Genomic DNA, 90,441 nt, shown 5'->3' with positions numbered 1-90,441 from the left:
ACCCCAACCCGTACCCGAACCCTGTTCCTTCCCGGCTTGCCCCCGCAGCGCTGCGGCTCGCCGTGTCGCAGGCCGCGGTCTGCACCGTACTGCCCCCTGACCGAGTGCCGGCCACCACGCCCCCGGCGGCCACCGCGACCGCTGTGAAGCCGGCGGCAAGGCCGACGAACAGCGCGCGGTCGCGCCGCCGCTGCGCCCGCACCAGGACACGCTCGAATCCATACAGCGGCGCGTGCAGCGGGATGATCGGGCCGATGAGCGAGCGCAGCCGCCGGTCGACCGCGGCGTCGGTGGGATCCCAGCTGTGCGCGAGGCTGTCCTCGAAGCGGTCCTCGCGGGAGAGACGCTCGGCGCGTTCGGCCTCTTCGCGCGGGTCGCCGGCGCCGCGCGAGCCCCGATCGGATGCGTCGTTGTTCATCGGGCGCCATCCAGCGCTTGGCGCAGTTGCGCGCGGGCCTGGAACAGGTCGCTCTTGACCGTGCCCGCCGGCCGGTTGGTCAGCCGGGCGACGTCCGCGAGCGGGAATCCGGCGTAGTAGTACAGCAGTACCGTGACGCGCAGCCGGTCGGGCAGCTTCTCGACAAGCGAGCGCAGGTCCCGTTCGCGGAATTCGGCTTCGCCCACGGCGGCCGTGTAGGTGTGCTTGGAATGCCGCAGTATCTCGCGTTCCCGGCGGGTCTTGCGCCAGTGGTCACGCACCAGGTTGGCGGCTATGACGTACAAGTAGCCGACCGGGTCCTCGACTTTGCGCAGTCGCACGATCAGCCGCGTGAACGCCTCCATGGCTATCTCGTGCGAGGTGTCGTCGTCGTCCAGCAGTCTGCGGCACCAGCCGGCCAGCCTCCCGTAGTGCGCCGCGAACAGTTCGGCGGCCACCGCGTCGGAATCGAGCTTGCGGCGGCCCGTGGGCGGCCCGGCAAGCTCCGGCTCGGCCAGGATCGGCCAGTTGTCGGCGGTGTCGCTCATTCCTGCCCCGACTGAGGTGACGGTCATCGGCCGTCACCCGCGTTCCGGGGTGATCCCGATTCGACCATGACCGACCGTCCAGAAAGAGTACTGGTTCCACACAGGTTGCTGTCATACGAGTTGACGACAGCACGGCGGCACGGTTGTCACGGTTTCGCTACGACTCGTCCCGAAGGGCGGTCAGCGGGCCAGGGCACGGCGCAGGAAGTCGATCTGAAGCAGCATCAGGTTCTCGGTGACCACTTCCGCCGGCGTCATGTGGGTCACCCCGGACAGGGGCAGCACCTCGTGCGGGCGGCCGGCGGCCAGCAGCGCCGAGGAGAGCCGAAGCGTGTGCGCGGCGACCACGTTGTCGTCGGCCAGCCCGTGGATGATCATCATCGGGCGGTGCGGTTCGGCCCACTGCCATGCGCCCGGGCCGGCGTCGGGGAAGAGGGAGTTGGCGTTGTAGATTTCAGGCGCCTGATCCGGATGGCCGAGGTACCGCTCGGTGTATCCGGTGTCGTACATCCGCCAGTCGGTCACGGGCGCGCCGACGACGGCCGCGTGGAACACGTCCGGGCGCTTGAGCACCGCGAGGGCCGAGAGGTAGCCGCCGTAGGACCACCCGCGGATGGCGACGCGGTCGCGATCGAGGTCGGGGAACTGCGCCAGAAGCGAGTGCAGCGCGTCGACCTGGTCGTCCAGGGTCGCGCCGGCGAAGTCGTCACGCACCGAGCGGTCCCAGGCCGGTCCGCGGCCGGGCGTGCCGCGCCCGTCCGCGACCAGCACCGCGAAGCCCTGTTCGGCGAACCACTGCGCAGACAGATACGCATTGTGTGATGCCACCGCGAGCTGGCCGTGCGGTCCGCCGTACGGATCGAGCAGAACCGGCAGCTTGGTGCCCGGGACGTGGTTCGAAGGCAGCATCAGGGCGCCGCGCAGCGCCCGCTCGCCGAGCACGAGCTCACGCGGCCGCGCCGTGATGCTCGGCCGCGCGGTGACCGACCGCAACTCGCTCAGTTGCTTCGGCGCGCCGCCGTCCGGGCCCTCGATCCGCAGCACCGCGACGCGCCGGTTCGGCTCGTCGAGCGTCGCGGACGTGAGGACGGCGAGCGAGCCGCCGATCACCGCCGTGTTCACCCCGTCGGCCGAACCGAGGTGTGTCAGCGTGCCGTCCGCGAGGCGGACGCGGACGACGTGGATCCGCGTCGGATCCTCGAAGGAGACCGACAGGAACGCGTATTGCGCGTTCAGGCCGAGCAAGGCGCGCACCTGCACCTCGTCCGCGGTGAGGACGCGGTCGCCGAGCAGCAGTCGGTATGCGTCGCCGCGCGGTGCGATCCAGGCAGGTTCGCCGCTCGGCGACCAGCAGGGCGAGCCGGGGAAGGACTCGATCCAGGCCGGGTCGCGCTCCTCCACCAGCACCTTCGTCGAGCCGTCCGGCGCGAGCGCGAGGATCCGGGCCGTGCGCTGATCCCGGGAGAGCACGACCAGCAGCGGCGGCCCGTACATCGACCAGTGCACCGAGGCGAGGTATTCGAACGCCGACCCGTCCGCCGAATCCGCTTCCTGCTTCCCGGGGCGGCCGGCGCGCTCCCAGGTCACCGGCGTGCGCGCGCCGTCCAGGCCCAGTCGGACCAAGCCGACCAGCGCGTTCGCGGTCCCCGCCGCCGGGTAGCCGATCTCGCGGGCCGGCTGCTGCGGGTTGGCCGGGTCGGCGATGTGCCAGCGGCTCACCGGCGAGTCGTCGACGCGGGCGGCCAGCACCTCGCTGCCGTCCGGGGACCACCAGTAGCCGCGGTGCCGGTCCAGTTCCTCGGCGGCGATGAAGTCCGCGGCGCCGTAGGTGACGTTCGGGCCGTCCGGCGCCGCCAGAGCCCGATCCCCGGTGCCTTCGATGCCGATGACGCGCAGCGCGCCACCGGAGAGATACGCCACGCGTGTCCCGTCCGGGTTCGGCCGCGGGTCGATGACCGGACCCTGCGCGGGCAGTTCGCGCACGCCCGCACCGTCCGGGTCGGTACCGGTCAGGTCGGCGACGAAAAGCCGTCCGGACAGCGCGAAGACGGCGCATCGTACGGCCCGGTCGGCCGCGAAGTCGACGATTCCCGCGGCGCCCTGCCGCGAACGCTCCCGGCGCGCCTTCTCCTCCTCGGTCAGTTGCTCGCCGCCGGTCCCGGCGAGCAGTCGCACCGGGTCGGCGATCAGCCTCTCCGCCCCGGTCTCCGGGTCCGCGGTCCACAGGCAGGTCGCCCGGTCGGTGCCGTTCTTGCCGCGCAGGAAAGCGATCCGCGTGCCGTCCGGGGCGATAGCGAACGCCCGCGGCGTGCCGAGGGTGAAGCGCTGGGTGCGGGCGTACTGCCGGGGAAAGGAGAGCTCATCGGGCATGCCCTTGATCCTATCGGGGCGTTGCGGGCGCTTCGCCGGCTTCGGCCGCGCCCGCGTCGCCTTCACTCCGCGGCATGCCACAACGCCGGGTAGGCGTCGCGTACCGCTCGGTCCAGCACCACGGCCACCTGATGGGCTTGGGGCAGGGCGCGCCGCTGCGGGTCGGGCGGCACGGCCCAGACCACCCAGGAGGGCCCCGCCGCGCCCGGGGTCGGTAGCGGGCAGCTGCGGCCCGCCCCCCAGACCCGTAGGTCGAGCCCTGCCTTGCGCCACTTGGCCAGGCCGAACTCGGCCTCCGGGTCGGTTCCCAGGTCGACGAGGAACCGGATGCGGCCCTGTCCGTCGGTGATCGGGCCGACCGCGGCCGGGTGTTTGCCGAGTCGTTCCAGCGCCGCGACGCCTACCAGCGCGGGCACGTCCACGATGCCGAGCCGTCGCGCTCCCGGCACGGGACGTCCGAGGACCGCGAGGACCGGCGCGCCGGGTGAGAGCCGCCACAGGGTCCGTACCAGATCGGGCGCGCAGGAGGCGGCCCACTGCCATGGGCTGGGTGCCAGCCAGGCGGAGCAGGCGGGTTGGCCGGGTTCGCCTGCGGCCTGCGGCTTCCCGGCCACATCGCCGCCCGGCGTGACCGGCCAACCGAGTGTGACCGCGTACCACATGGCGGCCTCGTCGGGGGTTCGGGGTCGCTTTGATACGTCCGGAGACACCGGGGTCGTATCCATCATCTGCGGTGCGTTGTCCTTTCCCGGGTCGGTGCGGCGAACCCGCGTATGTGTACTGCTTCATCAATCGCTGAAGGCGCGTCAGGACCCCGAAATCCCTTCGTTTCCTGTTACCGAGTGAATACGATCCGTGGCGGCACTGCGAGACGTCGTGGGCGGACTTCTACCGGACCACGCGCTTACGCTTGTGGTCATGAGGCGTCGTATGAGTCCGCTGCCGCGTACCGGTCAGTCGATCCTTTTCGTCCACGCCCACCCGGACGACGAGTCCATCACCACCGGCGCGACCATGGCGAAGTATGCCGCGGAGGGCGCGCGCGTGACCCTGGTCACCTGCACCCTCGGCGAGATGGGGGAGGTGATGCTGCCCGAGTTGGCGTACCTGGCCGCGGACCGGGAGGATCGGCTCGGCCCGCACCGGATCACCGAACTGGCGGCGGCGATGCGTGAACTCGGCGTCACCGATTTCCGTTTCCTCGGCGGACCGGGCCGGTACCGGGACTCCGGGATGATGGGCACCGAGCCGAACGACCGGGCCGACTGTTTCTGGCAGGCGGACGTCGACGAGGCCGCGGCGCTGCTGGTCCCGGTCATCCAACAGGTGCGGCCGCAGGTGCTGGTCACGTACAACGAGTTCGGCGGCTACGGCCACCCGGATCACATCCAGGCGCACCGGGTGGCGATGCGTGCCGCGGAACTGGCCGCGGATCCGGGTACCGAAACCCCGCACGCGGTGGACAAGATCTATTGGGCCACGCTGCCGCGCTCGGTGATCCGGGCGGGGTTGGAAGCGCTGCGCGAGACCGGGGGCTCCACCGGCTTCACCGTGGTCGACGAGGTCGACGACCTGCCGTTCGTCGCCGAGGACGACACCGTCACGGCGGTCGTGCACGCCGAGCAGTACGCCGAGCGCAAGGCCGCCGCGATGCGCGCGCACGCCACGCAGATCGCGGTGGACGGCCCGTTCTTCGCGCTGTCCAACATGCTCGGCCAGCAGGTGATGGGCGTCGAGTACTTCCAGTTGGCGCGCGGCGAACCCGGTCCGGACAAGCCGGAAACCGACCTGTTCGCGGGTTTGGAGGTCTGAGAGGGCGTTTGGTCTGGTTTTGGGGGCGAATCGGCCGATCGACGACGCTCGCTGCGTTGCCGAAACACCCACAGACAACCCGGTATGAGGGTGTTCCGGCGCCTTGCGAGCGCCGCCGCTTGGCCGATTCGCTGCCTGATACCCGACTTCTCGGGCAAAACGGACGTCTAACTATCGTGATGGTTGACCCCAAAACCAGACCAAACGCCCTCTGAGGGCGTTTGGTCTGGTTTTGGGGGCGAATCGGCCGATCGACAACGCTCACTGCGTTGCCGTCGAGGAGAGACGGGTGGCGATCGGCCGGCCGGTTCGCCCCCGAAAGGCCGAGCCGAGTGGCCGCCGGCTACCTGCGAGATGGAAGCGAGCGCCGCGGACAGCGCACAATGGCAGCCGTGAGCCGACCGAAACCGATCCGTCCGCAGGACGCCGCCCCGAAGAGGGCCGCCCGAAACGGTGTCGCGGACGACGCCGTAGCGCAGCCGCGGGACGAGGTCCCCCGCGCCGCCCCGCGGGACGAGCGCGCGCCGGGCTCGGCGGCGCGCGCGAAGGCCGTGCGCCTGTTCTTGCTCCTGCTCGCGGCGGTCGTCGGCCTGGTGGTCGGCGCACTTGGCTCCTTCGGGCACCGCGCCGACGCCAGCTGGTTCGGCGTGGCCTGGCCCACGGGCCTGCTGCTCGCCTTCGGCGGACTGGTCGGCCTGCTGCTCGGCCTGAGCGAACTGCTCGCCCCCGGGGAGGCCGACTCGTGGCGGCCCACCCGCCTTTCCGCGGTCAGCCTCGCCTCCGCCGGCTGGCTGCTGGCGCTGGTCCTGCTGACCTACCTCGGCCCGCCGCCTTCCTTCGCGGTCAAGGGCGACGTCATCCTGCCGAACGACTGGAAGTCGATCACTTACCTGTTCGGCGGCATGACCCTGATCATCGTGTCGGCATACCGGGCGTGGCTCGCCTCGCTCAACGCCCGTCTCGCCCGGCATCCGGGCGCCGCCGGGGCTTCGGGCCCGGCTCCCGGCCCGAAGGGGTGAACTCGGCCGCCCGGTGAGTGCCCGCTGAGGCGGGCGCCGATCCTTCCACCCTGCTCGAAGCGCCGAAGCAGCCCCGAGAGGTCTCCTGAGCGCATCACTCGCGACGGTGGAATCTCAGTCGTCCGCCCTCCTGGCAACGACAGTCACGTTATGGTGTCGTCTAGGCACTGTCCGTGATCAAGCCGATGCGGCGGCGCGGACGTCGATCTGCGATCTGGAAGGCCGGAACGGCGCTGTGAACGCTCCAGAATCCACGGATTACCCGGCACGCGGCACGGATCCCCGGCGCCGCGACGCGCACGACCCGCAGCTCGCGTCCGGTCAGCGCGAGCAGCGCCGCGAACAGGCGGCCTTCGGCGGCGCCACCGATCTGCTGGACTTTCCGCCGCTGCCCCGGTTCCCGGATCCGGCCGACCCCGGCTACAACCTGACGCCGTTCCCCGACCCGCTCTCGGACAGCTACGGCGGATATCTGCCCGTTCCGCAGCCGGATCCGGCCCCGCCCGATCCCGCTTCCCGTGCTGATTCAGCGGCCCCACAGCCAGAGGGGCTGCGCGTCTCCTCCGCCTCGGAGGCGACCGCGCGATTGGTGATCAAGCTTCCGCCGACGCCGCCGCAGCCCTCGACGACGCTGCGGCCGCACGCTCCGTGGGAGGACCTTGATGGCGACGCGGTGCCGCAGGGTGTTTCGGGTCAGCGCCGCGACGCCGCACCGGCCACGCCCTTCGCGCAGGTGGCCGCCTCGCCGGCGCGTCCCAGCGCACTGCCGTCGGAACTGGCCGCGCTCACCACCGCGACACTCGTGGTGCCGCTGCCGCACGACACCCGGCCCACTGCGGCGCTGCTGACCACGACGCTGCCGCCGGACCAGGCCGCGCAGGCGAACGCCGCGGCGCTGGCGTTCGCCTTCAACGACACCCTTGAGCAGGTCTTCGGCCTCGACCTGGAGAAGGCCACCGCGGCGCAGGCCGGTCTGGCGCGCGCCACCGAGGGCGCCGCCGGAGCCGAGAGCGCGCTCGACCGAGCCTCGCTCGATGCGGCCGGGTTCGACGAGGCGGACATCGGCGTGGCCGCGGCCATCGCGGGTGAGGACCTGCCGGCGCACTGGTTCCGCGACGAACCGGCGGACCGCGCGGCTGCGTCGGATCCAGCCGCGGGCGGGTTCACCCGCGCGGATCAGGCCCCTTACGAGTACGTGCCCGGGGTGGTGCCGTCTTCGGGTTTCGGCGGGCGCTACGGCGTGCCGACCCAGCCCGCGGTCTTCCCCGGCGTCGGTGGCTCCGCGGAGGGGCACGACTCGGCCCGGCACGCGCTCGCGCTGCGCTACCTCGGGGGCATCTTCCACAATTCCTCCGGCGAGTCCGCGTATCTGGATCCTGGGTCACCCACCGCCAGGGCGCTGCGCGGTCCCGCGGGCGCGCCCGCCGCCGGTCGGATCACAGCACCCGATGCTCCGACCCAACAGTTGCGCCGGATTCCCGCGAAGCCGGCCGCGCGGCCGTCCGCGCCTGCGTCCGCACCCATGCACGCACCCGCAGCCGTACCCGAGCCCGTACCTACACCCGCGCCCGCAGCCACACCGGTACGCGCACCCGCGCCCGCGCCGGCTGCGAAGCCAGTGCCGTCCCACGCTGTGCCGTCCCACGCTGTGCCGTCCCACGCTGTGCCGTCTCACGCCGCGCGCTCCGGATCCGGCTCGACCAAGCCCGGCCACCCGGAAGAGGACGGCACCGAAGCCGGCTCCGCGCGCCACCCGGGCAGCAGACTGCTGACGGCCGCTGCGGTCGTGGCCGGCGCGTGCGCCCTGCTCTACGGCATCGCGTTGGCGGTCGCGAGCGGAGTCTTCGACGGCGGCGTGCCGCACGGCACCGTCGTGGCGGGCGTGCCGATCGGCGGGCTGAGCCCCGTCGCCGCCGAGCAGGTGCTCGACGAACGGCTGGGCCCGGCCTCCCGCGCACCGATCCCGCTGGTGATCGGCCAGACCCCGGCCGAGCTCGACCCCGTCGCATCAGGGCTCTCCCTCGATTCCGAGAGCACCGTGCGGGCCGCGCGGCAGGCGCGGACCGACCCGTTCGTGATCATCCCCGCGCTGTTCGGCGCGACGCACCAGGTCGCGCCCGTACCCAGAGTGGACGAGGCAACGCTCAGCCGCGCGCTGGAGACCGCCGCGGCCTCCTACGGCACCCCGATGGTAGAGGGCTCCATCAGGTTCCACCAGGGCGTACCCGTGGTCACCGCGCCGCGGGAGGGACGCAAGTTCAGCGTCGCCGGCGCCACCACCGCGATCCGCAACGGTTATCTGCGCGTCGACGGCCCCATCCTCATTCCCGTGCAACTGCTCGAGCCCAAGGCGACGTCGGCCGCGTTGCAGAGTGCGCTGGACACCATCGCCCGACCAGCGGTCTCGGCGCCGATCGAGCTCATCACCGGAGCCGACGCGACGGACCTGACACCTTCTCAGATCGGTGACGCGCTCACCATCGCCCCCGACACGACCGGCCGGATGACCGCCCGGCTCGACGGGACACGGCTGCGCGGCTACCTCTCCGCCAAGACGCTGGCGCAGGAACAGCCCGCGGTGAACGCCTCGTTCGTGCTCGACCATGGGCGCCCGGTCCTCGTACCCGCCCGGGACGGACGCGGCTTCGCCCCCGCAGCCCTGGCAGACGCGGTGCTGCCCGCGCTGACGGCGTCCGCGCCGCGAAAGGCGCAGGCGTCGATCGGCCCGCTGCCGGCGGACCTCACCACCGCAGCCGCCCAGGCGCTCGGCATCACGGACGTGCTCGGCAGCGACACGCTGCCGGTCGCGGACGCGACGAACCGAGCCGCCAACGTACAGCGCGCGACCTCGCTCGTCGCCGGAGGCATCGTGCCGCCCGGCGCCACATGGTCGTTCCTCAGGACGGTCGGTACGCCGAGCGCGGCCAACGGCTTCGTGGTGAGCGCCGCGGCGCAGCGCGCCGGCATCGACCCCTCCGGCGGCGTGGACACCGTCGCGACCGCGGTGTTCGACGCGGCCTTCGCGGCCGGCATGGGCGACGTGCAGCACCACCCACACGCCGCTTACATCGACCGGTATCCGGTGGGACTCGACGCGGCGGTCGTCGCCCCCGGCACGGACTTGCAGTGGGCGAACACCGGCGACCATCCGGTGTACCTTTACGCGTCGTACGCGAATCGCTCGCTCACGGTGGCGCTCCTCGGAGAGAAGTCGTACGACGACGTCAGCATCCAGGTATCCCAGCGCACCGCGGTCGTCCAGCCGTCCCCGTCGCGCGGTTCGTGCACACAGGCCGGGGCGGCGGGCTTCCAAGTGGCCGTGACGCGCACGCTGCTGCGTGGTGGCGGTCGGGTCGGCACGGAAGAGTTCCACGTGACTTACCTGCCACAAAACCCCGCGGGCTGTTCGGGCGGCACATCCTCGGGGCCGAGCGCCCGCCGCGCGCCGACGAACGGGTCCGGCACCGACGCGAAACAGGGGCACGGCGGCGGGAGCGGCGGCAACACGGGCGGCGGCAGCGGTTCGGCGCCGTCATCCTCGCCGAGCCCTTCCCAGACCGGCATCCTGGGCGGTCTGCTGCACTGATCGCCGCCGGTCCGAACGCCGCCGGTCCCAACGCCGCCGGTTCGCGCCCTGCTCCCAGCCGCGCGAACCTGCCGCACCGTGTGCATGCTGTGGGCATGACGGTTGTCATACGAGGTTCACGACGCCGCGCACTGACGCGGCGCGGCGCGATCCTGTTCGATGGTTCCAGTTGCCGGAGTGCGGATCGAGCGAGCCGCAGATCCGGGGAGAATTGACGACGGGACTGACGATGACAACGGGAATACGCGGTGGGCCGCAAGGCGCCGCGGTGACGTTCGAGAACGTCACGAAGGATTACGGGCAGGTCAGGGCGGTCGATGAGCTGAGCCTCGACATCGCGCAGGGGCGCACGGTCGCGTTCCTCGGCCCGAACGGGGCGGGCAAGTCCACCTCCATCGACATGCTGCTCGGCCTGCGCCGGCCGACCTCCGGCACGGTGCGGGTGTTCGGCAAGCCGCCGCACGACGCGATCACGGCCGGGCACGTGGGCGCAATGCTCCAGTCCGGGGGTCTGCTCAGCGACGTGACGGTGCGGGAACTGGTGACCCTGATGTCCCGGCTGCACCCGCGGCCGCTGCCGGTGGACGACGTGCTCGAGCGGGCCAACATCACCGAGATCGCCGAACGCAAGGCGGACAAGCTGTCCGGGGGCCAGACCCAGCGGGTGCGCTTCGCCATCGCGATCGCCGGGGACAGCGACCTGATCGTGCTCGACGAGCCGACCACCGGCATGGACGTGGAGAACCGGCAGATCTTCTGGGCCGCGATGAAGACTCAGGCCGAGCGCGGCAAGACGATCCTGTTCGCCACCCACTACCTGGAGGAGGCGGACCAGATCGCCGACCAGGTCGTCGTGATCAACAAGGGGCGGCTGCTGGCCAACGGCACCGCCGCGGACATCAAGGCGCAGGCCGGCTTTCAGAAAATCTCCTTCCGGCTGCCCGGAGTCACCCGAGACCGGCTGCTGATGCTGCCGAACGTGGTCTCGCTGGAGGTCATCAACGAGCGGGTGCTGATCCAGACCTCGGACTCGGACAAGACCTTCTACTCGATCCTGGACGCCGGGTACCGGCCCGAGGAGATCGAGATCACGGCGCTCGGCCTGGAACAGGCGTTCGTCGCGATCACGCAGCAGGACAACGGCGCGGACGCGCCCGAGGCGCGAGCGGAGGATGCCCGATGACCGGTGTGCTCGCGCTGACCCGGCTGGAGGTACTGCGCGCCCTGCGCAACCGCCGTGTCATGTTCTTCACCATCCTCTACCCGACGGTGCTGTTCCTGCTGAGCGCCAGCGCCACCAAGGCGGGTCAGACGGTGGACGGCACCAATATCAGCTACCGGACGTACTATCTGATCGCGTACGCTTCCTTCGGCGCTCTCGGCGCGGCGCTGACCACCAACGCGCAGAAGATCGCCACCGAGCGCAAAGAGGGCTGGATCAGGCAGCTGAGGCTGACCGCGCTGCCCGGCAACGGCTATGTGCTCAGCAAGATCGCCTCGGCGACGCTCGCCACGGTCCCGGCGATCATCATCGTCTTCGTGGTCGGCGCCTCGATGGGCGTGCACCTGAGCTTCGCCAAGTGGGTCACGGCGTTTCTGGTGCTGTGGATCGGCGCGCTGGCCTTCACCGCGATGGGCATCGCGATCGGCTACGGGGTGCCCCAGGACTCGGTGCAGATGGTCAACATCCTGGTATACGTCGCCGGCTCCTTCCTCGGCGGGCAGTTCTTCCCGCTGACCGGGGCGCTCGAGAGCATCGGCAAGGTGTTGCCGACGTACCAGGTCCGCCAACTGGCCACCGATGTGATCAGCGGGGCGCACGTGCCGTCCAGCGGCGTCGCGATCCTGCTGGCCTGGACCGCCGGCGCAGGGACTCTCGCAGCCCTGATGTATCGCCGCGGCGTGGACGCCGACTGAGCAGGGGCGGCCGGCGCACATGAGCGGTGAGGACCGCGAAAACGCAGCCATCTGGCTCCGGGCACCGTCCCGGACCGGATGGCTGTGGGCTGGGATCTGGCTGGTCTACCTGCTGGTCCCGCTCGGCGACAACTTCAACGGGAAATACGCGGCCTGGCAGCAGATCGTGGGCATCGTCGGCTTCTGGGTGTTCTGCTACGTCTATTCCAGGCTGACCATGCAGAGCCGTGCCGGGTGGGACTGCAACTACGAGCGGCGGACCGCGGACCGCAGGCTCCTGCTGTATCTCGCGGGACTGGCCGCGCTGGCCCTCGTACTGCCGATCCTCTGCACGCCGGCCTGGATCGCGTTGTGGATCTACGTCTCCTCGGCCTGCGGCTCGGTGCTGCCGCTCGACGGGGAACGACACTGGGCGCCACTGGGCGCCCTCACCGCCACCGGCGTGATGGTGATCGAGGGGGTGTCGCTCCGCGTCGGCCCCGGGACCTGGGGCTGGATGGTGCTTCCGGGATTCTTCTCCTGTGTCGCGGTCATGGGTGTGCGGCGGATGCGCGGCCTGATCGGCGAGTTGCACCAGGCCCGTGAAGACGTCAAACACCTGGCCACCAACGAGGAACGACTGCGGCTGGCCCGCGACCTGCACGACCTGGCGGGGCACTCGATGGCGACCATCACGCTCAAGGCCGAACTGGCGCGGCGGCTGCTGCCGGCCGACCACGCCGCGGCCGAGAAACAGATCGCGGACATCGAGCACGTCTCCCGGCAGGCGCTCGCGGACATCCGCGAGGCGGTCTCGGGATACCGCCGCGCCACGCTCGCGGTGGAGACGGCGTCCGCGCGCGCCGCGCTGGAGGCGGCGCAGATCTCCTTCGAGGTCGATTCCGCGCTGCTGCGCGGCTCCGGCAGCCTCAGCCCGGACGCCGAAGCCGCGTTGGCCTGGTGCCTGCGCGAGGCGGTGACCAACGTGGTGCGTCACTCCGGCGCGAGCTGGTGCCGGGCCCGGCTGATCGAGGCGCGCATCGACGGCGAGGCCACGGTCACCCTCGAAGTCACCGACGACGGGCGGGCGGTGCCGGCCGCGGGAGTGCTCGCGGACGTGACGCAGGACGGCGTGACCGAATCCGGCTCGGGCGCCACCCCGTGGGGCAATGGACTGACCGGGCTGCGCGAGAGGCTCGCGCCGTTCGCCGCGACGCTGACGGCGCAACCGGTGCGTCCACACGGTTTCCGGGTCTGCGCGACGCTCCCGGTGCCGTGACGTTGGGCTAGGGTTGGCCGCGTGAACGCGGGGAGCGACCAGGACAGACGTATCAGGATCCTGTTGGCCGAGGACCAGGCGATGATCCGCGAGGCGCTGGCCACCCTGCTGGACCTGGAACCGGACATGCGCGTCGTCGGGCAGGTCGGCCGCGGCGACCAGGTGGCCGACGCGGTGACCGCGCTCGGCGGAGTCGACGTGGCTCTGCTCGACATCGAGATGCCCGGACTCGACGGCCTGAGCGCCGCGGCCGAACTGCGCAGACGCCACCCGGAGACGAAGGTGGTGGTGCTCACCACCTTCGGCCGCCCCGGTTTCCTGCGCCGCGCCATGGAGGCGGGCGCGGCGGCGTTCATGGTCAAGGACGCCCCGGCGGCGCGGCTGGCCGAGGCGATTCGCCGGGTGCTCGCGGGGGAGCGGGTCATCGACCCCGATCTGGCCGCCGCCGCCCTCGCCGACGGCGTCAACCCGCTCACCGGACGGGAACGCGACGTGCTCGCGGCCTCGGCGGACGGTTCCGTCAACGCGGAGATCGCCGACAAGCTGTGCCTGTCCGAGGGCACCGTGCGCAACTACCTGTCCGCGTGTATCCAGAAGACCGGCGCGCGCAATCGCGCCGAAGCCGTGCGTATCGCGCAGGAGAAGGGCTGGCTCTAGCCCGCGGCCCACGGCCGGCTCCGGAACGCGCCTCGCGGCGGCGAGCCGGAGTCGGCCTTCGGAGATGCGCAGGTCTCGGGCGGGCTACGCCGCGTACGGCTCGGCAGAGAGCAGCTTGACGGCCATGGTCTTGCCGTTGGGCAGTTCGTACTGGGTGCTCTCGCCGATCTTGCGTCCGTTGATGGCCGAGCCCAGCGGTGACTGCGGCGAGTAGACCTCGATCGCCGCCCCGGCGTCCTCTCGCGAACCGAGCAGGAACTCCAGCGTGTCTTCTTCGTCCCCGTCGAAAGCGACCTTGACCACCATGCCGGGCGCGGCCACTCCCGAGACCGTGGGCGCGATGCCGACCTGGGCGTTCTCCAGGAGCTGGCGCAGCTGAAGGATGCGGGCCTCCTGCTTGCCCTGCTCCTCCTTGGCGGCGTGGTAGCCGCCGTTCTCGCGCAGGTCGCCCTCCTCGCGGGCAGCCTCGATCTTCTTCGCGATCTCGGTACGGCCCGGACCCTGGAGGTGTTCCAGCTCGGCCTTCAGCCGGTCGTACGCCTCCTGGGTCAGCCAGGTGGCGTTGTCGCTGGTCTGGGTCACGGATGCTCCTCGTAACGTCAAACGGATGGACCTGCCGGGTAACCGGTAGACGGATACCCGCGAAACTACGAGGCTACCAAGCGTTGCCGACAATACGCAGCGAACTGCGATCACGGCCAGGCAGGCGGTCTGCGAGACCCAGTGCGCAACGCCGTATGCGCAGCGCAACGATGCTCAGCGGAAGACCGGAGCTACGCGAACCTCGCACAGGCCGGTTCCGCGCGACCACCCCGTGCGGATCGGACCGGACTGTGTCCCTTGCGTTCAGAGTCCCTGGCGTTCAGAGCGGTCCCGAACGGCTCTGACCGGCGTTCGGATCAGCTGGTCAGCTGGTCAGCTTGCAGCTCTGCACGGTGACGGTGTTCGCGGTGTTGGTCGTCTGCAGCGTGTACGTCTGCACGTTCTTCGCCCGGCCGGACAGGATCGGGACCGAGGCGGCACCGACCACGGCGCCGCGCTGGTCCACCGCGACCAGGGTGCAGGTGGCGGTCTTGTCCTGCGCCTTGTCCACCTCGAAGGTCACCACGACCGAGGTGGTGGAAGCGTTGAAACTGGTCACCGTGCCCTGGATCGGCGGGTGCGACATCTCCCAGCCGACGTACCCGGCGACGCCGCCGAGGAGCACCAGGCCGGCTGCTGCGAGCCCGAGCTTGCGCGGCCTGGACATGCCGCGTTTCTCGCCGTAACGGCCCTCGGGCGGGGTCATCGCGCGCAGGGAGCCGTCACCACGCGCGGACATCGAGGTGCCGGACGTCGCGGTGGATGTGACGCCGGGACGTGCGGCCGCCGGCCGCGGGGCGCCCGCCTGCTCGCCGGGCAGGCGGAAGCGCTGCTGCGCGCGCGGGCTCGGCTGAGGCCGGGGCGGCTCGGGAGTCGAACCTATCGTGTCCGTCATGGATCCCTCGGTGTGCCTGGGAATCGGGAATGAAGCGCGACCGAACGATGCTGTGTTACCGACGTGAGTCGAACGCCATACCTGGCGGCGCCTAACACGGTCGTCCGCCACTATAGAGGCTGTCGTGACTTTGACTACGGCAAATGACTAAAACCGTTCAGACGAGGGGACCGGCCCGTGGATCAGCGGCTCCGGCTGATGGCAGTACACGCACATCCCGACGATGAGTCCTCGAAGGGCGCGGCGTCCATGGCACGCTATGTCGCTGAAGGCGTAAATGTGCTGGTGGTGACATGCACCGGCGGCGAACGCGGAGATGTGCTCAATCCGCGATTGAAGGATGATCCGAACATCGCGGCGAATATCCACGCGGTGCGCCGCGCCGAAATGGACGCCGCGCGCGCCATCCTGGGCGTGGACCAGGCGTGGCTCGGCTTCGTCGACTCCGGCCTGCCGGAGGGCGACCCGCTTCCGCCGCTGCCGGAGGGTTGCTTCGCGCTTCAGGACGTGGCCACGGCCGCGCGACCGTTGGTGAAGCTGATGCGCGAATTCCGCCCGCACGTCGTGACCACGTACGACGAGGACGGGGGCTACCCGCACCCGGACCACATTCAGTGCCACCGGATCAGCGTGGAGGCATTCGAAGCGGCGGGCGACCCCGACCGTTATCCCGAGGTCGGCGAGCCATGGCAACCGCTCAAGCTGTACTACAACCAGACCTTCTCCAAGGCTCGGATCTCCGCGCTGCACGAGGCGATGATCGAGCGCGGCCTCCAGTCGCCGTATGAGGGCTGGATCGAACGCTGGGGCGACCGGCCCGAGCGGCAGATCACGACCCGGGTGCCGTGCGCGGACTACTTCGAGGTGCGCGACAAGGCGCTGCTCGCGCACGCCACTCAGATCGACCCGGACGGACCCTGGTTCGGCGTGCCGATGGACGTGCAGCGCGCCGCTTGGCCGACCGAGGACTACGAACTGGCGCGCTCCCTCGTGGACACCACGCTGCCCGAGGACGACCTGTTCACCGGCGTGCAGGAGACCGTGGGCGTCTAGCTGATCTCCCTGCCGCCCGTCGCGGGCCGCGCCGCTCGGTTGTCAGACCGGACGGCGCGGCCCGCTTCGTGTCGGGGCCGCCGTCAGTCGTTCCCCAGATTCGGGATCAGCAGCACGTCCTTGAGGCCACCGCCCGGATGCTGCGCCTTCCACTGCTCCAGCTTGCCGGCCAGTGTCGCGTTACCGACGATCACGCGCAGCGGCGTCGCCGACTTCGCGAGCAGCCCCTCCAACGTGGTCACGCTGTCGTCCTGCTGGGCGCCCCAGCCGGCGTCCGCGGTCACGCCGAGGTGCGGCGCCGCGTCCAGCTGGTAGATCTGCGGTGAGATCAGCCCGTCGTCGTGGTTCAGCGCTGCCATGATGAGCGAGAGGTTGATGTTCTCCAGGGTGTGGTCCTGCCACACCGTAAGCGTCGGCACCCCGTCGCCGAGCAGGCCGCGCGCCAGCAGCGTGCTCATCGCGTCGCGGTTCGACGGAAAGATGAAGTGCCCGCTGCCCCAGACCCGTGCCCAGACCGTGTGCGGCCCCGGCTTCATCTTCGCGTAGCTGAACTTGATCGGACCGTAGGTGAAGCTGTCGGTGGCGACGAACCCGGCCACGATCGCGACGCAGCCGAGCGCCGCGCCGATCACTCCCCGGCTCGGCAGCTTCGGGCGGCGCAGCAGGTGTCCCGCGGTGCCGACGCCGACCAGCGCGACGATCACCCAGGCCTGCACCGCCTTCTCGAAGTAGTACGAGGTGGTGTGGATCGTCGCATGCTGATACGCCCAGAACGCGACCACGGCCGCACCGCACGTCACGCTGCTCGCCAGCGCGGCCACCGCGGTCGGCCGCCGCCGCGCGGCGCGCGCCGCGAAGCCGACGATCGAGAGCGCGGCGATGATCGCGAGGCTCTGTTTCGTCATCGGGACGGTGAAACCGAGCGCGAGTGCGGCCTGCGAGGAGGACAGCCCGCCCTGCTTCGCCGAGAGCAACTCGGACAGCGATACCGGGATAGTCACGATCGCCGCACCTACCGCAAGTCTCCAGTGCGGCAGCCAGCGCCTGCGGTACATCACCGCCGACACCACGATGATCAGCGCGGCGAACGGCGCGAACAGCTCATAGGTCAGGAAGATCGCGATCGTCAACGCCGCCATGAGGACGATGTGCAGCCGACCGCTGGACGGCGGCCGCAGCGCACACGCGGTGATGAGCGCCAGCAGGCCCATGCCGAAGATCTGCGGGTCCCAGCCGCACCAGACCGAGGTCGTCATCACCCCGGTGGACAGGAACGACGCGATCGCCGCGACCAAGAACGTGCGCCGCCACCCGGCCAGCGCCGGCCCGGCCACCCACCGGGCGCCCCAGGCGACGCACAGCACAAAGAAGCCATAGCCCAGGCAGGTGTAGACCTCGTACCGCATCAGTTCCGCGGTCGGGCTGCCCGGGTCGGTGCGGGAGGTGACGAAGATGTCCAGCAACGCGTAGGTGAAGTGCTGCCCCGGCGGGTAAACCGCCAGCATCCCGGGGTCGACGACGTTGCGCGCCTTGCCCTGCATCAGGTATGTGTAGCCGCCGAGTCGGTGGATCGAGTCGAAAAGGCTGAAGTGCCGTACCCGGTCGCCCGTCAGCGCCGCGAACGCGAGGCGGTGGCCTGCGCTCGCGTTCCACAGGGGTCCGTATGCCACGGCGGAGGCGATGCCCATAGCGGCCAGCAGCGGCACGTCACTGCCGAGCACCCGGCGCGGCCAGCGCGGGCGGCGCCGCGAGACCGCCGCGATCGCCAGCAGCACGGTCAGCGCGGTGCCGCCGACCGCGACCGGTTCGAGCCCGAAGGGCCAGAACGAGAAGAGCACCCCGGCGGCGATCGCGGTGCCGATCAGCAGGCCGAGGGTGATCATGAGCCGGTCGAGAACGGTGCTGCCCGTGCGGATCAGTCCGCCGGTGACGTACACGATGACCACGATCAGCAGGGCGTCGGCGCGCAGAAGGTGCGTGATCACGGGCAGTGCCCACGCGCCTACCAGCGCGGCGCCGAGCGCGCGGGGGTCGCGCCCGGACCAGCGCCCGGTCGCCTGCGCTCCCTCGGTCACGGTGCGCTGTCTGGGTAACAGCCCCGGAAGCGAGCGAGCCCAGCGGCCCTGCACCAGTGATCCCATGTCAGTGGCACCTCGTGTCGGAATCAGACGCCTACCCCCTTTGGTCGGCTGCGACAGTCTAGGCGTCCGAGGGCCGCGGTTCATCCAGGCGGCGTCAAGGTTGCGCGTCGAGCCTGCCATGCCGGCGGGTGGCCGAAGTGCGCGCGGGTACCCGAAACCGCCCGGGGGGCGATCCTCGCCATTACCCACGGCCCCGCTCGATACCCGGCGGCCACCGTGACAGAATCCGGCAAGCAGGAAGGAGGAGCGATGAATCTGACGATCCTGACCGGGGCGACGGCCCTGCTGTTCCTCGGCTTCATCTTCGAACTGGTCCGCCGGCGCAGGTTGCGTGAGAAGTACGCGGTGCTGTGGATCTTCGTCGGCGTCATCGTGCTCGGTCTGGGGCTCTATCCCCGGGCGCTGAACCGGGTGGCCATCGCGGTGGGCGTCGCCAACGGCGTGAGCCTGGTGTTGTTCTTCGGTGTGATGTTCCTGCTGCTGGTGTGCCTGCACCTGAGCTGGGAGGCCAGCCGCCTGGAGGACGAGACCCGGGTGCTGGCCGAGGAGGTCGCGCTGCTGAGGCTGCGCATGGACGAACAGAGCGAGCGGACCGAGGAGCGTTCGGCGTCGTGACCGAGACACTGAGCGTCGGGGAGCCCGGCACCGGCACGCACGCGGCGGCGAGCGACGGGCCGGCGGCGAGCGACCCGGCCGCGCGGCCCGCGGCGGCGCCCGCCGAGCAGCCGGGGACCTCGACCCGGCGAGTGCTGATCATCATGCCGGCCTGGAACGAGGCCGAGTCGATCGGCGGCGTGATCGCCGAGATCGAGGATGCGCTGCCGTTCGTGGACGTGCTGGTGGTCGACGACGGTTCGACGGACGGGACCGCGGCGGTGGCACACCAGGCCGGGGCCGTGGCGCTGAAGCTGCCGTACAACCTCGGGGTGGGCGGGGCGATGCGTCTCGGGTACAAGTACGCCCGAGACAACGACTACGACGTGGCGATCCAGGTCGACGCGGACGGCCAGCACGACCCCGGCTACGTCCCCAAGCTCATCGACGCGCTGTCGCAATCCGCTCTGGTCATCGGCGCGCGCTTTGCCGGCGAGGGCGACTACCAGGTGCGGGGCCCGCGCAGGTGGGCGATGACCATGCTCTCCTGGGTGCTCTCGAAGCTGGCGCACACCCGTCTGACCGACACCACCTCGGGCTTCCGGGCCTGCAACCGCGAGCTGATCAGCCTTTTCGCGGAGTGGTACCCGGTCGAGTACCTGGGCGACACGGTCGAGACGCTGGTGCGCACGCTGCGCCTCGGCTACCGGGTCAACCAGATCCCGGTGGCGATGCGGCGGCGGCAGTCGGGCACACCGAGCCAGTCCCCACTCAAGGCCATGCTTTATCTCGGCCGGGCCTTCCTGACGCTATTCCTGGCCTTGGTCAGGCGCTGACACTGGCACAGTCTGGCCGTGGCCGTGGCCGTGGCCGTGGCTTGGCGCTGTGACACAGTCTGGCCTTTTCGGCTGCGTGCCGACACGATCCGGCCGCGCAAGCTCCCCAGATCTCAGGTGGAGAGCCGCTTGCTCGGGTAGGCGGCGTAACGCAGCAGTTGGCGCGCGGAGTCGGCGCGGCGCTGCTTGATCGCCGCCGGCACGAGGCTCAGCGCGTGCAGCCGGGCCGAGCGGTGCCGGCGGGAGATCGCGGCCGCCTCGCTCCAGCCGATGTCGTCGAGATGGGCCGCGGTCTCCAGGAAGAAGGCGCGCGCCTCGGCGAATCGCCGCCCGTCGATCGCCTGCTTGGCCGATTCGCTGGACAGATGCCGGCGGTACTGGAAGCAGACGTGGTCCGCGGCGATCAGTTCCTCACCGCGTTCGACCAGCTTGATGATCATGTCGAGATCCTGGATGACCTCCAGGTCCTCGCGGAAGCCGACCGCCGCGACGGCCTCGGTGCGCCAGCAGATCGACGGGAAGTAGAGCCAGTTGCCGCGCAGCAGGTTCGCGGCCAACTCCTGCCCGCGCATCCGGTGCGGCCCCGGTCCCTTCGGCTTGTAGATGCGCCGCTTGGCCGCGTCGACCAGCCCGCCGCCGACCACCCGGCCGGCCTCGTCGATGACCTCCACCCCGGGCTGCACGATCCCGGCACCGGGCGCCAGCGCCTCCAGCTCCCGCACCGTCGCCACGTAATCCGGCAGCATCAGGTCGTCGCTGCCCATCATGACCATCCGGTCCCGCTTGGCCAGGTCCACGCACTTGCGGAAATTGCCGGTCACGCCCAGGTTCACCGGGTTGCGCTGGTAGTCGACCCGCGGATCGCCGAGCGCGGCGAACCACTGCGGGACCCCGGCGGCCTCGCCGTCGTCGACCACGGTCAGATGCCAGTCCGGGTCGCTTTGCGTCAGGACGCTGCGCACCGCGGCCTGCATCATCGCCACATCGCCGTAATACGGCATCATGATGTCGATGCTCGGCATCGAAGACCCCTGCCTACCTGTCCGGTTCTGCGGCGTTCGTCAAAGGCTCTCGGCACCCGGGCCCGTCGTGCCCCGCCCCGAGTCGGCGAGGAACGCGGCCAGCGTCTCGCGCCAGTGCGGCAGCGGGGCCAGCCCCGCGGCGGCCCACCGTTCGTGCCCGAGCACGCTGTAGGCCGGACGCGGCGCCGGACGCGGGAACTTGTCGCTGGTGGTCGGGCGCACCCGGTCCGGGTCCAGGCCGGTCAGTTCGAAGGCCGCGCGGGCCAGCCCGTACCAGGTGGTCTCACCGGAACAGGTGCCGTGATAGGCGCCCGCGGGCGCACTCCCGGCCAGGGCCGCGCCGCCAAGCGCGATCAGCTGCCTGGCCAGCGCGCGCGCCCAGGTCGGCTGGCCGCGCTGGTCGTCCACGACATCGAGGAACTCGCGCTGCCCGGCCGCGTTCAGGATGGTGGAGACGAAATTCTTGCCGTGCTCGCCGTACAGCCACGCGGTGCGCACCACGTAACCGGTGCCCGGCAGCGTCTGGAAGACGGCGCGCTCGCCGACCAGCTTGCTGCGCCCGTACGCGTTGACAGGGTCGCTCGGCGCGTCCTCGGGGATCGGCGCGACCGCGCCGCCCGGGAAGACGTAGTCGGTCGAGACGTGCACCAGGATCGCACCCGCGTCCGCGCACGCCGAAGCCAGGTTCTGCACCGCGGTCCCGTTGATCGCGGTCGCGTCCGCCTCGCGGGCCTCCGCGCCGTCCACGTCGGTCCACGCGGCCGCGTTGAGGACGATGTCCACGCCCTCGACGGCGCTTTTGAGCGCGTCCGGGTCGGTGATGTCCAGCTGCTCCCGGCCCAGCGCGATGACCTCGTGCGCGCGGTCGGCGGGCGCCGCGCCGCGCTCCGGCTCGCCCAGCGGGTGCTCCGGTCCGATCAGCAGCGCTCCGAGCTCGCGGCCGAGCATCCCGGCCGCGCCGGTGACCAGCCAGCGCGCCACTACAGCGCCGCCTTCGCCTTGAGCGGCTCCCACCACGCGCGGTTGTCGCGGTACCACTGCACGGTGCGGGCCAGGCCCTCGTCGAATGTGACCCGGGGCGTGTAACCCAGCTCGGTGCTGATCTTGGTGATGTCCAGGGAATAGCGCCGGTCGTGGCCCTTACGGTCGGGCACGTTGTCCACGCTGCCCCAGTCCGCGCCGCAGGCGTCCAGCAGGCGCTGGGTCAGTTCCTTGTTCGTCAGCTCGGTGCCGCCGCCGATGTTGTAGACCTGTCCGCCGCGGCCCTTGGTCAGGGCCAGGTGGATGCCGCGCACATGGTCGGAAACGTGCAGCCAGTCGCGCACGTTGCCGCCGTCGCCGTAGAGCGGCACCCGGCCGCCGTCCAGCAGGTTGGTGACGAACAGCGGGACGACCTTCTCCGGGAACTGATACTGGCCGTAGTTGTTCGAGCAGCGGGTCACCACGACGTCCTGGCCGTGTGTGCGGGCGGCCGCGAGCGCCAGCAGGTCGGAGCCGGCCTTGGCGGCGGAGTAGGACGAGTTGGGCGCGAGCGGCCAGTCCTCGGTCCACGAGCCCTCGGCGATCGAGCCGTAGACCTCGTCCGTCGAGACGTGCAGGAACCGCTCGACCTTGTGGCGGCGCGCGGCGTCCAGCAGCAGCTGGGTACCGAGCACGTTGGTCCTGACGAAGCTGGTCGGGTCGGTGATCGAGCGGTCCACGTGGGTCTCCGCGGCGAAGTGCACGATCGCGTCATGGCCCGGCAGAACGTGGTCCAGCAGTTCCGTGTTGACGATGTCGCCCTTGACGAAGCTGTACCGCGGGTCCTCGGCCACCGGCGCGAGGTTCGCCAGATTGCCGGAATACGTCAGCTTGTCGTACACCGTCACGCTGTGCTCATGGGATGCGCCGCGCTCGTTGGCTACACGGCGATCGGTACCGTCGTCGAGTTCCCCCGCGAGCAGACCGCGCACGTACTCCGAGCCGATGAAACCGGCTCCGCCGGTAACCAGGATTTTCATGCGTCGCATCCTATCCCCTGCCCGCGCACTGCCCGGGAGTTGCCCAACCGGCCCGTGACCTGCGGTGATTAGCGGCCTGTGACGATTAGCGCCCCTCCGGCCGAAGCGATACGCTCGGCCGACGCGAGAACCCCTCTTCGAACTCAGGAGTGCCGCCTGGTGTCCGCCCCCGAAGAGCCGACCGCCGCGCAGGACCGGCAGGCGCTGAGCCCGGCCGTCACGGCGATCCTCACCGCCTACCATCCGGACGAGCGGCTGGTCGCGGTCGTGGAGTCCGCGCTCGCCGACTGCACCCGCGTCATCGTCGCGGACAACACCCCGGCGGGCGCGCCCACGCTGGCCTCGAAGCTGGACGATCCCCGGATCGAGGTCATCGCCATCGGCAGCAACCTCGGCCTCGGCGGCGCGCTGAACGTCGCGGTCAAGCACCTGCCCGATGCGGGCGCGCAGGCGGTGCTGCTGCTCGACCAGGATTCGGTGCTTCCCGAAGGGCTCGTCCCCGGCCTCGCCGCGCACCTGCGCGACGACCCGGCCGTGGGCATCGCGGCGCCGACGCCCTGGGACGCCAAGCACGAGAAGTTCTACAACGTCGGCGCCGGGCTGCACGAGACGACGGTCGACCGCGAGGCCGTGATCACCTCGGGCATGCTGGTGCGCCGCGACCTGATCGACCGCATCCCGTTTCGCGAGGACCTCTTCAACGACTTCGTGGACATCGCGTTCTGCGTCGACGTGCGGCGCACCGGCGCGCGCATCGTGCAGGACTACCGGATCAAGCTCCCGCACTCGATGGGCGACCGGCGCGAGCACAAGCTCGGGCCGCTGCGGGTGCGAGTGATCCACTACCCGGCTTGGCGGCACTACTGGATCGCCCGCAACGGCATGCGCTTCGCGATGGACAACGTGCGCGAGCACCCGCTCGGCTTTCTGCCGATGGCGGTGTTCCTCGGCCGCAAGTTCCTCTCCACGACGCTGTTCGAACCGGACCGCCGCCATCACCTGCCCGCGCTCGCCCGCGGGGTCCGTGACGGGGTGATGAACCGCGCCGCCGCGCGCTACCTGCCCGAGGGCGCCAACCCGCCCGGCCTGCGCATCCGGGGTTCGGCCCCGTGACGTCTCACGGCCCGGGCATGCGCATCGCCGCCGTCGCGACCGCGTACCACCCCGACGACCGGTTGACCGCCGTCGTCGAGGCGGCGCTGGAGACCTGTTCGGCGGTCGTCGTCGTGGACAACACTCCGGGCACCGATCCGACCGTCGCGGACAAGCTGCCCGGTCTCGGCGCGGCCGAGGGTAGAGTCAAGGTCCTGCGATCCGGCGAGAACGTCGGCCTGGCCGCCGCGCTCAACCTCGGTGTGCGCGAGCTCCCGGACGACGCGCAGGCCGTGCTGCTGCTCGACCAGGACTCAGTGCTGCCCGGCGAAATGGTGACCGCGCTGGCCGGCCACCTGGACGACCCGACCGTCGGCATCGCCGCGCCGACGCCGTGGGACGCCGCGCACGACTCCTCCTACGACAACCTCGCCGCGCTGCGCGCCGAGGTCGCCGACCGCACCGACGTGATCACCTCCGGGATGCTCATCCGCCGCGGCGCACTGGACCGGGTGGGCCCGTTCCGCGAGGACTTCTTCGTCGACTTCGTGGACATCGACTTCTGCCTGCGGCTGCGCCGGGCCGGACTGCGCATCGTGCAGGACCAGCGGCTGAAGCTGCCGCACTCGCTCGGCGACCGCCGCCCGCACCGGCTCGGCCCGCTGCGCGTCCAGGTCGTGCACTACCCCGCCTGGCGGCTCTACTGGATCGCCCGCGGCGCGGCCACCCTGCTGCGCGAGAACCTGCGCCGCGAACCGCTCTGGTCCGTCAAAGCCGTGCTCTTCCTGGGCTCCTGGACCTGGCGGACCGCGGCCTTCGAGGACGGGCGCGTGAGCCATCTCGCCGCGCTGCTGCGCGGCGCGCGGGACGGCCTGCTGCGTCGCGTCAGCCTCCGTTACCTGCCCGAGGGAGCCACCTATCGTGCCGCCCGCTGAACCGATCGGCCCCATCGCGGCGATCGTCACCGCGTACCACCCGGACGAGCGCCTCGCCCAGGTCGTCGAGTCCGCGCTGGCCAGTTGCGCGCTGGTGATCGTGGCCGACAACACCCCGGCCGAGAGCGCGTCCGCCGCCGAGAAGCTCGACCACCCGAACATTAGGGTGCTGCGATCAGGGCGCAATCTCGGCCTGGCCGCCGCGCTCAACCTCGGTCTGCGCGAGGTGCCGGCCGAGGCGGGCGCGGTGCTCTTCCTCGACCAGGACTCGGTCCTGCCGCCCGAACTGGTGCCCGGCCTGGCCCGGCACCTGCGGGACCCGGGCATCGGCGTGGTCGGCCCCGCGCCGGTCGACGCGGAGAAAGGCGGACAATACGAGACCCTGTCGGTGCTGCACGGCGACCTCTCGGACCGCTACAGCGTCATCACCTCCGGAATGCTGGTGCGCCGCTCGTGCTTCGAGACGGTCCGCGGGTTCCGCGAGGACTTCTTCGTGGACTGCGTCGACATCGACTTCTGCCTGCGGCTGCGCCGTGCCGGAGTGCGCATCGTGCGGGACAAGAAATCGGTCCTGCCGCATTCGATCGGCGACGGACGCGACCACAGGCTGCTGTTCATCCCGGTCCGGGTACTGCATTACGCGGCTTGGCGGCACTACTGGGTGGCACGAAACGGTATGGTGCTTACCCGCGAGCACGGCCGCGCTCTACCCGGCTTCGCGCTCATCAACGCGCTGTTCATGGCGCGTTGGCTGGCCGCGACCGCGGTTTTCGAGCCGGAACGCCGCACTCATGTGCGCGCTATCCTGCGTGGCCTGCGCGACGGTCTGACCGGTCGTACCGACCTGTCCTACCTGCCGCGCGGGGCCGACTACCGTGCGGTGCACGCGTAGCTGTAACCGATTAGGGTTGCTTTGCGTCCAAGGTATGAAGGGTTCCTTCAGGCGAGGTGAACGCGGCCTGTAAGGTTTGTCTTCGCGCAGGTCAGGTTCCCTGCTCCGTCCTGTGATCACAGCAGGTGGACCCCCTATCGGCGGTCGCCGTCCTATTTGTTCGAGGAATGAGGGCATCGATGACAGACGCGGTCGAATTCCCGCGGGATGTCGTTGTGGTCGGCGGCTGCGGCCACGTGGGACTGCCGCTCGCCATCGCCTTCGCGGACCGCGGGGCGAAGGTCGGGATCTACGACACCAGCGCGCAGGCGGTCGAGCTGGTCAACGGCGCGCAGCTGCCGTTCGACGAGCCCGGGGCCGCCGAGGTGCTCCAGCGGGTCGTGGCCGAAGGACGGCTGACCGCCTCGACCGACGCGTCGATCGTGGGAACCGCGGCCAACGTGATCGTGGTCATCGGCACCCCCGTCGACGAGCACCTGAATCCGGACCAGACCGCCATACCGCGCGCGCTCGGAATCTGCTCCGAGCACTTCCGCGACGGCCAGCTGCTGGTGCTGCGCAGCACCGTCTACCCGGGCGTCACCGCCCTGGTGGAGAAGATGATCGCCCGGCTCGGCGTGGACATGCCGGTGGCCTTCTGCCCCGAGCGCATCGCCGAGGGCAAGGCGATGACCGAGCTGTTCAGCCTCCCGCAGATCGTCTCCAGCCGCACCGGGCACGGCCTGGCCCGGGCCAAGGAGCTGTTCGGGCTGCTGACCGAGACCGTGGTCGAGCTCTCCCCGGAGGAGGCGGAGCTGGCCAAGCTGTTCACCAACGTCTGGCGCTACATCAAGTTCGCCACGGCCAATCAGTTCTACATGATGGCCAACGACCGCGGCCTCGACTTCGACCGCATCCGCAAGGGCCTGGCCTTCGACTATCCGCGGGCCGCGGACATGCCGGGCGCGGGCTTCGCCGCCGGCCCCTGCCTGTTCAAGGACACCATGCAGCTGGCGGCCTTCAACAACAACAACTTCGCCCTCGGCCACACCGCGATGACCATCAACGAGGGCATGCCGCTCTACCTGGTGCACAAGCTGGAGGAGCAGTACGACCTGGCCGAGCTGACCGTCGGCGTCCTCGGCATGGGCTTCAAGGCCGAATCGGACGACATCCGCTCCAGCCTCTCCTACAAGCTGCGCCGGATACTCAAGTTCAAGGCGGGCGAGGTGCTGTGCACCGACCCGTACGTCAAGGTGGACCCGACGCTGCTCCCGCTCGAGAAGGTGCTGGAGCAATCCGACCTGTTGATCATCGCCGCCCCGCACCCCGCGTACCGCGACCTGGTGACGGACAAGCCGGTCGCCGACATCTGGAACGTCCGCGGTCAGGGTGTGCGGGTGTGAGCCTGGACTCGCCGGCCTCCGCTCACCGCGACGAGCGGAGCCTCTCCGCCGTCGCGCGAAGGACCGAAGAAGTGCCCGGACCCCGCGTATCGATCGTGATCCCCGCCTACAACGAGGGCGCGCACATCGTCCCCGTCCTCGACCGGCTTTTCGAGGCGGTGACGCTGCCCTGCGAAGTGATCGTCGTCGTGGACTTCCCCGAGGACGAGACGGTGCCCGTGGTGCAGGAGTATTCCCGAGAGCAGCCGCGTATACGCCTGGCGGTCAACACCTACGGGCGCGGACCGGCCAACGCCATCCGCTTCGGCATCGACAGCGCCGCCGCCCCGGTGGCCGTGGTGACCATGGCGGACGGCTGCGACGACGCCCGGCAGATCGACGACCTGACCCGGTTGGTGGAGCGCGGCGTCGCGGTGGCCGCGGCCTCGCGGTACATGGCCGGCGGCCAGCAGGTCGGCGGCCCGTACCTCAAAGGCACGCTGTCCAAACTGGCGGGCCGCTCGCTGCGGGTGTTCGCCCGCATGGGCACGCGTGACGCCACGAACTCCTTCAAGGCGTACTCGACGTCCTTCGTCCGGCAGGTCGGCATCGAGAGCCGGGCCGGTTTCGAGATCGGCATCGAACTGACCGCGAAGGCCCGGCGGCTGCGGCTGCCGGTGGCCGAGATCCCGACGATCTGGCTGGACCGGCAGGCCGGGGTGTCCAACTTCAAGGTCGCCCAGTGGATACCGAAGTACTTCAAGTGGTATCGCTTCGCCTTCGGGCCGAGGATGACCGTCGATCAGTTCCAGGCCCGCCAGATCCGCATGCAATCCAGGCAAACCGAGGAAGACTGAGAACTCATGCAAAAGGTACTGATCAGCGGTTCGGCAGGGTTCATCGGCGGCTACGTCGCCGAGGAACTGCTGCGTCGCGGCTACGCCGTGGTCGGTGTGGACAACTTCTCCAAGTACGGCAAGGTGAAGAAGTCGTACGACGAGCACCCGAACTACCGGCTCGTCGAGGGCGACTGCCAGGACGTGGCGCTGATGACCTCGCTGCTGGAGGACTGCGACCACTTCATCGCCGGGGCCGCGATGATCGGCGGGATCTCGTACTTCCACACCTACGCCTACGACCTGCTGGCCACCAACGAGCGGATCATCGCAGCCTCCTGTGACGCCGCGATCGCCGCGCACAAGGCCGGACGGCTGAAGAAGGTCACCTACCTGTCCTCCTCGATGGTGTTCGAATCCACCGACTCGTGGCCCTCCTACGAGGGCCAGGAGCGCCAGGTGCCGCCGCCGCTGTCCTCCTACGGCTTCCAGAAGCTGGCCGTGGAGTACTTCGCCCGCGCCGCCTGGGACCAGTACAAGCTGCCGTACACGATCGTGCGGCCGTTCAACTGCGTCGGCATCGGCGAGTCGCGCGCCCTGGGCGACGAGGAGATCCTGTCCGGCAACGTGAAGCTTGCCATGAGCCACGTGGTGCCCGACCTGGTGCAGAAGGTGCTCAAGGGCCAGGACCCGCTGCACATCCTGGGCAACGGCGAGCAGGTCCGGCACTACACCTACGGTGGCGACCTGGCCGCCGGCATCGTCACCGCGATGGAGCACCCCGACGCGGTGAACGAGGACTTCAACCTGTCCACGGCCGAGGGCACCACGGTGCTCCAACTGGCCGAGGCCATCTGGCGCAAGATCAAGGGCGCGGACGTGCCGCTGAACGTGGTCAGCGACGACCCGTTCGAGTACGACGTGCAGCGCCGCGTGCCCTCGACCGACAAGGCCAAGCGCGTCCTCGGCTTCGAGGCGACCACCTCGCTGGACGCGATGCTCGACGAGGTCATCCCGTGGATCGCGAACGCGGTCGAGGCCGGCACCATCTAATGCCCGAGCTCCTGAGCGGAGCCGACGAGGAGACGCCGGCGGTGGCGCGGCCCGCCGCCGGCGTCTCCTCGCGGTCGCCCGGAGCCGGGTTCGCCGCCGTAGGGCGCTGGGCGCGTTCGCACGCGCTCGCGCTGACCGGAACGCCGCTCGCGGCCATCGTGCTGTTCACGCTCTACCTGCACCAGGCCAGGACCGCGCCGCTGAACGGCGACGGCGCCGGCAACGCGCTCCAGGCCTGGGACATGCTGCACGGCAACCTGCTGCTGAGCCACTGGAGCGTCTCGGACGTCAGCTTCTACTTCACGGAGCTGCCCGAGTACATGCTCGTGGAAGCGGTACACGGCCTGAACGGTGACGTGGTCCACATCGCCGCCGCGCTGACGTACACGCTCGCGGTGCTGCTCGCCTGCTGGCTGGCCCGCGGCCGGGCGCGGGGCGCCGAGGCCGCCGTCCGGGTCCTGATCGTGCTGGTGGTGATGCTGGCCGCACCGGCCCGGGGCACCGGCGTGGTGATCGAGCTGGACTCGCCAGATCACTTCGGTACCGCGGTGCCACTGCTGGTCTTCTTCCTCGCGCTGGAACGGCTGCCGCGGCGGCGGTTCACTCCGGTGCTGCTGTTCCTGCTGCTGGTGTGGGCCGGAAGCAGCGACACCACCGCGATCTTCCTCGGCGGCGGCGCGCTGGCCGTGATCTGCGCGACGCGCCTGTGGCAGGGCAAGGGCCGGCGCCGCTACGAAGCCTCGCTGCTCGCCGTCGCGGTGCTCGCCGCCGGGGTGGCCATCGAGGTCCCGCGCGTGATCGCCAGGCTCGGCGGTTTCACGATGCACCGGCCGGACATGGCCTTCAACGCCGCGGCGGACATGCCGAACGCCGTCTGGCAGTCCGTCAGCGCCTTCCTGGAGTTGTTCGGCGCGAACTTCTTCGGCCTTTCCGTGGCCGGGCCGTCCTCCGGCGGCGCGGGCGTGCCGGGCGAGACGGTGTTCGCGCTGCTGCACCTGTTCGGAGCGGGCCTGGTGGTGGCCGCGCTGATCAAGACGGTGCGCCGGCTGCGAGACGGCGGACGGGAAGACGCCGGTGGCGATGGGACCGGTGGCGTCGGGAGCGGCGGGGATGAGGGCGGTGGCACCGGGCGCGACCGGATCGCCGAGCTGCTCACCGTCGGCATCCTGCTCAACCTCGCGGCCCTGGTGTTCAGCACGCAGTACCGCGGCTGGGCCCGGGAGATCGCCGCAGTGCTCCCATTGGCCGCCGTCGTGGCCGCGCGGGTACTCGCGGGGCGGATGACGCACCGCAAGCACGTCGCGCTGCTCGGGGCGTTCGCGACCGTGTTCGCGGCGGTGCTGGCATACCACGCGACCGGACCGAGCCAGCCGCCCTACGCCCATCGCGTCGAAGCCTGGCTGAAGCAGCACGGCTACACCAGCGGCATCGGAGGCTACTGGACCTCGCACAGCATCACGGTCGGCTCGGGCGGCGCGATTCAGGTGAGCCCGGTCAACACCGGTCCGGCGGGGATTCAGGCATACGACTGGGAGTCGAAGTCGACGTGGTACGACCCGCGGCAGCGTTCGGCGAACTTCCTGGTGGTCGACCTCGCCAATCCCTCGGCGCTGCAGTACGCGCGGCCGCAACAGGCGATCAAGCAGTTCGGGCCCCCCGCCCGGGTCGTTCCCATCGGCGGCTGGGAGGTCATGATCTGGGACAAGAACCTGCTCGCAGACCTGCCGGGGTCGAACTGACCGGCACCGGGCCGCTCGCCGCGCGGGGCCGCCTCCGATCACCCCGCGGGCTCGGGTACGGTAAGAGCGCGCTCAGCAACTCGACCGTTAGTTAGGGCTGTCCATCCATGCGCGGAATCATCCTGGCAGGCGGCACCGGCTCGCGGCTGTGGCCGATCACCAAGGCCATCTCCAAGCAGCTCATGCCGGTCTTCGACAAGCCGATGATCTACTACCCGCTCTCCACGCTGGTGATGTCGGGGATCGACGAGATCCTGATCATCACCACGCCGGAGGACCAGCCCGCGTTCCAGCGCCTGCTCGATGACGGCTCGCAGTTCGGGCTGCGGCTCGACTACGCGGTGCAGCCGCGGCCGGAAGGCCTGGCGCAGGCGTTCATCCTCGGCGAGCAGTTCATCGGCGACGATTCGGTCGCTCTGGTGCTGGGCGACAACATCTTCCACGGCGCGGGTCTCGGCAGGCAGTTGCGCACCCTCACCGGCCTCAAAGGCGGCCTGGTCTTCGCCTACCCGGTCGCCGACCCGAGCGCGTACGGCGTCGTCGAGTTCGACGAGCAGGGCCGCGCGATCTCGATCGAGGAGAAGCCGGCCCGGCCCAAGTCCCGTTACGCGGTGCCCGGCCTGTACTTCTACGACAACCGCGTGGTGGAGATCGCCAAGGCGCTCAAGCCCAGCGCCCGGGGCGAGCTGGAGATCACCGGGGTGAACGCGGCCTACCTGGAGGCGGGCGAGCTCGTCGTCTCGGTGCTCGACCGCGGTACCGCGTGGCTGGACACCGGCACGTTCACGTCGATGGTGCAGGCCGCCGAGTACGTGCGGGTGATCGAGGAGCGTCAGGGTCTTAAAATAGGCTGCGTCGAGGAGGCCGCCTGGCGCGCCGGGTTCGTGGACTCGGCACGGCTGCGCGAACTGGCTGAGCCGCTGCTCAAGAGCGGGTACGGCACATATCTGCTCAACCTGCTCGACGACGAGAGCAGCCCGGGAGGCATTTCATGACCATCGAGTTCTCCGCCGCCGCTGCGGGCGCCGTCCACCCGCTGGCCGCGCCCGTCAACGACAACACCCCGTGGGTGGGGCCCGGCCTGCTCGGCTTCATCATCGTGGTGATCATCGGCCTGGCCACCTGGTTCCTCGGCCGCTCCATGGCCAAGCAACTGCGCAAGCTGGACGCCGGCCGCGCCGAGCAGCAAGAGCCGCAGACGCCGAAGGACGAGCGCGAGACCGCCGCGCCGCCGCGCGACCCCAAGCTCAACGGCGCGCACTGACCGCGGCCCGCTGTCCGCCGTGGGCGTAATCGGCACGCCGCCCAACGGCCTGATTGGTCACAATGGGCGCGTGGAACACACCTCGGTAACCGGCCTGCGCGTCTTCGTGCTGCGCGGCGTCGAGGCGCGGCGCGACGGCGTGGCGCTCGAGGTGCCCGGGCGCCGGCTGCGCTCCCTGCTCGCCCTGCTCGCGCTGACCCCCGGCGTGCCGCGGCGCCCCGAATACCTCGCCGACCAGCTCTGGGACGGCGAACCGCCGAGCGCCAACGCCCTGCAGGCGCTCATCTCCCGGCTGCGGCGGGTGCTCGGGACGGACGCGGTGGTATCCCGCCCGCACGGCTACCTGCTCGCCGTCGCGGCGGAGCAGGTGGATCTGGCCCGGTTCGACCGGCTGCTCGCGGAGGGCACCCCGGCCGCGGCCCGCGAGGCGCTGGCGCTGGCCGGGCCGGAACCGCTGGCCGAGTTCGCGGACGTACCGGACCTGGCCGACGAATCGCGTCGCATCGAGGCCGAGTGCTGGAAGGCCCGCGCCCTCGCCGAGCGGGCACCCGCCGTGCACCGTGCCCCTCCTGCCACTGTCCACCGCGCCGCGCCCGCGGGCGTCCGGCTCATCGGACGGGACGTGCTGATCGCCGAGATCACCGCCCGGCTCGGCACCACCCGGCTGGTCACACTCGTCGGCGCCGGGGGAGCGGGCAAGACGTCCGTGGCGAAGGCGGTCGCCTACGCGCACGACGGGGCCGTCGTCGCGGAACTGGCCCCGGTCGGCGCGGACGCCGTGGCGGCCGAGGTGCTCACCGCGGTCGGCGGACGCGACCTGATGGTGACCGAGCGGGCCCGCCGCGCCGCCGACCACCGGGACTACCGCACCCGCGTCGCGGCCACCCTCGCCGATCGCAGCATGCTGCTCGTCCTGGACAACTGCGAGCACGTCGTGGACGCCGCCGCGGATCTGGCCGCGCTGATCCTCGAGCGCTGCCCGCGGGTGACCATCCTGACCACCAGCCGCGAGCCGCTCGCCGTGCCCGGCGAGGTCCGGCTGCCGGTGAACCCGCTCCCGGTCCCGCCGGTGGACGCCGAGCACGCGCGGCTCGGCGACTACGCGGCGATGCAGCTGTTGCTGGAACGCGGCCGCGCGGTGCGTCCCGATCTGGCCACCGACGGCGCGGACGGCGAGGCGCTGGCGGAGATCTGCCGCCGGCTCGACGGCATCCCGCTGGCCCTGGAGCTGGCCGCGGCCCGCTTCAGCCTGCTGACCGCGCGCCAGGTCGCGGACCGGCTTGACGACCGGTTCCGGCTGTTGACCGCCGGGGCGCGTACCGCGCTGCCGCGTCAACAGACGCTGCGAGCGGTCGTGGACTGGAGCTGGGAACTGCTGGACGGCCAGGAGCGCGAGGTGCTGGCGGCCTGTTCCGTGTTCGTCGGCGGGGCGAGCCTGGAGGACGTCGAGGCCGTGGCCGGCGCGGAGGTGCTGGACGTTCTCGGCCGGCTGGTGGCCAAGTCGCTGGTGGTGGCGGACCGGCTCGACGACGGCGCGATGCGCTACCGGTTGCTGGAGACCATCCGCGAGTATGCCCGTGCCCGGCTGGCGGAGTCCGGCTGCGAGCGGGCGGCCCGCGACCGGCACGCCGCCTACTACGCGCGCCTGGCCGCCGAAGCGGATCCGCAGCTGCGCGGCGCCGATCAGCTGCGTTGGATCCACCTGCTCGACACCGAGGACGACAATCTGCGCGCCGCCTTGGCCTGGGCACTCAAACGCGCGGACGCGGTCACCGCGCTGAGCCTGTCGACGAATCTGAGCTGGTACTGGATGCTACGCGGGCGCCGCGACACACAGCCGCTGTTCGCCGCCGTTGCCGAACTGGCCGAACGCGAGGGGCCGACCGACTGCGCGCAGTACGCGATCGTGCTGGCGCTGTGCGCGATCACCTCCTTCGACACCGGCACCGAGATCGACGACTCGATGGCGTTGCTGAACCGTTCGAGCGCCGTTTTCCGCGGCTGCGGCGGCTATCACACCATCGCCGTCCTGGTGGACCTGCTGCTGTCGATGTCCGACGCGAAAAGGCTCGCGGACACCGTCGACAGGACGCAGGCCGCAGCCTTGGCCGAGGGCCGCGAATGGGACGCCGGCTTGATCCTGATGTTCCGCTCCCGGCTGCTGGCCGACGAGGACACCGCCGCGGCCGAGGCGTGCACCCGTAAGGCGCTCGAACTGTTTCGCCGGGTCGGCGACCGATGGGGTATCGCTGAAAGCGGACAGGCACTCGGCTACGTGCAGAGCCTGCGCGGCGAACATCGCGCGGCGCTGGAGACCTTCGCCGAGGCGGGAGTGGTCGCCGAGCAACTCGGCGCGACCGGCGACCTCGGCATGATCGGCCTTCAGCGCGCCTGGGAACACGAGTTCCTCGGCGAGCCGCGGGAGGCCGATCGGATCATGGAGCTGACCGAGCGGCGCATGGCGGACCGCCCGGGCGGCGTGGAACTGCGCCCCTACCTGCTGCTCACCCGCGCCGAACTCGCCCGTCGCCGCGGTGACCTGGAGACCGCGGCCGCCCGGCTGGCCGAGAGCCGCAAGATCGCGGACCGCGGCCACTTCGGCCCGTTCCGCGGCCAGTACGAGATCACCGCGGGGTTCCTGGCCGTCTGCCAGGGCCGGCCACGCGAGGCCGCCGGGCATTTCCGCGACGGACTGATTGCCGCGACGACGCTGTTGTACGACCGGTCCGACGTGGCCTTCTGTATCCAGGGGCTGGCCGCCGCCGCTGAGGGCGCCGGGCAGGCCCGGCAGGCCGCGGTGCTTCTCGGCGCGGTCGGTGTGGTCCGGCCCGCGCCACTGCCGGCGGCGCGACAGGTCGACGTGGCGCGGGTCGCGGTCAAGACGCGCGGCGCGCTCGCCCCCGATGAGTACGAGCGCGCCTTCGCCGAGGGCCGGGCGCTTACCGCGCAGGCCGCCTTGGCTCTCGCGCGAGAGTGCGCCGCCTCGCTCTCCCGATGACCGGCGGCGCACCGGCCGCGGTCAGCTGCGTCGCCGGTAGGCCCGCACCGCGAGCGGCGCGAACACGACAGTCAGCGCCGCCGACCAGGCCAGCGTGACCCATACCGGGTGGAAGGCGGGTCCGCCGATCATCAGCGCCCGGGCCGAGTCCGCGGCGGTGGTCAGCGGATTGACCTTCACGAAGGCCTGGAGCCAGCCCGGCATGGTGTTCGTCGGCGCGAAGATCGACGAGGCGAACATCATCGGGAACAGCACCAGTTGGCCCACGCCCTGGACCGCCTGCGGCGTTTTCGCGATCGAGCCGATGTAGACCGCCACCCACGAGATCGCCAGCCCGAGGGTCATCAGCACCCCGAGGCCCGCCAGGAAGGCCGGCGCGGAGGTGTGCACGCGGAATCCGAGCACGGCCGCTGAGCCGGTGGTGATGGCCGCCGCGATCAGCAGCCGCAGCATCGCCGCGACGATGTGCCCGTTCAGCACGGCCGAGCGCGCGATCGGCAGCGAGCGGAAGCGGTCGATGACTCCCTTGGAGAAGTCGTTGCTCAGCTTGATCCCCGTGTACATGGTGCCGAAGGTGAGCATCTGCGCCAGGATCCCGGGCACCAGGAACTCCAGGTAGTTCCCGTTGACGCTGCCCTTCATCGCGCCACCGAACACGTACGTGAACAGCACGGTCATGATGAGCGGGAAGATCGTCACATCGACGAGCTCCTCCGGGTCCGCCTTGATCGACAGCAGATTGCGCCGGATCATCGTTCCGCTGTGCCGCAGCCACTCGCGCGGCGACACCCGGCCCGCCGCCGCGGCCCCCCTCGCGCGCGCCAGCCCAGCTTCCGCCGTACTCATCAGTGATCTTCCCTTCCGGTGCCCGTCAGCGTGATGAAGACCTCGTCCAGCGAGGCGGTGAACGTGCTCAGATCGGCCAGTGCGATCTCCTTGGCGGCGACCTCCCGCAGCACCTGGTTCAGCTTCTCGTCCTCGGCCAGCGGCCCCGTCACGTAGCCGAGGTCCTCCTCCCGGGCGGCGCCGAGGGCCTCGGCCATCAGGCCCTGGAGCACCGGCAGGTCGGCGGCGTCGACGGGCCGCACCCGCAGCCGGCGCCCGGACACCTGGTGCTTGAGCTCGTCGGGTGATCCGGAGGCGATGATCCGGCCGCGGTCCATCACCGCGATGTGCCGGGTCAGCGCCTCGGCCTCCTCCATGTACTGGGTCGTCAGCAGGACCGTCGTCCCGTTCCAGGCCAGTTCGCGCACGATGCCCCACAGGTCGTTGCGCCGCTGCGGGTCCAGGCCGGTGGTCGGCTCGTCGAGGAAGAGCACCTGCGGCGTGCCGACCAGCGAGGCGGCCAGGTCCAGCCGCCGGCGCATGCCGCCGGAGTACTCCTTCGCCCGTTTCCTGGCCGCGTCGGTCAGCCCGAAGGTCTCCAGCAGTTCGTCGGCCCGCGCCCGCGCGGCCTTGGCCGGCATGTCCAGCAACCGCCCGATCATGTAGAGGTTCTCCCGGCCGCTGAGCGCCTCGTCGACCGAGGCGTACTGGCCGGTCAGGCCGATCAGCCGGCGTACCGCGTGCGCATTCCGCACCACGTCGAGGCCGCCGACCTCGGCCGTGCCGCCGTCCGGAGCCAGCAGGGTGGCGAGCATGCGCACGATGGTGGTCTTGCCGGCTCCGTTGGGTCCGAGCAGCCCGAACACGGAGCCGGCCGGGACGTCGAGGTCCACCCCGTCCACGGCCCTCTGCCCGCCGAACCGCTTCACCAGGCCCCGGGTCGACACCGCGGACTCGCTCTTCGTCGCCGCAACCCTTGTCTGTGTCATGCCGCCAAGTTCGCACGCACCCCTGACATCGGCCTGACACGCACTGACAAGCGCCTGCCGCGCCCCGCGTCAGCGGGTGCGTGGTCCGGTTTCGGGTTCTACGCCGCCGTGCTCACGCGTCGTCGGCGATCGTCGACGTGACCGGCGTGCCGGCCTCGATCGTGCGGCTGACCGTGCACAACCGGTCGTGCGAGAGCTTGACGGCGCGCGGCAGGATCGTGCGGGCCGCGTCGCCTTCCGCGCCCTCCGGGAAGGTAACGCGGAAGGTGACGTTCAGGTCGGTCATCCGGCTGCCCTGTTCGTCGCTGATCTTGTGGCCGGTGACCGTTACGGAGAAGCCGGTCGGCTCGGCGTGCCGGCTCGTGGCCACGTCGGCGTCGATCGCGGTGCAGCCGCCGATCGCGGCGAGCAGCAACTCGACCGGCGAGAAAGCGGCGCCGCCGGAGCCGAAACTGATCGTGCCGCCGCGCGGATTGGTGGCGGTGTACTGTCCGGCCTCGACACGGTCGACGCGGACGCTGCGTAGGGTGTCATCGCTTGCGCTCATGCAGCCGACGATAAGGGAACTCCCAAGCGGCCGCCGTCGCCTGCCGCTGGGCAGGTCAACCGAGCGCCGCGCGGGCTTACTCGGGTGCCCCGGCCTCTGCGGGAGGCGCCGCGGCAGACCGCTGAAATCGATCCGGCCGCATTGCTGGACAAAGCACTGAGACGGATGCCAAGGTGCCGGAATGCCCACGATGCGCAGCGCCGAGTATGACGCGCGTTTCCGCGCCGCCGCGTTCGCGTGGCTGTCCACCAGGAGCGACGACGGGGCGCCGATGGTCACCCGCGAAGAACTGCTGAGCTTCTGCTTCGAGGGCGAACGCATCCCGCTGATCGACCACAACCGGGGTATCCGCAGGCCGAAGGTTCTGCGCGGCGCCGTGTCGTTGCTGACCACCTACCGGCCGTCCCCGCAAGCCGCCCCGTACGAGGATGCGTTCGGTGAAGACGGCTTGCTGCGCTACAAGTACCGCAGTACCGATCCGCAGCAGGCCGACAATCGAGCAGTGCGCGGCTCGATGGAGGACCGCTTGCCCATGATCTGGTTCTACGGCATCGCCCAAAGCCAGTACCTGGCGATCTTTCCGGTCTACGCCGTGGCCGAGGAAGCGACCGGTCACCAGTTCGTCGTCTCCACCGACGTGCCGGTCGAATCCATCGCGCAGGCTCCGCCTTCTGTCCTGGAACGCGAGTACCGCGCCGTCCAGACGTATCGCCGGGTACACCAGCCGGTCTTCCGGGCACGGGTCATGCACGCCTACGAAAGGCGCTGCGCGATGTGTCGGCTAGCGCACCCGTCGCTGCTCGACGCCGCGCACATCCGCCGCGACAAGCATCCGATGGGCATCCCCGCGGTCTCCAACGGCATGGCGCTGTGCAAGATCCACCATGCCGCTTACGACCAGGACATCCTCGGCGTACGCCCCGATCTGAAGGTCGAGGTCCGGCTCGACATCCTGCACGAGGTCGACGGTCCGATGCTGCGGCACGGCCTGCAGGAGATGGCGGGCGTTCGACTGGAAGTGCCGAGGTCGCGCGTGCAAAGGCCGGATCCGTCGGCCATTGAGGAGCGCTACACGCAGTTCACGGCGGCGAACCGCTGACCTGATCAGGACGCCTCGGTGAACGGCACAGGCAACCATCGGTAGTCGCTATGGGACACTGTGCCCATGAACCGGCTCGGCGCGGCGACCTCGCCCTACCTCCTCCAGCACGCGGACAACCCGGTGGACTGGTGGCCGTGGGGTGAGGAGGCGTTCGCCGAGGCGCGGCGCCGGGACGTGCCGCTGCTCATCTCGATCGGGTACGCGGCCTGCCATTGGTGCCACGTGATGGCGCACGAATCATTCGAGGACCAGGGCACGGCGGCGGCGATGAACGCCGGGTTCGTGTGCGTCAAGGTGGACCGCGAGGAGCGGCCGGACGTCGACGCCGTATACATGACCGCGACCCAGGCGATGACCGGTCAGGGCGGCTGGCCGATGACCGTGTTCGCCACGCCCGCGGGGCGCCCCTTCTACTGCGGCACGTACTTCCCGCGGGAATCGCGCGGCGGTATGCCCTCGTTCCGCGCCGTGCTCGACGCGGTGAGCACGACCTGGCGGGAGCGGCGCTCCGAGGTCGAGCAGGTGGGGGAGGACATCGCCGGCCGGCTCGCGCAGAGCGCCGTGCCGGTGGACGGAGCCGCGCCGGGGGATGGCGCGCTGGCCGTGGCGGTCGAGGCGCTGGCGCGCGAATTCGACCCAGCGCACGCCGGTTTCGGCGGCGCGCCCAAGTTCCCGCCGTCGATGACGCTGCTGCACCTGCTGCGCCACCACGCGCGCACCTCCTCGCCTCAGGCCCTGGACATGGTGCGGCGTACCTGCGAGGCGATGGCGCGCGGAGGGATTTACGATCAGCTCGCCGGCGGATTCGCCCGGTACGCGGTCGACGCGACGTGGACGGTCCCGCACTTCGAGAAGATGCTTTACGACAATGCACTGCTATTGCGTGTATACACGTTGCTGCACAAGGCGACCGGCTCCGGCTTCTTCGCGCGTGTCGCCATCCAGACCGCGAAGTTCCTGCTCGTGTCGTTGCGCACGGGCGGGGGCGGCTTCGCCTCCGCGCTCGACGCGGACACCGACGGCGTCGAGGGCCTGACATACGTCTGGACGCCTGCCCAGCTGCGCGAGGCGCTCGGCGAAGCGGACGGCACCTGGGCCGCGCGGTTCTTCAACGTCACCGAAGAGGGAACCTTCGAGCACGGCACGTCGGTCCTGCAAATGCCCGTCGATCCGATGCCGGACGACGAGCCGCGCTACCACCGGCTCCGCATCACCCTGCTGGAGAATCGCGGCGAGCGGCCGCAGCCGCGCCGAGACGACAAGGTCGTCGCCGCCTGGAACGGACTGGCGATCACGGCGCTCGTGGAGGCGGCACTGGCCTTCGAACAGCCACATCTGCTCGACGCGGCGCTGGGCGCGGCCCGGCTGCTCGCCGACGTGCACATGAGCGAAGGACGCATCGTGCGCACCTCACGGGACGCAATTGCTTCGTCGAACCCCGGGGTCCTGGAGGACTACGGCTGCGTCGCTGAGGGCTTCTGCGTGCTGTATTCCGCGACCGGTGACAAGCAGTGGCTCGACCGCGCGGCGAGCCTGCTGGAGACGGTCCGGGCGCAGTTCGTCTCCGAGACGGGTTTCCACGACACGGCGGAGGACGCGGACGCGCTGTACTTCCGGCCGAGCGACCCGACGGACAACGCGACCCCCTCCGGGACGTCCGCCGCGGCGGCCGGATTCGTCGCGTACGCCGTCACCGCCGGTTCGCTCGACCATCTCGACGACGCCCACCGCGCCCTGGCCGCGGCCGCCCGGCTGGCTGAACGCGCGCCGCGTTTCGCCGGTTACGGCCTCGCGGTCGCCGAGGCGCTGTTGTCGGACGTGCCCGCGGCGTTTGTATGCCCGGGTCCTTTCTGCGCCTGAGGCCCGTCCGGTCTGAGGCCCGCCCGACCCGAGGCCCGTCGCCGAGGTGGGAGCCGTCCGGGCTCACGCCAGCGTGTACACCGTGATCGAGATCGCGACGTAGTGGCAGGTGAAGGCCGCGATGGTGAACAGATGGAAGATCTCGTGGAAGCCGAACCACCGAGGCGACGGATTCGGCCGTTTGAGCGCGTACACCACCGCGCCGATCGAGTAGAGCAGCCCGCCCGCGATGACCAGTCCCACGACGCTCCAACCGCCGGAACGCAGGAACTGCGGCATGTAGAAGACTGCGGCCCAGCCGAGCGCTAGATAGCAGGGCACGTACACCCACCGTGGCGCGTGCAGCCAGAACACGCGCATCCCGATGCCGATCAGCGCGCCCGCCCACACCAGCGTCAGCAGCACCCCGGCCGAGTTGCGCGGCAGCAGTACGACCGCGAGCGGCGTGTACGTGCCGGCGATGATCAGGAAGATGTTGGTGTGGTCCAAGCGCCGCAACACCGCGTGCGTCCTCGGCGTCCAGGTACCGCGGTGGTAGACCCCGCTCACACCGAACAGCAGCCACGAACTGACCGCGAAGATCGCGCACGCCACCGCGGTGCCCGTGGTCGGCGCCAGCGCGATCAACACGATCCCGGCCGCCAGCGCGAGCGGGAAGACCCCCGCGTGGAACCAGCCGCGCAGCTTGGGTTTCGCGCTCTGCAGCCGCGCCGCGGCCGCCTCTGTGGCGGACGCCACAGCCTGACCGGGGGAGACGTGCCTCACAGCCGAGCCTCGCGGTTCAAGCGCGTCTCCGCCCGCGCCCATGAGATTAGTCACACTGCGCTCCCGTCTCGACCGCCGACGCGGCCTTCTCCGTCGGCGTATTTCCGGACATCGCACCATGCCGCGCCGGTGCTGCCGCTGGCCCCTCCAGCGTAACCTACGGACCCGTAAGTTACTCGTTCGTAGGATTGGGGGGTCCACGATGCGGACACTCGTGGCTATAGTCCAAAACACCCCTCATCACGCCCGGGAGGTGCGGACCCCCGGCGTCACCTAGGAGTGCGCACGATGACCTTTGCCCTTGCTGAACCCATTTTGTCTGAGAATCCACCGACCCGTCACCCGGAACTGCTCTCCTGGGTGACTGAAATCGCCGCGTTGGCCAAGCCCGAGCGCGTCGTGTGGTGCGACGGCTCCGACGAAGAATGGGCCGGGCTCACCGACGAACTGGTTGCCAAGGGCACGCTGCGGCGGCTGAACCCCGCGAAGCGGCCCAACTCCTTCTATGCGGCCTCGGACCCGTCCGACGTCGCCCGCGTCGAGGACCGCACCTTCATCTGCTCGCGGCGCGAGATCGACGCCGGTCCGACCAACAACTGGGTCGCTCCCGCTCAGATGCGCCAGACGCTGCACGGTCTGTTCGACGGCGCGATGCGCGGACGCACCATGTACGTGGTGCCCTTCTCGATGGGCCCGGTCGGTTCGCCGCTCTCCGCGCTCGGCGTCGAGATCACCGACTCCGCCTATGTCGCGTTGTCGATGCGGATCATGACCCGCGTGGGCAAGGCGGTGCTCAACGAACTCGGCGAGAACGGCGCCTTCGTCAAGGCCGTCCACTCGGTCGGCGCCCCGCTGGAGCCCGGCCGGGCCGACGTGCCTTGGCCCTGCAACACGACCAAGTACATCACCCACTTCCCCGAGGACCGCGAGATCTGGTCGTACGGCTCGGGATACGGCGGTAACGCACTGCTCGGCAAGAAGTGCTACGCCTTGCGCATAGCCTCGGTCATGGCCCGCGACGAGGGCTGGCTCGCCGAGCACATGCTCATCCTCAAGCTGACTCCGCCGAACGGCGAGCCACGGTACATAGCCGCCGGTTTCCCGTCTGCCTGCGGTAAGACGAACCTGGCCATGCTTTCCCCGGCGATTCCCGGCTGGAAGGTCGAGACGGTCGGCGACGACATAGCGTGGATGCGTTTCGGCGAGGACGGCCGTCTCTACGCGATCAACCCCGAGGCCGGCTTCTTCGGCGTCGCACCTGGCACCGGTGAGCAAACCAACGCCAACGCCATCGCCACGCTGACCGCCAACACCATGTTCACCAACGTCGCCCTGACCGATGACGGCGACGTGTGGTGGGAGGGTCTGACCAGGCGGCCTCCGGCGCACCTGACCGACTGGAAGGGCCGGGACTGGACGCCCGACTCGCCTGAGCCCGCCGCGCACCCCAACTCCCGCTTCTGCGTTCCGGCCGCGCAGTGCCCGACGATAGCCCCCGAGTGGGAGGACCCCGCGGGCGTGCCGATCAGCGCCATCCTGTTCGGCGGCCGGCGCGCCACCTCCGTGCCGCTGGTCACCGAGGCGCTCTCGTGGCGGCACGGGGTCTTCCTCGGCGCGAACGTCTCCTCCGAGAAGACCGCGGCGGCCGAGGGCACAGTCGGGGAACTGCGCTACGACCCCTTCGCGATGCTGCCGTTCTGCGGCTACAACATGGGCGACTACTTCGGGCACTGGCTTGAGGTCGGCGCCGGAGCCGACCCGGCGAAGCTGCCGCGCATCTTCTACGTGAACTGGTTCCGCAAGGGCGCCGACGGCCGCTTCCTGTGGCCCGGCTTCGGCGAGAACATCCGCGTGCTCAAGTGGATCGTCGACCGGCTCGACGGCCGAGCCCAGGGTGTTGAGACGCCGATCGGGACGGTACCGACCCGGGACGCGCTCGACCTGGACGGCCTGGAGATCGACGGGAAGGACCTGGAGCAGCTGCTCTCGGTGGACGCCGAGGCGTGGCGGCACGAGGCGCAGCTGATCCCGGCTCACTTCGAGCGCTTCGGCGAGCACCTGCCGCAGCCGCTGTGGCAGGAACTGCGTGCCCTGGAGGCGCGGCTCGGCTGAGCCGACGCGCCGTCATCTGAACGGATCTTCACCAGATCCTCACAGCCGCCCCGCTTCTCCCGGGGCCGGGGCGGCTGTCATGGGGATAGGGTTCCGCAGGAGAACCGCTGGGTCGAGGAGAGGCGTCGGAGATGAGCGTGCGAGACCTCGTCTACGGCGTGTACGAGAAGCGGTTGACCGCGAGACTCGACCGCTCCCGCATACCGCGCCATGTCGGCGTGATCATGGACGGCAATCGGCGCTGGGCCAAGTCCGTCGGCGAGCAGATCGCCACCGGGCACCAGCGCGGCGCGGACAAGATCCACGACCTGCTCGGCTGGTGCGAGGAGGCCGGGGTCGAGGTGGTGACGCTGTGGCTGTTCTCGACCGACAACTTCAACCGGCCCGCCGACGAACTGGCCGACCTGCTGCGGATCATCGAGGGTTCGGTGCGCAGCCTCGCCGAGACCGGGCGCTGGCGCGTCCGCCCGCTCGGCGCGCTCGACCTGCTGCCCGGCGACTTCGCCCGCACCCTCAAGGAGATCGGCGCGCGGACCGCGGACAACCCCGGCCTCGTGGTCAACGCGGCCATCGGCTACGGCGGCCGCCAGGAGATCGCGGACGCGGTGCGCTCGCTGCTGCAGGAACAGGCCGAGCGCGGCACCTCGATCGAGGACCTCGCGCAGGTTATCGATGTGGAGCACATCGCGCAGCATCTGTACACCCGCGGCCTGCCCGATCCGGACCTGCTTATCCGCACGTCCGGGGAACAGCGGCTTTCCGGATTCATGCTGTGGCAATCGGCGCATTCCGAGTTTTATTTCTGCGAGGCTTTCTGGCCCGCGTTCCGCAAGATTGATTTCCTGCGCGCGCTGCGCGATTACAGTCTGCGTCAACGCCGTTATGGTGCGTGATGGCGCGGTGGGGGCGCCAGGTCTCGGCCAAGGACCCGCCGGAGCCGTTTTCGCATAGGCCGCGACGGGTAATGCCCTGGTATGACGTGTGACTCCGGCCCGGCTGGCAGACGCCGAACGCCTGTCCCGCACGACCCGGTGGTCAGCCGAAAACTCTGCGTCTTCGATCGTCGCCGCGGCGGCTGCGCGGATGGAGCGGCGGGGAGCGCCTTTCTCTCCGGTGTTCGATCCACGGCCGCCACGAAGCCGCGGTCACGCCAGAAGACCCCGGAACTCGTCGTCTGGAGCCGCCCCCCTTCCTTACCGTTGTGACCGGTGTGCAAGTCCCACCCTCGTACAGGGCGCGCCGGTGACGGTGCGCCACAGGGAGTCGTGCTAAGTGGCCGTTACAACCAAGCGCCGTTCCGCCCGTTCCGAACGGCGCACTTTCGTGCTGGACACCAGCGTCCTCCTCGCGGACCCGGCCGCGATCACCCGCTTCGACGAACACGAGATCGTCATCCCGCTGGTGGTCGTCAGTGAACTCGAAGGCAAGCGTCACCACCCCGAACTCGGATACTTCGCGCGGTCCGCGCTGCGGATGCTCGACGAACTGCGCGTGAAGCACGGGCGTCTCGACGCGCCCATACCGGTCGGGCCCGCGGACGGCACGCTGCGTGTCGAGCTCAACCACACCGACCCGACCGTCTTGCCGCCCGGCTTCCGCCCCGCGGTCGCCTCGCCGGACAACGACACGCGCATTCTCTCGGTGGCCAAGAACCTGGAGGCTGAGGGGCGGCAGGTCACGCTGGTCTCCAAGGACCTGCCGCTGCGGGTCAAGGCGGCCGCGGTCGGGTTGCCGGCCGAGGAGTACCGAGCGGAGCTCGCGGTCACCTCCGGTTACACGGGCATGGCGGAGCTGGAGATCGGCGGCAACGTGGTGGACCGCCTCTACGAGGAGGGCAAGGTCGAGCTGCCTGAGGCCGCTGACCTGCCGTGCCACACCGGCCTTGTGCTGGTGTCCGAGCGCGGTAAGGCGCTGGGCCGGGTCACGGCGGACAAGCAGGTGCGGTTGGTGCGCGGCGATCGCGAGGCGTTCGGATTGCACGGCCGTTCCGCCGAGCAACGCATCGCGCTGGATCTGCTGCTGGATCCGGAGGTCGGGATCGTCTCGCTCGGCGGGCGGGCCGGAACCGGCAAGTCGGCGCTGGCGCTGTGCGCGGGCCTTGAGGCGGTCATGGAGCGCCGCCAGCACCGGAAGGTGGTTGTCTTCCGGCCGTTGTACGCGGTCGGCGGCCAGGAGCTCGGCTACCTGCCCGGCACCGAGGGGGAGAAGATGAACCCCTGGGGACAGGCGGTGTTCGACACCCTCGGCGCGCTGACGACCAGCGACGTGATCGACGAGGTGGTGGATCGCGGCATGCTGGAGGTCCTGCCGCTCACGCACATCCGCGGCCGCTCTCTGCACGACTCCTTCGTGATCGTGGACGAGGCGCAGTCGCTGGAACGCAATGTGCTGCTCACGGTGCTCTCCCGGATCGGCTCGGGGTCGCGGATCGTGCTGACGCACGACGTTGCGCAGCGTGACAACCTGCGTGTCGGCCGCTACGACGGCGTGGTGGCGGTGGTGGAGAAGCTCAAGGGCCACCCGCTGTTCGCGCACGTGACCCTCAGTCGCTCCGAGCGCTCGCCGATCGCCGCCATGGTCACCGAGATGCTGGAGGATCTGGCGGTCTGAGCGCGGTACGCGCGGTCCGCGGCCCGTCCGGGGTGGCTGGGAAGCGGACCGCGTTGTGACGCATGCCACATACTTTTGGCCCCGGGAAGCGATTCCCGGGGCCTTTTGCGGCTTTTTTGATCAATAACGTGACCTGCTCGGGCTCGACGAAGCGTTAACGGATATCCACGGAGGGTGTATTTGCTGTGATTTAAACCACATCCGAAGGATTTGGGGTTTGCGGCAACAATCAGGCAGTGTCATGGCGTCAGGCCCCACGCGACGGATTCCGGTCAAGCGAATCGAACGGACCCGGGCGCGCCACCCGCGGCGTGAGTTTCCGCCGGGGGCTCGCAGAGTCAGATGGGGCGAGGCGCCGAGCGAGCGCGACTGAGCGGAAGAGAACCGCGGCCTTAACGGCCGTGGCTTCGTCGTGCCCGTCGGCAGACGGAAGGCTGTTCGTGTCCAGGCTTCGCCTGTCCATACCCGAGTCCATTACCGCGCACAAGCACAAGATCGCGGTCGCCGCCGCCTCGTGTACCGCAGTGACCGGCGCCGTCGTCGGCGTCATCGCGACGGGCACCCCCAGTGCCGACGCGGCGATTGCACCGGCTGCGCACACCGTTTCTCGCAGCGTGGCCCACCGCGCGGTGCCCGTCGTCGTGACGCCGAGCACGACTGTCACGGCGTCGTCGGCACCGACCAGCGCCAAGCCGTCGCCCCCTGCGGCGCCGCACGCTGCGGCCCCTACGACGACGAAGCCGCCTGCTGCGGCTCCGGCGGTCAAGCACGTGGACCCTTATGCCGGCCTGACCGCGTATCAGATAGCCGAACGGATCGTGCCCTCCAGTCAGTTCGGCTGCTTCGACTGGATCGTCACGCACGAGTCCGGGTGGAGTGTCACCGCGACGAACCAGTCGAGCGGTGCCTACGGCCTCGGTCAGGCGCTGCCGGGCGACAAGATGGCCTCTGAGGGCGCCGACTGGCGCACCGATCCGGTGACTCAGATCAAGTGGACGCTGCACTACATGGACGGGCGTTACGGCTCGCCGTGCGCGGCCCAGTCCTTCTGGGAAGCGCACAACTGGTATTAAGGTCTTGGTTCGTTTGCTTGAGTCCGCGGCGCAGCATCGAGCCCCAGCTGCCTGATCGGCCGCGACGACCCTGACTGCGAACGACCCTCCTGCCCGATTCTCCGACGCCCTCGGTCACGCCGAGGGCGTCGGCGTGTTCTGGGCCCGGTCCTGGCCTTGGCCTTCGGCGTGACCTGACAGGCGGTCAGGTCGAGCCCTGAGCTATTCCGGCATACATCGCGTTCCTGGAAAAGCTCGTAAATCACCCGATTGGCCGCCATTCACTACCGTATTTCCGGGCTCGTGATCGATACGTTTAGGCAGAACGCTGGCTGCCTCCGGCTCGACGGGACGGTTGCTCCGGCGTTTCCGCTGATCAGGGTGGAACTGTCTGACGTCGCTGCTTCTCGATCGATCGCTGCGGGTTTGTGCCGCATGGGCCGACGCGTCACCGAAGCCGGAAAGGGTTCTGATGACTGTTCACTTCGCGTGGCCGCGCTGGGGCGGTGCTCGACGCCGCCGCGGCGCGTTGGCTGCGCCTTTCGCTGTTCTCGGCGTGCTCGCCGTGTCGTTGGCCATGGTTTTCGCCGGTGCGCCCAACGCGAGGGCGGCGCAGGCCCCGGTGGACCTGGGCACCGCCGCGAGTTTCGCGGTGTTGGCCGGCTCCGCGGTCACCAACACCGGTGCCAGCCAGATCAGCGGCGATCTGGGCGTGAGTCCGGGCACCGCGATCACCGGGTTCCCGCCGGGCATGGTGACCAACGGGACCATCCACTCGGCCGACGCGGTCGCCGCGCAGGCTCAGAGCGACCTGACGACGGCGTACAACGACGCCGCGGGCCGAAGCCCCACCACGCCGGTCGCGGGTGATCTGACCGGCCAGACTCTCGTGGCCGGGGCCTACAAGTCGACCTCCAGTCTGAGCCTGACCGGTACTGTCACGCTCGACGGCCAGGGCGACCCGAGTTCGGTGTTCATCTTCGAGATCGCCAGTACCCTGATCACCGGCTCGGCCAGCAACGTCGCGCTGATCAACGGCGCGCAGGCGTGCAACGTGTTTTGGCAGGTGGGCAGCTCGGCGACGCTGGGAACGAACTCGACCTTCAATGGCAGCATCCTCGCCCTGACGTCCATCACCGCGACCACTGGGGCCAACATCACCGGAAGGCTGCTGGCGCGCAACGGGCAGGTGTCGCTGGACACCAACACCGTCACGCGACCTGTGTGCAGCACCACTTCGCCGAGCCCTACCGCTACAGCTACAGCTACCACGTCTACGAGCGCGACGCCGACCACGACCGCAACGACCTCCGCTAGTGCTACGCCGACCACGACCGCAACGACCTCCGCGAGCGCTACGCCGACCACGAGTGCTTCACCCACGGTGAGTGCGTCTCCTACGGTCAGTGCCAGTGCTTCACCGACGGTGAGTGCGAGTGCGTCTCCCACGGTGAGCGCCAGTGCTTCACCGACGGTGAGTGCGTCTCCCACGGTGAGCGCCAGTGCTTCGCCGACGGTGAGTGCGTCTCCTACGGTCAGTGCCAGTGCTTCACCCACGGTGAGTGCGTCTCCGACGGTGAGCGCCAGCGCTTCGCCATCCAAGAGCGCCTCGCCCTCTGCGAGCGCCTCTGCATCTCATAGTGCGTCACCTTCCGCGAGCGCTTCTGCGTCTCACAGCGCGTCACCTACTGTGACCGCTAGCAAGTCGCCCTCGACGAGCGCGACTGCGACGAGCACGCCGACCGCGAGCGTCACGTCAACGTCCAGCACCAGCCCGCCCCACGGTGCAAAGCTCCCTGAGTCACCGACACCGACATCGACCAGCGGCGGAAAGCTCGCCGAGACAGGTGGCGGCCCGATGTTGCCCGCCGTAGCCGGCGCCGGCCTGCTCCTCCTCGGCGGCACGGCACTCAAGATGCGAAAGCAGACACGGCGACACTGAGCCCTGAGAAGAACCGTCAGGCCCCGGGGACGGCCCAACCGTCGCAGTCCCGGGGCCTGACGGTTCCGCCGACGCAATACCCGCCGTACACACGCCGACAGCGCGCGGAACGACCTGCGTGCCTACTCGGGCCGCTGCCCGATCCGCAGCAACGGCTTGTCGCCCCCGGGATCGGTGAAGAAGTCGTTTCCCTTGGCGACGAACTCCTGTGCTGAGTGCCGGTGCCCGAGCGGTCTCAGCGCTGGGCGGTTTGGTCTTGAGTTGTGTTCGTGTTCCGGGTTCTGAACCGCAGACTGACCCGCCAACGCAACGGGTGGGAGGGTGTGCAAACGAACCTGCGGGCGCCGCGCAGCGCCCGGACATCAGCTGAGCTCGAAGTCGTGGATCTCCATCCCGACGATCGCGGCGCAGTCGCGGTCCAACTGTAGCCAGACGCGCGGCGCGTCGTCGTCATCGATATGGATCCATGCGCTGCCTGCTGCTTCGGCATCCCCGGTCTGGAAGTAGTTGCAGTCCGGCTTGCACCTGCACCAGCCAAGGAACGGCAGGTCGCTGACGGCATCGACGAACGCATGCTCGCCGAGGTCCATCAACGCGGTCTCCAAGAAGTGGACCAGGGCTGGATAGACCTCGGCGAGATGACGCGGCTCGGGCTCTGTCACACGGGAACCGTCGCCAGGCGCTCGCGTGTCAGGCCTTCTGCCCGATCTGGAAGAGCGGCGCAGGTGTTCCTTCTTGGAAGAAGTCGTTTCCCTTGTCATCGACCACGATGAACGCCGGGAAGTCCTCCACCTCGATCCGCCAGACCGCCTCCATGCCCAACTCCGGGTAGTCGAGCACCTCGACATGCTTGATGCAGTCCTGCGCCAGCCGCGCCGCCGGACCGCCGATCGAACCGAGATAGAAGCCGCCGTGCGCTTCGCACGCCTCGGTGACCTGCCTGCTGCGGTTCCCCTTCGCCAGCATCACGAACGAGCCACCGGCGGCCTGGAACTGATCAACATACGGATCCATCCGTCCGGCCGTCGTCGGGCCGAAGGAGCCCGAGGCGTACCCCTCCGGCGTCTTTGCGGGACCGGCGTAGTAAACCGGATGGTCCTTGATGTACTGCGGTAGCGGCTTGCCCGCGTCGAGCAGTTCCTTGAGCTTCGCGTGCGCGATGTCCCGCGCGACCACAAGCGTGCCGGACAGTGACAGGCGCGTCTTGACCGGGTACTTCGACAGTTCCGCCCGAATCTCGCTCATCGGCCGGTTCAGATCGATCCGCACAACGTCGTCGCCACCTGCGCTGGAGCCGCTCGTGAGCAGAGACTCGTGCGTGGTCTCCGGCAGATAGCGCGCCGGGTCGGTCTCCAGTCGCTCCAGGAACACGCCCTGCGCGGTGATCTTCGCCAGCGCCTGCCGGTCCGCGGAACAGGACACGGCGATCGCGACCGGGCAGGAGGCCCCGTGCCGCGGCAGCCGGATCACCCGCACGTCGTGACAGAAGTACTTGCCGCCGAACTGCGCGCCGATGCCGATGTGCCGGGTCAGCTCCAGCACCTCGGCCTCCAGCTCCAGGTCCCGGAAGCCGTGGGCCAGCAGTGAACCCGAGGTCGGCAGCGTGTCGAGATACTTCGCGGAGGCGTACTTGGCCGTCTTGAGCGCGAACTCGGCCGACGTGCCGCCGACCACGATCGCCAGATGGTAGGGCGGGCAGGCCGAGGTTCCCAGCGAGCGGATCTTCTCCTCCAGGAATCGCAGCATCGCCTTCGGGTTCAGGACGGCTTTCGTCTCCTGATACAGGAAGGACTTGTTCGCCGAGCCGCCGCCCTTCGCCATGAACAGGAACTTGTACGCGCCGCCGGCCGTCGCGTACAGCTCGATCTGCGCCGGCAGGTTCGACCCGGTGTTCTTCTCGTCCCACATGCTCAGCGGAGCCATCTGCGAATACCGCAGGTTCAGCCTCGTGTAGGCGTCGTACACGCCGCGCGCGATGTGGGCCTCGTCGTTCCCGTCGGTTAACACATCCTGCCCGCGCTTGCCCATCACGATCGCGGTCCCGGTGTCCTGACACATCGGCAACACGCCCCCGGCCGCGATATTCGCGTTCTTCAGCAAGTCCAGCGCGACGAACCGGTCGTTCGGCGAAGCCTGCGGGTCGGTCGTGATCGAGGCGAGCTGGGCCAGGTGCGCGGGCCGCAGGTAGTGCGCGATGTCGTGCATCGCGGTCTCCGTCAGCAGCCGCAACGCGGACGGCTCGACCTGGAGGAACGTGCGGCCCGCCGCGGAAACCGTCGACACGCCCTCCGTCGTCAGCAGCCGGTACTCGGTCTGGTCCGGCCCGAGCGGCAGCAGGTCTGAATAAGCGAACTCGGGCATGAACCAGCCTCCTGAACACCGGCGCGCGCAACGGACTACGGACTACGGACTACGGACTACGGACTACGGACTACGGACTACGGACTACGGACTACGGACTACGGACTACGGACGAAGCCTATGCCCGAGCGATCCACCACCCGCGCCGCCCAGGACGTGGCCTTGGACACTCACGAGCGGGCCCGGCGACGGGTAGCGTAGCGGCGTGACTTCCCCAGCCATGCGTGGACCGGAGGACCGCGAGTTCGCTCTACGCGCTTCCGACGCCGACCGCGAACACGTCGCCGAACTGCTCGGGCGCGCCTTCGCGGAAGGGCGGCTCAGCACCGACGAGCACAGCGAGCGGCTGGAAGCCGCCTACGCCGCCAAGACCATGGGTGAGCTGCGGCCCCTGGTGGCCGACCTGCCGGTGGTCTTCGCGCCGCCCACCGCGTCCTCGGCCGCCGCGGTCCTCGCCGGCACGTCCGTCAGCGACGCGGCCATGCGCTACGGAGGCGAGCCCGTCGTCGCCGTCTTCGGCGAAGCGAAGCGGACGGGCCGCTGGCTCGTGCGCTCCGGGCTCAACGCGCGGGCGCTGTTCGGCTCTGTGGAACTGGACCTGACCGAGGCGGTGCTCGAACAGCGCGAGATCACCATCACCGCCAACGCGATCTTCGGGGAGGTGATCATCCGCGTACCGGACGGAGTGATCCTGCACGACGAGGGCAGCGCGGTCTTCGGCTCGCGAAAGCTGCCCAGTCTTTCCGGCACGGTGTTCGGCCCGGAGACCCCCGTGGTGCACGTGCGCGGCATCGCGCTGTTCGGCAACGTCGAGGGCAGGGGGCCACGCCGCAAATGGTTCCGCTCGCGATGACCGCCGAAGCCGCGGACAAGCCGCTCTACCTGCACCGCTCGACCGTCTGGTTCGACGAACTGGACATGGTCGGCGTGCTGCACAACGCGCGCTACGCGATCCACGTCGAGCGCGCGATGGCGGCCTTCTACCACTCGCGGACCGGGCTCGACCCGTCGGACAGCCACGTCGTGGTGAAGCACTACGAAATCGAGTTCCTGCGTCCGTTCACCCGGGAACGCGGCGAACTCTTGGTCGAGGTCGGCCTCGGCCGGCTGGGCCGCACCAGCGCCGTATACACGTTCCGCTGCGTTTCCACAGGCGACGACGGATCCGAAGTCGAGCACGCCCGCGGAACCCGCACCATCGTGAAGGTGACGCCCGGTGACCTGAAACCGGCGCCCTGGTCCGAGGGGCTACGGGCCGCGGTCGCCCGCTGACCGTCCCGCGAATTCCTATCGACCTCAGCCCTCACGCGCCATCACGGCCCGGTTCGGTGCGTCCAGGGAGTTGTCCGCCAACTGATGCAACATGGCCAGCAGGTCCGCGTGCTGTTCGGGGGACCAGCCGGCCAGTTGCTCGCGCAGGATCTCCTCCCGCGCGCTGGAAAGCTGGTCGATGAGGTGCAGCCCGGACGGGCTGACCGCGACCAGCCCTCCCTCGTCCCGCGCGGCGAGGCCGCGCTCGACCAGTTCGTCGATCCTCGCCCGGACCCGTTCGACCGGCAGACCGAGCCGCTTCGCCGCGGCCTCCTCGCTGATCGGACCGGCGTGGTGGAGCCGGAAAAGTCCGTACGCCTGCGCAACGGTGACGTCCGCCCCGGCCCGCGCGATGACCGCCTCGTAGCGGTCCCACAGGTTCTGCCGGCTGGTCAGGCTGGTCAGCGCGCGCTCGATCTCCTCCAGCGAACTGCGGAAGGTCGGCAGGCCCGCGGCCTCGCCCAGATCCGGCTCCCGGGTAGCGCCCCGGAGCGGCACCTCGCGCAGGAACAGTGTCAGCACGAAAGCCACCAGCGCGATCGGCACCGCGACCAGGAACACCTTCTGCATCGACAGCGCGAACAGGTGAACGAACGCCGCTGACTCGCCGGGCGGCAGCCGGTGCACCGAAGTCGGCGACTCGAGAACGCGTCGCACCGGGAACGTCCGCGGCAACTTGCCGTCCGCGACCGAGCCTGCGACGTTCATGGAGAGCCGGTTGTTCAGGATCGTGCCGAAGATCGACGCGCCGAACGAGCCGCCGATCGACCGGAAATAGGTGGCACCCGAGGTAGCGGTGCCCAGGTCCGCGTAGTCCACCGCGTTCTGCACCGCGATGATCAGCACCTGCATCGTCAACCCCAGCCCGAAGCCGAAGATCGCCATGTCCACGCCCATGACAGTCGAACTGGACGTGTCATCGATCCGGGAGAGCAGGTACAGCCCTACAGCCATCAACGCGGTGCCTGTGATCGGGTACACCTTGTACCGCCCGGTCCTGCTGATCAGTTGGCCGCTGCCGATCGACGCCACCAGCAGGCCGGCCATCAGCGGGAGCAGACGCAACCCGGACACCGTCGGCGAGTTGCCGTTGACCACCTGCATGAACAACGGGATGAAGGACAGCGACCCGAACATGCACAGGCCGACGACGAACCCGATCGCCGAGCACATCGAGAACACCCGGTTGCGAAACAGCCGCAGCGGCAGCACCGGCTCCGACGCGCGCCGCTCGACCAGCACGAACGCGCACAGCAGCACCACCGCACCGATTCCGCACCCCCACACCTTGGTGCTGTTCCACGCCCACGTGGTTCCGCCGAGACTGGTGATCAGCACCAGGCAGGTCGAGGCCGCGGCCAGCAGCGCGGTGCCCAGGTAGTCGATACGCGGGCGCTCGTGCGGCGCTCGGGTGCGCAGCGCGATCGCGATGACCACCAGGGCCAGTACACCGACAGGCAGATTCACGTAGAAGACCCAGCGCCAGGACAGCTTGTCCACCAGGAACCCGCCGAGCAGCGGCCCGAGCACCGAGGAGACACCGAACACCGCACCGATCACGCCCTGGTACCGGCCGCGGTCCCGGGGCGGCACCACGTCCCCGATGACCGCCATGGCCAGCACCATCAGCCCGCCGCCGCCGATGCCCTGGAACGCGCGGAAGGCGATCAGCTCGACCATGTTGTGCGCCAGCCCGCACAACATCGAGCCGATCAGGAAGATCACGATGCAGACCTGGAAGACGCCCTTGCGGCCGAAAAGGTCGCCGAGCTTGCCCCACAGCGGCGTGGTCGCGGTCGCGGCCAGCATGTAGGCGGTCACCACCCAGGACAGGTGGTCCGCCCCGCCCAGGTCGCTGACGATGGTCGGCAGCGCGGTGGACACGATGGTCTGGTCCAGCGCGGCCAGGAACATCCCGAGCATCACCCCGGCGAACACCAGGCGCACCCGCCGCGCGTCCTGCTCGATCGGTGCGATGGTCGCGGCGGGGTCCTCGATCCGATCCGACATCAGGTGCCTCCGGGAACTGGGCGGACACGCAGCGATCGCGCTCTCAAGCAGATGTCCCCTCAACCAGCGGTAACACCCGTAATGCGCGCGCCGCCCGTCCGAAAGCCCGATGCGCCGCGCGGCACCGCGGCCGCGCGGGTTGCATCGATGGCCGCCCCCGCCCCTAGGGGTCTCAGCCGAAGTCGATCGCGCTGAACAGGCGCAACTTGTCCAACCGGTGCTCGGAATCGATGCGTCGCACCGTCCCGCTCTTCGAACGCATCACGAGCGAGGACGTTATGGCTCCGCCTGCGCGGTACCGCACACCCCGCACCAACTCGCCGTCGGTGATACCGGTGATCGCGACGAATGCGTTGTCGCCGGTCACCAGTTCATCCGTCCTCAGTACCCGATCGAGGTCGTGGCCCGCGTCCAGCGCCTTGCGCCGCTCGGCATCGTCCCGCGGCCACAGCCGGCCCTGGATCACCCCGCCCAGGCACTTCATGGCGCAGGCCGCGATGATGCCCTCCGGGGTGCCGCCGATGCCCAGCAGCAGATCCACACCGGTGTCCGGACGCGCCGCCATGATCGCGCCCGCGACGTCGCCGTCCGAGATGAACTTGATCCGCGCTCCGGTCTCCCGGACCTGCCGCACCAGTTCCTCGTGCCGGGGACGGTCCAGGATGACCACCGTCACCTCGGACGGCTTGCTGCCCTTGGCCCGGGCGACCGCCCGGATGTTGTGCTCGACCGGCGCGGTGATGTCCACCTCGGCGGCGGCATCCGCGCCGGTGACCAGCTTCTCCATGTAGAACACCGCGGACGGGTCGTACATCGCGCCGCGCTCGGCCAACGCGATCACCGCGATCGCGTTGGGCATGCCCTTCGCGTTCAGTGTCGTGCCGTCGATCGGATCCACGGCCACGTCGCACTCCGGGCCGTCGCCGTCGCCGACCTGCTCGCCGTTGAACAGCATCGGGGCGTTGTCCTTCTCGCCCTCCCCGATCACCACCACGCCGTTCATCGAGACGGTGTTGATCAGATGCCGCATGGCTCCGACGGCGGCGCCGTCCGCACCGATCTTGTCGCCCCGGCCGACCCAGCGGCCTGCCGCCAGCGCCGCCGCCTCGGTGACGCGCACCAGCTCCAGCGCCAGGTTCCGGTCGGGAAGCTGCGGATTTTCGGGCGGGTATGGGGTCTCGGGCTTGACGGTGCTGGTCATGAGGGTGTCCTTCCGCACGGGGACATCGGCAGATGGCGGCCGATGAGGGGGCGGCCGGCAGGTGCGCTGATCTATCGATCGTAGCGACGCGGACAACCCGGCCCCCGGCGCCGGGGCCCAGCGGCCGATCGGGGACGATGGGGACATGGCGAAGGCGAACGCGCGACTGAAGACCACGGTCCGGGACATGGTGCTCTCACTGCTGGTCATCGCGGTGCCCATCGCGGTGGTGCTGGTGCTCAAACCGTCGAAGGCGGGGAACCCGGTGCACGTCATGGACACCGGCTCCTACCAGTCCGAACTCTCCGCGGCCCGTGCGGCCGAGCCGTTCACCGTGCTGGCCCCGGCCGGGCTGCCCGCCGACTGGAAGCTCACCTCGGCCTACTACCAGCCGGCCGGCTCCGGCGCGGCCGACTGGCACGTCGGCTACCTGACCCCGGGCGGCGGCTACGCCACACTGGAGCAGACCACCGAACCACTCTCCGGCTACCTCAGCGACCAGCACTCCAACGCGAGCCCGGACGCCACGGTGCAGATCGCCGGGGCGACGCCGAACGTATGGCAGCGTTACAGCGGAACCACCCCGGGCGGGCTGCGCACACTGCTGAGCGCGCAGGACGGCAAGTCGACGGTGATCGTGGCGGGCAGCGCCCCGCTGGCCGAACTGGAGCGACTCGCCGCGGCCTTGCGCTGACGAGGGCAGCAGCGGCACGCGACGCGATAGGTCAACCCTCCTCGCGTGCCGCCACGGCCGCGTCCAGGCGGGCCCGGGCGCCGTCAAGCTTCGCCTGGCAGTGCGCGGCCAGCGCCTCGCCGCGCTCCCACAGCGCCAACGACTCCTCCAGCGACAGCCCGCCGGCCTCCAGCCGCTGCACCGTCGCGACCAGTTCCTCGCGCGCCTGCTCGTAGCCGAGCCCGCTGACATCCCGGCCCGCCTCGGAATCCCTGTCGGCGGAATTCGCTTCTTCACCCATGGCGACAACGATAGGTTGCCGGGGCGAGCGCGAGCGAAAGGGAGCCCGATCGTGGGAATAGCGGCGCGTCAAGCGGTCGTCGCCGACGCCGAGGAGCTGACCCGGCTGCGCGAAGTGATGATCTCCACGTTCGGGCCGGTCCTCGATCACGGCTGGCGCGAGCCGTGCGCCGAAGCCTTCCGCGCCGCGCTGGCAGATCCCGGCGGTCCGCTTCAGGCTTTCGTCACCGACGCCCCGGACCAGCCCGGCATGCTGGCCGCGGGCAGCGTCGGCGTGATCCAGCAACGGCTGCCCGGCCCGGCGAACCCGAGCGGAACGACCGGCTACATCCTGAGCGTCGCCACCGATCCGCGTTTCCGCCGCCAGGGTCACGCCCGCGCGGTCGTGGTCGCCACGTTGGACTGGCTGCGCTCCCGCCACGTGCCGCGAGTCGACCTGCACGCCTCCGAGCAGGGCGAATGGCTCTATCGCGACCTCGGTTTCCACGAGCCGCGCGGACTCGCGCTCACGGCGTGGCTGGAGCCGGCACGCTGAGTCGGGCGGCGGCGACGGTAGCGGCCAAGGCGCCGCCGGCCAAGCGCAGGGTCAGCGGGTCACCCGGCTCGACCTCCGCGGGCTTGCGCACGACCGCCCCGTCCGCCCGCTGCACGACCGCGTAGCCGCGCTCCAGCGTCGCCAGCGGCGAGAGCGCGCGCACCCGCGCCAGGGTCTGCGTCAGCACCTCTCCGTCCTGGGTCACCTTGTGCCGAGCGCACCGATACGCACGGTCCCGCAGCGCCACGATCTCCTGTGCACGCTGATCGAGCATCACGTACGGCACGGCGAGCACCGGCCGTGACCTGAACCCGCCCAGCGCGTGCTGTTCGCGGTCAAGCAGCTGGTTGATCGCGCTCCACAGCCGGCGCCGCGCGAGTGAGACCCGCTCAGTCTCCTCGCGCACGTCCGGCACGATCCGCTTCGCCGCGTCCGTCGGCGTCGAGGCCCGCACGTCCGCGACCAGGTCGAGCAGCGGCGAGTCGGGTTCGTGCCCGATCGCCGAGACCACCGGCGTATCACAGGCCGCGACCGCGCGGATCAGCTGCTCGTCGGAGAACGGCAGCAGGTCCTCCACCGAGCCGCCGCCGCGCGCGATCACGATCACGTCGACCTCGGGGTGCGCGTCGAGTTCGGCCAGCGCCGCGGTGACCCCGGTCACCGCCCCGGCTCCCTGCACCGCCGTCTCGCGCACCTCGAATCGCACTCCGGGCCAGCGCCGCTGGGCATTCTCCAGCACGTCCTTCTCGGCGGCCGAGGCCCGGCCGCAGATCAGCCCGATCAGGTGCGGCAGGAACGGCAGCCGCTTCTTGAGCGCCGTATCGAAGAGCCCTTCCGCAGCCAGCCTGCGCTTGAGCTCCTCCAGCCTGGCCAGCAGCTCGCCGATGCCGACCGGCCGCAGTTCCTGCGCGAGCAGCGAGAACTGCCCGCGCGGCCGATAGAAGTTCGGCTTGGCCCACACCACCATTCGCGCGCCCTCGGAGGGAGCGGGCATCACCTTGTCGTACACGCTCCGGTAGCAGGTGACGTTGACCGATACGTCATGTGACGGGTCACGCAGCGTCAGGAACACCATCCCGGCCCCCGGCCTACGGCTGATCTGGGTGACCTGGCCTTCGACCCAGATCGCGCCGAGCCGGTCGATCCAGTCCCCGACCATCTTGGCGAGCTCGGAGACCGGCACCGGGTGCTCGAAGGATGTTTGCAGCGCCATGTCACAACGTTATCGGCCGGAACGGACAGACCGGCGCGGACGGATTGTCGCCCGCCGCAGACACACCGCAGAGCAACGGCCCGACCCACGGAAAAGTGTGCGGGAGATGTAAAGATCGGCTCTCCCGCACTGGGGTGCCCCGCTCCACCACGAATACCATGGAGGCATGGTCACCGCCTCCGGTTCCGTACCGGCCACCGACTCGCCCTCCGCCGACGCCTCCGCCTCAGCCGACGCCTCTCGCAAGCGGGTACTGCTCGCCGCGCCGCGCGGCTACTGTGCAGGCGTCGACCGCGCGGTCCAGACCGTCGAACGCGCGCTCGAGCGGTACGGAGCGCCGGTTTACGTACGAAAGCAGATCGTGCACAACAAGCACGTCGTAAAGACGCTGGAGGAACGCGGCGCCGTCTTCGTCGAGGAGAACGAGGAGGTGCCCCAGGGCTCGATCGTGATCTTCTCCGCGCACGGCGTCGCGCCCGAAGTGCACGACCAGGCGTCGCAGCGGCGGCTGCGGACCATCGACGCGACCTGCCCGCTGGTGACCAAGGTGCACAAGGAGGCGGTGCGCTTCGCGGACGAGGGCTACGACATCCTGCTCATCGGCCACGAGGGCCACGAGGAGGTCATCGGCACCACCGGTGAGGCGCCCGAGCACATCAAGCTGGTGGACGGCCCTGAGGGGGTCGCACAGGTCGAGGTGCGCGACCCGTCGAAAGTCGCCTGGCTGTCGCAGACCACGTTGTCGGTCGACGAGACCGAGCAGACCGTCGCGAAGCTGCGCGAACGCTTCCCGCAGATGATCGATCCGCCGTCGGACGACATCTGCTACGCGACGCAGAACCGCCAGGTCGCGGTCAAGCGGATCGCGCCGCAGTCGGACCTGGTGATCGTGGTCGGCTCGACGAACTCCTCCAACTCGGTGCGGCTGGTCGAGGTCGCGTTGGAGGCGGGAGCCGGTTCCGCGTACCTGGTCGACCGCGCCGACGAGATCGATCCGTCCTGGTTCGAGGGCGCGAGCACGGTCGGCCTGACCTCAGGAGCCTCCGTGCCCGAGGAACTGGTGCAGGGAGTGTTGGCGCTGCTTGCGGAGCACGGATACACCGATGTCGAAGAAGTCCGCTCGGCACAGGAGAAACTGCTGTTCGCGCTTCCGCATGAACTGAGGCGCAACCTCAAGGAGAGCTGACCGCGCAGTTGACCACCGGCCGCCGTCGGCGCGTACCGGATCCGGCTACTTCCGGACGGGCAGACGGCGCATCAGCGTGATGAACAGCGCGAGCGCGGTACCCAGGAAGACCGTGCGCGCCTTGTACGCCAGCAGCTCCAGCATGGTGGCGATCGTGCCTGTCAGCCCCGTGGCCAGATCGTGCGGCGAGAACGTGGCGATGAGCAACAGTCCGCACGCGAAGGCGAGCGGTGGGCCGACCACGGCCGAATACCAGTCGCTGCGCCGCACGTGCAGCGCCGCGTAGGCGCTGCCGGCCAGGAACAGCCCGATGAGGCACCACGCCGCCGTGCCGACCAGGAGCAGGTCCAGCGCGGCGCCGGCGAGGCAGGTGCCCAGCAGGACGAAGGACACTCCGAACGCGGTGAGCGGCATGCTGCCGGTCAACGGCCGGGAGAGCGAGGCCCGGGCGTGCTGCCGCGGGGCCGAGTGGTTGGCGGAGACGGGGCGCGCCGGACCGGACCGCTTGACCAGCCGGGCCGGACCGTCGCCCGGCCGCCGCACCCGCGAGTCACCGGGGCGGGCGGGAGCCGGCCGGGGGCCCCACCGTTCCTCCTCTTCAGCTCCGTGTTCCGGCGACCGGTGCTGGCTCATGGGCGTCACGGTACGAGCCGTCCGGCCGCCGCAGCCGGTGCCACGCCTGTTGATCACCCGTCCGGAGGATCGGTCGGTCCTGTCGCGTGTATCTGGCGCGCGCTTGGTGCCCTCTTAAGGCGTTATCCGGTCGGATGGCGCGCGCGGCGCGAGGCTGCCTGGTGCGCTCGGCAGCGGCAGCAACGTGTCCAGCGCGCTGGGGGAGCGTGGCGCGGTGTCGAGGTGCCGCGGCTCCTGAGGGGGCGCCTCGCCGACGCCGAGGTCGTGCAGCCGCCGCGCGGCCACCAGGACCCGCGAATCCAGCGACCCGACCGCCCGGTTGTACGCCGTGACCGCGCTGCCGAGCGATCCGCCGAGCCGGTCGATGTGGCCGGCCAGTACGCCGATCCGGTCGTAGAGGTCCCGACCGAGATCGACGATCGAACGAGCCTCTGTGGCCAATGTGTCCTGAGACCACGCGTAAGCGACGGTACGCAGCAGCGTGATGAGTGTGGTCGGTGAGGCGAGCATCACGCGTCGGTCCGCCGCGTACTCAAGCAGGTTCGAGTCCGCTTCGAGCGCGTAGGACAGGAAGGCTTCTCCCGGCACGAACAGCACCACGAACTCGGGGGTCGAAGCTCCGGCCGCGTTCAACCGCTTCCAGTACGCTCGCGAAGCCAACTGCTCTACGTGCGCCCTCAGCTGCCGCGCGTGCGCCCGTAGCCGTTCAGCGCGCACGTCCTCGTCGCGCGCCTCGGCCGCCTCCAGGAACGCCCCGAGGGGAACCTTGGCGTCTACGACCACGTTCTTCCCGCCGGCCAGGTGCACGACCAGGTCCGGGCGCGCGGCGCCCTCGTCGCCGTCGGCGCTCGCCCCGACGACCAACTGCTCGGTGAAGTCGCAGCGGTCCACCAGCCCGGCCAGTTCGACCGCGCGGCGCAGGTGCAGCTCACCCCAGCGTCCCCGGACCTGCGGCGCCCGCAGCGCGGTGACCAGCGCGGCGGTCTGCCCGCGCAGTTCCTCGCCGGTCGTGCGCACGTCCTCGATCTGCCGGGACAGCGCGGCCTGCGCCGAACTGCGTTCGCGCTCGATCTCCCGCAACCGGTCGTCCAGATGCCTCAGCGACTCCTGGATCGGCCGGCCGACCTGGGCGAACTGCTGGTCGGCCAAGCCCAGCAGCCGGTCGGTGGACCGCTCCAGCGCCTCCGCGGACGGCGCGCGTCCCCGTCCGCGTTCCCACAACACACCGAGCACCAGACCGAGGGCGAGCCCGATCAGCAGCAGCACCAGCTCTCCAACGTTCACGAGACACCATCGTGGGAGTTCGCGCCCGTACGGACAACTAGACTTGCCGTCCATGGGCCTGCAGATCGGAATCGTCGGGCTGCCGAACGTCGGCAAGTCGACCCTCTTCAACGCGCTGACCAAGAACGACGTGCTCGCCGCGAACTACCCGTTCGCGACCATCGAGCCGAACGTCGGGGTGGTGGGCGTGCCCGATCCGCGGCTCGCGGTGCTGGGCCGCCTGTTCAAGTCGGAGCGGATCGTGCCGGCCACGGTCTCCTTCGTGGACATCGCCGGGATCGTGCGCGGCGCGTCCGAGGGCGAGGGCCTGGGCAACAAGTTCCTCGCTCACATCCGCGAGGCCGACGCGATCTGCCAGGTCATCAGGGTGTTCACCGACTCGGACGTGCACCATGTGGACGGCAAGGTGGATCCGCGCGGCGACCTGGAGACGATCAACACCGAGCTGATCCTGGCTGACCTGCAGACCATCGAGAAGGTCTTGCCGCGCCTGCAGAAGGAGGCGCGGATGGCCAAGGACAAGCAGCCCGTGCTCGCCGCGATCGAGCAGGCCGGGAAGGTACTGGAGGGGGGCACGACGGTCTACGCCGCCGGCCTCGACCCCGCGCCGCTGCGCGAGCTGCACCTGCTCACCGCCAAGCCGTTCATCTACGTGTTCAACGTCGACGAGGAAGAGCTGACCAACGATCAGCTCAAGGACGAGCTGCGCGCGCTGGTCGCCCCCGCCGAGGCGGTGTTCCTGGACGCGAAGATCGAGTCCGAGCTGATCGAGCTGTCGGACGACGAGGCGTTGGAACTGCTGCAGAGCATGGGGCAGCAGGAGTCCGGGATCACCCAGCTGGCCAGGGTCGGCTTCGACACGCTCGGCCTCCAGACGTACCTGACGGCCGGCCCTAAGGAGGCGCGGGCCTGGACGATCCGCAAGGGCGCGACCGCGCCCGAGGCCGCCGGCGTCATCCACACCGATTTCCAGCGCGGGTTCATCAAGGCCGAGGTGGTCTCGTTCCAGGACCTGGTGGACGCCGGGTCCGTCGCGGAGGCGCGTGCCCGAGGCAAGGCCCGCATCGAGGGTAAGGAATACGTCATGGCCGACGGCGACGTGGTCGAGTTCCGCTTCAACGTGTGAGGCTCTGACCAATAATGATCAGGACTCATTGAAGATCTCGTGTGCACCTATCCGACGCCAGATGATGTGCGGGTGGCCGGGCTGCACAGGTTCCGCGTAGCTGAAGGTCGCCCGGCCGTCGGGGGCCCAGGTCATTTCCCAGATGTTCTCATGGCCCTTCATCTTCTTGACCCGCAGCCCTGGCCGGAACCCTGCGCCGGCCGCGAGATCCTCGACGAAAATCACTACGGCGCGAAGGAATGCGACCTGCTGGTCCCGCGTCAGCTTCTGCCAGTCGCGCCGAAACAGTGAGATCCATGCGTACGTCGGCATCAGCGCGTTGACCGACGGAATTCTTCGGCGCTGATTCCAGCGGAGTCCGCGAGTGCGGAGATAAAGGACTCACCGTCCGGGAATGTCTCACTCGTGCCACGCAGGGCCAGTTCCTGATCGGCGTCTTGCTCTTTGCGCTGCCATTCGGGAGTGAAGAACCACAGCTGGTCAACAGGAATCGAACGGTATCCGCGCACGGTCACCTCGCCGGAGTCGGCGACGGTGAACTCAAGTTCGTCGTCCTCGCCGACCTGCAGCGCGCGACGAATCTCCGGAGGAAGGGTCACTTGATGCCGATTCCCTCTGACGCGTGCGCGTGCGGTAATTGGCTTCATGCACACACTGTAGCACCGTGCCACTGTGTTACACAGTGATCCAGGCATGCTGGTTGCGTGATGGTGCTGGATCCGTGCTGACTCGCAGGGCCGTACAGGCGGCGGCTTACGTCATCCGGCGTGGAGCGCCGCGATGGCGGCGATGAGCGCGACCCATCCCGCCAGCAGCACGCTCGACACGACCGTCCCAGCGAGCGCCTGACCGTGCCCCGCGCCGTTCTTGCGTGCCTTGGCGAGGCCGGCGATGCCCAACGGCAGCGCGACCAACAGCGTGCATGGCGCGACGACGCCAACCAGCGAGAGTACGAGTGCGGCGGTGGCGATGCCGTTTGACGGCGCGTGTGCTTGGTGCGGATGGCCATAGAGCCCGGACGCCGGGGAGACGGCCTGCTGCGGATACGGCGGCGGTGCATACGCGCGTTGAGCCATACCGGGTCCGGTTCGAAAGTGCGGAACTGCTTGGAGCGGGGGCGGATGGAGTGGTGCCTCGGTCTGCGACCGCTGCGACTGGTACGGCTGGAATGACTGGAATGACTGGGGCTCGGGTCGCCCGGGTGCGGAGGCCGCTTCCGGGCCTGATGACGACGGGGACGTGCCCTTGAACGGTGCGGGCGGTCGCAGCGCCTGCTGGGGTGGCAGCTGTGGCTGTGGCTGTGGCTGTGGCTGCGCGGCTCGATATGAGGGTTCGGACGGCGGCGCGAAGCCGGGACCATGCCATGACGACGCAGGCGACGAGGGGGTGTCCCGGCCGTTTTCCCGCGGCGGCGAGTTCGGCGGCGCACTCGACGGGCGTTGCGCCGCGAGCCCCGCCGCGGAGTCCTTGTTCAGCGCGTCCGTCGCCTGCGCCAGGATGTCCGAGATCACCGCGCTCGGCAGCCAGCCGGGCAGCGGGCGCTCGCCCGGATGCGCCTCCAACGCGCGCACCACCTCGGCCGTGCTCGGCCGGGCGGCCGGTTCGGCGGCGAAGCAGCGGCGTACCAGTTCGAACAGGAGGTCGGGCAGCGCCGGGTCGACGACCGGACCCACGCCCATGGCCCGCGCGTACTGCTCCTGTGCGCCGCCGCGCCCGTACGGGCCCGCCGCGGTCGCCGCGTAGTGGAGTACCGCGCCGAGCGAGAACACGTCCGAGCCCGCGCTGAACTGGCCGTACCCCAGTTGTTCCGGCGCCATGTACGGAGGCGAACCGCTCACCATGCCGGTTCTCGTCAGGGCCGCCTCGCTCACCCCGCGGGCGATACCGAAGTCGATGACCTTCGGCCCGGCGGCGGTCAGCAGCACGTTGCCCGGCTTGAGGTCCCGGTGCACCAGGCCGACGGAGTGGATCGCCGCCACCGCCTTCGCGACGCAGAGCCCGAGGACGCGCACCGAATCGGCCGGCAGCGGCCCGAAGCGGCGCACCGCGTCCTCGACCGAGATTCCGGGCACATACGCGGTGGCAAGCCACGGCGTCGCGCCGTCCGGATCGGCGTCAACGACCTCGGCGATGTACTCGTCGCGCACCTTTACCGCCGCGGCCACCTCGTGCGAGAACCGGGTGCGGAACTCGGTGTCGGCAAGCAGCTCGCCGTGGACGGTCTTGACGGCGACGGCCCGGCCCGTGGACTCGGAACGGGCGAGATACACCCGGCCCATCCCGCCCCGGCCCAGTCTGGCGACCAGCCGGAACGGTCCGATCCGGGCGGGATCGCCCTGCGTGAGCGGCTCCATGACCCCTCCCCCAGCGTGTGGAGGGTATTGAATCGCGCGGCGTCGCGACGGTGCAACAACGGCCGGAACACTCGATAGTGGATCAGGATCGGATCACCGGCCCAACTGCGGCATTCCAAGCCGCGACGGACACCTACGATCAGCCTCTTGAGTTCGGCGTCCGGCCCGGCGTTCAGCGAGCCCCTGTGGCGCTCGCAGGACGCGTGCCACCGCGCGTCACCCCAGCTCGCGCTACCCGCAAGCCTTTCCCGGCCCAGAGGTCCGTCAGACTCAGACCGTGGCGAGGATCTCCCCGACCATCGCGGCGGTCGTCTCCGGATGCAGGAACGCGAACCTGGCCACCGTCTCGCCCTCCCAGCCCGTCGGGGTGACGAAGGCGACCTGTCCGGCCAACAGCCGCCGGGACCAGGCGTGGTAATCCGCCGGTTCCCAGCCCTTGCGCCGGAACAGCACCACGGAAAGCTCGGGCTCGCGCACCAGCTCCAGATCCGGGTTCCGGCGGATCAGGTCCGCGGCCTGGCGGGCCGTAGACAGCGCCCCCTCGATGGCGTCCCGATACGCGTCGGTACCGTGCACCGCCAGGGAGAACCAGAGGGGTAGCCCGCGCGCCCGGCGAGTGAGGTGGTACGCGTAGTCGGTCGGGTTCCACTCCTCTGGGGTATCCGTGTGGATCACGTCCAGGTACGAGGCGTCCTGCGTGTGTACCGCCTTCGCCAAACGCGGTTGCCGATAAAGCACGGCGGCACAGTCGAAGGGCGCGAAAAGCCACTTGTGCGGATCGATCACGAACGAGTCCGCGAGCTCGATGCCGGCGTATTTCGCGCGCACGCTCGGCGCGAACAGCCCGGCGCCTCCGTATGCGCCGTCCACGTGATACCAGAGGTCGAAATCGCGGGCCACTTCCCCGAGCCCGGCCAGGTCGTCGACGATGCCTGCGTTCGTCGTGCCCGCGGTCGCGACGACGCCGATGACGGGCGCATCGTCAGTGTCGTGAGTCAGGGCGGCCCGCAGGTCCGCACCGGTGAATCGGTGATCCGCCGTCGGTACGACGAACGCCTCGACGCCGATGATGCGCAGCGTATTGCCCACGGAGGAGTGCGCCTGGTCGCTCACCGCGATGCGGACGCGGTCGTAGGCGCCGAGGCCGAGCCTGAGCCGGGCGGTGTCGCGCGCGACGACGAGCGCGGAAAGGTTGCCGGCTGAACCACCGGTGACGAAGCAGCCCCCGGCGCCCGCGGGCAGCCCGGCCAGGTCCGCGATCAGGCGCAGCACCTGGTTTTCCGCGGCGATCGCGCCGGCAGCCTCCAGCCAGGAGATCCCTTGCAGCGAGGCGCAGGAGACGACCATGTCGAACAGCAGCGCGGCCTTGGTGGGCGCGGCCGGGATGAAGGACAGGAAGCGCGGGCTGTCGCAGGAGATCACGGCGGGGGCGAGCTGTTCCGCGTAGACGGACAGCACCTGGGCGGGATCGTGCCCCTGCTCGCCGAGCAGGCCGCTGAGCGCGGCCTCGAGCTTGGCGCGCTCTCCGGGATGGTCGAGCGGTACCGGGTCGAGTTGCAGGCGCTCGCGCATGTAGTCGAAGACCAAGTCGGCCAGATGCGCGTCGTATGTGTGCATTCGCAGCTGCGGAGCCTCGGACATGATCCTGAGTATGCGGCGAGTCGGCCGAGCCGTCGAGAGCGCTGAACACAACGATTCGATGATGCAGCACCGGTGTCTGCGCAACAGAACTCCGAATTAACCGGCCTGATGGCTCACTTTGTTGTTGACGTCGCAATGAATCATGAGGACTTTCGTTTCCGGCGGCTGCGGCGTCGCGCGCGCGGCGGCCAATGTGGCGTGCGTCACCACGTTGTGGCTCGCCGCGCTCCTCGCCCGGTCCGCGGGACGATCCGTGGGACGATGTCGCGCATGCAGGAGAGCGTGCGCGTCGTCGTCGCGGCGGTGATCGAACGCGACGGGCTGATCCTCGCGGCCCGGCGGGTCGGGCCGCCGCAGCTGGCCGGCCGTTGGGAGTTCCCCGGAGGCAAGGTCGAGCCGGGCGAGAGCGAAGCCGCGGCCCTGATCCGCGAGTGCGGCGAGGAACTCGGCGTGCGGATCGCGGTGGGGGACCGGATCGGCCCGCAGTACGAGGCCGCGGGCGCCTCGATGGTGGTGCGCACCTACTTCGCGGCGATCGAGGCGGGCGAGCCGCGGGTCGCCGGAAGCCACGACGCGTTGCGGTGGGTGCGCCCGGAATCCGCCGAAGCGCGCGCGCTGGCGTGGTTGGACGGTGATCTGCTCATCCTCGACGCGCTGAAGGAACGCGCAGCCGCCGGCGACGTCAGCCAAGTGGCCTAACTAGCTCGGCGCGCAATATAAAGATCATACTTTGCGGGAAGGACTCCGGGCAGCCAGTCACCGAACCCCAGGACCGTAGATGCCCGCAGCCTTCGATTCGTCCACCGGCGGTGCGCCGGACCGGAGGGCGGCTGGCGCGGCGGTGCCGGATCCCGAGGGCGTGGCCGACGACGCACCTGAGCCCGGGCCCGGAGCCGAGCCCGAGCCCGGACCCGAGCCTGATGCCGCCGCGTGGCGGACGGTCATCGGCGCCGCTTACGGACGAAGCCTGACCCAGCTGGCGGCTTCCGCGGTGGATCCGCGGCACATCGACGTCGAGCGGGCCCTGTTCGAGACCCTGTTCGACCAGGTCCCGGTCGGCATCGCGATTTACGACACCGAGCGCCGGTACGTGCTGGTCAACAAGGCGCTGTCCGGTTACGACGGAGTTCCCGCGGACGGACACGTCGGCAGGCGGCTGGAGGACATCGTCCCCGAGCTGGGGCAAAGCGTGCCGCTGCTTCAGCAGCACGTGCTCGACACCGGTGAGCCGGTTGTGGACATGCTGGTCAAGGGCTCGACGCGCAACGCCGAAGCGGGCCGCTGGCGCTACTGGTCCATCTCCTACGCCCGGCTCCAGACCGAGGACGGCCGGGTCGTCGGGCTGACCGCGGTCGTGGTGGACGTGACGGAGCGTCAGGAGACAGTCGAGCGCAATCGGCTCGCTCGCGAGCGCGCCGCGCTGCTGAGCGCGGCCAACAGCCGCATCGGCACCACGTTGGACATCGACCGGATCGCGGCAGCGCTCGCGGAGGTCGCCGTGCCGCAGTTCTGCGACACGGCCACGGTCTTCCTGCTTGACGCCACCCGGCAACCCGGGGTCGCCCACTCGGGAACGGTAGCCACCATCTCCTCCGCGGCCCTGTCGGCCGCCACGCCGGGCCCGACGCTTTACGTGCGCACGGCCGCGATCCGCAGCCAAGCCGGCGCAGCCGCATCCGGCGCGCAGCCGCAGGGAACACCGCCCAGAAAGCATTCCGGCCGCCGGACGAGACTGCGCGGGGCGGACCGCAGATTGCCGCCGATCGAGCCCGGCACGCAACTGCACGACTGCCTGGTCGGCGGCCGCGCGAGGTTTCTCGAACTCGCCTCGGATGCGCGAGAGCCGGCCTCGGCCGTGCCGCCGCCACCGTCGACGACACCGCCGCCACCGTCACCAGCACCTCCGCCACCGTCACCAGCACCTCCGCCACCGTCACCAGCACCTCCGCCACCGTCACCAGCACCTCCGACGCATCCGACGCATCCGACGCCTCCGACACCTCCGATGCCTCCGCAGCCTCAGACACCGCAGCCTGTGACGCCGACCGTGCTGGACGAAGGCGGCCCGGCGTACCTCGAATCAACCAGCGCCCGGCCCGCTGAGCGCAGCATCGTCACACCGTTGAAGGCCCGCGGATCGCTACTCGGCGCGGTCCGTTTCCAGCGCAACCCGCAGCGCGGCGCCTTCACGCTGGTCGACCTCGAAACCGCCGACGAGCTCGCCGCGCGAGCCGCGGTCAGTATGGACAACGCGCGGCTCTACCTGCGCGAGCGCGACACGGCGCTGATGCTGCAACGCTCGCTGCTGCCACAACGGTTCGAGGCCGTGGAAGGCACGCAGGTCGCGTTCCGCTACCGTCCGGGACCGACGGGCGCGCAGGTCGGCGGGGACTGGTGGGACGTGATCCGGCTGCCGTGCCGGCGCATCGCTTTCGTCATCGGCGACGTGATGGGCAGCGGGCTGTCCGCGGCCGGCATCATGAGCCAGTTCCGCACCGCTGCCCGCACGCTGGCGCAACTGGACCTGAGTCCGGCGCTGGTGCTGCGCGAACTGGACGCATTAGGGCACTCGATGAGCGAATCGCACCTGGCCACCTGTGTCTACACCGTGTACGACCCCGTTACGGGGGAGTGTGTCCTGGCCAGCGCCGGGCATCCGCCGCCGGTGCTGGCCACCGCGGGTGGCGGCGTCGAACTGGTCGAGCTCTCGCCCGGCGCGCCGCTGGGCCTCGGCGGTCAGCGCTTCGAGGAGCGCCGGTTCGTGGTCGAACCCGGCTGCGCGCTGGCCCTCTACACGGACGGCCTGGTAGAAGGCCGGGACCGGGACATCGAGACCGGAATCGACGAACTGCTCGGAGCGCTGTCGAAGTCGTCGCCGGTGGGCCCGTGGCCGCAGGCCACCGGATCGGCTCCCGGCCAGGCGGACGCCCGCCGGCTCGAAGCCGCCTGCGACGCGGCCTTCGAGCCGCTGCTCGGGCCGCAGCGCGGCGACGATGCGACCCTCTTGATCGCTTCGCTCGGCCGATTCCCCGAGGACCAACTCGCCTCGTGGGTGCTCACCAGCCAGCCGACGGTCGCCGGCCGCGCGCGCGAACTGGTGCGCCGCCAACTGCTCGCGTGGTCCGCCGCCGAACGCGACCACGACGGCAGGCCGGCTCGGCCCGTCCCGGACGTGACCGACGTGGTCGAACTGCTTGTCAGCGAACTGGTCACCAACGCGCTGCGGTACGGCCGCGGACCGATCGGGCTGCGCCTGCTGCGCGGGACCGCGACCGTGGTGTGCGAGGTGGCCGACGAACTCGACGCGGCGCCGCGGCTGCGCACCGTCCAGTACGGCGAGGAAGGCGGCCGCGGCCTCTACCTGGTCGACCAGCTGTCGCTGAGCTGGGGGACGCGGACCACCGCACACGGGAAGATCGTCTGGTTCGAGGTCTGAACCGCCCGCGGCGGTGGCCTACCGCCGCGGGACGGCCCGGTTCAGGCGCCCGGCGCCACCGCCGCGAATGCCTTACGCAGCGGGCTGCCGGAGCCGTCGCGCCGCGGGTCGAGCGGCGGCAGGTCCACCGGGTTGCCGGCCTCGTCGGCCGCGTGCGCCGGGGTCGCGCCGGCCCACGCAAAGACGAGGGTGTCTTCGCCGCGCAGGAACCGCTGGCAGCGCACACCGCCCGTGGCCCGGCCCTTGGAGGGGTAGAGCTGATACGGCGTCACCTTCGCGGTGCCTGTTCCGGTTCCCGGCAGCGCGTCCCTTGAACCGGCGACGGTGACCACGACCGCGTCCCGCTCCGGGTCGACCACGGTGAAGGCGAGCACCGAGGCGCCCTCGGCCAGCTTGATCCCCGCCATCCCGGCGGCCGGCCTGCCCTGCGGGCGCACCTGGTCCGCGGAGAACTTCAGCAGCTGCGCGTCGGTGGTCAGGAACGCCAGGTCTTCCTGCCCGGTGCGCAGCTCGGCCGCGCCCACCACCCGGTCGCCCGCCTTCAGGGCGATCATCTCGAACTCGTCCTTGTTCGCCGGGAAATCCGGCACGACCCGCTTGACCACGCCCTGCAGCGTGCCCAGCGCCACGCCGGGGGACTGCGGATCAAGCGTGGACAGGCACAGCACCTTCTCGTCGGCCGCCAGGTCCAGGAACTCGGACACCGGCGCGCCGCCCGCCGGGTTCACGGGCGCCGCGGTGGCCGGCACCGACGGCAGGTCGATCACCGAGATGCGAACCAGCCGGCCCGCGGAGGTGAGCACGCCGATATCGCCGCGCAGCGTCCCGGCCACCGCGGAGACGACCGCGTCGTGTCTGGCACGCGGGCCGTCGACGGCGTCATCGCCCTCCAGCGGCCCGGTGCGGGCCAGCAGGCCGGTCGAGGAGAGCAACACCCGGCACGGCGCGTCCTGCACCTCCAACGGGACCGTGGCGGTGAGCGGCGCGTCCGCGGCCTCCAGCAGCACGGTGCGCCGCGGTGTGGCGAAGTCCTTGGCCACCTTCGCCAGTTCGTCCGAGACGGTGCGGCGCAGCAGCGCGTCCGACTCCAGGATCGCGGTCAGCTCGGCGATCTCGCGGGCCAGTTTCTCCTTCTCGGTCTCCAGTTCCAGCCGGTCGAAGCGGGTCAGCCGGCGCAGCGGGGTGTCCAGGATGTAGTTGGCCTGCACCTCGGTCAGCTCGAACTGCGCCATCAGCCGCTCGCGCGCGTTCGCCGCGTTCTCCGAGGTGCGGATCGTCTGGATCACCGCGTCGATGTTCAGCAGCGCGATCAGCAGGCCGTCGACCAGATGCATGCGGTCCGAGCGCTTGCGCCTGCGGTACTCGCTGCGCCGCCGCACCACCTCGAAGCGGTGGTCGAGATAGACCTCCAGCAGTTCCTTGAGACCGAGCGTGAGCGGCTGGCCGTCCACCAGCGCCACGTTGTTGATGCCGAAGGACTCCTCCAGCGGCGTCAGTTTGTACAACTGCTCCAGGATCGCCTCGGGGTTGAAGCCGTTCTTGACCTCGATGACCAGCCGCAGACCGTTGGCGCGGTCGGTCAGGTCCTTCAGGTCGGAGATGCCGAGGATCTTCTTGTTCTGCACCAGCTCCTTGACCTTGGCGATCACCCGCTCCGGGCCGACGTTGTACGGCAGCTCGGTCACCACGATGCCCTTGCGCCGGTTGGGCAGCGTCTCCATGTGCGCGGCGGCGCGGATGCGGAACACGCCGCGTCCGGTCTCGTACGCATCCCTCACCCCGTCGAGGCCGACGATCCGGCCGCCGGTGGGCAGGTCCGGGCCGGGCACCATCCGCATCAGTTCCTGGAGGGTCGCCTCCGGCTTCTTGATCAGGTGCCGCGCCGCGGCCACGACCTCGCCCAGGTTGTGCGGCGGCATGTTCGTGGCCATCCCGACCGCGATCCCGGCCGCCCCGTTGACCAGCAGGTTCGGGAAGGCCGCGGGCAGCACCTCCGGCTCGGTCTCCTGGCCGTCGTAGTTCGGCCCGAAGTCGACGGTGTCCTCGTCGATGTCCGCGGTCATCAGCAAAGACGCGGGAGTCAGCCGCGCCTCGGTGTACCGCATGGCGGCCGGCGGGTCGTCGTTGCCCAGCGAGCCGAAGTTGCCGTGCCCGTCCACGAGCGGCAGCCGCATCGAGAACGGCTGCGCCATCCGCACCAGCGTGTCGTAGATCGGCCCGTCGCCGTGCGGGTGCAGCCGCCCCATCACCTCGCCGACCACGCGCGCCGACTTCACGAAGCCGCGGTCGGGCCGCAGCCCCATCTCGTTCATCTGATACAGCACCCGCCGGTGCACCGGCTTGAGACCGTCCCGGGCGTCGGGCAGCGCGCGCGAGTAGATGACCGAGTAGGAGTACTCCAGATAGGAGTTGGACATCTCTTCGGTCACGTCGATCTCGACGATCCGTTCCTCGAACGGCTCGTCAGTCTCCTGCGGTGCGCTGCGGCGGGCCATGGCTGCGCTGCTCCTGTGCTGGTAGGGATGCTGCTAGCGGCCTATTGTGCCCCGTCGTGCCGACAGCCTCGAACAGCGGCCAGACGGGGCGCGTATCCGGTCGTGCCCGGGTTTCCCCGGGTTTCTCCGGGTGACTCCGGTGAAGTGGCGCCGGTGAATACGCGCAGAAGTTCCGTCGCTGTCTGGATGCGAGCTGTCTGGCGGCGGAGCACGGGGCTGCGTGTACACAGTTCTACCTGAGTCCCTCGTTGTCGGCCGCAGCTGGATCGTGATTCACGCACGATCAAGGCGGATCTGTCCCGGCGTAGTCTCGGTAGGTGGCGCCTCAGCGTCAGCGCTTACCCGCACCACGGCTTCGGCACTGAAGTGCCGCGGGTGACCGAACACGCCATGCCCCGGTCACTGCCGCCTGCTTTGCCGTGCAGGCAAGTGGACCGGCCATCTGTTGCGGGAACGGCTCGTCAGTCTCCTGGGGTGCGCTGCGGCGGGCCACGGCGGCGCTGCTCCTGCGCCTGACTCGGATCGCGTCGTACCGGCACTGATGTCGCTGCCGGTTGTCACTGCCGGTGCGGCGGCGGGCGCGCGGTGCCGGCCCGGATCCTCTCCTTGGCGGGCCCGCGACGCGCGCCATTCTCGCCCCACCGCCGACAGTCCCGGCGCACTGGCCGTGATCCGCGCCACCCGATGTACGCGCACAAGGGCGAGCAGTGCGAGGATTGGGGGCATGCCCCAGAGAACCGACTCCGGCGCCCTCGACCCCGGTCTGCGCGCATCGATCGAGCGCAGCGGCTACTATCCGGCGCTGGTCGCCGAGGCCGTGGAGACCGCGCTCGGCGGTGAACCGGTCATCAGCCATCTGGTCCACCAGGAAACCACCTTCGACGCCGAAGAGGTGCGCCGGCACGTCACCGTACTCGCGCTCACCAAGCGCCGCCTGGTGGTCGGGCATACCGATGAGCACGGCACCGAGCCGGAGCTCGACGGCGTGGACTCGCAGGTGGGCTCGTACGCGTCGACCTCGACCGAGACCGTCCGGCTCGACCGGGTGTCGACGGTCGTGGTCACGAGAGTCGTGGACGATCCGGCCAAGCACGTGCGCGGCACCCTGCCGCGCGAGGTCGTGTTGACCGTCGGGTGGGGCGCGGTCGGCCGAGTCGACCTTGAACCGGCCAACTGCGGCGACCCGAACTGTGAAGCGGACCACGGGTACACCGGCACCGTCACTGGCGATGATCTCTCGCTGAGGGTGTCGACCGGTGCGGACGGCCCCGACGCCGTGCGCATGACGCTCGAGTTCGCCCAGGCGCTCGCGGCGGCCACGGTCGAACTCGGCGCGGCTGGACGCGGGTAGCGGCGTGGACGCGGGGGCGGCCGAGGGGGAGGTCGGGTTCGACAACCCGGCCCACGTCGCGGGGGCGCTTTCCGATGTGCTCCCCGCGATCGGCGCCGCCCTCGGCGTGCCCGGACTCAGTGGCCCCGGCGCGGACACGTCAAACGCCTCCATGCGCGACGGCCTCGGGCAGCTGCACCCGGTACGCCGGGCCTGCCTGTTCCTCGTCGACGGCATGGGCAGCGAGTTGATTCTCAAGCACGCCGATGCCGCGCCGTACCTCGCTGCGCTGCTGCGTAACGGGCCGCAGGACATCGGTCCGCAGGGCGTCGGCCGCAGGCTGACCGCCGGCTTCCCGTCCACCACCTCGACCTCGCTCTCCTCCGTCGGCACCGGCCTGCCGCCCGGCGCGCACGGGATGCTCGGCTACAAGCTCATGGTCCCCGGCACCGGGCGGCTGATGAACTTCCTGAAATGGGATCAGGACGTCGATCCGCTGCGCTGGCAGCCCCGGGAGACCATGTTCGAGCGGCTGCACCGGGCCGGGGTCGAGGTCACCCACGTCTCCTCGCCGCGCTTCGCCGAGTCCGGCCTGACCCGCTCGGTCTTCCGCGGTGCGCGCTTCTGCGGGGCCGAGCCGCCGGATGTGCGCGCCGAACGCGCCCTCCAGGCGATGGAGGGCCCGGAGCCGGCGCTGGTCTACCTGTATTATTCGGACCTTGATTTCGTCGGCCACGCGGCCGGCACCGGATCACAGGCGTGGCGCGACCAACTCGGTTACGTGGACGCTCTGGTGCAGTGGTTCGCCGAGCGCTTGCCACAGGATTCCTCGCTCTACGTGATCGCGGATCACGGCATGCTCGACGTGCCCACCGAACACCGCATCGACGCGGACACCGACCTGGAGTTGCGCGCCGGCGTCGCGCTGCTCGGTGGTGAGGCGCGCGCCCGGCACGTTTACGCGCACCCCGGTGCGGCACGCGACGTGCTCGCCATCTGGACCGAACGGCTCGACGGCGTCGCGACGGTGCGCTGCCGTGAGGACGCGATCGCCGAGGGCTGGTTCGGGCCCGACGTCGACCCGCGTATGCGGGATCGGATCGGGGACGTGGTGGTGGCGATGCGCGAGGACTGGGCCGTGGTCGCCTCCGAGCGCGAGGTGGTCGAGTCCCGGCTGATCGGCATGCACGGTTCGATGACGGCGGCCGAGCGACTGGTTCCCCTGCTGGAAGTGCGAGGTTGACCTGCCATGGCTCCTGATCAGTCGGACCGCGCGCCGTTGATCTCGATCGAGCGGCTGGCCGGCCTGCTCGGCGCGGCCGCGGGCGCCCGCGGTCCTGCCGCGGCGACGCTGCTCGACGTGCGCTGGTCGCTCAGCGGCCCTCCCGGGCGCGAACTGTACGCCGTCGGGCACATCCCCGGCGCCCGTTTCGTGGACCTCGACCACCAGTTGGCGGGCCGGCCAGGACCGAACGGCGAGGGAGGCCGGCACCCGCTGCCCAGCGCTGACGACTTCCAGGCCGTGATGCGTTCCCTCGGCGTCTCGGACGACCGTCCCGTAGTCGTGTACGACGCGGCCGACTCCACTTCTGCGGCGCGCGCATGGTGGCTGCTGCGGTACTTCAGCCACGCTGACGTCAGGGTGCTCGATGGCGGGTACGCCGCCTGGGCCACCGCGGGACTGCCGATCGCCACGGGCGACGCCCCTGGCGGTCCCGAACCAGGCGCTGCCACCGCGACAGGGAACTTCATCGCCGTACCCGGCGCGATGCCCGTCGCCGACGCGGACGCGGCGGCCAAGCTGGCGGTCGAGGGCATCCTGCTCGACGCGCGGGCGGCGGCCAGGTTCCGCGGCGAGGTGGAGCCGATCGACCCGGTGGCCGGGCACATCCCCGGCGCATTGAGTGCGCCGACCCGCGACAACGTGGGGCCGGACGACCGCTTTCTGCCGACCGAGATCCTGCGCACCCGCTTCGCCTCGCTCGGCGCGAACTGCGTCAACGGGCGCGAGGTCGGCGTCTACTGCGGCTCCGGAGTGACCGCCGCGCACCAGGTGCTCGCGCTCGAACTCGCAGGCATCAAGGCCCTGCTGTACCCGGGGTCGTGGTCGGATTGGGTCACCGATCCGGCCCGGCCGGTCGCCACCGGCGAGTAGCCGTCCCCGCCGGTCGCCTCACAGCGTCGCTATTCGTCTTCGTCGTCCACGCCGTCCCCGCTGCCCTTCCCGTCCTTCTTCTCGCCCTCGGGCTCGGTCAGCAAGTCGTTGAGGGCGGACAGGTCGATCTCGTCGCGGTGCACGAAGCCGTCAGGATCGTCCAGGTCCTGCGCTGTCGGCAGCAGGTCCGGATGCGCCCACACGTCGTCGCGCCCGTCGATCCCGCGCGCGTCCCCCAGCGAGGCCCACAGCCTGGCCGCGTCGCGCAGCCGCCGCGGCCGCATCTCCAGACCCACCAGCGCCGAGAAGGTCTGCTCGGCCGGACCGCCCGAAGCGCGGCGTCGGCGCAGCGTCTCCCGCAGCGCGGAGGAGTGTGGCAGGTTCGGCACGGCCGCCGCGTCGACGACCGCGTCCACCCAGCCCTCGGTCAGCGCCAGGATCGTCTCCAGCCGGGCCAGCGCGGCGCGCTGCTGCGCAGTGTCCGGTGCCGTGAAGGTGATCCCCTCCTGGAACACGCTTTGCAGGTCCGCCAGGCCCTCCGGAGACTGTGCGTTACGCATCAGTTCCTCGATACGGCTCTGGTCCACAGTGATCCCGCGCGCGTACGCCTCCACGGCGCCGAGCACGTGTGCCTTCAGCCACGGAACGTGAGCGAACAGACGGTGATAAGCGGCCTCACGCATCGCGAGATACAGCCGCACCTCCGTCGCCGGGATCTCCAGCCCCGCACTGAACGCCGCGACATTCGTCGGCAGCAGTACCGCCTTGCCGTCCGGGCCGAGCGGCAGTCCGATGTCCGACGAACCGAGCACCTCGGTGGCCAACTGCGCCAGCGCGGTGCCGACCTGGTGCCCGAACAGCGAACCGCCCATCTGGCGCAGTATGCCGGTGATCGGTGCCCGGGCTCCGGCCGCCGCCTCCGGCAACAGACCCGTCATCGCCTCGGTCATCCGGTCCGCCACGGGCTCGACCAGTTGCTTCCAGACCGGCAGCGTCTTTTCGATCCAATCGGCGCGGCTCCACGCCAGCGCGCCGGTGGTACCGGCCGGCAGCGCGGTGACCTCGTCCAGCCAGTGTTCGGCCAGCCGCACCGCGTCCTCGATCGGGGCCGATTCGCCGGCGGTCGGCGTGGGGTCCGGCTGCGCGGCAGACACGGTGCGAGCGACGTCGCGGGCCAGCGCCCAGTTGACCGGCCCCTCGCCGTTGTTGATCAGGGACTGGATGCGCCCCATCATCATCATGAGCATCTGCGGGTCGAACCCCTGCATCTGCTGCCCGAGGCCCGCCGCGAACTTGGACAGCGACTCGCCGAGTTCGGCGCCGGACCCGCCGCCGAGCCCCAGTGCGTTCAGCAACCCGGAGAGCGGATCGGACTCCTCGTCGTCGCCGCCGGCGCTCTCGCCCGCCCGGCCGCGGCCGGGCTGTTCGCCCTGTTCCCGCGCGGCCTGCTGCTGTTCCTGATGCGCCTCGCGCTCAACGTCGGCGCCGAGGCCCTCCAGCCCCTTGACGATGTCCTCGAACGGCACCGGCTCCGGCTCGTCCCCGCCCGGTGGGAAACTTTCTGGGTGGTCGTTCACGTCGAACCTCTAGACAATCGTCCACACTGGAGCCGGACCCCCGGCGTGCCGGTGTCCACGAGAAGCGGTGTTCACGGGAAGCACAGCCGACTCAATCACTCGGAGATCGCGCACTCAACGGATAGAACAGACTTTACGGTGAACGGAGCGTCCCGTCCCTCTCACCGTAGTAACCAACGGAGTGTGCTTGTGAGTTCCCCGGCAGAAGGCGGACGGCGCCGTTCGGCGCGTCTCACCGTAGCGGTGACCGGCGCGGCCGACGTCATCGGCGCGCAGGTGGCCGCCCGACTGGCCGGGCACGACGGGGTGCGCAAGGCGATCGCGCTGGACACGCGCAGGCTGGACCTGCCGGGTGTCGTATTCCGCTCGGCCGATACGCGTGACCCGGCACTGGCCGAACGGCTCGCGGATGTGGACGTCGTCATCCACACGGATATCGACACATCGCCGGATACCGACGCCAAAGCGCGTACCGCGTGGAACGTCCGCGGTGCGCAGACGGTGCTCACCTCCGCGGCTGCTGCGGGAGTCGGACGGGTCGTTTTGTTCACCAGTGCGATGGTGTACGGCGCCTACCCGGACAACCCCGTGCCGCTCGCCGAGGACGCGCCGCTGCGCGCGGTGCCGGACGGCTCGCTGGTCGGCGATTACCTGGAGATAGAACGGCTGGCAGAGCGGGCCCCGAAGGCACACCCCGGCCTGTCCGTCACCGTGCTGCGCCCGGCCGTGCTCACCGGTCACGGCGTCGACACCGTCTTCACCCGGCACTTCGAGGCGCCCCGGCTGCTGGTGGTCAAGGACTCCGAGCCCTGCTGGCAGTTCTGCCACATCGAGGATCTGGCCTCGGGGCTGGTGCATACCGCGCTGAGCGATGTGGAGGGCCCGTTCGCCGTCGGCAGCGAGGGCTGGCTCGGGCAGCAGGAAGTCGAGGAGATCTCCGGCATGCGCCGCATGGAACTGCCCGAGGCGCTGGCCCTCGGTGCCGCCGAGCGCCTGCACCGGCTGCATCTGACGCCCGCCCCGGCCACCGACCTGCAGTACGTCATGCATCCCTGGGCCGTCTCCACCGGGAAGCTGGAGGCCACCGGCTGGCAGGCCGAGCACAGCAACGCCGAGGCGTTTCAGGCGCTGCTGCTGGAAATAGAGGGCCATCACGCCGCGCTGGCGCGTCGCCTCGGCAAGAAGGACGCCGCGGCCGGACTCGGCGCCGCCGGCGCGACCGTCGCGCTGGTCGGCACGGCGGCGCTGGTACGCCGTGCCCGCAAGAAGCGCCGGTCGGGCTGAGCGGCCGCCGTCTCAGGTCCGGGCGGCGGGCGAGACGACCGCGAGCAAGAGGCGAGAGTGAGTAAGAGATGATGATGCGATGACCGTCACCGCAAGCGAGCCAGTCCGCCTCATCGACGTGCGTGACACCACGCTCTCGGTGGATGAGGTGCTGCACGCGGTCACCGATCGCGGTGTAGGCGGCGTCGCACTGTTCATCGGCACCGTGCGCGACCACACACCCGAGCGGCCCGGCGAACTGGTCGGTGAACTCGAATACACCGCCCACCCCACCGCCCGCGACCAGTTGCTCGACGTGGCGCGCACGGTCGCCGCCGAGCATCCCGGCACCGTCCTGGCCGCGGTGCACCGGTGCGGCCGGCTTGAGGTCGGCGACCTGGCCGTGGTCGTCGCGGCCGGCGCGGCACACCGGGCCGAGGCATTCGCCGCCTGCAGAGCGCTGATCGACACGCTGAAGGAGCAGGTCCCGATCTGGAAGCGGGAGGAGTTCCGGGATGGTTCCCACGCCTGGGTGGGCATCTGACCTAGGCTGTGGCCGTGCTCTCGATCCTGATCTGGTGGGCCATCCCGGCCGTCGCGGTCGTGGCAGCCGCAGGCGTTGCCGCCGCTGCACGGCGCGTGCGCCGCGCCCGCGAGGACGTGGGCACGCTGCATCGTTACCAGCGGGCCAGGCAGGTCCTCGCGCGCACCCAGCAGCCACCTCCACCGGAACGTCCGGCCGTCTCGGTCGTGGACTGACCTCGCTACGGCCGCTGCCCGCGCGCCGCGTCGCCCCTGCGCTGCGCGCGCTCAGAATCGTGCATTAGGGTCGTTCGCATGCCGCGCCGACGAACCGTCACGCTCGCCGTTTCAGGGGCTCTGCTCGCCGTCTTCGGGATCGGCGTGTATTTCCAGCCGGTGCCCTATGCGGAGATGACCCCCGGCCCGACCTTCGACACGCTGGGCTCGTATCAGGGAACGCCGCTGATCACGATCACCGGGCACCCGACGTACAACACCAAGGGTGAGCTGCGGATGGTGACGGTCGGCGTCTCGAGTCAGGACTACCAGATGCCGCTTGGTACCGCGCTGGTCGGCTGGCTCAGCTCGGACGAGGCGATCGTGCCCAAGGAGACGATCTACCCTCCGGGCACCACGCAGCAGCAGAGCGACCAGGAGAACGCGGTGGCGTTCACCGACTCGCAGGACGCCGCGATCACCGCCGCGCTCGGCGCGCTCGGCATCAAGCCGACCGGCAGCGAGGTGGTCATCGCCTCGGTGGCCGCGGGGACGCCCGCGGACGGCAAGCTTCAGGCGGGCGACGTCATCAAATCGCTCGACGGCACCGCGATCACTTCCGGCGGGGACAGCGGACTGAAACAGCTGCAGGATGTGATCCAGAAGGTGACGCCCGGCGGGCAGGTCACGTTCGTCGTATCGCGCGGGGCCAAGGAGCAGACCGTCACTACCGGCACCGTCAAGAGCAGCAAGGGCAGGACGGTGGTCGGGATCTCGGTGGAGGGCGAGAACACCTTCCCGTTCGACGTGAGCATCCAGCTCAACGGTGTCGGCGGCCCGAGCGCCGGGATGATGTTCGCGCTGGGGATCATCGACAAGCTCACCCCGGGCGGTGACCTGTCCGGCGGCCGGATCGTCGCGGGCACCGGCACGATCGACGCGTCCGGCAACGTCGGGGCTATCGGCGGCATCCAGATGAAGACGATCGGCGCTCGGCGCGACGGGGCGACGGTCTTCCTGGCGCCGGCCGACAACTGCGCCGACGCCAAGGCGAACCTTCCGTCGGGTCTCGAACTGGCGAAGGTCTCGACCTTGCAGGACGCGCTGAACGCGCTCGCGGACCTGCGCGCGGGCAAGACGCCGCCGAGCTGCTGAAGCCGGCACGGGCGGCCTCAGCACAGCCGTCCTGTCAGTCCTGCAATGTCTGCGCCAGCGCGTCTTCGAGGTTGGGGACGAGTCCCGGTCCGGACAGCACCTCGTCGTCGGTGTCGCGCGACCGCAGCCGCAGTGCGCAATCGCGTGAGCCGTCCCGCAGCACGCCGACCGCGATCCGTACCTCCTGCCGTTGCGGGTGCGCGGCGGCCCAGGCGTCGACGTTCACGCCGTCACTCTCGGCCGGCAGGTCTGCTTCGGCGTCAGGGGGCAGCATGACCCGCTCGACGACCAGCGCAGCGCCGTCCACCGTCTCCGGCCAGCCGATCCCGGACAGTGCCTCGTCCAGTGCCCGGCCGCCGGGGAAGCCTTCCTGCTCGATCGAGGTGTAGGTCCGCAGCGGGGCCAGGCCGGCCATTTCGACCGTCTCCGGCGCCAGCGCCGCCGCGAGCCGCGGCTCGGCCTTGATCAGCGCCGCGGTGTCCGCCAGTGCGAACAGCCGCGGGCCTTGGTCCCAGCCGTCGCGGGCGACGTGCTGCTCCAGTTCGATCAGCGATCGTGTCAGCGCGGTGTTCATCGCGCCCTTGGTCTCAGCCGAGCCGTTGTCCATGCGCCCATTCTTCCCGATCCCGCCCGGGCACCGTAAGGATGCTGGTCTGGGCGCCGCGCAGGCCTGTGGCTCATATCGATTTGCGTTAACGCCCGCCTTCGACCTACAGTAGAGACACACCGACGCGGGGTGGAGCAGCTCGGTAGCTCGCTGGGCTCATAACCCAGAGGTCGCAGGTTCAAATCCTGTCCCCGCTACGCAGGGATGTTCACGAGTTCGCTCGCTGGACGTTCACGAGATCCCGGTCAACCAGTCTTGGTTGACCGGGATCTTCGCTTTGGAGCGTGTTTTCGTTAGCTGGGAGCCGCGTGATCTTCTTCTGGGCGGCGTGACGGTCCGGGAAGGAGTCGGTTGGCCCGCGCGCAGGCATGCCGAGGGGACCGCGCACCTTGGTGTGTGCGGTCCCCTCGGCGTGCTGCTGGGTTAGGGCCGATCGATGCGTGCGCTGATCGGTGGGCGGGCTACTTCTCAGCCAGTGGGCGGGCCGCCGCCGGACGTGTCGGACGGAGCTTCACCGTCGTGTTCGGTGGACGAGGCCGGGTTCTCGGGCAGCAGGTGGTCCATCAGTGTGGTGGGATTTTCGTGTCTGTCGCGCAGGAACTGTTCGAGGCGACGCAGGTTGTTGACGGCGATGATCAGTGCCAGCAGGAGCGTCTGGGCGACGCGTCCGCGTGGCCTGCGGTAGGCGGGGATGCTCATGCTGGCGTCGCCGGCTTTGAGCCAGCCGTTCGCGCCTTCGGTGTGCGCGCGGATGGACAGCTCGCTTTCGCCGTCCAGAACGCTGGACCGGCGACCTGATCGACCACCGGCGCCAGCGCGTCCAGGGGCCACCGTCGGTAGCCTGGTGCACCATGGTGCGGATCAGAGGCCGAGTGTCGTGATGATCTGTACGTCGGCGGCTATGGGGGCGTACCCCAAATCTCGGGACGTCGGCGCCGGGTGCTGATGCACCATCGACGGTCGTGGTCTGGAACTATGCCATTCACGACCGAACCGTCGCTGACGACGCCACCGAGATCGAACGGAGGCGGCGCCGACATCGCAGACAGCTGTCGATCCTGCCCCGGCGGGTTGACACGGCCCGAGGGCGCCGTGCGGCCGGAACTCCTGAGGCTACCCGAAGGCCAGCTGATGGAGGACTACCTGCGCCAGTTCTAGCTCGGCCCGTACACGGCGGGCACGGCCTGGCTGGACTGCGGCAGCGGCGCCGACGGGCTGGAGCGGGAATGGGATCTGGGAGCGGCCGGCGCGCACCGGCTCAGCGCGGGAACGATAGGCGGTCCGGTTCCGGGTGGCACAGGGGTATCACCGCTCGCCCGGGCAGCGTCCCGAAGGGCTGGCAACGGTGGGCGCAGGAGGCGTTCTGCCCGCCGCAGCCGTGGCGCGACCTGCTGGGCGCAGCGCTTCGTACGGCGGCGTCCGGAGCAGGTGCGCACTCGTCGTCGTGCGCTGCAGGAGCTTCCCCGGTCGCAGGAGCCTGGGATGCGTTGCCGTCTCGGACGGTGAGCGTGGCGTCAGAGCGCCGGCGGCGATCCAGACGGGCGCGAGCGTCGCGGTGAACAGTGCGACCGCGAGGTGTTTGGTGACCTCGTTTCCCTCTCCGTATACGGCGGTGGCGTATTGAATGACCGTGCAGCCGAGCAGGGTGAGGGTGACTAGGCCGAAGCCGCGGCGGCGCGAGTTCGCCGATCCGGTGCGGATCAGCCAAGCCGCGCCGGCCAGGCAGGCCAGCCAGTACGCCAGCACGCCGGGGAACCCGCTCCACTTGAGCGCGTGCGCCGCGCTCGGCACGAAGCAGACGCGGCACTCCTGGTGCTGGGGCGGCTGGCCGGAGTTCGCCGCGTAATTGCCGAGGTAGTTGGCGCGGAAGGTGAGGTACGCGTCGGCTCCCCCGGAGAAGACGCGGGCGGACATGGTCGGGTGCTCGGCGAAGTACCGCACCAGATTGGAGCGGGAGAAACGGGTGCGGTAGTGCGAGAAGGCCGGATCGTTCTCGATCGGGTGGTCACTCCACCAGTTCGTGCCGCTGTACTGGCCGAAGGCGCGCGGCAGCCCGAAGTCCGCGGCGAGCTGACCCGGGTCGCCCACCCTCGGCATGAGCGTCATGGTGACTTCTTGGGCGGTGTTGATCTCCTGGTCCTCACGCGACTCGTGCGCCATGCTCCAACCGGCCGTGGCCAGCAGCGCGACCACGCACAAGGCCGGCAGGACCCTGACGCCCAGGCGGCTGCGCAAACGGCCGAACGGGACGCGCCGGGTGCCGAGCAGCGCGGCCAGCGGGATCAGCAGTGTGACCGTCTCGTTCTTCGCGCCGACGGCGAATGTGGCCGCCACCGACGCGACCAGGAAGGCAATCACCCGGCCCTGGTCGTTGACCGGCGCCACGGCGATCACACCGGCGACGGCGACGACGAGCAGCCCGTAGAGAGCCGTGGTCTCGCTGTACGGCGAGCCGGCGTAGTCGGCGAAGGTGGCGTCGGCCAGCACGGCGAACAGCGCTGCCAGCAGGCCGATCCGGATCGGGAGGCGCACCGGCCGCAGCAACCAGGCCATTAGTGCGATCACGATGCCGACCAGGACGCAGTACTCGACCATGAGCTCGCGGGTGTCGATGGCGCCGGTCAAGCCGAGCAGGTGGCGGTGCACCCAGGAGGTCAGCCGCAACTGGAGATACTGCGTGGTCGGATAGTCGATGCAGCGGCTGTGGTGCGACGTGAACGCGTAGTGGAGTCGCACGAAGTACCACTGTGCGCTCGACGCTGGCGGGCGGGCCGCATCGGCGTGGATTTGGCACATGAGCCGCTGTGCATCGCCGTTGTTGGCCATCGCGACCGGCTGCGGCACGAACAGCCGCACGCCCATCAACGCGGCCGACACCACGCCGGCGGCGAGGATGGTGACCCAGCCCGGCGCGCGCCAGCGCGGCACATGCAATCGTCGCATCCCTGAAGACCCCTAAGCCCGAGAGCGGATCGCCGATCACCGACCGACTCGGAGGCGCCGCCGCCCCGTCATGCTAATGGTCGTTGGACCGGGTCAGCATTTGGTCCGCGTCAGGGAGCTGTAACAACTGGCCGGGTCGGGCCACGGAAGGGGCCCGCTGCCAGCGCGCTGGCAGCGGGCCCCCGTCGGGCTTATCGCGCAATTTACTGGATCTGGTCGTAGAGGGCGGTGATCTGGGGTGCGGTCAGCGTGTAGTTGAAGGCTTGGACGTCGCTGACTTTTCCGCTGAGGTAGTGGTTGACCATCGGCGTGCCGTTGCCGAGGAGGTTGAGCGCCCCGACGGTGAAGGGCCCTGTGGCTGCCCAACCGGTGGGGCGTCCTGTGGCGGTGGCGGCGAGCGTGCCGTTGACGTAGAGCGAGTAGGTGTCGGTTACGGCGTTGAATGTGGCGACCAGGTGCGTCCACGTGTTGTTCGCGGCGGTGGAGGCTACGGTCGCGCCGTAGTAGGTGTTGTCTGAGGCAGTGTCTGAGCCCTGCCCTCCGATCTGCCAGTGACCGTTGCTGTCGAGGCCGAAGTAGAGCGCGCAATGGTTGTTGCCGCATTCGGCAGCCACGACTTGTGCGGAGCCGGCGGAGGTGGGATCGATCCAGGCGCTGATGCTGTAACTACCCAGGGTGTTGATCAATGTGCTGCTCGCGGCGCCGTATCCGGCGGTGCCGTCGAGGCTCAGCACGGTTCCATCGGTGTCCTGGGTGTTGACTCGAGCGGCATCGGTAGGCCAGGCGTAGTTGGTGCCTTCGGTGCCGTACAGGGTGAGTGTGTTGGTCCCGGAGGCGGGGTCGGTCCCGGTGAGGTAGGCGTTGGAGTAGTGGGTCGGCGCGCTGTCGGTGGCTTGGGCTGCCGGGTTGCCGCCGGTGCCGTCGGTCAGCTGCCAGACATCCTGGTTGGCGAGGATGGCATTGGTCAGGGCGCCGATTCCAGCGTTGGTGAGGTTCACCGGGTCGGCGGGGGAGTTGTTGCGGCTGGTGCCGACCTGCGCGGCGGGGACGAGTTGGACCGGGTTGTCGGCGGTGGCTCCGATGACAGGGTCGGGGTCGACATAGAAGAAGCTCGCGCTACCGCTGCCATACGGACTCAGGCCGAGGCCGGTACCGCTGCTCAGGTTGCCGTTGAGGGCGGTGCGTACGGTCTCGACGTTGGCGTTGCACGGGTCGTTGGCGTTGGTGCCAGTGCCAGTGGACCCGCTGCCGTTGTAGCCGCCGCAGGGAGTCAGTCCCAGGGCGACCGTGTTGATGAAGCCGGTGCCGCTGCTGGTGGTCGCCGTGGCGGCGAGTTCGCCGACGAGCCCGGTCATCGCACCTTCCAGGTTGGAGGTGACCTGGTCGAGGGTGAGGTTCCCGTTGAGGATATTGGGTGCGCTCAGGGCGTCCTCGAGGCCCTGGTTGAGGATCACGGTGTTGATTCCTGGTTCGTCAAGGACGTCGCGGTCGATGCGGGAGCTGGCGGAGGGTCCGCCCACGGCGCCGACGTTGGTGAGCGTCTCGGGATTGTCGACAGCGATCTGGTTGGACTCGATGCCCGCGTTGATGGTGCCCCAGGGCGCCGGAGTGGTGGGGGTCGCGTTGGCCAGATCGTCCGTCAAACGCAGTGCCGCGCCCTGGTTCGGGCTGAGCGGCGCGGTGTTGTTCTGCCAGGCGTCGATGAGGTTGTCGCCGAGCACGACCTGGGTGGGCATGCCCGCGGTTTCCACATCAAGCCCGGTGACCAGGTCGGTGAAGGTGCCGTTCACGTTGCCGGACGCGGTGTAGGCGGTCGCGGCACTGTCGGCGGTGTGGTCGCCGGAACCGACTGGGGCGGCGTATTCGTAGGCGTCGGTGGCCCAGGAGTGCTGGACCAGGTTGGCAGCCGTACTGCTGAGGTAGAAGGAGACGTCCAGCCATTGTCCGCTGGTGACGTTGAAGGAGAGCGGGTCACTGAAGACCATGCCGCCTTCAGGAATCACGGTGCTCGGGGAGTTGGCGAAGGTGAGGTTGACGGGTGTGGACCCGGAGGCCGTGGCGGCGGATGCGTTGATGTCGTTTCCGGCGGCCAGGGCGACGGTGGCGTGGCCGATGTGCAGCGTGCTGGTGCCGAGGGCGTTGTCGAGTTTGACGCGGACGACGTTGCCGGTCACCGAGGGTTGGACCATGACGCGGAAGGACTGGTTGGAGAAGCTCCCGGTCTCGAAGTCGTAGTTCCCCTCGGTGTCCTCCGCCCATGCGCCGGTCCAGGTCTTCCCGCTGTCGGTGGCATGGGTGGTGCCGTCCGATTCAACGGTGCCGGTGGTGGTGTTGCGGGTACCGAGGGCGAACAGGTGGATCGCGCTCGTGCTGCCGTTGATAGTGCTGTTGTCGGGCAGCGTGATGGATTGCACGGTGCAGCCCGGGTAGAGCGGGATCGCGAACGGATAAAGGTAGGCCGTCTTCGCCTTCTGGCCATTTGGGTTGTTCAGGTGAGGCAGGGCGACCGCCGCGGGTGAGGACGGACCGGCGGTCCAGTCCGGGACGGTCAGGTCGTAGCTCTGGTTGTTGTTGGTGGCGGCCGCGCACCCGGCCGCGTACGTGATCACTCCGCTAGGAGCGCAGTATCCGTTGTCGATGGTGCCGGTGAAGCAGCGTTCGCCGGCGACTCCGGTGCCGGCTCCGATGAACGGCGCGGTGTCGTCGCCGGTGATCTGACCCGGGTCCACGTAGCCGCCGTTGGTCGCGGTGGTCAGGAACATCAGGCTGCTGGCGCCGGTAGTCGGCACCGGGTAGCTGTAGTTGATGACCTGGTTCTGGGCGATGACGTTGTCGGCCTGTCCGGACCCGAACGTCGGCAGCGTCAGGTTGGCACCGTCGATGGTGACGTGGCCGTTGCTGCTCCAGCCGGCATTGCCCAAGTCGGTGACCGAGAGGCCGTTTCCGGCGCCGTCGGCATTCGCCTGCGAGGGCGCGCTGTCGGAGGAGATCGCGGTGTTATCGAAGCACTGCGCCAGCGTCTGGCAGCTCGCCCCGGCATGCGTCTTGGCGATGAACGAGTAGCTGGCGGTGGACGAAACGTCACCTGCCGCGTCGACCGCTTCCACGTTCAGAGTGTGCGGGCCGGGTGACGGCGGGGTAATGGTGACGTTGGTGTTGTTGGTGTTGTACATGGCGCTGACTTCGGTGCCGGTCAGGGCCCTGCTGTAGGTTTGGACGTCGCTGATCTGGCCGGGGAAGTTGAAGGCGGCGGTGGCGTTGTAGCGTTCGTCGCCGATGGTCAGGGCGCCGCTGGTGGCGAAGGCCGTGGTGTCGGGGCCGGTTCCGATCAGGGTGCCGTTGACGTAGAGGGCGCGGGTTTTAGCGCTGGCGTCGTAGACGCCGGTGATCAGGGTCCAGACGTTGAGTGTGGGGTGGTCGGTGGTGGGGCAGACGCCGGGCCAGTTGGTCAAGCCGCTGGATCTGACGTCGCCGTTGTAGCCGTAGAAGCACCAGCCGGTTTTGTTGGCGTCATAGCCGAGGAAGAACGCGCCGATGTTGGTGCCGGCCTGGCTTACGGCGACGGCGTCGCCGCTGGTGCTGGTGAGTTTGACCCAGGCACTGACGCTGTAGCTGGCGGTGGTGTTGAGCAGCGGCCCGCCGGCGCTCGCGTAGCTGTTTGTCGCGCTGGTGGAGTTCATGACGTTCTGGCGGTTGGCGTCGGTGCCCCAGCCGGCGCCGGCGGCCAGGGTGACGGTGCTGGAGCCGACCGAGTCACTGCCCGCGCCGCTGAGCAGCCACCGGTGTGTCGGGCTGGAGGCGGTAGTGCCGACCGGCATCGCGATTTGGCCCACCGGAGTGCCGTTGGTGGTCGTTCCCTGGTCGAGGTTGTAGTAGAACTTCGCGGCGGTAGCGCCGGTCGGATCGCCGGTGATTTGGAAGGTGGCCGCGGTGTCGGCGGTGGCGCCGGTGACTCCGGCGGGATAGGTGGTGTTGGCGGCGATGGTCGGAGGAGCCGGGGCGGTAGGTTCGGCGGTGAAGGTGCATACGGGGGACCAGCCGCTGGGCCATTGCAGGTTCGTGGTCTGCATCTGCCAGGAGACGTTCGTCCCGTTCGTCAGGGTACTGGTGAAACTGCTGGGCAGCTTGATGGACGCGGACTGGCCGTTGGTGATGCCGAAGGCGCTGGACGCGGTGTACGTCGTGCCCGGCGTGAGGGTGAGCCAGTACTTGAAGTTGGCCTGCAGCGGATCAGCGTCGGGGCTGGTCAGGTTGGCGCCGGTCAGGGTGATGCCGTTGCTGGCGATGGTCGTGCCGACGAACGGGTAGGGTGCGGCGGTCGTGCACGGGACGGTATTGGAACCGCTGGTGCTGGCCGTCAGCTGGCTTGCTGCGGGAGTGGTGGGTGTGTGGCCGTATTGGATCTGCAGGGTCGGGTTGTCCGCGTAGCGGGCGAAGCCGGTGCCGTTGTAGTGGGTTTCGTCGGAATCGTTGGTCAGTGCGAACGTGATCTGGCTGGCGTTGCCGTTCGCCGAGATCTGAAGCGGGCCCTGCACGTTGAATCCGGCGGTGGAGCTGGTCGGGTTCTGGCAGCCGTTCGGGTTGTATGCCGAGCCGATGCTGGTCGAGGCGTTGAACGAGTCGGCGCCGGTCATGTAGCCGGGCTGGTTGCTCCAGTTGGTGCCGGTACCGATCCCGCCGGACCAGTGCAGGTTGATCGTGTGGCTGTACGAGCAGGAAAAGCTGGCCTGCCAGACCTCTGTCACACCGACGGTGGCGGTGTTGATGTGAGCCTGGTTGATGTAGCTGGGCAGCTTCCACTGATAGAAGGTGCGCTGGTCGCCCGAGCACGTGGAGTAGTTCGGATACCCAGAAGAGGTGTAGCCGACACCGAGCTGGCCGTAGTCGCCGCCCGAGCCGGAGTTGTTGGTCTCGGCCTGACCGGCGCAGGGGCCGTACTGCTTGACCTCGTCGAAGTACTGGGTGCCGAGCGTACCGCTGTTGTGCCAGGTGTAGGACGGGTCGATGTAGAGCGGGAAGATCGTGCCCGGCCCATGAAGCAGCCGCAGGTCCGGGGTGAGCGTCAGCGCCTGGCCGGTCGCACTCATCCCGATGACCGCGGTGCGGGCAGCCTGTCCGGGAGCGTGCGCCGTGGACGGGTCGGCGTGGGCCTGCCGACCGGGCCCGGTGCTGGAGTCCCACATCAGCGCGCCGGCTGCGGACAAGGCCATACCCGCGGGCGAGGTGGCCAGGGTACGGCTGCGCGCGTCGGCACGGCCGGTGGCGCGCACCGGAAGCACCAGCTTGGCGAGCGCGGGGTTGGCCGCCGCCTTGGCGTCGCGCACGACGAGGGTGTCGCTAAATCCACCGGAGGCGTTGGCCGCGATCAGCAGGTCTACGCCGGGCAGCACGCCCCGGTAGGTAAGTGTCGAACCGGCGGCGGTCGGCGCGGGCAGCGCGGTGGGCCAGGACAACTGGTAGGAACCGCCGTCCGGGGTCGCGGTGGTGGCGAGGACGTGTGATCCCGCCGCGCCGAAGGTGACCTTCGCGTAGGCGATGTTCGCAGGGCTGAAGGTGCCGTCAGGGTTCTTACGCGGTGTGGTGTCGATCGGAGCCCACACGGAGTGTGTCTGGGCGCGAACCGGGGCGGGGTTGTCGGCCATTTGGAACCCGCCGCCGGGCAGCGCGACCACCTGCACAGTCGGAGTGGTCAACGCATCGACGACCACGGGTTTACCACTCGTGCGGGCTTTGGCGGCAGCGGCTTCCATCGCTCGCTGCTCAGCCGGAGTCGGCCCGTGCCCGTCGGGCAGCTTGGGTGCGTCGGCCGGCAGCTTCTCCGCGCCGGCTGGAGCGGTGACCGGATTGCCAGTGGAATTCGCAGGGCTCTGCTTTGAGGTGGCGGCCACCGCAGGGCTCGCCGTCAGCACACCGGCGGTCACCGCGAGAACGGAGAGTCCCGCCGTGAGTCCGCGCCGCGAGTTTTTTTCACGTATGAAGGTAAGCATGCGAACTTTCTGTCGCAGAATGCTCCCTGACCCCCGTATACCAGGCCCCCTGGTTCAGGGCTGCGGAGCCCGTCAACATCTGGACCGTACTGTCTTCGCCTCCTGAGGGCAAGGAATCATCTCCCGAACTGCTCTTTGCAACTCCTTTGCCAAGTATTGGCAGTGCGCTATCGTCGGCTTCGAAGATCCTTGCTAGCTTGCGCTACAGCATGTTGATTGCGGGGCGGGGCGTAGTCGTGTTC

The 90,441-nt window shown here is 69.9% G+C and carries 73 protein-coding genes, 1 tRNA gene and 3 pseudogenes; 44 read left to right on the top strand and 33 right to left on the bottom strand.

Annotated elements, in window-relative coordinates; translation table 11 throughout:
- The 4 genes from KGA66_RS05465 to KGA66_RS05450 form a co-directional block, all read right to left on the bottom strand.
- The coding region (locus KGA66_RS05465) for a hypothetical protein (protein WP_211465180.1) at positions 1-418 on the bottom strand (418 nt) is incomplete at its 3' end.
- On the bottom strand, positions 415-993 hold the full coding sequence (locus KGA66_RS05460; protein WP_246507061.1) for an RNA polymerase sigma factor: 579 nt from the start codon (positions 991-993) through the stop codon (positions 415-417). The genes KGA66_RS05460 and KGA66_RS05465, both read right to left, overlap by 4 nt.
- A 153-nt stretch (positions 994-1,146) precedes the next feature.
- Complete coding sequence (locus KGA66_RS05455) at positions 1,147-3,336, bottom strand: S9 family peptidase (protein WP_211465178.1); 2,190 nt, start codon at positions 3,334-3,336, stop codon at positions 1,147-1,149.
- Between the two features lie 62 nt (positions 3,337-3,398).
- The gene (locus tag KGA66_RS05450; RefSeq protein WP_211465176.1) at positions 3,399-3,998 is read right to left on the bottom strand and encodes a bifunctional DNA primase/polymerase; all 600 of its coding nucleotides are present in this window, start codon (positions 3,996-3,998) and stop codon (positions 3,399-3,401) included.
- Between the two features lie 268 nt (positions 3,999-4,266).
- On the opposite strand from KGA66_RS05450, the gene mshB reads away from it, so the two are divergent.
- The 7 genes from mshB to KGA66_RS05415 all read left to right on the top strand — a co-directional run bounded on the left by mshB (position 4,267) and on the right by KGA66_RS05415 (position 13,585).
- On the top strand, positions 4,267-5,148 hold the full coding sequence (gene mshB, locus KGA66_RS05445) for an N-acetyl-1-D-myo-inositol-2-amino-2-deoxy-alpha-D-glucopyranoside deacetylase (RefSeq protein WP_369015817.1): 882 nt from the start codon (positions 4,267-4,269) through the stop codon (positions 5,146-5,148).
- A 392-nt stretch (positions 5,149-5,540) separates the two neighbouring features.
- Complete coding sequence (locus KGA66_RS05440) at positions 5,541-6,167, top strand: DUF6113 family protein (protein ID WP_211465172.1); 627 nt, start codon at positions 5,541-5,543, stop codon at positions 6,165-6,167.
- A gap of 235 nt (positions 6,168-6,402) precedes the next feature.
- The gene (locus KGA66_RS31435; protein WP_211465170.1) at positions 6,403-9,753 is read left to right on the top strand and encodes a VanW family protein; all 3,351 of its coding nucleotides are present in this window, start codon (positions 6,403-6,405) and stop codon (positions 9,751-9,753) included.
- Between the two features lie 229 nt (positions 9,754-9,982).
- Positions 9,983-10,936 (top strand): ABC transporter ATP-binding protein, encoded by a 954-nt coding sequence (locus KGA66_RS05430; protein ID WP_211465168.1) that lies wholly within the window; start codon positions 9,983-9,985, stop codon positions 10,934-10,936.
- A complete protein-coding gene (locus KGA66_RS05425; protein WP_211465167.1) occupies positions 10,933-11,670 on the top strand; it encodes an ABC transporter permease in 738 nt (245 codons plus the stop codon). The genes KGA66_RS05430 and KGA66_RS05425 overlap by 4 nt, the downstream gene beginning before the upstream one ends.
- 19 nt (positions 11,671-11,689) lie before the next feature.
- Positions 11,690-12,928 (top strand): sensor histidine kinase, encoded by a 1,239-nt coding sequence (locus KGA66_RS05420; protein ID WP_211465166.1) that lies wholly within the window; start codon positions 11,690-11,692, stop codon positions 12,926-12,928.
- Positions 12,929-12,949: 21 nt separating this feature from the next.
- A complete protein-coding gene (locus tag KGA66_RS05415; protein ID WP_312886765.1) occupies positions 12,950-13,585 on the top strand; it encodes a response regulator in 636 nt (211 codons plus the stop codon).
- A gap of 84 nt (positions 13,586-13,669) precedes the next feature.
- Here KGA66_RS05415 and greA read toward each other — a convergent pair whose 3' ends face one another.
- Together greA and KGA66_RS05405 are read right to left on the bottom strand one after the other, a co-directional pair.
- Positions 13,670-14,167 (bottom strand): transcription elongation factor GreA, encoded by a 498-nt coding sequence (gene greA / locus KGA66_RS05410; RefSeq protein ID WP_211465165.1) that lies wholly within the window; start codon positions 14,165-14,167, stop codon positions 13,670-13,672.
- 325 nt (positions 14,168-14,492) lie between these two features.
- Positions 14,493-15,062: a DUF4307 domain-containing protein gene (locus KGA66_RS05405; protein WP_211465164.1), complete on the bottom strand. Its 570-nt coding sequence runs from the start codon at positions 15,060-15,062 to the stop codon at positions 14,493-14,495.
- Between the two features lie 177 nt (positions 15,063-15,239).
- Here KGA66_RS05405 and mca point away from each other — a divergent pair, with 177 nt between their 5' ends.
- The gene (gene mca, locus KGA66_RS05400; protein WP_211465163.1) at positions 15,240-16,115 is read left to right on the top strand and encodes a mycothiol conjugate amidase Mca; all 876 of its coding nucleotides are present in this window, start codon (positions 15,240-15,242) and stop codon (positions 16,113-16,115) included.
- 83 nt (positions 16,116-16,198) lie between these two features.
- On the opposite strand, the gene KGA66_RS05395 is transcribed toward mca, so the two are convergent.
- Positions 16,199-18,256 carry a hypothetical protein gene (locus KGA66_RS05395; protein WP_211465162.1) on the bottom strand — a complete coding sequence of 686 codons (2,058 nt, stop codon included), beginning with the start codon at positions 18,254-18,256 and terminating at the stop codon, positions 16,199-16,201.
- 249 nt (positions 18,257-18,505) lie between these two features.
- Between KGA66_RS05395 and KGA66_RS05390 the strand changes: the two genes are divergently transcribed.
- Both KGA66_RS05390 and KGA66_RS05385 read left to right on the top strand, forming a co-directional pair.
- Positions 18,506-18,871: a DUF2304 domain-containing protein gene (locus KGA66_RS05390; protein ID WP_211465161.1), complete on the top strand. Its 366-nt coding sequence runs from the start codon at positions 18,506-18,508 to the stop codon at positions 18,869-18,871.
- A gap of 143 nt (positions 18,872-19,014) precedes the next feature.
- A complete protein-coding gene (locus tag KGA66_RS05385) occupies positions 19,015-19,686 on the top strand; it encodes a glycosyltransferase family 2 protein (protein ID WP_211465190.1) in 672 nt (223 codons plus the stop codon).
- 113 nt (positions 19,687-19,799) lie between these two features.
- Here KGA66_RS05385 and KGA66_RS05380 read toward each other — a convergent pair whose 3' ends face one another.
- Genes KGA66_RS05380 through rfbB form a run of 3 tightly spaced genes read right to left on the bottom strand, consistent with a single transcriptional unit; the run spans position 19,800 to position 22,708 of the window.
- Positions 19,800-20,708 (bottom strand): glycosyltransferase family 2 protein, encoded by a 909-nt coding sequence (locus tag KGA66_RS05380; RefSeq protein WP_211465159.1) that lies wholly within the window; start codon positions 20,706-20,708, stop codon positions 19,800-19,802.
- Positions 20,709-20,747: 39 nt separating this feature from the next.
- The gene (gene rfbD / locus KGA66_RS05375; RefSeq protein ID WP_312886763.1) at positions 20,748-21,689 is read right to left on the bottom strand and encodes a dTDP-4-dehydrorhamnose reductase; all 942 of its coding nucleotides are present in this window, start codon (positions 21,687-21,689) and stop codon (positions 20,748-20,750) included.
- The gene (gene rfbB / locus KGA66_RS05370) at positions 21,689-22,708 is read right to left on the bottom strand and encodes a dTDP-glucose 4,6-dehydratase (protein WP_211465157.1); all 1,020 of its coding nucleotides are present in this window, start codon (positions 22,706-22,708) and stop codon (positions 21,689-21,691) included. Before rfbB ends, rfbD begins: the two co-directional genes overlap by 1 nt.
- 159 nt (positions 22,709-22,867) lie before the next feature.
- On the opposite strand from rfbB, the gene KGA66_RS05365 reads away from it, so the two are divergent.
- From KGA66_RS05365 to KGA66_RS05320, 10 genes are all read left to right on the top strand, one after another.
- Positions 22,868-23,821, top strand: a complete 954-nt coding sequence (locus KGA66_RS05365) for a glycosyltransferase (protein ID WP_211465155.1) — start codon at positions 22,868-22,870, stop codon at positions 23,819-23,821.
- Positions 23,818-24,735: a glycosyltransferase gene (locus tag KGA66_RS05360; RefSeq protein WP_211465153.1), complete on the top strand. Its 918-nt coding sequence runs from the start codon at positions 23,818-23,820 to the stop codon at positions 24,733-24,735. The genes KGA66_RS05365 and KGA66_RS05360 overlap by 4 nt, the downstream gene beginning before the upstream one ends.
- Positions 24,722-25,627 carry a glycosyltransferase gene (locus KGA66_RS05355; RefSeq protein WP_211465151.1) on the top strand — a complete coding sequence of 302 codons (906 nt, stop codon included), beginning with the start codon at positions 24,722-24,724 and terminating at the stop codon, positions 25,625-25,627. The genes KGA66_RS05360 and KGA66_RS05355 overlap by 14 nt, the downstream gene beginning before the upstream one ends.
- A gap of 179 nt (positions 25,628-25,806) precedes the next feature.
- Entirely contained in the window at positions 25,807-27,012 is a 1,206-nt protein-coding gene (locus tag KGA66_RS05350) for a nucleotide sugar dehydrogenase (protein WP_211465149.1), read from the top strand.
- A 71-nt stretch (positions 27,013-27,083) separates the two neighbouring features.
- Positions 27,084-27,848: a glycosyltransferase family 2 protein gene (locus KGA66_RS05345; protein ID WP_211465147.1), complete on the top strand. Its 765-nt coding sequence runs from the start codon at positions 27,084-27,086 to the stop codon at positions 27,846-27,848.
- 6 nt (positions 27,849-27,854) lie between these two features.
- A complete protein-coding gene (locus KGA66_RS05340) occupies positions 27,855-28,880 on the top strand; it encodes an NAD-dependent epimerase/dehydratase family protein (protein ID WP_211465145.1) in 1,026 nt (341 codons plus the stop codon).
- The gene (locus KGA66_RS05335) at positions 28,880-30,619 is read left to right on the top strand and encodes a hypothetical protein (RefSeq protein WP_211465143.1); all 1,740 of its coding nucleotides are present in this window, start codon (positions 28,880-28,882) and stop codon (positions 30,617-30,619) included. Before KGA66_RS05340 ends, KGA66_RS05335 begins: the two co-directional genes overlap by 1 nt.
- 107 nt (positions 30,620-30,726) lie before the next feature.
- Positions 30,727-31,614, top strand: a complete 888-nt coding sequence (gene rfbA, locus KGA66_RS05330; protein ID WP_211465141.1) for a glucose-1-phosphate thymidylyltransferase RfbA — start codon at positions 30,727-30,729, stop codon at positions 31,612-31,614.
- Positions 31,611-31,883 (top strand): hypothetical protein, encoded by a 273-nt coding sequence (locus KGA66_RS05325; protein ID WP_211465139.1) that lies wholly within the window; start codon positions 31,611-31,613, stop codon positions 31,881-31,883. Before rfbA ends, KGA66_RS05325 begins: the two co-directional genes overlap by 4 nt.
- 70 nt (positions 31,884-31,953) lie before the next feature.
- Complete coding sequence (locus KGA66_RS05320; RefSeq protein WP_211465137.1) at positions 31,954-34,881, top strand: ATP-binding protein; 2,928 nt, start codon at positions 31,954-31,956, stop codon at positions 34,879-34,881.
- 21 nt (positions 34,882-34,902) lie between these two features.
- Here the strand turns inward: KGA66_RS05320 and KGA66_RS05315 are convergent, their stop codons facing one another.
- The 3 genes from KGA66_RS05315 to KGA66_RS05305 all read right to left on the bottom strand — a co-directional run bounded on the left by KGA66_RS05315 (position 34,903) and on the right by KGA66_RS05305 (position 37,242).
- Positions 34,903-35,727 carry an ABC transporter permease gene (locus KGA66_RS05315; RefSeq protein ID WP_211465135.1) on the bottom strand — a complete coding sequence of 275 codons (825 nt, stop codon included), beginning with the start codon at positions 35,725-35,727 and terminating at the stop codon, positions 34,903-34,905.
- Positions 35,727-36,695 (bottom strand): ATP-binding cassette domain-containing protein, encoded by a 969-nt coding sequence (locus KGA66_RS05310; RefSeq protein WP_211465133.1) that lies wholly within the window; start codon positions 36,693-36,695, stop codon positions 35,727-35,729. The genes KGA66_RS05315 and KGA66_RS05310 overlap by 1 nt, the downstream gene beginning before the upstream one ends.
- Positions 36,696-36,807: 112 nt before the next feature.
- Positions 36,808-37,242, bottom strand: coding sequence for an OsmC family protein (locus KGA66_RS05305; RefSeq protein WP_211465131.1), 435 nt, complete (start codon positions 37,240-37,242; stop codon positions 36,808-36,810).
- A gap of 181 nt (positions 37,243-37,423) precedes the next feature.
- On the opposite strand from KGA66_RS05305, the gene KGA66_RS05300 reads away from it, so the two are divergent.
- A complete protein-coding gene (locus tag KGA66_RS05300; protein ID WP_211465129.1) occupies positions 37,424-38,341 on the top strand; it encodes an HNH endonuclease in 918 nt (305 codons plus the stop codon).
- Between the two features lie 66 nt (positions 38,342-38,407).
- Positions 38,408-40,204 carry a thioredoxin domain-containing protein gene (locus tag KGA66_RS05295; protein ID WP_211465127.1) on the top strand — a complete coding sequence of 599 codons (1,797 nt, stop codon included), beginning with the start codon at positions 38,408-38,410 and terminating at the stop codon, positions 40,202-40,204.
- Positions 40,205-40,267: 63 nt separating this feature from the next.
- Here KGA66_RS05295 and trhA read toward each other — a convergent pair whose 3' ends face one another.
- Entirely contained in the window at positions 40,268-41,011 is a 744-nt protein-coding gene (gene trhA / locus KGA66_RS05290; RefSeq protein WP_211465186.1) for a PAQR family membrane homeostasis protein TrhA, read from the bottom strand.
- A 246-nt stretch (positions 41,012-41,257) separates the two neighbouring features.
- On the opposite strand from trhA, the gene KGA66_RS05285 reads away from it, so the two are divergent.
- The 4 genes from KGA66_RS05285 (at position 41,258) to KGA66_RS05270 (ending at position 46,764) form a co-directional block, all read left to right on the top strand.
- A complete protein-coding gene (locus KGA66_RS05285) occupies positions 41,258-43,081 on the top strand; it encodes a phosphoenolpyruvate carboxykinase (GTP) (RefSeq protein ID WP_211465125.1) in 1,824 nt (607 codons plus the stop codon).
- Between the two features lie 131 nt (positions 43,082-43,212).
- Positions 43,213-43,974: an isoprenyl transferase gene (locus tag KGA66_RS05280; protein ID WP_211465123.1), complete on the top strand. Its 762-nt coding sequence runs from the start codon at positions 43,213-43,215 to the stop codon at positions 43,972-43,974.
- 379 nt (positions 43,975-44,353) lie between these two features.
- Positions 44,354-45,691 carry an RNA 5'-3' helicase PhoH2 gene (gene phoH2 / locus KGA66_RS05275; RefSeq protein ID WP_211465121.1) on the top strand — a complete coding sequence of 446 codons (1,338 nt, stop codon included), beginning with the start codon at positions 44,354-44,356 and terminating at the stop codon, positions 45,689-45,691.
- Between the two features lie 440 nt (positions 45,692-46,131).
- A complete protein-coding gene (locus tag KGA66_RS05270; protein ID WP_211465119.1) occupies positions 46,132-46,764 on the top strand; it encodes an aggregation-promoting factor C-terminal-like domain-containing protein in 633 nt (210 codons plus the stop codon).
- A 459-nt stretch (positions 46,765-47,223) separates the two neighbouring features.
- Here the strand turns inward: KGA66_RS05270 and KGA66_RS29755 are convergent, their stop codons facing one another.
- Positions 47,224-47,505, bottom strand: a complete 282-nt coding sequence (locus tag KGA66_RS29755) for a hypothetical protein (RefSeq protein WP_246507059.1) — start codon at positions 47,503-47,505, stop codon at positions 47,224-47,226.
- On the opposite strand from KGA66_RS29755, the pseudogene KGA66_RS31975 reads away from it, so the two are divergent.
- A pseudogene (locus KGA66_RS31975) lies at positions 47,396-47,899 on the top strand (ice-binding family protein); the annotation flags it as partial. The gene KGA66_RS29755 and the pseudogene KGA66_RS31975 overlap by 110 nt on opposite strands.
- A gap of 1,148 nt (positions 47,900-49,047) precedes the next feature.
- On the opposite strand, the gene KGA66_RS05260 reads toward KGA66_RS31975, so the two are convergent.
- Together KGA66_RS05260 and KGA66_RS05255 are read right to left on the bottom strand one after the other, a co-directional pair.
- The gene (locus KGA66_RS05260) at positions 49,048-49,347 is read right to left on the bottom strand and encodes a hypothetical protein (RefSeq protein ID WP_211465115.1); all 300 of its coding nucleotides are present in this window, start codon (positions 49,345-49,347) and stop codon (positions 49,048-49,050) included.
- Positions 49,348-49,375: 28 nt separating this feature from the next.
- Positions 49,376-51,046: a fumarate hydratase gene (locus KGA66_RS05255; protein WP_211465113.1), complete on the bottom strand. Its 1,671-nt coding sequence runs from the start codon at positions 51,044-51,046 to the stop codon at positions 49,376-49,378.
- A 205-nt stretch (positions 51,047-51,251) separates the two neighbouring features.
- On the opposite strand from KGA66_RS05255, the gene KGA66_RS05250 reads away from it, so the two are divergent.
- Both KGA66_RS05250 and KGA66_RS05245 read left to right on the top strand, forming a co-directional pair.
- A complete protein-coding gene (locus tag KGA66_RS05250) occupies positions 51,252-51,899 on the top strand; it encodes a DUF1707 SHOCT-like domain-containing protein (RefSeq protein ID WP_211465104.1) in 648 nt (215 codons plus the stop codon).
- Positions 51,896-52,318: an acyl-CoA thioesterase gene (locus KGA66_RS05245; RefSeq protein WP_211465102.1), complete on the top strand. Its 423-nt coding sequence runs from the start codon at positions 51,896-51,898 to the stop codon at positions 52,316-52,318. Before KGA66_RS05250 ends, KGA66_RS05245 begins: the two co-directional genes overlap by 4 nt.
- 24 nt (positions 52,319-52,342) lie before the next feature.
- On the opposite strand, the gene KGA66_RS05240 is transcribed toward KGA66_RS05245, so the two are convergent.
- Together KGA66_RS05240 and glpX are read right to left on the bottom strand one after the other, a co-directional pair.
- On the bottom strand, positions 52,343-54,367 hold the full coding sequence (locus KGA66_RS05240; RefSeq protein ID WP_211465100.1) for an MFS transporter: 2,025 nt from the start codon (positions 54,365-54,367) through the stop codon (positions 52,343-52,345).
- A gap of 172 nt (positions 54,368-54,539) precedes the next feature.
- The gene (gene glpX, locus KGA66_RS05235; RefSeq protein WP_211465098.1) at positions 54,540-55,568 is read right to left on the bottom strand and encodes a class II fructose-bisphosphatase; all 1,029 of its coding nucleotides are present in this window, start codon (positions 55,566-55,568) and stop codon (positions 54,540-54,542) included.
- 145 nt (positions 55,569-55,713) lie between these two features.
- Between glpX and KGA66_RS05230 the strand changes: the two genes are divergently transcribed.
- The gene (locus KGA66_RS05230) at positions 55,714-56,262 is read left to right on the top strand and encodes a DUF4245 domain-containing protein (RefSeq protein ID WP_211465096.1); all 549 of its coding nucleotides are present in this window, start codon (positions 55,714-55,716) and stop codon (positions 56,260-56,262) included.
- Positions 56,263-56,293: 31 nt separating this feature from the next.
- On the opposite strand, the gene KGA66_RS05225 is transcribed toward KGA66_RS05230, so the two are convergent.
- Entirely contained in the window at positions 56,294-56,542 is a 249-nt protein-coding gene (locus KGA66_RS05225) for an exodeoxyribonuclease VII small subunit (RefSeq protein WP_211465092.1), read from the bottom strand.
- Between the two features lie 51 nt (positions 56,543-56,593).
- Between KGA66_RS05225 and KGA66_RS31430 the strand changes: the two genes are divergently transcribed.
- Entirely contained in the window at positions 56,594-57,076 is a 483-nt protein-coding gene (locus KGA66_RS31430) for a GNAT family N-acetyltransferase (RefSeq protein WP_211465090.1), read from the top strand.
- Here KGA66_RS31430 and xseA read toward each other — a convergent pair.
- Positions 57,048-58,289 carry an exodeoxyribonuclease VII large subunit gene (gene xseA, locus KGA66_RS05215; protein ID WP_211465088.1) on the bottom strand — a complete coding sequence of 414 codons (1,242 nt, stop codon included), beginning with the start codon at positions 58,287-58,289 and terminating at the stop codon, positions 57,048-57,050. The genes KGA66_RS31430 and xseA overlap by 29 nt on opposite strands.
- Before the next feature lie 166 nt (positions 58,290-58,455).
- Between xseA and KGA66_RS05210 the strand changes: the two genes are divergently transcribed.
- The gene (locus KGA66_RS05210; RefSeq protein ID WP_211465086.1) at positions 58,456-59,475 is read left to right on the top strand and encodes a 4-hydroxy-3-methylbut-2-enyl diphosphate reductase; all 1,020 of its coding nucleotides are present in this window, start codon (positions 58,456-58,458) and stop codon (positions 59,473-59,475) included.
- Between the two features lie 45 nt (positions 59,476-59,520).
- Here the strand turns inward: KGA66_RS05210 and KGA66_RS05205 are convergent, their stop codons facing one another.
- Both KGA66_RS05205 and KGA66_RS05200 read right to left on the bottom strand, forming a co-directional pair.
- The gene (locus tag KGA66_RS05205; RefSeq protein WP_211465084.1) at positions 59,521-60,108 is read right to left on the bottom strand and encodes a DUF6542 domain-containing protein; all 588 of its coding nucleotides are present in this window, start codon (positions 60,106-60,108) and stop codon (positions 59,521-59,523) included.
- Positions 60,109-60,222: 114 nt separating this feature from the next.
- Positions 60,223-61,392 carry a DNA recombination protein RmuC gene (locus KGA66_RS05200; RefSeq protein WP_312886761.1) on the bottom strand — a complete coding sequence of 390 codons (1,170 nt, stop codon included), beginning with the start codon at positions 61,390-61,392 and terminating at the stop codon, positions 60,223-60,225.
- A gap of 52 nt (positions 61,393-61,444) precedes the next feature.
- Between KGA66_RS05200 and ychF the strand changes: the two genes are divergently transcribed.
- Complete coding sequence (gene ychF, locus KGA66_RS05195) at positions 61,445-62,518, top strand: redox-regulated ATPase YchF (RefSeq protein ID WP_211465080.1); 1,074 nt, start codon at positions 61,445-61,447, stop codon at positions 62,516-62,518.
- Between the two features lie 18 nt (positions 62,519-62,536).
- On the opposite strand, the gene KGA66_RS05190 is transcribed toward ychF, so the two are convergent.
- The 4 genes from KGA66_RS05190 to KGA66_RS05175 form a co-directional block, all read right to left on the bottom strand.
- The gene (locus KGA66_RS05190) at positions 62,537-62,830 is read right to left on the bottom strand and encodes a hypothetical protein (RefSeq protein ID WP_211465078.1); all 294 of its coding nucleotides are present in this window, start codon (positions 62,828-62,830) and stop codon (positions 62,537-62,539) included.
- Positions 62,830-63,165 (bottom strand): AbrB/MazE/SpoVT family DNA-binding domain-containing protein, encoded by a 336-nt coding sequence (locus tag KGA66_RS05185; protein WP_211465076.1) that lies wholly within the window; start codon positions 63,163-63,165, stop codon positions 62,830-62,832. Before KGA66_RS05185 ends, KGA66_RS05190 begins: the two co-directional genes overlap by 1 nt.
- Before the next feature lie 111 nt (positions 63,166-63,276).
- Positions 63,277-64,872, bottom strand: coding sequence for a protein kinase domain-containing protein (locus KGA66_RS05180; RefSeq protein ID WP_211465074.1), 1,596 nt, complete (start codon positions 64,870-64,872; stop codon positions 63,277-63,279).
- 270 nt (positions 64,873-65,142) lie between these two features.
- Positions 65,143-66,489, bottom strand: a complete 1,347-nt coding sequence (locus tag KGA66_RS05175; protein ID WP_369015815.1) for a pyridoxal phosphate-dependent decarboxylase family protein — start codon at positions 66,487-66,489, stop codon at positions 65,143-65,145.
- Between the two features lie 294 nt (positions 66,490-66,783).
- Between KGA66_RS05175 and KGA66_RS05170 the strand changes: the two genes are divergently transcribed.
- Positions 66,784-67,212, top strand: coding sequence for a (deoxy)nucleoside triphosphate pyrophosphohydrolase (locus KGA66_RS05170; RefSeq protein ID WP_211465068.1), 429 nt, complete (start codon positions 66,784-66,786; stop codon positions 67,210-67,212).
- A gap of 79 nt (positions 67,213-67,291) precedes the next feature.
- Positions 67,292-69,949 (top strand): SpoIIE family protein phosphatase, encoded by a 2,658-nt coding sequence (locus KGA66_RS05165; RefSeq protein WP_211465067.1) that lies wholly within the window; start codon positions 67,292-67,294, stop codon positions 69,947-69,949.
- Positions 69,950-69,990: 41 nt separating this feature from the next.
- On the opposite strand, the gene KGA66_RS05160 is transcribed toward KGA66_RS05165, so the two are convergent.
- Positions 69,991-72,444 carry a DNA gyrase/topoisomerase IV subunit A gene (locus KGA66_RS05160; RefSeq protein ID WP_211465064.1) on the bottom strand — a complete coding sequence of 818 codons (2,454 nt, stop codon included), beginning with the start codon at positions 72,442-72,444 and terminating at the stop codon, positions 69,991-69,993.
- 724 nt (positions 72,445-73,168) lie between these two features.
- Here KGA66_RS05160 and KGA66_RS05155 point away from each other — a divergent pair.
- The 3 genes from KGA66_RS05155 to KGA66_RS05145 are packed head-to-tail and all read left to right on the top strand — an operon-like array spanning position 73,169 to position 75,929.
- Positions 73,169-73,795 (top strand): DUF5998 family protein, encoded by a 627-nt coding sequence (locus KGA66_RS05155; RefSeq protein ID WP_211465063.1) that lies wholly within the window; start codon positions 73,169-73,171, stop codon positions 73,793-73,795.
- A gap of 4 nt (positions 73,796-73,799) precedes the next feature.
- Entirely contained in the window at positions 73,800-75,017 is a 1,218-nt protein-coding gene (locus KGA66_RS05150; protein ID WP_211465061.1) for an alkaline phosphatase family protein, read from the top strand.
- A 6-nt stretch (positions 75,018-75,023) separates the two neighbouring features.
- Positions 75,024-75,929, top strand: a complete 906-nt coding sequence (locus tag KGA66_RS05145) for a sulfurtransferase (protein ID WP_211465059.1) — start codon at positions 75,024-75,026, stop codon at positions 75,927-75,929.
- A gap of 29 nt (positions 75,930-75,958) precedes the next feature.
- Here the strand turns inward: KGA66_RS05145 and KGA66_RS05140 are convergent, their stop codons facing one another.
- A complete protein-coding gene (locus KGA66_RS05140) occupies positions 75,959-77,506 on the bottom strand; it encodes a zinc-dependent metalloprotease (protein WP_312886760.1) in 1,548 nt (515 codons plus the stop codon).
- A 189-nt stretch (positions 77,507-77,695) separates the two neighbouring features.
- On the opposite strand from KGA66_RS05140, the gene KGA66_RS05135 reads away from it, so the two are divergent.
- The 4 genes from KGA66_RS05135 (at position 77,696) to KGA66_RS05120 (ending at position 80,662) form a co-directional block, all read left to right on the top strand.
- Complete coding sequence (locus KGA66_RS05135) at positions 77,696-78,790, top strand: NAD-dependent epimerase/dehydratase family protein (RefSeq protein ID WP_312886759.1); 1,095 nt, start codon at positions 77,696-77,698, stop codon at positions 78,788-78,790.
- A gap of 79 nt (positions 78,791-78,869) precedes the next feature.
- Positions 78,870-79,313: a molybdenum cofactor biosynthesis protein MoaE gene (locus tag KGA66_RS05130; protein ID WP_211465055.1), complete on the top strand. Its 444-nt coding sequence runs from the start codon at positions 78,870-78,872 to the stop codon at positions 79,311-79,313.
- 14 nt (positions 79,314-79,327) lie between these two features.
- Complete coding sequence (locus KGA66_RS05125) at positions 79,328-79,528, top strand: hypothetical protein (protein ID WP_211465053.1); 201 nt, start codon at positions 79,328-79,330, stop codon at positions 79,526-79,528.
- Between the two features lie 78 nt (positions 79,529-79,606).
- Complete coding sequence (locus tag KGA66_RS05120; RefSeq protein WP_211465051.1) at positions 79,607-80,662, top strand: YlbL family protein; 1,056 nt, start codon at positions 79,607-79,609, stop codon at positions 80,660-80,662.
- Between the two features lie 34 nt (positions 80,663-80,696).
- Here KGA66_RS05120 and KGA66_RS05115 read toward each other — a convergent pair whose 3' ends face one another.
- Positions 80,697-81,269, bottom strand: a complete 573-nt coding sequence (locus tag KGA66_RS05115) for a PPA1309 family protein (RefSeq protein ID WP_246507057.1) — start codon at positions 81,267-81,269, stop codon at positions 80,697-80,699.
- Between the two features lie 123 nt (positions 81,270-81,392).
- Between KGA66_RS05115 and KGA66_RS05110 the strand changes: the two genes are divergently transcribed.
- Positions 81,393-81,466 (top strand) — tRNA-Met (locus KGA66_RS05110).
- A gap of 271 nt (positions 81,467-81,737) precedes the next feature.
- Here the strand turns inward: KGA66_RS05110 and KGA66_RS05105 are convergent.
- Positions 81,738-82,100: a hypothetical protein gene (locus tag KGA66_RS05105; protein WP_211465050.1), complete on the bottom strand. Its 363-nt coding sequence runs from the start codon at positions 82,098-82,100 to the stop codon at positions 81,738-81,740.
- A 237-nt stretch (positions 82,101-82,337) separates the two neighbouring features.
- On the opposite strand from KGA66_RS05105, the pseudogene KGA66_RS31970 reads away from it, so the two are divergent.
- Positions 82,338-82,702, top strand: a pseudogene (locus KGA66_RS31970) (DUF2201 family putative metallopeptidase); the annotation flags it as partial.
- A 157-nt stretch (positions 82,703-82,859) separates the two neighbouring features.
- Here the strand turns inward: KGA66_RS31970 and wsfD are convergent.
- Both wsfD and KGA66_RS31425 read right to left on the bottom strand, forming a co-directional pair.
- Positions 82,860-84,131, bottom strand: a pseudogene (gene wsfD, locus KGA66_RS32420) (glycan biosynthesis hexose transferase WsfD); the annotation flags it as partial.
- Between the two features lie 284 nt (positions 84,132-84,415).
- Entirely contained in the window at positions 84,416-90,133 is a 5,718-nt protein-coding gene (locus KGA66_RS31425; RefSeq protein WP_211465047.1) for a LamG-like jellyroll fold domain-containing protein, read from the bottom strand.
- Positions 90,134-90,441 lie beyond the last annotated feature (308 nt).

The organism is Actinocrinis puniceicyclus, assembly GCF_018283645.1.
In the GTDB taxonomy this organism is placed as follows: Bacteria; Actinomycetota; Actinomycetes; order Streptomycetales; family Catenulisporaceae; genus Actinocrinis; species Actinocrinis puniceicyclus.
The sequence above is the reverse complement of the archived record's forward strand: the minus strand, read 5'-3'. Positions and strand labels throughout refer to the sequence as shown.

Excerpts from the sequence above, each read along its gene's own strand:
- glpX (WP_211465098.1), bottom strand. The coding sequence starts at position 55,568 with ATGACCAGCACCGTCAAGCCCGAGACCCCATACCCGCCCGAAAATCCG.
- KGA66_RS05160 (WP_211465064.1), bottom strand. The coding sequence starts at position 72,444 with ATGGCCCGCCGCAGCGCACCGCAGGAGACTGACGAGCCGTTCGAGGAA.
- mshB (WP_369015817.1), top strand. The coding sequence starts at position 4,267 with ATGAGTCCGCTGCCGCGTACCGGTCAGTCGATCCTTTTCGTCCACGCC.
- KGA66_RS05295 (WP_211465127.1), top strand. The coding sequence starts at position 38,408 with ATGAACCGGCTCGGCGCGGCGACCTCGCCCTACCTCCTCCAGCACGCG.
- KGA66_RS05395 (WP_211465162.1), bottom strand. The coding sequence starts at position 18,256 with ATGGGATCACTGGTGCAGGGCCGCTGGGCTCGCTCGCTTCCGGGGCTG.
- KGA66_RS05255 (WP_211465113.1), bottom strand. The coding sequence starts at position 51,046 with ATGCCCGAGTTCGCTTATTCAGACCTGCTGCCGCTCGGGCCGGACCAG.
- KGA66_RS05240 (WP_211465100.1), bottom strand. The coding sequence starts at position 54,367 with ATGTCGGATCGGATCGAGGACCCCGCCGCGACCATCGCACCGATCGAG.
- KGA66_RS05120 (WP_211465051.1), top strand. The coding sequence starts at position 79,607 with ATGCCGCGCCGACGAACCGTCACGCTCGCCGTTTCAGGGGCTCTGCTC.
- KGA66_RS05115 (WP_246507057.1), bottom strand. The coding sequence starts at position 81,269 with ATGGACAACGGCTCGGCTGAGACCAAGGGCGCGATGAACACCGCGCTG.
- xseA (WP_211465088.1), bottom strand. The coding sequence starts at position 58,289 with ATGGCGCTGCAAACATCCTTCGAGCACCCGGTGCCGGTCTCCGAGCTC.
- KGA66_RS05425 (WP_211465167.1), top strand. The coding sequence starts at position 10,933 with ATGACCGGTGTGCTCGCGCTGACCCGGCTGGAGGTACTGCGCGCCCTG.
- KGA66_RS05210 (WP_211465086.1), top strand. The coding sequence starts at position 58,456 with ATGGTCACCGCCTCCGGTTCCGTACCGGCCACCGACTCGCCCTCCGCC.
- KGA66_RS05305 (WP_211465131.1), bottom strand. The coding sequence starts at position 37,242 with ATGAGCGCAAGCGATGACACCCTACGCAGCGTCCGCGTCGACCGTGTC.
- KGA66_RS05315 (WP_211465135.1), bottom strand. The coding sequence starts at position 35,727 with ATGAGTACGGCGGAAGCTGGGCTGGCGCGCGCGAGGGGGGCCGCGGCG.
- KGA66_RS05285 (WP_211465125.1), top strand. The coding sequence starts at position 41,258 with ATGACCTTTGCCCTTGCTGAACCCATTTTGTCTGAGAATCCACCGACC.
- KGA66_RS05175 (WP_369015815.1), bottom strand. The coding sequence starts at position 66,489 with ATGCACACATACGACGCGCATCTGGCCGACTTGGTCTTCGACTACATG.
- KGA66_RS05230 (WP_211465096.1), top strand. The coding sequence starts at position 55,714 with ATGGCGAAGGCGAACGCGCGACTGAAGACCACGGTCCGGGACATGGTG.
- KGA66_RS05245 (WP_211465102.1), top strand. The coding sequence starts at position 51,896 with ATGACCGCCGAAGCCGCGGACAAGCCGCTCTACCTGCACCGCTCGACC.
- KGA66_RS05165 (WP_211465067.1), top strand. The coding sequence starts at position 67,292 with ATGCCCGCAGCCTTCGATTCGTCCACCGGCGGTGCGCCGGACCGGAGG.
- KGA66_RS05170 (WP_211465068.1), top strand. The coding sequence starts at position 66,784 with ATGCAGGAGAGCGTGCGCGTCGTCGTCGCGGCGGTGATCGAACGCGAC.
- KGA66_RS05205 (WP_211465084.1), bottom strand. The coding sequence starts at position 60,108 with ATGAGCCAGCACCGGTCGCCGGAACACGGAGCTGAAGAGGAGGAACGG.
- ychF (WP_211465080.1), top strand. The coding sequence starts at position 61,445 with ATGGGCCTGCAGATCGGAATCGTCGGGCTGCCGAACGTCGGCAAGTCG.
- rfbB (WP_211465157.1), bottom strand. The coding sequence starts at position 22,708 with ATGAAAATCCTGGTTACCGGCGGAGCCGGTTTCATCGGCTCGGAGTAC.
- KGA66_RS05340 (WP_211465145.1), top strand. The coding sequence starts at position 27,855 with ATGCAAAAGGTACTGATCAGCGGTTCGGCAGGGTTCATCGGCGGCTAC.
- KGA66_RS05350 (WP_211465149.1), top strand. The coding sequence starts at position 25,807 with ATGACAGACGCGGTCGAATTCCCGCGGGATGTCGTTGTGGTCGGCGGC.
- KGA66_RS05335 (WP_211465143.1), top strand. The coding sequence starts at position 28,880 with ATGCCCGAGCTCCTGAGCGGAGCCGACGAGGAGACGCCGGCGGTGGCG.
- KGA66_RS05190 (WP_211465078.1), bottom strand. The coding sequence starts at position 62,830 with ATGCCGACGTACGCATGGATCTCACTGTTTCGGCGCGACTGGCAGAAG.
- KGA66_RS05420 (WP_211465166.1), top strand. The coding sequence starts at position 11,690 with ATGAGCGGTGAGGACCGCGAAAACGCAGCCATCTGGCTCCGGGCACCG.
- trhA (WP_211465186.1), bottom strand. The coding sequence starts at position 41,011 with ATGGGCGCGGGCGGAGACGCGCTTGAACCGCGAGGCTCGGCTGTGAGG.
- KGA66_RS05455 (WP_211465178.1), bottom strand. The coding sequence starts at position 3,336 with ATGCCCGATGAGCTCTCCTTTCCCCGGCAGTACGCCCGCACCCAGCGC.
- KGA66_RS05185 (WP_211465076.1), bottom strand. The coding sequence starts at position 63,165 with ATGAAGCCAATTACCGCACGCGCACGCGTCAGAGGGAATCGGCATCAA.
- KGA66_RS05300 (WP_211465129.1), top strand. The coding sequence starts at position 37,424 with ATGCCCACGATGCGCAGCGCCGAGTATGACGCGCGTTTCCGCGCCGCC.
- KGA66_RS05385 (WP_211465190.1), top strand. The coding sequence starts at position 19,015 with ATGCCGGCCTGGAACGAGGCCGAGTCGATCGGCGGCGTGATCGCCGAG.
- KGA66_RS05155 (WP_211465063.1), top strand. The coding sequence starts at position 73,169 with ATGCCCCAGAGAACCGACTCCGGCGCCCTCGACCCCGGTCTGCGCGCA.
- KGA66_RS05310 (WP_211465133.1), bottom strand. The coding sequence starts at position 36,695 with ATGACACAGACAAGGGTTGCGGCGACGAAGAGCGAGTCCGCGGTGTCG.
- KGA66_RS05390 (WP_211465161.1), top strand. The coding sequence starts at position 18,506 with ATGAATCTGACGATCCTGACCGGGGCGACGGCCCTGCTGTTCCTCGGC.
- KGA66_RS05325 (WP_211465139.1), top strand. The coding sequence starts at position 31,611 with ATGACCATCGAGTTCTCCGCCGCCGCTGCGGGCGCCGTCCACCCGCTG.
- rfbA (WP_211465141.1), top strand. The coding sequence starts at position 30,727 with ATGCGCGGAATCATCCTGGCAGGCGGCACCGGCTCGCGGCTGTGGCCG.
- KGA66_RS05130 (WP_211465055.1), top strand. The coding sequence starts at position 78,870 with ATGACCGTCACCGCAAGCGAGCCAGTCCGCCTCATCGACGTGCGTGAC.
- KGA66_RS05430 (WP_211465168.1), top strand. The coding sequence starts at position 9,983 with ATGACAACGGGAATACGCGGTGGGCCGCAAGGCGCCGCGGTGACGTTC.
- KGA66_RS05460 (WP_246507061.1), bottom strand. The coding sequence starts at position 993 with ATGACCGTCACCTCAGTCGGGGCAGGAATGAGCGACACCGCCGACAAC.
- KGA66_RS05145 (WP_211465059.1), top strand. The coding sequence starts at position 75,024 with ATGGCTCCTGATCAGTCGGACCGCGCGCCGTTGATCTCGATCGAGCGG.
- KGA66_RS05180 (WP_211465074.1), bottom strand. The coding sequence starts at position 64,872 with ATGGAGCCGCTCACGCAGGGCGATCCCGCCCGGATCGGACCGTTCCGG.
- KGA66_RS05450 (WP_211465176.1), bottom strand. The coding sequence starts at position 3,998 with ATGTGGTACGCGGTCACACTCGGTTGGCCGGTCACGCCGGGCGGCGAT.
- KGA66_RS05280 (WP_211465123.1), top strand. The coding sequence starts at position 43,213 with ATGAGCGTGCGAGACCTCGTCTACGGCGTGTACGAGAAGCGGTTGACC.
- KGA66_RS05405 (WP_211465164.1), bottom strand. The coding sequence starts at position 15,062 with ATGACGGACACGATAGGTTCGACTCCCGAGCCGCCCCGGCCTCAGCCG.
- KGA66_RS05225 (WP_211465092.1), bottom strand. The coding sequence starts at position 56,542 with ATGGGTGAAGAAGCGAATTCCGCCGACAGGGATTCCGAGGCGGGCCGG.
- KGA66_RS05380 (WP_211465159.1), bottom strand. The coding sequence starts at position 20,708 with ATGCCGAGCATCGACATCATGATGCCGTATTACGGCGATGTGGCGATG.